Origin of the sequence: Streptomyces sp. OZ13, assembly GCF_052068155.1 — a bacterium.
In the GTDB taxonomy this organism is placed as follows: Bacteria; Actinomycetota; Actinomycetes; order Streptomycetales; family Streptomycetaceae; genus Streptomyces.
Window position 1 is genome coordinate 1 of the sequence record NZ_JBQHCZ010000023.1, and the last position, 97,439, is coordinate 97,439.

Annotated in this window: 91 protein-coding genes and 1 riboswitch; of the genes, 47 read left to right on the plus strand and 44 right to left on the minus strand. The window is 71.2% G+C overall.

Translation table 11 applies throughout. The features are described from left to right. Positions 1-79: 79 nt before the first annotated feature. Entirely contained in the window at positions 80-688 is a 609-nt protein-coding gene (locus ACTMTU_RS33390) for a DUF1349 domain-containing protein (protein WP_441267179.1), read from the plus strand. Between the two features lie 28 nt (positions 689-716). Here ACTMTU_RS33390 and ACTMTU_RS33395 read toward each other — a convergent pair whose 3' ends face one another. Next, positions 717-1,151 carry a nuclear transport factor 2 family protein gene (locus ACTMTU_RS33395; protein ID WP_441267180.1) on the minus strand — a complete coding sequence of 145 codons (435 nt, stop codon included), beginning with the start codon at positions 1,149-1,151 and terminating at the stop codon, positions 717-719. Between the two features lie 102 nt (positions 1,152-1,253). Between ACTMTU_RS33395 and ACTMTU_RS33400 the strand changes: the two genes are divergently transcribed. The 4 genes from ACTMTU_RS33400 to ACTMTU_RS33415 all read left to right on the plus strand — a co-directional run bounded on the left by ACTMTU_RS33400 (position 1,254) and on the right by ACTMTU_RS33415 (position 4,579). Continuing rightward, a complete protein-coding gene (locus ACTMTU_RS33400; protein WP_441267181.1) occupies positions 1,254-1,736 on the plus strand; it encodes an N-acetyltransferase family protein in 483 nt (160 codons plus the stop codon). A gap of 283 nt (positions 1,737-2,019) precedes the next feature. Next, positions 2,020-2,751: a DsbA family oxidoreductase gene (locus ACTMTU_RS33405; RefSeq protein ID WP_441267182.1), complete on the plus strand. Its 732-nt coding sequence runs from the start codon at positions 2,020-2,022 to the stop codon at positions 2,749-2,751. Positions 2,752-2,821: 70 nt separating this feature from the next. Continuing rightward, positions 2,822-3,883 (plus strand): aminotransferase class V-fold PLP-dependent enzyme, encoded by a 1,062-nt coding sequence (locus tag ACTMTU_RS33410; RefSeq protein ID WP_441267183.1) that lies wholly within the window; start codon positions 2,822-2,824, stop codon positions 3,881-3,883. Between the two features lie 186 nt (positions 3,884-4,069). Then, positions 4,070-4,579, plus strand: coding sequence for a hypothetical protein (locus ACTMTU_RS33415; protein WP_441267184.1), 510 nt, complete (start codon positions 4,070-4,072; stop codon positions 4,577-4,579). Positions 4,580-4,646: 67 nt separating this feature from the next. Here the strand turns inward: ACTMTU_RS33415 and ACTMTU_RS33420 are convergent, their stop codons facing one another. Together ACTMTU_RS33420 and ACTMTU_RS33425 are read right to left on the minus strand one after the other, a co-directional pair. Further along, positions 4,647-7,985, minus strand: coding sequence for a DNRLRE domain-containing protein (locus tag ACTMTU_RS33420; RefSeq protein ID WP_441267185.1), 3,339 nt, complete (start codon positions 7,983-7,985; stop codon positions 4,647-4,649). A 716-nt stretch (positions 7,986-8,701) separates the two neighbouring features. Next, the gene (locus tag ACTMTU_RS33425) at positions 8,702-9,217 is read right to left on the minus strand and encodes a MarR family winged helix-turn-helix transcriptional regulator (RefSeq protein ID WP_441267186.1); all 516 of its coding nucleotides are present in this window, start codon (positions 9,215-9,217) and stop codon (positions 8,702-8,704) included. Between the two features lie 120 nt (positions 9,218-9,337). Here ACTMTU_RS33425 and ACTMTU_RS33430 point away from each other — a divergent pair, with 120 nt between their 5' ends. Continuing rightward, entirely contained in the window at positions 9,338-10,411 is a 1,074-nt protein-coding gene (locus ACTMTU_RS33430; protein ID WP_441267187.1) for an alkene reductase, read from the plus strand. 87 nt (positions 10,412-10,498) lie between these two features. On the opposite strand, the gene thpD is transcribed toward ACTMTU_RS33430, so the two are convergent. The 5 genes from thpD to ACTMTU_RS33455 all read right to left on the minus strand — a co-directional run bounded on the left by thpD (position 10,499) and on the right by ACTMTU_RS33455 (position 15,250). After that, positions 10,499-11,395, minus strand: a complete 897-nt coding sequence (gene thpD, locus ACTMTU_RS33435; RefSeq protein WP_441267188.1) for an ectoine hydroxylase — start codon at positions 11,393-11,395, stop codon at positions 10,499-10,501. A gap of 3 nt (positions 11,396-11,398) precedes the next feature. Beyond that, a complete protein-coding gene (locus ACTMTU_RS33440; RefSeq protein ID WP_005319062.1) occupies positions 11,399-11,797 on the minus strand; it encodes an ectoine synthase in 399 nt (132 codons plus the stop codon). Positions 11,798-11,829: 32 nt separating this feature from the next. Then, positions 11,830-13,098, minus strand: a complete 1,269-nt coding sequence (gene ectB / locus ACTMTU_RS33445) for a diaminobutyrate--2-oxoglutarate transaminase (protein WP_364597718.1) — start codon at positions 13,096-13,098, stop codon at positions 11,830-11,832. Positions 13,099-13,190: 92 nt separating this feature from the next. Then, entirely contained in the window at positions 13,191-13,721 is a 531-nt protein-coding gene (gene ectA, locus ACTMTU_RS33450) for a diaminobutyrate acetyltransferase (protein ID WP_441267189.1), read from the minus strand. A gap of 428 nt (positions 13,722-14,149) precedes the next feature. Continuing rightward, positions 14,150-15,250 carry a pyridoxal-phosphate-dependent aminotransferase family protein gene (locus ACTMTU_RS33455; protein WP_441267190.1) on the minus strand — a complete coding sequence of 367 codons (1,101 nt, stop codon included), beginning with the start codon at positions 15,248-15,250 and terminating at the stop codon, positions 14,150-14,152. Between the two features lie 116 nt (positions 15,251-15,366). On the opposite strand from ACTMTU_RS33455, the gene ACTMTU_RS33460 reads away from it, so the two are divergent. Then, a complete protein-coding gene (locus tag ACTMTU_RS33460; RefSeq protein ID WP_441267191.1) occupies positions 15,367-16,452 on the plus strand; it encodes an amidohydrolase family protein in 1,086 nt (361 codons plus the stop codon). Between the two features lie 64 nt (positions 16,453-16,516). On the opposite strand, the gene ACTMTU_RS33465 is transcribed toward ACTMTU_RS33460, so the two are convergent. After that, on the minus strand, positions 16,517-18,025 hold the full coding sequence (locus ACTMTU_RS33465; RefSeq protein WP_441267192.1) for a glutamate synthase subunit beta: 1,509 nt from the start codon (positions 18,023-18,025) through the stop codon (positions 16,517-16,519). A 243-nt stretch (positions 18,026-18,268) separates the two neighbouring features. Between ACTMTU_RS33465 and ACTMTU_RS33470 the strand changes: the two genes are divergently transcribed. The 6 genes from ACTMTU_RS33470 to ACTMTU_RS33495 are packed head-to-tail and all read left to right on the plus strand — an operon-like array spanning position 18,269 to position 27,872. Further along, a complete protein-coding gene (locus ACTMTU_RS33470) occupies positions 18,269-20,812 on the plus strand; it encodes a Pls/PosA family non-ribosomal peptide synthetase (protein WP_441267193.1) in 2,544 nt (847 codons plus the stop codon). Beyond that, positions 20,812-23,898 carry a non-ribosomal peptide synthetase gene (locus ACTMTU_RS33475; RefSeq protein ID WP_441267194.1) on the plus strand — a complete coding sequence of 1,029 codons (3,087 nt, stop codon included), beginning with the start codon at positions 20,812-20,814 and terminating at the stop codon, positions 23,896-23,898. The genes ACTMTU_RS33470 and ACTMTU_RS33475 overlap by 1 nt, the downstream gene beginning before the upstream one ends. A gap of 23 nt (positions 23,899-23,921) precedes the next feature. Continuing rightward, entirely contained in the window at positions 23,922-24,911 is a 990-nt protein-coding gene (locus ACTMTU_RS33480) for a TauD/TfdA family dioxygenase (protein WP_441267195.1), read from the plus strand. Beyond that, complete coding sequence (gene sbnB, locus ACTMTU_RS33485) at positions 24,908-25,993, plus strand: 2,3-diaminopropionate biosynthesis protein SbnB (protein WP_441267196.1); 1,086 nt, start codon at positions 24,908-24,910, stop codon at positions 25,991-25,993. Before ACTMTU_RS33480 ends, sbnB begins: the two co-directional genes overlap by 4 nt. Before the next feature lie 56 nt (positions 25,994-26,049). Continuing rightward, the gene (gene sbnA / locus ACTMTU_RS33490; protein WP_441267197.1) at positions 26,050-27,069 is read left to right on the plus strand and encodes a 2,3-diaminopropionate biosynthesis protein SbnA; all 1,020 of its coding nucleotides are present in this window, start codon (positions 26,050-26,052) and stop codon (positions 27,067-27,069) included. A gap of 53 nt (positions 27,070-27,122) precedes the next feature. Further along, positions 27,123-27,872: a 4'-phosphopantetheinyl transferase family protein gene (locus tag ACTMTU_RS33495; RefSeq protein ID WP_441267198.1), complete on the plus strand. Its 750-nt coding sequence runs from the start codon at positions 27,123-27,125 to the stop codon at positions 27,870-27,872. 33 nt (positions 27,873-27,905) lie between these two features. Here ACTMTU_RS33495 and ACTMTU_RS33500 read toward each other — a convergent pair whose 3' ends face one another. Further along, positions 27,906-28,646 carry an anti-sigma factor gene (locus tag ACTMTU_RS33500; protein WP_441267199.1) on the minus strand — a complete coding sequence of 247 codons (741 nt, stop codon included), beginning with the start codon at positions 28,644-28,646 and terminating at the stop codon, positions 27,906-27,908. Beyond that, the gene (gene sigK, locus ACTMTU_RS33505; RefSeq protein WP_441267257.1) at positions 28,643-29,239 is read right to left on the minus strand and encodes an ECF RNA polymerase sigma factor SigK; all 597 of its coding nucleotides are present in this window, start codon (positions 29,237-29,239) and stop codon (positions 28,643-28,645) included. The genes ACTMTU_RS33500 and sigK overlap by 4 nt, the downstream gene beginning before the upstream one ends. 751 nt (positions 29,240-29,990) lie before the next feature. On the opposite strand from sigK, the gene ACTMTU_RS33510 reads away from it, so the two are divergent. Next, a complete protein-coding gene (locus ACTMTU_RS33510; protein WP_441267200.1) occupies positions 29,991-30,959 on the plus strand; it encodes an SCO1860 family LAETG-anchored protein in 969 nt (322 codons plus the stop codon). Between the two features lie 137 nt (positions 30,960-31,096). Here ACTMTU_RS33510 and cobC read toward each other — a convergent pair whose 3' ends face one another. Together cobC and ACTMTU_RS33520 are read right to left on the minus strand one after the other, a co-directional pair. After that, entirely contained in the window at positions 31,097-32,197 is a 1,101-nt protein-coding gene (gene cobC / locus ACTMTU_RS33515; RefSeq protein ID WP_441267201.1) for an Rv2231c family pyridoxal phosphate-dependent protein CobC, read from the minus strand. Positions 32,198-32,296: 99 nt separating this feature from the next. Then, positions 32,297-32,785, minus strand: coding sequence for a cobalamin biosynthesis protein (locus tag ACTMTU_RS33520; RefSeq protein WP_441267202.1), 489 nt, complete (start codon positions 32,783-32,785; stop codon positions 32,297-32,299). A gap of 324 nt (positions 32,786-33,109) precedes the next feature. Between ACTMTU_RS33520 and ACTMTU_RS33525 the strand changes: the two genes are divergently transcribed. Continuing rightward, positions 33,110-33,829 carry a ZIP family metal transporter gene (locus tag ACTMTU_RS33525; RefSeq protein WP_441267203.1) on the plus strand — a complete coding sequence of 240 codons (720 nt, stop codon included), beginning with the start codon at positions 33,110-33,112 and terminating at the stop codon, positions 33,827-33,829. A 41-nt stretch (positions 33,830-33,870) separates the two neighbouring features. Here ACTMTU_RS33525 and ACTMTU_RS33530 read toward each other — a convergent pair whose 3' ends face one another. From ACTMTU_RS33530 to ACTMTU_RS33560, 7 genes are all read right to left on the minus strand, one after another. Then, positions 33,871-35,253, minus strand: coding sequence for a cobyrinate a,c-diamide synthase (locus ACTMTU_RS33530; RefSeq protein ID WP_441267204.1), 1,383 nt, complete (start codon positions 35,251-35,253; stop codon positions 33,871-33,873). Continuing rightward, positions 35,247-35,855 carry a cob(I)yrinic acid a,c-diamide adenosyltransferase gene (gene cobO, locus ACTMTU_RS33535; RefSeq protein ID WP_053557448.1) on the minus strand — a complete coding sequence of 203 codons (609 nt, stop codon included), beginning with the start codon at positions 35,853-35,855 and terminating at the stop codon, positions 35,247-35,249. Before cobO ends, ACTMTU_RS33530 begins: the two co-directional genes overlap by 7 nt. Next, a complete protein-coding gene (locus ACTMTU_RS33540) occupies positions 35,855-37,900 on the minus strand; it encodes a putative cobaltochelatase (protein WP_441267205.1) in 2,046 nt (681 codons plus the stop codon). The genes cobO and ACTMTU_RS33540 overlap by 1 nt, the downstream gene beginning before the upstream one ends. 88 nt (positions 37,901-37,988) lie before the next feature. After that, positions 37,989-39,497, minus strand: a complete 1,509-nt coding sequence (locus ACTMTU_RS33545; RefSeq protein WP_441267206.1) for a cobyric acid synthase — start codon at positions 39,495-39,497, stop codon at positions 37,989-37,991. Then, a complete protein-coding gene (locus tag ACTMTU_RS33550; RefSeq protein WP_441267207.1) occupies positions 39,494-40,447 on the minus strand; it encodes a cobalamin biosynthesis protein in 954 nt (317 codons plus the stop codon). Before ACTMTU_RS33550 ends, ACTMTU_RS33545 begins: the two co-directional genes overlap by 4 nt. A gap of 89 nt (positions 40,448-40,536) precedes the next feature. Next, positions 40,537-40,682: riboswitch (cobalamin riboswitch) on the minus strand. A 124-nt stretch (positions 40,683-40,806) separates the two neighbouring features. Beyond that, on the minus strand, positions 40,807-41,028 hold the full coding sequence (locus ACTMTU_RS33555; protein WP_441267208.1) for a hypothetical protein: 222 nt from the start codon (positions 41,026-41,028) through the stop codon (positions 40,807-40,809). A gap of 12 nt (positions 41,029-41,040) precedes the next feature. Beyond that, positions 41,041-42,270, minus strand: coding sequence for an anion permease (locus ACTMTU_RS33560; protein WP_441267209.1), 1,230 nt, complete (start codon positions 42,268-42,270; stop codon positions 41,041-41,043). Between the two features lie 209 nt (positions 42,271-42,479). Here ACTMTU_RS33560 and ACTMTU_RS33565 point away from each other — a divergent pair, with 209 nt between their 5' ends. From ACTMTU_RS33565 to ACTMTU_RS33575, 3 genes are all read left to right on the plus strand, one after another. Beyond that, complete coding sequence (locus ACTMTU_RS33565) at positions 42,480-43,145, plus strand: class II aldolase/adducin family protein (RefSeq protein ID WP_441267210.1); 666 nt, start codon at positions 42,480-42,482, stop codon at positions 43,143-43,145. A gap of 207 nt (positions 43,146-43,352) precedes the next feature. After that, the gene (locus ACTMTU_RS33570) at positions 43,353-44,477 is read left to right on the plus strand and encodes an alpha/beta hydrolase (RefSeq protein ID WP_441267211.1); all 1,125 of its coding nucleotides are present in this window, start codon (positions 43,353-43,355) and stop codon (positions 44,475-44,477) included. Between the two features lie 180 nt (positions 44,478-44,657). Further along, positions 44,658-45,956, plus strand: a complete 1,299-nt coding sequence (locus ACTMTU_RS33575; RefSeq protein ID WP_441267212.1) for a hypothetical protein — start codon at positions 44,658-44,660, stop codon at positions 45,954-45,956. A gap of 32 nt (positions 45,957-45,988) precedes the next feature. Here ACTMTU_RS33575 and ACTMTU_RS33580 read toward each other — a convergent pair whose 3' ends face one another. Further along, positions 45,989-46,396: a VOC family protein gene (locus tag ACTMTU_RS33580; protein ID WP_307705718.1), complete on the minus strand. Its 408-nt coding sequence runs from the start codon at positions 46,394-46,396 to the stop codon at positions 45,989-45,991. 371 nt (positions 46,397-46,767) lie between these two features. Here ACTMTU_RS33580 and ACTMTU_RS33585 point away from each other — a divergent pair, with 371 nt between their 5' ends. The 3 genes from ACTMTU_RS33585 (at position 46,768) to ACTMTU_RS33595 (ending at position 49,916) form a co-directional block, all read left to right on the plus strand. Continuing rightward, positions 46,768-48,366 (plus strand): ABC-F family ATP-binding cassette domain-containing protein, encoded by a 1,599-nt coding sequence (locus ACTMTU_RS33585; RefSeq protein WP_441267213.1) that lies wholly within the window; start codon positions 46,768-46,770, stop codon positions 48,364-48,366. A gap of 387 nt (positions 48,367-48,753) precedes the next feature. Next, positions 48,754-48,975, plus strand: a complete 222-nt coding sequence (locus ACTMTU_RS33590) for a helix-turn-helix domain-containing protein (protein ID WP_005319113.1) — start codon at positions 48,754-48,756, stop codon at positions 48,973-48,975. Positions 48,976-49,124: 149 nt separating this feature from the next. Further along, positions 49,125-49,916, plus strand: a complete 792-nt coding sequence (locus ACTMTU_RS33595; RefSeq protein ID WP_005319115.1) for an enoyl-CoA hydratase/isomerase family protein — start codon at positions 49,125-49,127, stop codon at positions 49,914-49,916. A gap of 100 nt (positions 49,917-50,016) precedes the next feature. On the opposite strand, the gene ACTMTU_RS33600 is transcribed toward ACTMTU_RS33595, so the two are convergent. Continuing rightward, a complete protein-coding gene (locus tag ACTMTU_RS33600; RefSeq protein WP_441267214.1) occupies positions 50,017-50,688 on the minus strand; it encodes a hypothetical protein in 672 nt (223 codons plus the stop codon). Between the two features lie 92 nt (positions 50,689-50,780). Here ACTMTU_RS33600 and ACTMTU_RS33605 point away from each other — a divergent pair, with 92 nt between their 5' ends. From ACTMTU_RS33605 to amaP, 5 genes are read left to right on the plus strand one after another with little or no spacing between them, the layout of a single operon-like run. Beyond that, positions 50,781-51,275: an Asp23/Gls24 family envelope stress response protein gene (locus tag ACTMTU_RS33605; protein WP_441267215.1), complete on the plus strand. Its 495-nt coding sequence runs from the start codon at positions 50,781-50,783 to the stop codon at positions 51,273-51,275. Positions 51,276-51,286: 11 nt separating this feature from the next. Next, positions 51,287-51,478, plus strand: a complete 192-nt coding sequence (locus ACTMTU_RS33610; protein ID WP_441267216.1) for a hypothetical protein — start codon at positions 51,287-51,289, stop codon at positions 51,476-51,478. A gap of 6 nt (positions 51,479-51,484) precedes the next feature. Continuing rightward, positions 51,485-51,874, plus strand: coding sequence for an Asp23/Gls24 family envelope stress response protein (locus tag ACTMTU_RS33615; RefSeq protein ID WP_441267217.1), 390 nt, complete (start codon positions 51,485-51,487; stop codon positions 51,872-51,874). After that, positions 51,871-52,563: a DUF6286 domain-containing protein gene (locus tag ACTMTU_RS33620; protein WP_441267218.1), complete on the plus strand. Its 693-nt coding sequence runs from the start codon at positions 51,871-51,873 to the stop codon at positions 52,561-52,563. The genes ACTMTU_RS33615 and ACTMTU_RS33620 overlap by 4 nt, the downstream gene beginning before the upstream one ends. Positions 52,564-52,578: 15 nt before the next feature. Then, the gene (gene amaP, locus ACTMTU_RS33625) at positions 52,579-53,157 is read left to right on the plus strand and encodes an alkaline shock response membrane anchor protein AmaP (RefSeq protein ID WP_441267219.1); all 579 of its coding nucleotides are present in this window, start codon (positions 52,579-52,581) and stop codon (positions 53,155-53,157) included. A gap of 311 nt (positions 53,158-53,468) precedes the next feature. On the opposite strand, the gene ACTMTU_RS33630 is transcribed toward amaP, so the two are convergent. From ACTMTU_RS33630 to ACTMTU_RS33650, 5 genes are all read right to left on the minus strand, one after another. Beyond that, the gene (locus tag ACTMTU_RS33630; RefSeq protein WP_441267220.1) at positions 53,469-54,224 is read right to left on the minus strand and encodes an SDR family oxidoreductase; all 756 of its coding nucleotides are present in this window, start codon (positions 54,222-54,224) and stop codon (positions 53,469-53,471) included. A gap of 4 nt (positions 54,225-54,228) precedes the next feature. Next, positions 54,229-56,013, minus strand: a complete 1,785-nt coding sequence (locus ACTMTU_RS33635) for a glycoside hydrolase family 15 protein (RefSeq protein WP_441267221.1) — start codon at positions 56,011-56,013, stop codon at positions 54,229-54,231. Between the two features lie 30 nt (positions 56,014-56,043). Then, positions 56,044-56,829, minus strand: a complete 786-nt coding sequence (locus ACTMTU_RS33640; protein ID WP_441267222.1) for an SURF1 family cytochrome oxidase biogenesis protein — start codon at positions 56,827-56,829, stop codon at positions 56,044-56,046. A 72-nt stretch (positions 56,830-56,901) separates the two neighbouring features. Beyond that, on the minus strand, positions 56,902-57,135 hold the full coding sequence (locus ACTMTU_RS33645; RefSeq protein WP_100106509.1) for a hypothetical protein: 234 nt from the start codon (positions 57,133-57,135) through the stop codon (positions 56,902-56,904). 91 nt (positions 57,136-57,226) lie between these two features. After that, on the minus strand, positions 57,227-58,207 hold the full coding sequence (locus ACTMTU_RS33650) for a DEDDh family exonuclease (RefSeq protein ID WP_441267223.1): 981 nt from the start codon (positions 58,205-58,207) through the stop codon (positions 57,227-57,229). 102 nt (positions 58,208-58,309) lie between these two features. Here ACTMTU_RS33650 and ACTMTU_RS33655 point away from each other — a divergent pair, with 102 nt between their 5' ends. Then, positions 58,310-59,032: a VIT1/CCC1 transporter family protein gene (locus ACTMTU_RS33655; RefSeq protein WP_441267224.1), complete on the plus strand. Its 723-nt coding sequence runs from the start codon at positions 58,310-58,312 to the stop codon at positions 59,030-59,032. A 7-nt stretch (positions 59,033-59,039) separates the two neighbouring features. On the opposite strand, the gene ACTMTU_RS33660 is transcribed toward ACTMTU_RS33655, so the two are convergent. The 3 genes from ACTMTU_RS33660 to ACTMTU_RS33670 form a co-directional block, all read right to left on the minus strand. After that, the gene (locus ACTMTU_RS33660) at positions 59,040-62,150 is read right to left on the minus strand and encodes an NACHT domain-containing protein (RefSeq protein ID WP_441267225.1); all 3,111 of its coding nucleotides are present in this window, start codon (positions 62,148-62,150) and stop codon (positions 59,040-59,042) included. Between the two features lie 171 nt (positions 62,151-62,321). Continuing rightward, positions 62,322-63,725, minus strand: coding sequence for a CoA transferase (locus ACTMTU_RS33665; protein WP_441267226.1), 1,404 nt, complete (start codon positions 63,723-63,725; stop codon positions 62,322-62,324). A gap of 76 nt (positions 63,726-63,801) precedes the next feature. Continuing rightward, the gene (locus ACTMTU_RS33670) at positions 63,802-65,331 is read right to left on the minus strand and encodes a S8 family peptidase (protein ID WP_441267227.1); all 1,530 of its coding nucleotides are present in this window, start codon (positions 65,329-65,331) and stop codon (positions 63,802-63,804) included. Between the two features lie 255 nt (positions 65,332-65,586). Here ACTMTU_RS33670 and ACTMTU_RS33675 point away from each other — a divergent pair, with 255 nt between their 5' ends. The 3 genes from ACTMTU_RS33675 to moaA all read left to right on the plus strand — a co-directional run bounded on the left by ACTMTU_RS33675 (position 65,587) and on the right by moaA (position 68,727). Beyond that, positions 65,587-65,952 carry a DUF485 domain-containing protein gene (locus tag ACTMTU_RS33675; protein ID WP_441267228.1) on the plus strand — a complete coding sequence of 122 codons (366 nt, stop codon included), beginning with the start codon at positions 65,587-65,589 and terminating at the stop codon, positions 65,950-65,952. Continuing rightward, positions 65,949-67,586: a solute symporter family protein gene (locus ACTMTU_RS33680; protein ID WP_307705703.1), complete on the plus strand. Its 1,638-nt coding sequence runs from the start codon at positions 65,949-65,951 to the stop codon at positions 67,584-67,586. The genes ACTMTU_RS33675 and ACTMTU_RS33680 overlap by 4 nt, the downstream gene beginning before the upstream one ends. A gap of 151 nt (positions 67,587-67,737) precedes the next feature. Further along, a complete protein-coding gene (gene moaA, locus ACTMTU_RS33685) occupies positions 67,738-68,727 on the plus strand; it encodes a GTP 3',8-cyclase MoaA (protein WP_441267229.1) in 990 nt (329 codons plus the stop codon). On the opposite strand, the gene ACTMTU_RS33690 is transcribed toward moaA, so the two are convergent. Together ACTMTU_RS33690 and ACTMTU_RS33695 are read right to left on the minus strand one after the other, a co-directional pair. Then, positions 68,710-68,946, minus strand: coding sequence for a hypothetical protein (locus tag ACTMTU_RS33690; RefSeq protein ID WP_441267230.1), 237 nt, complete (start codon positions 68,944-68,946; stop codon positions 68,710-68,712). The genes moaA and ACTMTU_RS33690 overlap by 18 nt on opposite strands. Before the next feature lie 202 nt (positions 68,947-69,148). After that, a complete protein-coding gene (locus tag ACTMTU_RS33695) occupies positions 69,149-69,523 on the minus strand; it encodes a DUF3099 domain-containing protein (RefSeq protein ID WP_441267231.1) in 375 nt (124 codons plus the stop codon). A 227-nt stretch (positions 69,524-69,750) separates the two neighbouring features. Here ACTMTU_RS33695 and ACTMTU_RS33700 point away from each other — a divergent pair, with 227 nt between their 5' ends. Beyond that, entirely contained in the window at positions 69,751-70,029 is a 279-nt protein-coding gene (locus ACTMTU_RS33700) for a GlsB/YeaQ/YmgE family stress response membrane protein (protein WP_441267232.1), read from the plus strand. An 88-nt stretch (positions 70,030-70,117) separates the two neighbouring features. Here ACTMTU_RS33700 and tyrS read toward each other — a convergent pair whose 3' ends face one another. The 3 genes from tyrS to ACTMTU_RS33715 form a co-directional block, all read right to left on the minus strand. Then, positions 70,118-71,386: a tyrosine--tRNA ligase gene (gene tyrS, locus ACTMTU_RS33705; protein ID WP_441267233.1), complete on the minus strand. Its 1,269-nt coding sequence runs from the start codon at positions 71,384-71,386 to the stop codon at positions 70,118-70,120. 105 nt (positions 71,387-71,491) lie between these two features. After that, positions 71,492-72,886: a metallopeptidase TldD-related protein gene (locus tag ACTMTU_RS33710; protein WP_441267234.1), complete on the minus strand. Its 1,395-nt coding sequence runs from the start codon at positions 72,884-72,886 to the stop codon at positions 71,492-71,494. Further along, entirely contained in the window at positions 72,883-74,406 is a 1,524-nt protein-coding gene (locus ACTMTU_RS33715; RefSeq protein ID WP_441267235.1) for a TldD/PmbA family protein, read from the minus strand. Before ACTMTU_RS33715 ends, ACTMTU_RS33710 begins: the two co-directional genes overlap by 4 nt. A gap of 229 nt (positions 74,407-74,635) precedes the next feature. Here ACTMTU_RS33715 and fabG point away from each other — a divergent pair, with 229 nt between their 5' ends. The 3 genes from fabG to ACTMTU_RS33730 all read left to right on the plus strand — a co-directional run bounded on the left by fabG (position 74,636) and on the right by ACTMTU_RS33730 (position 76,678). Further along, the gene (gene fabG / locus ACTMTU_RS33720; protein ID WP_441267236.1) at positions 74,636-75,355 is read left to right on the plus strand and encodes a 3-oxoacyl-[acyl-carrier-protein] reductase; all 720 of its coding nucleotides are present in this window, start codon (positions 74,636-74,638) and stop codon (positions 75,353-75,355) included. 4 nt (positions 75,356-75,359) lie between these two features. Further along, entirely contained in the window at positions 75,360-76,127 is a 768-nt protein-coding gene (gene fabI / locus ACTMTU_RS33725; RefSeq protein ID WP_364597825.1) for an enoyl-ACP reductase FabI, read from the plus strand. 104 nt (positions 76,128-76,231) lie between these two features. Beyond that, complete coding sequence (locus ACTMTU_RS33730; protein ID WP_441267237.1) at positions 76,232-76,678, plus strand: hypothetical protein; 447 nt, start codon at positions 76,232-76,234, stop codon at positions 76,676-76,678. Here ACTMTU_RS33730 and ACTMTU_RS33735 read toward each other — a convergent pair. After that, on the minus strand, positions 76,641-77,327 hold the full coding sequence (locus ACTMTU_RS33735) for a FadR/GntR family transcriptional regulator (RefSeq protein ID WP_441267238.1): 687 nt from the start codon (positions 77,325-77,327) through the stop codon (positions 76,641-76,643). The two genes, ACTMTU_RS33730 and ACTMTU_RS33735, sit on opposite strands and share 38 nt — an antisense overlap. 106 nt (positions 77,328-77,433) lie before the next feature. Here ACTMTU_RS33735 and ACTMTU_RS33740 point away from each other — a divergent pair, with 106 nt between their 5' ends. The 4 genes from ACTMTU_RS33740 to ACTMTU_RS33755 all read left to right on the plus strand — a co-directional run bounded on the left by ACTMTU_RS33740 (position 77,434) and on the right by ACTMTU_RS33755 (position 79,830). Further along, complete coding sequence (locus ACTMTU_RS33740) at positions 77,434-78,702, plus strand: CynX/NimT family MFS transporter (RefSeq protein ID WP_441267239.1); 1,269 nt, start codon at positions 77,434-77,436, stop codon at positions 78,700-78,702. A gap of 4 nt (positions 78,703-78,706) precedes the next feature. Beyond that, positions 78,707-78,823: an SGM_5486 family transporter-associated protein gene (locus ACTMTU_RS33745; protein ID WP_086025608.1), complete on the plus strand. Its 117-nt coding sequence runs from the start codon at positions 78,707-78,709 to the stop codon at positions 78,821-78,823. A 172-nt stretch (positions 78,824-78,995) separates the two neighbouring features. After that, positions 78,996-79,205 carry a hypothetical protein gene (locus ACTMTU_RS33750; protein WP_441267240.1) on the plus strand — a complete coding sequence of 70 codons (210 nt, stop codon included), beginning with the start codon at positions 78,996-78,998 and terminating at the stop codon, positions 79,203-79,205. Positions 79,206-79,278: 73 nt separating this feature from the next. Continuing rightward, positions 79,279-79,830, plus strand: coding sequence for a SixA phosphatase family protein (locus ACTMTU_RS33755; protein ID WP_441267241.1), 552 nt, complete (start codon positions 79,279-79,281; stop codon positions 79,828-79,830). A 90-nt stretch (positions 79,831-79,920) separates the two neighbouring features. Here ACTMTU_RS33755 and serB read toward each other — a convergent pair whose 3' ends face one another. Next, complete coding sequence (serB, locus tag ACTMTU_RS33760; RefSeq protein WP_441267242.1) at positions 79,921-81,147, minus strand: phosphoserine phosphatase SerB; 1,227 nt, start codon at positions 81,145-81,147, stop codon at positions 79,921-79,923. A 330-nt stretch (positions 81,148-81,477) separates the two neighbouring features. Between serB and ACTMTU_RS33765 the strand changes: the two genes are divergently transcribed. Next, positions 81,478-84,018 carry an FHA domain-containing protein gene (locus ACTMTU_RS33765; protein ID WP_441267243.1) on the plus strand — a complete coding sequence of 847 codons (2,541 nt, stop codon included), beginning with the start codon at positions 81,478-81,480 and terminating at the stop codon, positions 84,016-84,018. A gap of 113 nt (positions 84,019-84,131) precedes the next feature. Here the strand turns inward: ACTMTU_RS33765 and ACTMTU_RS33770 are convergent, their stop codons facing one another. The 3 genes from ACTMTU_RS33770 to ACTMTU_RS33780 all read right to left on the minus strand — a co-directional run bounded on the left by ACTMTU_RS33770 (position 84,132) and on the right by ACTMTU_RS33780 (position 86,943). Further along, positions 84,132-84,884, minus strand: coding sequence for a transglycosylase SLT domain-containing protein (locus ACTMTU_RS33770; RefSeq protein ID WP_441267244.1), 753 nt, complete (start codon positions 84,882-84,884; stop codon positions 84,132-84,134). Positions 84,885-85,168: 284 nt separating this feature from the next. Beyond that, positions 85,169-86,248, minus strand: a complete 1,080-nt coding sequence (locus ACTMTU_RS33775; protein WP_441267245.1) for an S-adenosylmethionine:tRNA ribosyltransferase-isomerase — start codon at positions 86,246-86,248, stop codon at positions 85,169-85,171. Continuing rightward, on the minus strand, positions 86,245-86,943 hold the full coding sequence (locus tag ACTMTU_RS33780) for an SDR family NAD(P)-dependent oxidoreductase (protein ID WP_441267246.1): 699 nt from the start codon (positions 86,941-86,943) through the stop codon (positions 86,245-86,247). Before ACTMTU_RS33780 ends, ACTMTU_RS33775 begins: the two co-directional genes overlap by 4 nt. 196 nt (positions 86,944-87,139) lie before the next feature. On the opposite strand from ACTMTU_RS33780, the gene ACTMTU_RS33785 reads away from it, so the two are divergent. From ACTMTU_RS33785 to ACTMTU_RS33795, 3 genes are all read left to right on the plus strand, one after another. Beyond that, the gene (locus ACTMTU_RS33785) at positions 87,140-88,285 is read left to right on the plus strand and encodes a GAF domain-containing sensor histidine kinase (RefSeq protein ID WP_441267247.1); all 1,146 of its coding nucleotides are present in this window, start codon (positions 87,140-87,142) and stop codon (positions 88,283-88,285) included. Then, positions 88,278-88,922, plus strand: a complete 645-nt coding sequence (locus tag ACTMTU_RS33790; protein ID WP_441267248.1) for a response regulator — start codon at positions 88,278-88,280, stop codon at positions 88,920-88,922. The genes ACTMTU_RS33785 and ACTMTU_RS33790 overlap by 8 nt, the downstream gene beginning before the upstream one ends. Positions 88,923-89,061: 139 nt before the next feature. Continuing rightward, entirely contained in the window at positions 89,062-89,310 is a 249-nt protein-coding gene (locus ACTMTU_RS33795) for a chaplin family protein (protein ID WP_441267249.1), read from the plus strand. Between the two features lie 569 nt (positions 89,311-89,879). Here ACTMTU_RS33795 and ACTMTU_RS33800 read toward each other — a convergent pair. Next, positions 89,880-90,665 carry a hypothetical protein gene (locus ACTMTU_RS33800; protein ID WP_441267250.1) on the minus strand — a complete coding sequence of 262 codons (786 nt, stop codon included), beginning with the start codon at positions 90,663-90,665 and terminating at the stop codon, positions 89,880-89,882. Positions 90,666-90,811: 146 nt separating this feature from the next. On the opposite strand from ACTMTU_RS33800, the gene ACTMTU_RS33805 reads away from it, so the two are divergent. The 4 genes from ACTMTU_RS33805 (at position 90,812) to ACTMTU_RS33820 (ending at position 94,162) form a co-directional block, all read left to right on the plus strand. Further along, positions 90,812-91,603, plus strand: coding sequence for an ABC transporter ATP-binding protein (locus ACTMTU_RS33805; protein ID WP_441267251.1), 792 nt, complete (start codon positions 90,812-90,814; stop codon positions 91,601-91,603). 162 nt (positions 91,604-91,765) lie between these two features. Continuing rightward, positions 91,766-92,194, plus strand: coding sequence for an NfeD family protein (locus ACTMTU_RS33810; RefSeq protein WP_441267252.1), 429 nt, complete (start codon positions 91,766-91,768; stop codon positions 92,192-92,194). A gap of 157 nt (positions 92,195-92,351) precedes the next feature. Then, a complete protein-coding gene (locus tag ACTMTU_RS33815; protein WP_100106479.1) occupies positions 92,352-93,308 on the plus strand; it encodes an SPFH domain-containing protein in 957 nt (318 codons plus the stop codon). Positions 93,309-93,388: 80 nt separating this feature from the next. Continuing rightward, positions 93,389-94,162: a sulfite exporter TauE/SafE family protein gene (locus ACTMTU_RS33820; protein WP_441267253.1), complete on the plus strand. Its 774-nt coding sequence runs from the start codon at positions 93,389-93,391 to the stop codon at positions 94,160-94,162. A gap of 55 nt (positions 94,163-94,217) precedes the next feature. On the opposite strand, the gene ACTMTU_RS33825 is transcribed toward ACTMTU_RS33820, so the two are convergent. The 3 genes from ACTMTU_RS33825 to ACTMTU_RS33835 form a co-directional block, all read right to left on the minus strand. After that, a complete protein-coding gene (locus ACTMTU_RS33825) occupies positions 94,218-94,727 on the minus strand; it encodes an HNH endonuclease (protein WP_159693308.1) in 510 nt (169 codons plus the stop codon). 215 nt (positions 94,728-94,942) lie between these two features. Continuing rightward, complete coding sequence (locus ACTMTU_RS33830; protein WP_441267254.1) at positions 94,943-95,479, minus strand: YbhB/YbcL family Raf kinase inhibitor-like protein; 537 nt, start codon at positions 95,477-95,479, stop codon at positions 94,943-94,945. A 56-nt stretch (positions 95,480-95,535) separates the two neighbouring features. After that, positions 95,536-96,318: a sporulation protein gene (locus tag ACTMTU_RS33835; RefSeq protein ID WP_441267255.1), complete on the minus strand. Its 783-nt coding sequence runs from the start codon at positions 96,316-96,318 to the stop codon at positions 95,536-95,538. 94 nt (positions 96,319-96,412) lie between these two features. Between ACTMTU_RS33835 and ACTMTU_RS33840 the strand changes: the two genes are divergently transcribed. Further along, positions 96,413-97,084 carry a DNA-3-methyladenine glycosylase gene (locus tag ACTMTU_RS33840; RefSeq protein ID WP_441267256.1) on the plus strand — a complete coding sequence of 224 codons (672 nt, stop codon included), beginning with the start codon at positions 96,413-96,415 and terminating at the stop codon, positions 97,082-97,084. Positions 97,085-97,439 lie beyond the last annotated feature (355 nt).

The following is a 97,439-nucleotide window of genomic DNA, read 5'->3' on the forward strand; positions in this document are numbered from 1 at the left end:
TGCTCCCGCCGGAACTGCGCGACGACAACCCGCTCGGACTTCCCCGGCGCGTGAACGGCCGCCTGCAACACTGACCCGCATGGAACTGAAGCTGCCCGACCTCCCCTTTCCCCTACGGGCATACGGGCCCGAGGCCGACTGGTCCTACGACGACGGTGTGCTGACCGCCTGGGCCGGCCCCCGCCAGGACCGTTTCGTCCCGCCGACCGGCCATGCCCTGGAACCGGCCTCCGACGCGCCCCGCCTGCTCGGCGCGCCGGAGGGCGACTTCCAGCTGATCGCCCGCGTCAAGGCCGGATTCGCCGCGGCCTTCGACGCGGCCGTGCTCTACCTGCACGTCACCGAGCAGGAGTGGGCGAAGCTCTGCCTGGAGCTGTCCCCGGACAGGCCGACGGTCTGCACGGTCGTCACCCGCGGCCACTCCGACGACGCCAACTCCTTCGTCGTCGACGGTGACAGCGTCTGGCTGCGCATCAGCCGCACGGGCAAGGCGTTCGCCTTCCACGCCTCCACCGACGGTGAGCAGTGGACCTTCGTCCGCATCTTCACGCTCGGCGACGAGGACCGGGCCGGCGCGGCACTGGTCGGCTTCATGGCCCAGTCCCCGGTGGGCGAGGGCTGTGTGGTCTCCTTCGACCGCATCGAGTACCGCGACAGCTGGCCGGAAGGGCTGCGGGACGGCTCCTGACGCCCGGGAGGCGCCCCTCCCGGGCGTCTCACGCCGGCGTCAGCACCGGCGGTCGTCCCGTCGTCCAGACGGCCTCGACCGCCATCCGGCTGAAGCGCCAGCCCTCCTCGGTCCGGCGAAGTTCGGCCTCGTAGCGACCGCCGACGGTGAACAGTGGATCGTCACCCTCGTGATGGATGTGGACCATCAGCGCGTTCCAGGACGCCCTGGCCGTGTCCCGCCCTGCGTCGACGTCGGTCAGCAGGTCGGAGGCCATGTGCTGGGTGCGGGCGAACCTCTTGAGAGCCTTCTCCGTACCGCGCACGGCCTCGGCGCCCTCGAACACCCCGACGGGGGCGACCATGCGCGCATCGTCGGTCAGATAACCGCGTGCCCAGCCCGACGGGAATGCCCGCTCGTCCATGGCCCGGAAGAAACGGGTGACGAGCAGGCCGATCTCGATGTGATCCTTATGAGTGGTCATGCCGTGAGCGTTCACCCTCAACCGCGGTCGAGGTCAAGGGAGCCCGGGCGCTTCGGGTACGGATCTGCAACCGCGCCCGCCCGCCGTCGCGTCCCCTGGCACATGATCAGAACTGCCACGCTCGTGGACCTCGACGCCATAGCCGTCCTGCACGCAGAGGCGCGTGCCACCTACTACCGGGGCCATATCCCCGAGGAGGACTTCGACGGCCCGGCCGAGCGTGCCCGCGCCCGGGCCGGCTGGGAGAGGGCGATCAGGCAGGGCAGGGTGCTGTGCGCGGAGCGGGACGGCGTCGTCGCCGGCACGGCCGCGTTCGGCGAGGTGGACGGCGTCATGACGCTCTCGCAGCTCCACGTCGCCCCCGCGCGCTGGCGCGCCGGTGTCGGGACCGAGCTCCACGCCGCCTGCGTCGAGGCATGGCGGCGCGCCGGCGTGCCGGAGGCCCGCCTCGAGGTCTTCCAGGAGAACGAGCGGGCCCGGGCCTTCTACACCCACCACGGCTGGTACCCGGACCCCGACGAGCCGCTCGCCGGGAACCACCTGGTCCTCCGCTTCACGGTGCCGGCGGCCGAGCGGGGGCAATGACCCGAGCCGAAGCGGCTGTGCTCACCGGGCACCTGCCTGCCGCCGGCGGCCGCGGCGGCAGGCAGGCCCGTGCCCGACCGGCCTGCCGTCCCCACCGCCCGCCGCCGGCGAACCCCTGACCGGAGGGGACCGGCCGACGGCCCCGTGGGGCCTCAGCGGCATCCCGCGGAATGGGACGGGCCCGTCGCCTGTTGAGGTGCCTGCGGAGGCGCCCCGGCCCGTCCGTCCCGTCCGACCCCGCCCGGCGCCGCCGGCCGGCACGAACCTGGAGTGATGAAGAAGCATGCGCGTCGAGATCTGGTCCGACATCGCCTGTCCCTGGTGCTACATCGGCAAGGTCCGTTTCGAGAAGGGACTCGACGCCTTCGCGCACCGTGACGAGGTCGAGGTCGTGCACCGCTCCTTCGAACTCGACCCCGGCCGCGAGAGGGGCGACACCGCTCCGGTCGTCGACATGCTCGCGAAGAAGTACGGCCGCACCCGCGAGGAGGCGCTGGCCATGGAGGAGCACGTGGCGTCCAACGCCCGCTCCGAAGGGCTGGAGTACCGCGTCGAGGGCCGCGACCACGGCAGCACCTTCGACATCCACCGGCTGCTGCATCTCGCCAAGGCCCGCGGCCGCCAGGACGAGCTGCTCACTCTCGCCTACCGGGCGAACTTCGCGGAGGAGCGGTCCGTCTTCGACCCGGCCGTGCTCGTGGCGCTCGCGGTGGAGGCGGGCCTCGACGAGCAGGAGGCACGCCGGGTCCTCGCGGATGTGAGCGCCTACGCCGACGACGTACGCGCCGACGAGCGGGAGGCGGCGGAGCTGGGGGCCACCGGCGTGCCGTTCTTCGTGTTCGACCGGCGGTACGGGGTGTCGGGCGGGCAGCCCGCCGAACTGTTCACGCAGGCGCTGGAACAGGCCTGGCAGGGGCGGGAGGTCACCCCCGCCGACGCGGACGCGGCCGTCTGCGACGCCGACGGCGCCTGTGAGGTCCCCGCGGCGGCCGACGCCGCCCAGCCGGCTTCGTGAAGCGCCGCTGAACGGTTCTGTCCAGCAAGGCATGATTGACCCGCAGGGCACGGGACCGCAGGGTGATCCCATGGAGACGCAGATCCTGGAGCCCACGGCCGGTGGCGAGTTCGCGCCCACGACGACGTACCTGAACACCTCGAGCTGCGGGCTGCTCCCGCGCCGTACGGTCCGTGCGGTGGCGGCGCTGGCGCAGGAGCTGGCCGACGGACGGCCGGGCGGCGCGGGCGACTTCTCGGCCGTGACCGCCGCCCGCGAGTCCTTCGCCCGCATCGCCGGCGTGCCTCACGAGAGGGTGGCCGTCGGCGGCTCGGTCTCCGTCCATGTGGGGCTGATCGCGGCTTCGCTGCCGCCGGGCTCCGAAGTGCTGTTCCCCGAAGGCGAGTATGCCTCCGTGATCACGCCGTTCACCGTGAGGGGCGACCTCAAGACGCGGTTCGCGCCGCTGGAAGGGCTGGCCGACGCGGTCCGCCCCGGCACCGCGCTCGTCGCGTTCTCGTCGGTGCAGTCCGCCGACGGCAGGGTCGCCGACACGGCGGCCGTGCGCGCCGCCGCCGCGGCGCACGGGGCCCGTACGCTCCTCGATGCCAGCCAGTCGGCCGGCTGGCAGCCGCTGACGGCGGGGGACTGGGACTACACGGTCACCGGCGGTTTCAAGTTCCTTCTCTGCCCGCGCGGGGTGTCCTTCCTGACCGTGACGGAGGACGCGCAGGAGGCGCTGCCGCCGCTGCACGCGGGCACCTTCGCCGCCGAACGGCTGTGGGAGACGACGTACGGCCCGATCGAGGAGACCGCCACCTCGGCCCGCCGCTACGACGAGCCACCGGCCTTCCTCTCGTACCACGGCGCCGAGCAGTCGCTCGCCCTGCTGGAGGAGATCGGCATCGACGCGGTCCGGGCCCACGACACCGCGCTGGCACGGCGGTTCAGGGCCGGTCTCGTGGAGCTGGGCCACGAGCCGGTGCCCGCGGACTCGGCGATCGTGGCCGTGCCCGGCCTCGGCCATCGCGCCGGCGAGCTGGCCGGGGCCGGGATCCTGCTGTCCGAGCGCGCGGGCAACCTGCGTGCCTCGTTCCACCTCTACAACTCGCCCGCCGACGTGGAACGGGTGCTGGACCGCCTCGCCGGTTAGGTCCCAGTCCCGGCGGTCTCGGAACCGTTTCATGCACCTGCCGCCCGACGTGTGCACACCTACGGGGGTGGGACAGCGCTGCGTTCCGGATGGTGCAGAATCCGGACGGTCGGCTGCCGGTCGGGAGTATCGAATTCACGGGCATAATGCTGATCGCGACTCGATCGATGATGTACGAGGTGACCCTTGAGCAGGCTGCTGGATGCTTTCGAGACTCTGGTTTCTCCTAGCTATCGCATCTTTGGGCTGGTTGACACGAGCGTCGACACCTATTCACCGCAAGCGGATCGAACGAAATGGCTTCTTTCCGCCCCGGGCATGGTTTATCTGCAAGTGCCGCCCCAGGTGATTCGGGCGTCGGTGCGGTTGGAGAGCTGGTCGGCGGCCCCTCCGGCAGACGACGCTCCGTGGTCCGGTGCGGAAGAAGTGGAGGTTCAGCTTCCCGGAGGTGACCTCGCGCTGGAGACCATCGACGGGGGGCAGCAGGAAGTTCCCTTGATCCTGCCCTCTTCCGGCCTGTACCGGATGCGATGGCGGTGGACATTCAATCGTGAAGGCGGACCCTTCACTTCTCCATTGGCGGGACCCCGGGAACCGCTGCCCATGCCACCGGGCCACGAAGAGAAAATGAACGGCGCAGATCAGTACTGTCTGGTTCAGATCTGGCGCACGGCCGCCGGTGGCGGGACAGAGTGAAACGAGTGCGGGACCGGTCCTGTGGACCGGTCCCGCGGTATGGCCGACTCAGAGAGAATGTCCCCGGTCAGTCGCCGATGACGATGATGAACGGGTCATGACTCAGGATTCGGTCATTGTCGTACCAGGCGCCGAGACGCCGCCCGGCTTCCTGATTCTCGTTCGAGTCGATGTAGCGGACGGAGAAGTCGTCGCGGTACGGCTCGCCCTCGTACTGGTAGCGCGCTGCCCCCTGGTAACTGGAGGCGAAGGGGAATTCGTCGCAGTCGCGCTGCTCTCCCGCCGTGGGTTTACCCGGCACGGCGGCGTTGTTGCAGGTGGAGGAGACGACGGAGCGGTTGGCGTCGTAGCGTGCCTGCTCGGACGGCCCGAAGCCCGGCACGAGGCGATGCAACGGGTTCACGGCGCTCCCGCCGGGCAGCTTCTTGTCGCTCTTCGTCGGGTAGGTGCTGCCCGGGTCGTCGAGAGCGTCGCCGATGTGGTCCGCGACTGCGGCCACTCCGATGTACGGCTCCACGGGAGCGCCGGCGTCGGACGTGTCGCTCCGGTCGTAGCGCAGCGCTGGTGTGGCATCGGGGAAAACGGAACCCGCCTTGGCCCGTACGTTGTAGGCGGCGCTGTCGAAGCGGATCTCCCCCTGCTCGCCCTCGGAGGGGATGAGCTGGGAGTAGCCGGGGACCGTGAACTCGAGGACCGGCGTGAACAGGCCCGTGGCGATCTGATCGCCATGGGCGACATCGGGCAGCCTCGGTGCCAGCGACCACAGGTCGAACTTGGTGTCGCCGTTGTACTTCCACTGGCTGGGTGAATCACTGCGGCCCGTGTAGAGACCGGGCTGGCATGCGTCCTCGGCCGAGGGGTCGCCCGGAACACCGATGTCCCAGCTTCCCTCGCACTCCAGCTTCGCTTCCAATTTCGCGCCGACCTTGTTGAAGTCGCCGCTGGATATGAAGACATCCACGTTGAAGTCGAATTCGGCGAACCGGGTCAGCGTGCTGCCGTCCAAGCCGCCGATCTGGCCTCGCCCGATAAGGGTGTTGGTCGAGATGAAGGTGCCGTGCAGATAGCAGCCAGGGGGCCACAGACCACACCTGATCGCAGGCATGACCGTCAAGGTCTCCTGACAGTAGGAGAACCGGTTCTTGATCCACCCGGCCGCGTTGTCCGAGTCGTCGGCGTTGTGGCACTCGTCGACGTCGGCGATGTATTCGTACGGATCCTGGCCGTTGTTCTCGGGCTTGCGGCCGCGGTTGAATCGCTGGCTGGGAACGGTGTACGTGCGCTCCCAGACAGCCATGGTCCCGACGGTCGGCGCCGTTGTCGTGCCGGACGCCGCCATCGAGCCGGCAGGCTGCTCGGCGGACGGGCCGGTGCGCGGTCTGATGCCGAGCGCTTCCAGATTGCCGTCCCTGTTGAGGACTTGCTCGACCTGGGCGGGGTCGGCGATCAGCGCGGGATCGCTGATCGTGTAGGTGTCGCCGGGCTGAAGACTGCTGGGAACACCGGCGGCGGCGGTCTCCACGACGAACGAACGCCACGGGGACCAGCCCAGGTTGTAGTGGGTGCCGTCGTAGGCGTTGGTGCGGAACTTGTACATCTTGCCGTCGACGAGCTGCCCGTCCGGGACCTGAACGGACGCCCACTCGCCGGGCGTGACGAAGCCGGAGACCAGCACACCGTCTCCGGCGGGCGTCGTGATCGGAGTGTTGGTATCCGCGTCGTAGACCTGGAAGCTGCCGCTGACCGTGTCACCGTCCGCGTCCGCGAACTTGTCCCTGAGCGTCGGCGTGAGGGTGTTGACGGCCCACACACCGTTGTACATCTCGAACGGCGGACCGGCCTGCTGCGCCGTGCCGTCGGAGGGACGGTAGTTGTAGTTCACGGTCAGCTTCGGCTGGTTCGCCGTGGCGTTGCCGGAGTTGACGCGCTTCCAGGCGCGGGTGTCGTCGGTGGCCGCGCGCAGGCCCATGTAGCCGCGGGTCGCCTTCGCCGAGGCCCACGTCTGGACGAGGGTGTCGACGTCGGCGTTGATCCAGCCGTCGGGCTGGGTGGCGGTGCAACTGGGGTTGCCGCGGCTCTGGTTGGAGGAGTGGTACTGCTGGTTCCAGGTGGGCTGGCTGGTCCACCGTGACGCGGTGGATGCCTGGGTGGTGTCCCAGACGGTCCACGACTGGGCAGTGCAGTCGGTGTTGCCGGAGTGGAAGTTCCACAGCGCCAGGTTCGTGTCGGTGATCAACGCGTCCTGGATGGGCGTGGTGTCCCAGTGGATGAAGGACCGGGCCACGCGGGTCGTACCGTCCGCGTTGGTGGTGCCCGGATTGCCGAAGTCGAGCTCGGTGTCGGCGGACCAGTCGACCGTCTCGCCGCGCTGCACGTAGGTGTCGAACGTGGATGACAGGGCGGAGGTCGAGGGGTCGACCGTGACCGGGTACTGCGTTTTGGGGTCGGCGAGGAAGTCCGCGCTCGGCGTGACGACCAGGTCGATACGGCCGGTGCCCCTGTTCACGACCTTCATGTCGACGCGGGCACGGCGGGTGTGCTCGCCGGACCGCTTGTCCACCGAGGCGTCCCACATGACCGGGGCGGGCATCGTCGCGCGCTGCTCACCGGTCTCGGCGTCGGTGAACGTCACCGACCCGTCCTTGTTCGCCTTGGCCTTCAGCCCCTTGGCCTTGACCGGCAGCGTGTAGGAATACGCACCGGAGGGCTTCTCGTCGATCTCCACGAACTGTTCGAAACCGGTCCGCGTGGCCTCGACGATGACGTCGGCGCCGGGCACGGCCTCCCGGTAACGGGCGGTGGTGCCGTTCAGCTCCGGGGCGGGAAGACCGCCCTTCCACTGCAGCGTCACCGCCTGTTCTCCGGTGCCGAGGGTGACGAGATCGCGCGGGGCCGCGTCCTTGGCGGCGGCCAGGGAGCGCGACGCGGTGCCGCCCTTGCCCGCCATGCGCAGCCCGTTGGGGTGCTCCTTCGCCTTCACGGTTCCGTCGGCTGCCCTGGTCAGGGTGACGTCGACCTTGCGCCACTCGCCGTCCCGCCAGACCCGCTCGGGGCCGGAGGTCAGCTCGGTGGTGAGGGTGCCGTCGGGATTGGCGACGGTGTAGGAGGTGGCCGTCGTCTCGTCGGAGGCGACGACCTTCTTGCCGGTCTTCTTCGCCTGGGTGACGGCCCAGGCCTTCGAGCCCTTCGGATGCTCGGCCGCCCGGGCCGGGTCCGGCTCCCCGTTCCCCTTCTTCGTAGGGGACTTGGCGGACGTCGCGGCTGCAGTGGCCGGCCCGTCCGGTGCCGCGACGGCCGTCTGGCCGGATATGAAGACGACTTCTGCCGCCAGCACCACGGCTGACGCCAGAGCGATGCGCCCTCTGCGTCGTCGCGGGCGGGAACGCCCGGCTGTGTATCTGGACACGGATGTGTCATCCCTTCCGATCCTGCCGGTCGGCAAGATCAACAGGGAATCTAGGGCCGGGCTGTACACCGACTACGGGCGAAATCAGGGATTGGGAGTGATCATGAACACGGTTGCCCACATGAAGATGAGGCCTCGGTGAGGACTTCTCCACAGTTGCGGTGATCTTGTGGTGATCACGTCAGATCAGCCTCGGGCGGCACGTTGAAGCGGAGCCCGGGCCAGGGCTCCCACCTGAAAGAACGTGGCTCGGGCGGGGGTTGTCCTGGCGCGAACCCGGTCGCGCGGGAGCTTTGTTCCGACACCCTGAAGTGCAGAAGCCTCTCGTGCACTCCTGCACGGATTGCGAACTGGCACTCGCGCCTGCCGTCTTCGAGGGTCGGCCCGTCGAGCCGAAGAATGCGGGCCGCATGGTGTCCTGCAGGACCACACGCCGACCATCACGCCTTCGGGTCACTGCGCGATCAGCCGGACCAGCGGAACGTCCCGTCCGCGGCCGACGAGGCGGACGTGAGGGAGTGCGAAGTGTGAACTCATCGCCGTCTTTGAGTCCTTGCGCGGTCAGGTCCGTCCGCGACGGCGACCGGCGGCCATCACATGGTCACGTAAGGGCCGTGCACCACCAGGACTTCCGCCCTGCCGGCGCCGGGTCCGGCCGGGTGAGGCGCCGCTCCGGGCGGCAGCGCACGGGGCGAAGGCGGGTCGCCCGAGCGGGGTCAGTCCCCGCCGCGGCGTTCCGGACAGTCGGCCGTCTCCGTGCACAGGTTGGCCTCGACCATGGACAGCAGGCGCGCCAGCTCCCGCCGGTCGTCCTCGCCCAGTCCCCGGAGCGTGTGCTCCTCCAGCTTCGCCCAGGCCTCCGACACGTCCGACAGGAGTGCGCAGCTCCGCTCCGTCGCCTCCACGAGGACCGCCCGGCGGTCGTCCGGGTCGGGGCAGCGGCGGACGTGGCCGGACTGCTCGAGGCGCTGGAGCATCTTGGTCACGGTCGACGGATCGAGGTCGGCCGCCTTGATGAGCTCCGACTGGCGCACCGGCCCGGCGTCCCACAGGCGCATCATCACGAACTCCTGGCCCGGATAGAGGCCCAGCCCCTTCAGCAGCTTGCCCGCGGCGATGCGGTGGAGCCGCGCCACCCGCGAGACGGCGTGGCTGACGGGGCCGCTGCTCGCGGCGTGCGGCAGCTGTCCGGTGCACGCAGGGTCGCCCTGTGCCTCCTCCGCTGTGGACATGGTGCTCTCCTCGGCCGGTTCTCATTGCTTCCAGAATATTACCTTGGTCGGCCAATGAATGCGCTACAGTGGCGTCGCAGCCGATTACTTGGCCGACCATATATTTTTGGGGAGCTCACCGTGACCACCGCATTCGACCCGATCCAGCTCGCCGGCAAGCACCTGCGCAACCGCATCGCCATGGCGCCGATGACCCGCAGTCGCGCCTACGGCCCCGGCCTCACGCCGACGCCTTCCGTCGTGGAGTACTACCGGCAGCGCGCCTCCGCCGGCCTGATCATCACCGAGGGCACCCAGCCCTCCGTGGTCGGTCAGGGCTACCCGGACACCCCGGGGCTGCACAGTGCCGAGCAGGTCACCGCCTGGCGCGAGGTCACCGACGCCGTGCACCGCGAGGGCGGCACGATCTTCGCCCAGCTGATGCACGCCGGCCGGATCGGCCACCCCGTGCTGCTGCCCGACGGGCTCGTCCCGGTGGGCGTGTCCGCCGTCGCCGCGCAGGGGCAGGTCTACACGCACGAGGGCCCCAAGGACTTCGTCGCACCGAGGGAACTGACGACGCAGGAGATCCGGGCGACCATCGAGGACTTCGTGTCCGCCGCGCGCAACGCGATCGAGGCGGGCTTCGACGGCATCGAGCTGCACGGCGCGAACGGGTATCTCATCCACCAGTTCCTCGCCCCCAACAGCAACCGCCGCACCGACGAGTGGGGCGGGTCCGTGGAGAACCGCATCCGGTTCGCCGTCGAGGTGACGGAGGCGGTCGCCGCCGCGATCGGCGCCGAGCGCACCGCCCTGCGGATCTCGCCGTTCAATCCGTACAACGGCATCGAGGAGACGGACTCGGAGGCCGTCTACACCGCTCTCGTCCAGCGGCTCGAGCCGCTCGACCTCGGCTACCTGCACATCACGGAGGCCGTCCCCGGGGGGCGGGAACTCACCCAGGCGCTGCGCAAGCAGTTCTCCGGGACGCTCGTCCTCAACCCGGCGACCGACGGGCCGACCGGCCCCGAGGCCCTCACCCTGGTCGAGGACGGTCTCGCCGACGTGATCGCGTACGGCGCGATGTTCCTGGCCAACCCCGACCTCCCGGCCCGCCTCGAGGCCGGCGGCCCGTACAACACCCCGGACCCGGCCTCGTTCTTCGGCGGCGACGACAAGGGCTTCATCGACTACCCGGCGCTGACCGGCTGACCTGCCGGTCGAGGCCGAGCAGCGACGCGGACGAGGGCGGGCCGGACTCCCTCGGGAGTCCGGCCCGCCCTCGTGTGTGCCGTGCGGTCACCGCACCGGAGTGAAGTCCCGCGCCCCGATGAAGTCGGGCCGCGGCACCGGCGCCGCGAACGGCTCGACCGCCGTGTTCTCCACGCTGTTGAACACGATGAAGACGTTGCTGCGCGGGTACGGCGTGATGTTGTCGCCGGATCCGTGCATGCAGTTGCAGTCGAACCAGGTCGCCGACCCGGCCCGGCCGGTGAACAGCCGGATGCCGTGGTCGTCCGCGAAGCGCGTCAGCGCCTCGTCGGACGGTGTGCCGGCGTCCTGCATCTGCAGCGACTTCTTGTAGTTGTCCTTCGGCGTCTCGCCCGCGCAGCCGAGGAACGTCTTGTGCGACCCCGGCATGATCATCAGGCCGCCGTTGGTGTCGAAGTTCTCGGTCAGCGCGATGGAGACGGAGACGGTGCGCATGTTCGGCAGGCCGTCCTCCGCATGCCACGTCTCGAAGTCCGAGTGCCAGTAGAAGCCGGAAGCACCGAAGCCGGGCTTCACGTTGATCCGGGACTGGTGGACGTACACGTCGGAGCCCAGGATCTGCCGGGCTCTGCCCACCACCCGCTCGTCGCGCACCAGCGCGGCGAACAGCTCGCTGATCTTGTGGACCTCGAAGACCGACCGCACGTCCTGCGACTTCGGCTCGATGATCGAGCGCTCGTCGGCGCGCACCGCCGGGTCGCTGATCAGCCGCTCCAGTTCGGAGCGGTAGACGGCGACCTCGTCGTCCCTGATCAGCTGGTCGACGGTGAGGAAGCCGTCCCGCTCGAACCCCATGAGGTCCGCCGTGGCGATCGGTCCCGGGGTGCCGGGTGCCGACCAGACGACCGGGTCCTTGCGGGGGGTGAGCACCTCACTGGCGCCACGGGTCGGGTACAGGTCGGTGCGTGCGGGTGCGGTGGTCATTTCTCAGCCCTCCTCGGTCAGCAGCGGGTAGACGCCGTTCTCGTCGTGGTCCTCCCGTCCGGTGACGGGGGGATTGAAGACGCAGACGCAACGGAAGTCCGTCTTGGGGCGCATGGTGTGCTTCTCGTGCCCGTCCAGCAGGTACATCGTGCCGGGCTCGATCCAGTGGGTCTCGCCCGTCTCGTCGTTGGTCAGTTCGGCCTCACCCTCCACGCAGAGCACGGCCTCGATGTGGTTCGCGTACCACATCGACGTCTCCGTACCCGCGTAGAGCACGGTTTCGTGGAGCGAGAAGCCGACCTTCTCCTTGGCGAGCACGATGCGCTTGCTCTCCCAGGTGCCGGAAGCGGACTTCACATGGCGCTCGGTGTTCTCGATGTCCTTGAACGATCGGACGATCACGGTGGTTCGTCACCTCTCGGTAGTACGGGTGGTCAGGCGGTCTCTCGGACGGAGCGCGCCAGGATGCGCAGGCCCTCGTCCAGCTCGTCGGCGGAGATCGTCAGCGCCGGCAGCAGCTTCACGACCTCGCTCTCCGGCCCGGACGTCTCCAGCAGCATTCCGAGCTCGAAGGCGCGGGCGCAGACGGCGGACGCACGCGGCTTGTCCTCGAACTCCATGCCCCAGACCAGGCCGCGGCCGCGGAAGCTGACGCCCTCGCCGCCCATCTCGTCGACGATGGCGAGCAGCGCACGCTCGACCTGCTCGCCGCGGGCGATGGTCTGCTTCTCCATCTGCCCGTCGGCCCAGTAGGTGTTGAGCGCCGCGGCGGCGGTCACGAACGCCGGGTTGTTGCCGCGGAACGTGCCGTTGTGCTCGCCCGGCTCCCAGATGTCCAGCTCGGGCTTGAACAGGGTGAGCGCCAGGGGCAGGCCGTAGCCGCTGATGGACTTCGAGACGGTGACGATGTCCGGGACGATGCCGGCCTCCTCGAAGGAGAAGAAGCCGCCGGTGCGGCCGCAGCCCATCTGGATGTCGTCGACGATCAGCAGCATGTCCTGGCGGTGGCACAGGTCCTGCAGCGCGCGCAGCCACTCGGCGCGGGCCACGTTGATGCCGCCCTCGCCCTGGACCGTCTCGACGATCACGGCGGCCGGCTTGTTCAGGCCCGAGCCCTGGTCCTCGAGCAGCCGCTCGAACCAGAGGAAGTCGGGGACCTGGCCGTCGAAGTAGTTGTCGAACGGCATCGGGGTGCCGTGCACCAGCGGGATGCCGGCGCCGGCCCGCTTGAAGGCGTTGCCGGTGACGGCGAGCGAGCCGAGCGACATGCCGTGGAAGGCGTTGGTGAACGAGACGACGGACTCGCGGCCCTTCACCTTGCGGGCGAGCTTCAGCGCGGCCTCGACCGCGTTGGTGCCCGTCGGCCCCGGGAACATGACCTTGTAGGGCAGGTCGCGCGGCCGAAGGATCACGTTCTGGAACGACTCGAGGAACGCGCGCTTGGCGGTGGTGGCCATGTCCAGGCCGTGGGTGATGCCGTCGCGCTCGATGTAGTCGATCAGGGCGCGTTTCAGGACCGGGTTGTTGTGCCCGTAGTTCAGCGAGCCTGCGCCGGCGAAGAAGTCGAGGTAGGTGTGGCCGTCCTCGTCGTGGAGGTGGCTGCCCTGGGCGCGGTCGAACACGGCGGGCCAGCCGCGGCAGTAGCTGCGCACCTCGGACTCGAGGGTCTCGAAGACGCTCAGGGCGGGCGGGGTGATGGTCACAGCGAACTCCATGGGGGTGGGGTGGGCGCGAGAGGTCAGGGATGACGCGGCGCGCGCGGGGTGCCGTGCGGGCACGGGGCGCGCGGCAGCGGTCACGCGGCGACGGGGCCGATGCGGTACAGCACTTCCGGCTGGTGCGTCTCCTCGGGGAACAGCCCGCCGTCGAAGAGGACCTCGCGGCTGAGGGATGCTCCGTGGCGCTTGGCGTAGGAGGTGAACAGGGCGTCGGAGGCGGTGTTGTCCGGGGTGATGGTCGTCTCTATCTCGCGGACCCCGTGTCCGCCGGTGACCTTGGCGGTCAGTGCGTCCAGCAGGACGCCGGCCAGCCCCCGGCCCCGGTGCGCATGGTCGACGGCCACCTGCCAGACGACGAGCGCCTCCGGGCGGTCGGGACGTACGTATCCGGTGACGAAGGCGATGGGCTCGCCGTCACGGCCGCGGGCCACGACGGAGGTGGCCGCGAAGTCGCGACACCACAGCAGGTAGCTGTACGAGGAGTTGAGGTCCAGGACCTCGGAGTCGCGGGCGATGCGCCAGATCGCGGCTCCGTCCTCCACTCGTGGGGTGTCGATCTCAAGGAATTCGTCTCGGGCTCGTACAAGGTCTTCTTGTGCGGCGGTCATGTCGATTCAATTTACCCAGCAAATTCGCGAATTGCATCGGGCCAGGGGGTTGGGTGCCGAGAGCCGTTGTGTTATCACGCGGGCGCGAGCTCGCTCCGAATCGTCGAGCGATCGCGCGTGTTTGCCCGGAAATATCCGGGCATATCGTCCTCCCTGTGGTGTCCGTCACATGACGGCAACCCGGTTGACACGTGCTTGAATCGACCCCGAAAACGATACGAATCCCTACGTTTAACGATCCGGATCGGGGGCAGCAGAATGCGGGGAGCTATTTACCGGAGTGAATGCGAATTTGCTCTCCGCTTTAGTTCGGTGCGTTTATGCGGACGAATGCGGGGCACCGGGAGCCGATGTGAGGATCCTGCCGGAGAGCGGCCGCGGAGGCGTACCGCGGGCGAAGGCCCCGCGCGAGCGGGGCCACCCGGTCCTCAGCCCCAGCTCTCGCCGGCCGCCCGGCGCGCGCCCTCGAGATCGACCGACCGGCCGTGCTCGGCCAGCGCGCCGCCCAGCGCCGCGAGCGACGACTGCACCACGCCACGGGTCGCGTCCACTCCGTAGTGGTTGATCCGGATCATTTCCGAGGCCAGCGGACCGCCACCGGCCATCACCGGCAGCGACGGGTCAGCGGCGAGCGCCTTCGCCACCAGGTCCCGGGCGTCCACCCCGGCCGGGGCGCGCAGCGTGGTCGCCACCGGGGCGGCGTGCCGTGCCTCGTGCACGTAGGGTGCGATGCCTCCGCCGAGCGCCAGCGCTCCCGCGCGGGTGGCCGCGGCGGCCGCCGCGTGCCGGGCCGTCACCGCGTCCAGGCCCTCCGACCCGATCCGCTCGAGGCACGCCTCGAGCGCCAGCATCTCCAGCTGAGCGGGCGCGTGCAGCAGGGCCTTGCGCCCGCCGTCGATCCAGCGCTGCTTCCAGTCGAGCAGCGACAGGTAGGAGCCGCGGGGCGCGGCCGGGTTGGCGGCGATGCGCTCCCACGCCCGCTCGCTCACCGACACGGCGGAGACGCCGGCCGGGCCGCCCATCGCCTTCTGCGCGCCGATCACGCACAGGTCCACGCCCCAGGCGTCGGGGAGCAGGGGCTCGGCGGCCACGGACGCGACCGCGTCCAGCATGAACAGCGCGCCGTGCGCCCGTACGACCTCGCCGATCTCGGCGACGGGGTTGGTGTTGCCCGTCGCCGCCTCGGCGTGCACCAGTGAGACGAAGTCGATCTCCGGGTGCTCGGCCAGCGCCCGCGCCACCTGCTCGGCGCTCACCGCCGTGTGGAAGGGGACCTCGAGGTCCACGACATCGGCGCCGCAGTCGCGCAGCCAGTTGCCGAAGGTCTGGCCGTAAGGGCCCGTGACCACGTTCAGCGCCGTCGACCCGGGATGCGCGCCGCCGCGGATGCAGCCCTCGAGGGGCAGCAGGGCCTCGCCCTGCATCACGACCACGTCCTGCTCGGTGCCGAGCAGCGCCGCGACCCGGCGCTCGATGGACGCGAAGTGCGCGGCGGTCAGCGGGGCGAGGTCCAGCAGCGGGTGTGTCACGGCGGTGCTCGGTTTCTCTCGGTGGTCCGGACGGCGTTCCCACCAGGGCCGGACGGTGTTCGGACAGTGTTCGGGCTCTCGCTCGAGACTACCGAGGGCCTCGTACAGTTCCTGGCATGAGCGATCACACGGTGCTGCATGTGAAGGGGCGGGTGCTCGTCGGGCCCGAGGAGGTGCGGGACGAACTGTGGGCGGTCGACGGCCGGATCACCTTCGAACGTCCCCGCGCCGAGGCGGTCACCGTGCACGGCTGGGCGCTGCCCGGGCTGGTCGACGCCCACTGCCACGTCGGTCTCGACCACCACGGCCCGGTCGACGCCGCGACCAGCGAGAAGCAGGCCCTCACCGACCGTGAGGCGGGCACACTGCTGATCCGCGACGCCGGCTCCCCCTCCGACACCCGCTGGATCGACGAGCGCGAGGACCTGCCGAAGATCATCCGGGCGGGCCGGCACATCGCCCGCACCCGCCGCTACATCCGCAACTACGCGCACGAGATCGAGCCCGAGGACCTGGTGGCGTACGTCGCGCGGGAGGCCCGGCGCGGCGACGGCTGGGTCAAGCTCGTCGGTGACTGGATCGACCGTGACGCGGGCGACCTCACCGCCTGCTGGCCGCGCGGGGCGGTGGAGGCGGCCATCGCGGAGGCCCACCGGCTGGGTGCCCGGGTGACGGCGCACTGCTTCGCGGAGGACTCGCTGCGCGACCTCGTCGAGGCCGGCATCGACTGCATCGAGCACGCGACCGGGCTCACGGAGGAGACGATCCCGTTGTTCGCGGAGCGCGGTGTCGCCATCGTCCCGACCCTGGTCAACATCGCCACGTTCCCCGCACTCGCCGCGGGCGGGGAGTCCAAGTTCCCCCAGTGGTCGGACCATATGCGCCGGCTGTACGAGCGCCGCTACGACACCGTGCGTGCGGCTTACGACGCGGGCATACCGGTCTTCGTCGGCACGGACGCCGGCGGTTCCCTCGCGCACGGGCTGGTGGCCGCGGAGGTCGCCGAGCTGGTGAAGGCGGGCATCCCGCCGCTCGAAGCACTGTCGGCGACCACATGGGGAGCCAGGAGCTGGCTGGGCCGCCCGGCGCTGGAGGAGGGCGCCCCGGCCGACCTGGTGGTGTACGAAGAGGACCCGCGGGCCGATGTGCGGGTGCTCGCGGCGCCGCGCCGGATCGTGCTCGATGGGCGGATCGTCGACTGAGGGACGGGTGACGGCGAACGGGAGCCGTACGGGCCGGCCGTACGGAAGCGCGTCCCGTGAGCCGTCACGCGGTGAGAGGCCCGTCCGTCGCCGTCAGGGGAGCGGGGAGGTCGGTGGAGCCGGTCAGATAGCGGTCCGCCGCCGCCGCGGCGGACCGTCCCTCCGCTATGGCCCACACCACGAGGGACTGGCCGCGACCCGCGTCCCCCGCGACGAAGACGCCGTCTGCCACGCTGCGCTCCGGCTGCTCGTCCCCCTCCTCCCGCAGCGCCGCGAAGGCGGCGTTCCGCCCGAAGTTGCCCCGCGCGTCGAAGGTGAGTCCGAGTTGCGTGGCCAGGGCGGTGTCCCGTTCGGGCCCGGAGAATCCGAGGGCGAGCAGGACCAGGTCCGCCCTCAGCACCCGCTCGGTGCCGGCCCGGGGATGTCTGGCCGAGGGCTCCACCTCGGTCAGATGCAGCGCGCGTACATGGCCGGCCGCGTCACCCTCGAAGCGCACGGTGGCCGTGGAGTACCTCCTCGGATCGGCGCCGTCGCGGGCACGGGCCTCCTCATGGGCGTGGGAGACCCGGTAGATCTTCGGATACACCGGCCACGGCTGGCTCTCGGTGCGTGTGTCGCCCGGCTCGGGGTTGATGTCCAACTGCACCACCGACGCGGCCTTCTGACGCAGCGCGGTGCCGAGACAGTCGGAGGCGGTGTCGCCGCCTCCGACGATCACCACGTGTCTGCCCTCCGCGGTCACGGCCGGCTGCGCGTGGTCGCCCTCCGTGACACGGTTCGCCGCAGTCAGGTAGTCCATCGCCTGGTGGATGCCGTGCAGTTCGCGACCCGGCACCGGGAGCTCCCGCTGCTGTGTCGCACCGACGGCGACGATCACCGCGTCGTGGCGGCTCCTCACCTCCGCCACGGCGACGTCACGGCCGACGTCGACGCCGGGACGGAAGACCGTCCCCTCCGCCCTCATCTGCTCGATACGGCGGTCCAGGTGCCGCTTCTCCATCTTGAACGCGGGGATGCCGTAACGGAGCAGACCGCCGATGCGGTCGGCGCGTTCGTAGACCGCGACGGTGTAGCCGGCACGCGTGAGCTGTTGCGCCGCCGCCAGGCCCGCCGGCCCGGAGCCCACGACCGCGACCGATGAGCCGATGAGCCGCTCCGGCGGAAGCGGGGACACGAGCCCCCGTTCCCACGCCTGGTCGGCGATCGTCTGCTCCACGTTCTTGATCGTCACCGGCTCGGAGTTGATCGCGAGGACGCACGCGGGCTCGCAGGGTGCCGGGCAGAGCCGGCCGGTGAACTCGGGAAAGTTGTCGGTGGCATGCAGCCGCTCTGCGGCGGCGCCCCAGTCGCTGTGGGCGGCGTACACGTTCCACTCCGGTATGAGGTTCCCCAGCGGGCAGCCGTTGTGGCAGAACGGGATGCCGCAGTCCATGCAGCGCCCTGCCTGCAAAGAGACCACCGGCAGCAGGGCCTGACCGGCGTGCACCTCGTGCCAGTCGCCGAGCCGTTCCTCGGCGGGACGCGCGGTCACGGGCCGGCGGGGAGTCGTCAGGAAACCGAAGGGGTCGGTCATGTCGCCCTCTGTGATGCCGACTGGGGGATTTCAACAGGGCGTTCTCATGAGCCTACGCCTCTGGTCCGCGCGGAACACGGCCAAGGCCCGGGACCGGACGGTAAGTGAGACCGGTGTTCACCATGTGAGAATTTCTGCTTTGTGCCCATACGTCCTCCCGGCGGCGACGAATAAGGATCAGGTGAGGACTTCGACGCTGAAGGCGCGGGTCCAGCCGACCGGACACAGCCCAGGGGAGCGCTCATGGCGGGAAAGTCGCTCGAAGCGTTGGCCATCGGATCCGCGGATCCTGCTCGCCGGCTCGACGAGGCCCCGGTTCCCGCCACCGGCGCACAGGAGACACTCGCCCTGCTGCTAGCGGACGTCGCGCAGGTGGACGAAGTGCCCCTCGACAGTCACTTCTTCGACGATCTGGGGGCCGACTCCCTGGTCATGGCCCACTTCTGTGCCCGCGTCAGAAAGCGCCCGGACCTGCCGTCGGTTTCCATGAGGGACGTCTACCGCCACCCGACGGTCAGAGATCTGGCAGCAGCGCTCGCACAGTCCGCCGCGGCCCCGGCCGCCCCGGCCGCTCCGGCGCCCGAGGTCAGCCCGCCCGCACCGGTGGCCGCCCCGCTCGGCAGGCCCCACTACGTGCTGTGCGGAGCGCTGCAGGCCGCAAGCTTCGTCGGCTATGCCTTCCTCATTGCGTTCGTCAGCACGGCGGGTTACGAATGGATCGCCGCCGGAACGCACCTCCTCGACGTCTACCTGCGGTCGGTGGTGTTCGGCGCCGTGATGCTGCTCGTCATGTGCGCTCTGCCCGTCCTGGCGAAGTGGCTGCTCATCGGCCGTTGGAAACCTGAAAGGATCAGTGTCTGGAGCCTGGCGTACGTCCGCTTCTGGCTGGTCAAGACACTCGTCCGGTCGAACCCGCTGGTCCTGCTCGCCGGCTCGCCGCTGTTCGTCCTCTATCTCAAGGCGCTCGGCGCGCGGATCGGGCGGGGCGTGACGATCCTCTCCCGCAATGTGCCCGTGTGCACCGATCTGCTGGCCGTCGGTGACGGCACGGTCATCCGCAAGGATGTCCTGATCAGCTGCTATCGCGCCCACGACGGCGCGATCGAGACAGGGCCGGTCAGCCTCGGGCGGGACGTGGTCGTCAGCGAGGCGACGGTGCTCGACATCGACACCTCGATGGGCGATCGGGCGCAGCTCGGCCACGCGTCCTCGCTGCACGCGGGCCAGGCGGTGCCCGACGGCGGGCATTGGCACGGATCGCCGGCGCAGCCCGGCGACACGGACTTCCTGGCCGTCGGGCCCGCCCGCTGCGGTGCGGTGCGCAGGGCGGTGCACAGTGGGCTGCTGGTGCTTACGGCGCTCCTGGTGTACGTACCGCTGGCGGTGGGCTGCCTGGACGTGCTGCTCTCCCGGGCCCCGCAGCTGACCACCGTGCTGGAACCGGGACCGGCCGCCCTCGGTGAATGGGTGTTCTACGCCGACCTGCTGGCGTTCACCGCCGTGGTCTTCTTCGGCGGCGTGCCGCTCACCCTGGTCCTGCTGTTCACCGTCCCGCGCCTACTGGGCCTGCTGGTGAAACCGGGTCGGGTGTACCCGCTGTACGGCTTCCACCACGCGGTGCACCGGGCCACCCTCCGGCTCACCAACAGACGGTTCCTGACCCGTCTGTTCGGCGACAGCAGTTGCATCGTGCACTATCTGCGCGGCCTCGGCTACGACCTGTCCCGGCTGGAGCAGACCGGTTCCAACTTCGGAACCGTGGTGAAGCACGAGAGTCCCTCGGCCAGTGCCGTCGGCAGCGGCACCATGGTCGCGGACGGGCTCTCGTTGATGAACGCCGACTACTCGAGCACCGCCTTCCGCCTGGCCCGGACCTCGATCGGCGCGCACAACTTCCTCGGGAACCGGATCGCCTACCCCTCGCGCGGCCGGACGGGCGACAACTGTCTGCTGGCGACCAAGGTCATGGTCCCCGTCGACGGTCCGGTCCGGGAGAACACCGGCCTCCTCGGCTCCCCCTGCTTCGAGATCCCACGGTCGGTACTGCGGGACAGCACCTTCGACGACCTGAAGAGCGGCGCCGAGCTGCGCAGTGCTCTCCGGGCCAAGAACCGCCACAACGCCGTCACCATGGCGTTGTTCCTGACCACGGGATGGCTGTACTTCTTCTGCGTCATGGTCTTGTTCGCGGGGGCAGCCCAGTTGTACGCACAGTGGGGCGTGGTGGCACTCGCACTCGCCAACGCCCTCCTGCTGCCGTTCACCGTCCTGTACTACGTACTCGTCGAACGCGCGGTCAGCGCCGTGCACCGGCCGGAGCCGCTGTTCTGCTCGATCTACGACGTCCGCTTCTGGCGGCGCGAGCGGTACTGGAAGGTCCCCTCGGAGACGTATCTGCGGATCCTCAACGGCACGCCGTTCAAGAGCGTCGTGTGGCGGATGCTCGGCGTCCGCATCGGCAGCAGGGTGTTCGACGACGGCTGCAGTCTGACCGAACGGCCCATGGCCACCATCGGGGACGGCTGCACGCTGGCCGCGGGCAGCGCCGTCCAGTGCCATTCACAGGAGGACGGCACCTTCAAGTCGGATCGCAGCACGATCGGTTCCGGCTGCACCCTCGGCGTCGGTGCCTTCGTCCACTACGGCGTGACGATCGGCGACGGCGCCCTGCTGGAGGCGGACTCCTTCCTGATGAAGGGGGAGACGGTCCCGGCACATGCCCGGTGGGCGGGCAACCCGGCCCGGCCGGCCGGGCCGGAACAGGACGGCAGCGGAGGTGGGTTCTGATGGCGTCAGCGGAGACCTGCGCGGCCTCCGGGCACGACACCCTGTCCGCCGGCGGGTTCACGGCCGCACCACGCTGGGTCACGACGCCGGTGCCCGGTACAGCGGAACACACAACGGCCCTCCCCGGCGGTCTGACCGCAAACCTGCGAAGGCAGGCCGAGGCCCTCGGGGTCCCGCTCACCGCGGTGCTGCTGGCCGTGCACGTGAAGGTGCTCGCCGCACTGTCCGGCGACCGTGTCGTCCGCACCGGCTACCTCCCGCCGTCGGGTGCCGGGCCGCTGCCCTGCGGGCTGACGGTGGAGCCCGGCCCCTGGCGTCAGGTCGTGCTGGACGCCTGCCGGACCGAGGAGCAGCTCCTGGCTTCGCGTCAGGTACGGGAGAGCCGAGGTCCCTGGCCCGAGGTCGTCTTCGCCCCGGCCGACGGCGGCCCGGTCGTACCGGGGGACAGCGTGCTGAGTGTGACAGTGGTGAAGGAGGACGACACCCCGGTCTCTCTGCGTCTGCGGTACCGGACCGACGTGCTCGACGCCGGCTGTGCCGCCCGGATCGGCGGTTACCACCTCGCGGCCCTCGAACAGATCGCAGCCGACCCGGACGCCCCGCACCAGCGGCAGAGCCTGCTGTCCGCCGAGGAACTGCGCTTCCAGATCGACGGACTCGCCGGCCCGAGCCGCGAGCTGCCCGACCTCCGCTTCCACGAACTCTTCGAGGAACGGGTGCGCCGGCATCCGGACGCCGTTGCGGCGGTGCACGGCGATCGGCGATGGACATACCGGGAGCTCGACGTACGGGCCAACCGGCTGGCGCGCGGCCTGCTGGCGGAGGGCCTCGGCCCTGAGGACGTCGTCGCGGTGGTCACCGGGCGCGACCTGAACTGGATGGCCGGTGTACTGGGCGTCCTCAAGGCGGGCGGCGCCTACCTGCCGATCGACCCGCAGTACCCGCCCGGGCGTATCGCCACGATGCTCGACCGGGCCCGGTGCGAGATCGTGCTCACCGAACCGGGCAGCACCACCAACCTGGACCGGGCCGTCTCCTCGCTGCCCGGGACGCGCACGCTCCTCGTCCCCGCGCTCGCCGAGAGCGACACCGACGGAGGCGACCTCGGCCTCGACGTGGCGACGGACCGGCTCGCATACGTCTGCTTCACCTCCGGCTCCACCGGCGAGCCCAAGGGCGCGATGTGCGAGCACGCCGGCATGCTCAACCACCTTTACGCGAAGATCGACGACCTGGGGATCGGCGAGGGGCAGGTCGTGGCGCAGACCGCTTCCCAGTGCTTCGACATCTCGGTGTGGCAGCTTCTCTCCGCGCTGCTGGTCGGCGGGCGGACGCTGCTGGTGGAGCAGGAGGCGATCCTCGACGCCGACCGGTTCCTGGACACGATCGCGGAGGGCCGTGTCGAGATTCTGCAACTCGTACCGTCGTACCTCGACGTCGTCCTGTCCGCCCTCGAGCGCAGCCCGCGCGACCTGCCGGACCTGAAGTGCGTCTCGGTCACCGGTGAGGACCTGAAGCGGGAGCTCGTCCAGCGCTGGTTCACCGCCCGGCCCGGAACCCGCCTCGTCAATGCCTACGGACTGACGGAGACGTCGGACGACACCAACCACGAAGTGATGGACGCGGTGCCGGCCGGCGGGCGGATCCCCCTCGGCCGGCCCGTCAACAACGTGCGCGTCTACGTCGTCGACGACGACCTGTCACCGGTTCCCCTCGGCGCCCCCGGAGCCATCGTGTTCTCCGGCATCTGCGTCGGGCGCGGCTACGTCAACGACCCCGAACGCACCAGGTCCGTCTATCTTGCCGATCCGCACCGCCCGGGCAGGCGGCTCTACCGGGGCGGTGACTTCGGCCGCTGGCTGCCCGACGGGAAGCTGGAGTTCCTCGGCCGCAAGGACGCCCAGGTCAAGATCCGCGGGTTCCGCATCGAGATCGGTGAGATCGAGAACACCCTGCTGCGCCTGCCGGACGTGCGCGACTGCGCCGTCGTGGTCACCGGCCCGGAGGGGCACGACAGGCAACTGGTCGCCTTCTGCACCGGCCCGCGACCGCCGGCGGCCGACGACCTGCGTGAGCGGCTGGGCGAGCTGTTGCCCGAGTACATGGTCCCGGCCGCCTTCCACCAGCTCGAGAGCCTGCCCCTCACGGCCAACGGCAAGACCGACAGGAGGGCGCTGGCCGCGCTCGCCGAAGAACTCGGCGCCGCCGCCCACGCCTTCGCGGCGCCGCGGACCCCGACGGAACAGCGATTGGCGGCGGCGTGGGCCGCGGTTCTCGACGTTGCGCCCGAGCGGATCGGCCGGCGCGCGAACTTCTTCGACCTGGGCGGCACGTCCCTGTCGGCCGTGCGGCTCGCGATCTCGCTGGATCGCGTGATCTCCCTCCGCGACCTCACCCGCTGTCCGGTCCTGGCCGATCTGGCCGCCCTCGTCGACTCCCGTGACGGCGGCCGGCGCCGGACCGCGTCCGGAGTGCTGCGGACGCTCACGCCGCCGGACGGCCGCTCAGCGGGCGCCCTGGTCTGCTTCCCCGACACCGGCCGCGACGCGGCGGACTTCCGGCCGCTCGCCGACGCCCTGCGTGACAGTGGGCTGACCGTGTACGCCGCCGCGATCGCGGCCTCCGGTGCCGGGCCCCCGGTCGTCCCGCTCCTCGCGACGGAGATCGACCGACTCGGCGCCGCGGGAGTGCTGCTCTGGGGAGACGGTGCGGGTGCGGCGACCGCCGTGGACACGGCCCGGACCCTGGAGCAGCGCGGTGTGCCCGTGCGGAGAGTCTTCGCCGCCGCATCCGACGGCCACCCGGGCCTCCACGACACCGAGCCGGCGCTTCCCACCGAGCGGCTCGCCGCACCCCTGACCCTGCTCCTCCGCGCCGGTGAGCCCGGATCCGCCGAGGCGCCCGACGCACCTCGTGCCCCTGACGGCGTGGAGGGCACGCGGTGGCCACTCGGCGACCGGCAGCTCTCGGCCGGGCACCTCGACCTGTGGAACGTACCCGGCGGGGGAGGCCACTTCCTGCGCACCCGCCCGACCGAGGCGGCCAAGGCCGTGGTCCGTGCGGCCATGTCACCGTCCGACGCCTGAATCACGTACGAGAGGAGACCGACATGCTGTCCGCACTGTTCCGCAAGCAGGCGACGCCCACCGAGCCGGCGACCCTGCAGGTCGGCAGCACCACCGACGTGGAGGCATGGGCGGCCGATCAGCGGGACACCCTGCGCGGCCTCGTCGCCGAGCACGGCGCACTCATGGTCCAAGGCCTCGGGCTGCGCACCGCGGCCGACGTCGCGGCGGTCCTGCGGCAGGTGGCCACCCGCCCGGCGATCGAGCGGGAGGCCTTCGCCGCCCGCGAGAACTACGCCGAAGGCGTCTATTCGTCGTCGGCGTGGCCGGCCGGCCAAACGATGTGCATGCACCACGAGCTGAGCTACGCGGCCCAGTTCCCGGGGCTGCTGCTCTTCGCCTGCATCCGCCCGCCCACCGAGGGCGGGGCCACCGCGGTGGCCGACTCGACCGCCGTCCTGGAGGCTCTGCCGACCGGACTGGTCGAGCGCTTCGAACGGGAAGGCTGGCTGCTCACCCGCACCTACAACGACGAGATCGGCGCCACGCTCACCCAGGCGTTCGGCACCGACGACCGCGGTGCCGTCGAGGCGTACTGCCGCGCCAACGCCATCGAATGGGCCTGGCAGCCGGACGGCTCCCTGCGCACCCGGCAGCACCGCGCCGCCGTTCTGCCCCATCCCGTCACCGGCGTCCGCTGCTGGTTCAACCAGATCGCCTTCCTGAACGAGTGGACGATGGCCCCCGAGGTGCGGGAGTTCCTCATCGAGGAGTACGGCCCGGACGATCTTCCCTTCAACACCCGTTTCGGCAACGGCGATCCCTTGCCCCCTGACGTCGTCGAGCAGATCAACAAGGTCTACGAGGCACACACCCTGCGCCGGCCGTGGCAGGCCGGCGACCTGATGCTCGTCGACAACATCCGTACCGCGCACAGCAGAGAGGCCTACGCGGGTCCGCGGGACGTGGTGGTGGCGATGGCGGACCCGGTGCGCCGGACCGGACCCGCACGGATCGGGAGGGCAGCGGCATGACCACGGTGAACCACCCCCTCCTCGACGAGATCACCCGTGGCGACACCCGCTCGGACGCCCGTACCGTGCCGCCCTTCGCGGTCGTCTCCGGCGAGCAGGTCAAGAGCGTCCTGGAGGGCCGGGAGAAGGCCGTCGTGGACGTGGTCGAGGCGGCGTACCGCCTGCACGGCGCCGGTCGCACGGTCAACCCGCCGTCGTCCTTCCTGCGGTTCCCCGACCGTCCGTCGTCGCGGATCATCGCGCTGCCCGCCTCGCTCGGCGGCGAGGCACGGGTGGACGGACTCAAGTGGATCTCCAGCTTCCCGGAGAACGTGTCGTCGGAGATCCCGCGGGCCTCTGCGGTCCTCATCCTCAACGACCACGACACCGGCTATCCGTTCGCCTGCATGGAGAGCTCGATCATCAGCGCCGCCCGGACGGCCGCGTCCGCCGTGTCGGCAGCCGGCTGGCTCAGCAGGGGCCGGCCGCGCCCTGCCCGTCTCGGGTTCGTCGGCGCGGGCCTGATCGCCCGTTACATCCACACCTACCTGGACGGCACCGGCTGGTCGTTCGACGAGATCGGCGTGCACGACGTGTCCGCGGCCAGCGCGGCGGGCTTCCGCCTCTACCTGGAGCAGTCGGGAGCCGCGGGCCGGGTCACCGTGCACCACGGCGCCGAGGCGCTGATCCGCTGCAGCGATCTGGTGGTCTTCGCCACCGTCGCCGCCCGGCCGCACATCAGCGACCCCTCGTGGTTCCGCCACGATCCGGTGGTGCTGCACGTGTCGCTGCGAGATCTCGCGCCGCAGGTCCTGCTGTCCGCCACCAACATCGTCGACGACATCGACCACTGCCTCAGGGCCGCCACTTCACCCCACCTCACCGAGCAGCTCACCGGCAGCCGGACCTTCCTGCACGGCACGCTGGACGACGTGATGGCCGGAAGGGTCGAGGTGCCCGCGGACCGACCCGCGGTGTTTTCCCCGTTCGGGCTCGGAATCCTCGATCTGGCGGTCGGCCGCTACGTCTACGACGAGGTGGTCCGGTCCGGCGAACTGCACGTCATCGACAACTTCTTCCACGAGCTGCGCCGGTACGGATGAGGCGGCGCGACGTAGCGCCGCCCGGCCGGAGATCCACGGCAGACGAGGAGACCATCGTGCCCGTCATATCCGTTCCCCAAGCCTTCAACGAGGAGGACCTGTACGTCGACCTGCGGCAGATGCTCGGACAGCCTTTGTTCCTCAAGTGCGAGGGATTCAACTTCGCCGGTTCGATCAAGCTGAAGGCCGCGACCGAGATGGTGGAGTCCGCCGAGCGGAGAGGCGTCATCACCCGGGACTCCATCCTGGTCGAGTCCTCCTCCGGCAATCTCGGAGTGGCTCTCAGCATGATCGCGGCGAGCAAGGGCTACCGGTTCTTCTGCGTGACGGACACCCGCTGCAACCTGGCCACCAGGCTGATGATGGAAGCACTGGGCAGCACGGTCCACGTGGTCTCCGAGGGGACCGCCGACGGCGGTCTTCTCGGCGCACGGCTCGCATTCGTGCGTGACCTGTGCGCCGCGAATCCTCACTGCGTCTGGCTGAGCCAGTACACCAACGCCGACAACTGGAAGGCCCACTACCGCAGGACGGCTCCCGCCATCGCCCGCGGGTTCCCGGACCTGGACGTGCTGTTCATAGGTGTCGGCACCACCGGAACCCTGATGGGCTGCGCCCGCTGGTTCCGCAGATGGCACCGGCCGGTGCGCATCGTGGCGGTGGACAGCGTCGGCTCCGCGATCTTCGGCGACCCACCGGGACGCCGGATGATTCCCGGCCTCGGCATGAGCGTCCGCCCGCCGCTGCTCGACGAGTCGTACGTGGACGAGGCGGTGCGCGTCGAGGAGGCGGACACCATCCGCACCTGCCGCAGCCTGGCCATGCGCGGCTTCCTCTTCGGCGGCTCCACCGGCACGGTGGTCAGCGGCGCCAAGAAATGGCTCGACCGGCACGACACCCGCGGCCTCACCCCGGTGGCGATCGCCCCGGACCTCGGTGAGCGGTACCTCGACACCATCTACCAGTCCAACTGGGTGCGGGGCCTCTACGGCGAGGACGTCCTCCTTCCGGACGGGCCGACGGAAGGGGACGGCCGGGCACACAGAGCCGGCGCGTCCAAGGGCATGACGTTCTGACGCACGGGGCGCCTGCGCCACCTCGGCCCGTCCGGTGGCCTCGCGGAAGGCGTATGACCATGTACACCGATCACCACTTCGAGACCCTTCCTGCGGCGAGACCGCAGTCTGCACTCCGCCCGAACGACCTCGTACCCGGCGCGTGGGCACAACCTGCTCCGCCCCGGCCCGGAGCGCCGCGGCTGTGGCTCGCGCGCGTGGAGGACCTGCGCGATGTCGTCGCACCGCTCGCCGCCTCGGTGCTGGACGGCGGCGAGAGGGCACGGGAGGCGGCGCTGCGCAGGGCGGTGGACCGGGACGGCTACCGGGTCACCCATGTCTGCCTGCGGCTGCTCCTGGGTGCCTACTTGGGGATCGACCCGCCGGATGTGCGGCTCGCACGAGCGCAGTGCCCCCGGTGCGGGGGCCCGCACGGCCGCCCCCTGGTCCGCGAGGCCGCTCCGCACTTCTCCGTCTCCCGCACACCGGGGTACTGCCTCCTCGCCTTCGCGGTCACCGAGGTCGGCGCCGATGTGGAGAAGGTTCCCTCCTCCGCCCTCGTCGAGGAGATGTCCGCGGCGTTGCACCCTCGGGAGACCGCCGAGCTCGCGGCCTGCCCCCCGGCGGACCGCCCGGCGGCGTTCGCCCGGGCATGGACCCGCAAGGAGGCGTATCTGAAGGCGCTCGGCACCGGACTCGGACGCGACCTTCGCTCGGACCACCTCGGCACGTCGCCACATCCGGCCCGGATAACCGGCTGGTCGGTCATCGACGTCTCCGTTCCCGCGGGCTACGAGGCAGCCGTCGTGGTTCGCCGCGGCTGACAGGAGCGCCGTCGAACGCGATGCGGGCGGCGGTCACGCGGGAACGTGGATGTAGGCCAGCGGGTCGGTGGTGGGCTGCAGGGACCCGCCGACAGGTTCGACGGTGATACAGACGGCGGTGGCCTCCTTGAGCGGCCCGTCGAGGACGCGGGCCTGGCGGCCGCCCGAGCCGGGCAGCAGACCAGCGGGCCGGTACTGCTCGCCTTCGGCGTACCACAGCTCGTAGACCTGGTCCTCGGCGAGGGAAGGCAGGCCGGAGGCGATGAACGCGGCCCGGCCCTGGGACCGGGAGGTGATCACACTCGCAGTGGCGCCGTCGGGCAGGCCCTCGGTGCTGATCGTCGCGTCCCGGGCGGCGATGACGTCGGCGAGGGCGGCCGTGTCGGAGCGCACCTCGGCGAGCCGCAGGCGCGCGCTGTCGGCCCCGGAGTGCTGCCACGCCGCCACACCGCCCAGGCCCACCGCTGCCGCGAGGCACGCGGCCATCGCCAGCCGTAGGCCCCGCTGCGGCCGGCGGGGCCGTTGCCGCGCGCCGGGGGAGGGCCGGTCCTGCCGGACGGAGGCGATCTCCGCCAGCACTCGGCGGCGCAGGTCCGCGGGCGGCGCGAGAGACTCGGCCGCGGCCAGCAGGGCGGCGGTGGGCGTCAGCTCGTCGGCTTCACGGCGGCAGGACGCACACCCGGCCAGGTGGTTCTCGAAGGCCGCCTCCTCGGCGAGCGGCAGGGCGTGCAGCGCGTAGGCGCCGATGGGGAGATGCGGGTCGTCGATGCTCATGAGGCGGCCTCCAGACACTCGCGCAGGTTCTGCAGCCCCTGCCGCATCCGTGACTTGATCGTTCCCGCCGGGGCGGCCAGGGCATCGGCCACCTCCGCGTACGTCAGGCCCTGGTAGAAGGCGAGCATCAGAGGCACCCGCTGCGCGTCCTTCAGAGCGCTCAGGCAGCGGAAGACCACCCGCTGCTCCTCGCGGCCTTCCACTGCTTCGGCGACCATGTCGAAGGGCGGCTCGTGCTCCAGCACGACGGAGCGCAGCTCGCGGGCCCTGCCGGCGGCCACGGAACGTACCCGGTCCACCGCCCGGCGGTGCGCCAGGGTGAGCACCCAGCTCCGGGCGGCTCCCCGCTCCGGACGGAAGCGGTCCGCGGTGCGCCACACCTCGATCATGACGTCCTGAGTCACCTCTTCCGCCTGTGCCTCGTCCCGCAGCACCCGGCGGGCCAGTCCCATCACCGGCGGTGCGAGAGCGTCGTAGACGCCGGCGAAGGCCTGCTGATCGCCCTCGGCCGCACGGGTGAGCAGGCCGTCCACCCGGTCGTCGTCCTCGGGACGCCCGGCGCCGTGCTTGCCGTCACTCCTGGTGCCCGGCATCTGTTCCACACTCCATCGCCGCTCCTCGACTCGGCTCGACCCCATACCGTCGGCGCTCTTCGCGCATCCGGCCGAGAGCCGTCCGCCTGACGTATTCACCTCCTTGCCGCAGACGGCCGCCGGACGATGTCGCTCGCCCGGGGACCGGTGCCGGACTGTTCAGGTGCACGACCGCGTGCACGGTCCTGCACTCCCGTCCCAGGCACCGGATCGAGGAACAACCCCTCATCGGTTATTCGAAGCTGCGGACCCCGTGGATCACAGTGATCAGCGACTGGGGCGATATTCGGGACCCCGGTTCGTCGGCGCCGTCACGCGCGTCCTGACGCCCGGGCCACCTCTCACCCGACCGGGAACGGTTGCCGACCTGTCGGACCCCGGAATGGGGATCAGGGCGGGTGCCGGTGGCCCAGGGCGAGTGAACACGCGGCGCTGGTGCCGGTCGGGAAGGACGGCGGACCACAGTGCTCTCGGCGGACCACAGTGCTCTCAGACCGGCTTCGAGGGGCGCGGTGCACGGCCCGGCGACCGGGACAAAGGCCGTGGAGACGACTGTCGGATGCGCGATGCTGAAGGCGGAGACGGTGCACAGGCATGAGGCGTTTCGGAAACCCCACTTTCGAGTGAACCGCCCGCAGGCATCTGTCAGTTCACTCTTCGTGCGTAAAGATTTCGGTGTCCCGGTCGCCGCCGTGCACGTGTCCCCGTGGGGCGGCAGGCGACCCCATGTCTCCGTGGGGGTTCCACCACCTTGAACAGCAATACCTTCCGCATGCCCGCACGCAAGGCCGCCGCGGCGACCGCCGCCGTCGCTCTGGCCGCCACGCCGGTCGCGCTCGCCGGCCCTGCCCACGCCACCGGCGGCGGTGAGGGAAGTGCCACCGCGGTCGTGCTCCGTACCGGCCTGGACGTCTCCCTGCTCGACAAGACCGTCCATGTGCCGCTCAGGACGACGCTCAACGAGGTCCGGGCGCCCGGCAGCGCCGAGAAGACCGCGCTGAGCGTCGAGTTGGACGGCGTGGGCAACGACGGGCAGGTCCAGGTGCTGCGTGCGGACGTGGCGACCGCGAAGGCCACGGTGGAGAGCGGCAGGGCCGAGGCCCGCAGCACCCTCGCCAACGCGAGGGTGCACGTGCCCGGCCTGCCGCTGCTGTCGCTGATCGAGGTCGAGCAGGTCACGTCGAAGGCCGTCTGCGAAACGGGCCGGCAGCCCGTCGCCGAGTCGAATCTGCTGGGGAAGGTGAGGGTCCTCGGCAAGAAGGTCACACTCAGCACGGGCGGCCCGACACGCGTCGAGGTGCCGGGCGTGGGCGAGGTGACCCTCGAGCTGTCCAAGACCCGCACCACGTCCCGTACGGCCGCCGCGACGGCCCTGCAGCTGAAGGTCGCCCTCAACCCGCTGGAGCTGAACGTCGCCGAGGTCGACGGCGAGGTCACGCTCGCGGAGGCGACCTGCGAGGCGCCCGGCGCGACGTCGGGCGGGACCGCGAAGCCGGCCGAGCCGACGCCCCCCGTTGACGACAAGCCCGCCGACGACAAGCCGGCCGACGAGAAGCCCGCCGAGGGGATCTCCGCCCAGTCCGGCGAGCAGCCCGGCGAGGACAACCTGGCGGCGACCGGCGGCAGTTCCACGACGCCGTACCTCGCGGGCGGCGCGGCCGTCCTGCTCGCCGTCGGTGCCGCGGCGACCTTCATCGGCCGTCGCCGCTCCAGGGGCTGAGCCCGCCACGGCGGCCGGGTCCCTCGAGGAGGGGAGAGGGGCCCGGCCGCAACCGCCTCCGTCTTGGGCATCGCCCGGTGTGCCCGGCACCGGGTGCCAAGTGCCCGGGGACACAACCGCCTCGGCGCCCGATTCCGTCAGTGGCCGACCATCGTCAGCGCCTGGTCGAGTGCCTGGAGGAAACGGTTCGTCGTGACACGGTCGCGCACCGCGAGCCGCAGCCACTCGTCGTCCAGGCCCGGGAACGTGTCCCCGCGCCTGGCCGCGAAACCGAGCCGCCGCAATTGCTCCCGCACCTGCGCGGCACGCCGCACCCGTACGAGGACGAACGGCCCCTCGGCCGCCTCCACCGCACGGACCTCCTCGAACTCGGCCAGCCCCGCCAGCAGATGGGCACGGTCCGCGGCGATCCGCAGCGATGCCGCCTCCGCCTCCGCCAGCGCCGCCGGGCCCATGCACGCCTCCGCCGCGACCAGCGCCGGCGTCGACACCGGCCAGAGCGGCTGCGCCCGCTCCAGTGCCGCGATCGTCCGCGGCTCCGCCAGCACATAGCCGATCCGCAGGCCCGCGAGCCCCCACGTCTTGGTGAGGCTGCGCAGCACCACGAGGCCGGGCACGTCCGTCCGACCCGCCAGCGCCTCGCGTTCGCCCGGCACCGCGTCCATGAACGCCTCGTCCACCACAAGCAGACGCCCGGGACGGGCCAGCAGGGCTATGTCCTCCGCGGCGTGGAGCACGGACGTCGGATTGGTCGGGTTGCCGACGACGACCATGTCCGCCTCGTCCGGAACGGACTTGGGGTCGAGCCGGAAGCCGTCCTCCTCCCGCAGCAGCAGCCGCTCCACGGCGTGGCCCGCGTCGCGCAGCGCCGCCTCCGGCTCCGTGAACTGCGGGTGCACCACAAGGGGCCGCCGCACCGGAAGGGCCCGCGCCAGCAGCACGAACGCCTCCGCCGCGCCCGCCGTCAGCAGGACGTGGTCCTCCGGCAGCCCGTGCCTGCGGGCGACGGCGGTACGGGCGGCCCGGCCGTCCGGGTACGCGGCGAGCGAGCCCAGCGAAGCCGCGATGCACTCGCGCAGCCAGCTCGGAGGCGTGCCGGTACGGACGTTGACGGCGAGGTCGATCAGACCCGCCGCGCCGTCCCGCACCTCCACGTCGCCGTGGTGCCGCAGGTCGTGCCCGCCGGAACGCTGCTCCGGATCCTCCGGGCGCTCGGGGTGCTCAGCGTGCCTGTACATGGCTGCCGTGCCGTGGTGGGGGCGAACTGGTCACGGAAGTCTCCTCGGTGTGGGGGCGAACAATGAGGGATCGAACGGAGGTGAACAAACGCACGGACATCATGTCCTCTGCGGCCGCGTCACGGCAGTGGTCGAAGGCGTCCGCGACCCCAGGCGGGCGATCGCGCACGTCGCACCTGCAGGCCGGCCCGACGGTGCCGACCGCCGTTTGGGGACCAGCAGTTCGCCGCCCTCCGCCAGCGCCGCGGCCTCCGCGACCGACGGCGTTCCCACCGCACGCAGTGCGGCGCGGGACGGGTTCTCCACGGGGACCCGCGCCAAACGCTCCGCGCCGTACGTCCACAGCGGAACACCCAGGCGCTCCGCGGCGCCCAGCACGCCGGGTTCCGCCGCTTTCGCGTCGACGGTCGCCAGGGCCACCACGTCGGCCGCCGACAGCCCCGCGTCGCGCAGCGCCTCCTCGACCAGGCCGTGCACCTCGTCGGCCGGCACACCGCGCGACGCGCCGACACCGACGACCAGGCCCCTGGGCCGTGCGTCGGAGCCGGCCGCCGGCCCGGTCGCCGAGCTTGCCGTCGGTCCCGTCACGGGCCTTGCCGTCGTGCCGCCTGTCGGTCCGGTCACGGGCCCTGCCGCCATGCCCTCTGTCGGCCCCGTCGCAGACCTTGCCGGCGTACCGGCTCCGGACCTCGCCCTCGCACAGTCCGTCGGCCCGGTCGGGGAGCCTGGCGTCGTCCCGGCTCTCGGACCGGCCGCGGTGCCACTCCGCGTCCTGCCCACGGCATCGCTCACGGGGCGGCTCCCCTGTCGCCGGCCGGCGGCCCTTCCGACCGTGGCCGACGCCCCGTCAACCGGGTGAACCGGACGCACAGCGATGTGCGGGAGCGCCCCGGGATCGGCTAGCAAGGGCGCATGGCGGTGATCGTCGCGCTCGGCGCGTTCCTGATGACGCTCTTCGGAGGCTGGACGGCCGGTCGCGTCACCGACCGCCGCCACCTCGTGCTGGGCCTTGCCGGCGGGCTGATGCTCGGCGTCGTCGGTCTCGAACTGCTGCCGGAGGCGCTGGAGGCCGCGGGCGGACCGGTGCTGGGCGTGCCGCAGGCCCTGCTGCTGTTCGTCGGCGGCTTCCTCACCGCGCACATGGTCGAACGGCTGCTGGCCGTACGGCAGGCGGCGCACGGGGCGGACCACCGCGTGCCGCAGGTGGGTCTGACGGCGGCCGCGGCGATGGTCGCCCACAGCCTGATGGACGGCATCGCGCTCGGCGTCGCGTTCCAGGTCGGCGGCGGGATGGGCGCCGCCGTGGCGCTCGCCGTCGTCACCCACGACTTCGCCGACGGGTTCAACACGTACACGATCACCAGCCTGTACGGGAACACCCGCCGCAAGGCGAACATGATGCTGCTCGCCGACGCGGCAGCCCCCGTCGTCGGCGCGGCGTCGACCGTGCTGTTCACTCTTCCTGAGGATCTTCTCGGCAGCTACCTCGGCTTCTTCGGCGGTGCGCTGCTGTACCTGGCTGCCGCAGAGATCCTGCCCGAGGCGCATCACGAACACCCGGCCCGTTCCACCCTGTTGTGCACCATCGGGGGAGTGGGCTTCATCTGGCTGGTCGTCGGTGTCGCCGAGTGACACCGTGAAGGAAGCCGTCGCCTCCCCGGGTCTTCCTCCGCTCATGTGCCGCACGCCGCCACGAACCGGGCGGCCACCTCCGGCCGCGACGCCCAGTGCGTGTGCAAGTAGCTGGCGTGCACGCCCCCCTGCACGAAGCCCTCGACCCGGCGCTCCGGCCGCACCATGCCCCACGCGGGCACCGGCCCCGCGCCCGGCTCCAGCACCGTGCGGTGGAACTCGTGGCCCCGCAGCCGTGTTCCCGCCGCCGCGAGCGGGCTGTCGCTCACCGCGACGGCCTCCCGGTAGCCGAGGGTCAGCCGGCCCGACATGCGCGCGTCGGCGTCCAGCACACCGCACATGGGCCTGCCGTCCAGGGACCTGGCCAGGTAGAGCAGCCCCGCGCACTCGGCCGCGACCGGCGCGCCCGAGCGTGCCAGTTCGGCTACCGCCTTGCGCAGCGGCTCGTTCGCGGACAGCTCGGGCGCGTACACCTCCGGGAAGCCGCCGCCGATGACGACACCGCTGGTGCCTTCGGGGAGTTGTTCGTCGCGGAGCGGGTCGAAGGCCACGACCTCGGCCCCGGCGGCCCGCAGCAGTTCCACATGCTCCGCGTACGAGAACGTGAACGCGGCGCCGCCGGCGACCGCCACCACCGGCCGCACGGCCCCGGCGTCCGCGGCGGTGGACGCGACCGCGCCCGCGGCCGGCGGCCCTGCCTCGAAAGCGGGCTCCCATGCCTCCGCGTGCAACGGGGGCGCGCTGCGCGCCAGCGCCAGCAGCCCGTCGAGATCGCACCCGGCCCGCACCTGCTCGGCCATCGACGCCACCGCGTCCACCGCCTCCGCCTGCCGTTCGGCGACCGGCACCAGGCCCAGGTGACGCGACGGCGTCGCCACCTCGGCCGCCCGCCGCAGCACGCCGAGCACCGGCACGCCCGATCCGCCGAGGGCCTCCCGCAGCAGGTGCTCGTGCCGGTCGGTGGCGACCTTGTTGAGGATCACCCCGCCGATCCGTACCTCCGGGTCCCACGACGCGAACCCGTGCACCAGCGCCGCCACCGACCGGGACTGCGACGACGCGTCCACCACCAGTACCACGGGGGCGCGCAGCAGCTTCGCGACCTGCGCGGTCGAGGCCAGCTCGCCCTGGTCGGCGGCTCCGTCGTACAACCCCATCACGCCCTCGACGACGGCGAGTTCGCAGCCGTCGGCACCGTGCCGGAACAGCGGGGCGACCAGCTCCGTGCCGCACAGGTACGCGTCGAGGTTGCGGCCCGGACGGCCGGTGGCCAGCGCGTGGTAGCCGGGGTCGATGTAGTCAGGGCCCACCTTGTGCGGTGAGACCGTGAGACCGGCAGCGGTGAACGCGGCCATCAGGCCCGTCGCGACCGTGGTCTTGCCCGCGCCGGAGGACGGCGCGGCGATGACGAGTCGTGCTACCACTCGATGCCCCGCTGGCCCTTCTGACCCGCGTCCATCGGGTGCTTGACCTTCGACATGTCGGTGACCAGGTCGGCGAAGTCGATCAGCTTCTGCGGCGCGTTGCGGCCGGTGATCACCACATGCTGGGTGCCGGGCCGCCCGCGCAGCACCTCGATCACCTCGTCGGTGTCGATCCAGCCCCAGTGCAGCGGGTAGGCGAACTCGTCGAGCACGTACAGCTTGTGCGTCTCGGCGGCGAGGTCCCGCTTGACCTGCTCCCAGCCCTCACGGGCCTTGTCCTCGTTGGACTGCTCGCCCTCCGCGGGGGCGCGCTGGATCCACGACCAGCCCTCGCCCATCTTGTGCCAGGCGACCGTGCCGCCCTCCCCGCTCGCGCCCAGCACCTTGAGCGCGTTCTCCTCGCCGACCTTCCACTTCGCCGACTTGACGAACTGGAACACCCCGACCGGCCAGCCCTGGTTCCAGGCCCGCAGCGCCAGCCCGAAGGCGGCCGTCGACTTGCCCTTGCCGATGCCCGTGTGCACGAACACCAGCGGACGGTTGCGGCGCTGGCGGGTGGTGAGTCCGTCGTCCGGTACGACGGACGGCTGTCCCTGCGGCATTACGCGGCCCTCCTTGTGGCGGATACGTCCCGGACGTCCTTGACGAGCCCGGCGATCGATTCGGCCCGCAGTTCGTCGAGAGTGACGGCGCTGCCGCCCAGCTCCCGCGCGAGTGTGCCGGCCAGGCCGAACCGCACCGGCCCGGCCTCACAGTCCACGACGACGGCCGCGGTTCCCTCCGCGGAGTGCAGCCGTGCGGCGCGCAGGGCCGGCGCGAACGCGTCCCCCGACCCCGCGGCAGTGGCCCGTCCGTCGGTGACCACGACCATCAGAGGACGGCGCGACGGATCACGCAGCCGCTCGATGCGCAGCACGTCGTGCGCCTTGAGCAGTCCCTGCGCCAGCGGCGTACGGCCGCCCGTCGGCAGGGACTCCAGCCGGGCCGCCGCCGCGTCCACCGAGGACGTGGGCGGCAGCGCCAGCTCCGCGCCCTTGCCCCGGAAGGTGATCAGCCCCACCTTGTCGCGCCGCTGGTACGCGTCGAGCAGCAGCGACAGCACCGCGCCCTTGACCGCGCCCATCCGCTTCCTGGCCGCCATCGAACCGGACGCGTCGACCACGAACAGCACGAGGTTCCCCTCACGCCCCTCGCGGGTCGCCTGCCGCATGTCGTCCCGGCGGACCACCAGCCCGGGACCGCTGCGCCCGCGGGCGCGCTGGTGCGGAGCGGCCGCCTGCACGGTGGCCGTCAGGTGCAGCTTGGTGAGCGCGCCCTGGGGCCGTCGTGCGCCGGTGGTACGGCCGTGCTCGGTACGCGCCCGCGACCTGCGTCCCGCCGCGCCCTCGCCCAGGCCGGGCACGCTGAGCATCTTGGTACGGAAGGGCTCCGTGGCGCGCGCGGGCTGCTGCTCGGCGCCCGCGCCCGGCGCCCCTTCCGGTGCCTGACCGGTCTCGGGCGCGGACCCGGCCGCCTCACCGCTGTCCGGTCCGCCGCGCTGCGGCGGCACCCCGCCGCCTCCGCCGTCGGGCCCGCCCTCCGGACCGGGATCCGGGTCGTTCGGGTCCGGGTCGTTCGGGTCCGGGTCCCCGCCGGGCCCGCCGAACTCGTCCAGCGTCTCGTCCAGTTTGCTCTCGTCCAGGCCGGGCGCGTCGAAGGGGTTGCGCCGCCTGCGGTGCGGCAGCGCCAGCAGCGCGGCCTGCCGGACGTCCCCCTCCACGACCTCGTCCCGTCCGGCCCACGCGGCCAGCGCGGTCGCCGTACGGGCCATCACGATGTCGGCACGCATACCGTCCACCTCGAACGCCGCGCAGGTTGCGGCGATCTGACGCAGCGCCACGTCACCGAGCACCACGCGCGGCAGCAGCTCCCGCGCCGCCACGATCCGCCCGCGCAGCGCCTCCTCCTCACCGGCCCAGCGTGCCGCGAAGCCGCCGGCGTCGTCGTCGTACGCGAGCCTGCGCCGTACGACCTCCACCCGCTGGTCGGGGTCGCGGGAAGCCGCGACCTCCACGGTGAGCCCGAAGCGGTCCAGCAGCTGCGGCCGCAGCTCGCCCTCCTCGGGGTTCATGGTCCCGACGAGCAGGAAGCGGGAGGCGTGCCGTACGGAGACGCCTTCACGCTCGACGTACGAAGCACCCATGGCGGCGGCGTCCAGCAACAGGTCGACGAGGTGGTCGTGCAGCAGGTTGACCTCGTCGACGTACAGCAGCCCCCGGTGCGCGTCCGCGAGCAGACCGGGCTCGAACGCCTTCACGCCCTCGGCGAGCGCCCGCTCGATGTCGAGCGCCCCGACGAGCCGGTCCTCGGAAGCGCCGACGGGCAGTTCCACCATGCGCGTCGGCCGTGCCACTCCCGGCCCCGCCTCGTGCGGGCCGTCCGGACACGCCGGGTCCGGGGCCGTGGGGGCGCAGGAGAACCGGCACCCCGCGACCACGTCGACGTCCGGCATGAGGGAAGCGAGCGCCCGCACGGCGGTCGACTTGGCGGTCCCCTTCTCGCCGCGCACGAGCACGCCGCCGACCGCCGGACTGACCGCGTTGAGCAGCAGGGCCAGCCGCAGGTCGTCCATCCCGACGACCGCGGTGAACGGATAGGGGGTGCTCATCGCCTGATCACTCCTTCGCTGGAGCCGCGGAGCGGCTCGCCTGTGCCCTGCCGGATTCGCCGGCGGGCCGATTGCCCGGCGACCGCTCTCACGGCGCGCCCGGAGGGATGAACGGCAGTCCCGCCGGCGCCCCTTCCTCGATCAGCCTCATCAACGCCCCCGTGTCCGCGTGCTCTTCGATCAGATCCCCCAGCCGGTCCAGCTGCTCCTCGCGCAGCGCGTCGAAGCACGTGTCCGGCGCGGGCACGAAACGGCGGCCCGCCTGTGCGGCGACCTCCCGCAGGAAGGCCCGCCGGAAGCCGTCGCTCTCCAGCGACCCGTGCCAGTGCGTGCCCCACACGGCGCCCACCCGGCAGCCGTCGAGGAAGGCGTCGCCGCCGAGGACCTCCGCGACGCCGTGATGGATCTCGTATCCCTCGACGCGTGTGCCGAGCGCCTCGCCGACGGGCCGGGCGAGGGTCTTCTCCGGTGCGAACCGCACCCGTACGGGCAGCAGCCCGAGCCCGTCGACCGCGCCGGCCCTCGACTCGACGTCGTCCTGGATGTGTTCGCCCAGCGCCTGGAAGCCGCCGCAGATGCCGAGCACCGGCCTGCCCTCTGCCGCGCGCCGGACCAGGGCGTCCGCGAGGCCGCGCTCACGCAGCCACGCCAGTGCCTTCACCGTGCCGCGCGTGCCGGGGACCACGACCAGGTCGGCGTCCACGAGCTCCTCCGCCCGGTCCACGAACCGGACCACGACGCCCGGTTCCGCCGCCAGCGCGTCCACGTCCGTGAAGTTCGACATCAGCGGGACGGCGCACACCGCCACCCGCAGCACGTCCTCACCGACGGGCGCGGCCACCACCGACTCCCGCACGGCGCCGCGCAGGGACACTCGCAGCCCGTCCTCCTCGTCGATACCGAGCCCGTGCGCGTACGGCAGCACCCCGAACGTCCGCCGCCCGGTCAGCCCGAGCAGCATCTCGAGCCCCGGCTCCAGCAGCGACACGTCACCGCGGAACTTGTTGACCAGGTAGCCCGCCACAAGGGCCTGGTCCTCGGGGCTCAGCAGCGCCGTCGTACCGAAGAACTGGGCGAAGACGCCGCCCCTGTCGATGTCCCCGACCACGAGCACCGGCAGCCTGGCGGCCCGTGCGATGCCCATGTTGACGATGTCCGTGCGGCGCAGGTTGATCTCGGCCGGACTGCCCGCCCCCTCGCAGATCACGGCGTCATACGTGCCCCGCAACTCCTCCAGGCACGCCATCACCGGCTCGAACAGCTCCCGCTGCCGGCCGCCGTGGTACCCCTTGGCGCTCAGCTCGCCGACCGGCCGGCCCATCAGCACCACCTGGCTGGAACGGTCGCTGCCCGGCTTGAGGAGGACGGGATTCATCAGCGCGGTCGGCTCCACCCGCGCGGCCTGCGCCTGCATGGCCTGCGCCCGCCCGATCTCCGCGCCCTCGCGCGTCACGAACGAATTCAGGGACATGTTCTGCCCCTTGAACGGCGCGACCTTCACGCCCTGGCGCACCAGCCACCGGCAGATCCCGGCGGTCACGACACTCTTGCCCGCGTCCGAGGTGGTCCCGGCGACGAGCAGCCCCCCACCGGTCATGCCGGCCTCCTTCCGCCGCGGCCATGCCGCAGCACCCGCCCCGCCGCGCAGACGGCGAGGGTCAGCAGGCCGACCCGGCGCGAGAGCCGCACCGCCCGTCCGATGTCACCGAACTCCACCGCGCGCCCGGCCTTGTTGAGCACCGGCCGGTGCTCGACCCGCCCGCCGTACGAGAGGGAACCGCCCAGCCGCACGCCCAGGGCACCCGCGAAAGACGCCTCCACAGGGCCCGCGTTGGGGCTGGGGTGCTTGGCCGCGTCCGCGCGCCAGGCCCGTACGGCTCCACGCCGGTCCGGGCCGCAGAAGGCCGCCAGGACCGCGGTCAGCCGGGCGCCGGGCCACCCGGCGACGTCGTCCAGGCGGGCCGACGCCCAGCCGTACCGCAGGTAGCGGGGGGACTTGTGGCCGACCATCGCGTCCAGGGTGTTCACCGCCCGGAAGCCGACCAGCCCGGGCACGCCGGCCAGCGCCCCCCACACCAGGGCCCCGACGACCGCGTCGGAGGTGTTCTCCGCGACGGACTCGACGACGGCGCGGGCGATCTGCTGCTCGTCCAGGGCCTGCGGGTCGCGTCCGCAGAGGTGGGGCAGCCGCTTGCGGGCCACCTCGACGTCACCTGCGGCCAGCGCGTCGCCGATGGCCGTGGCCTCCCGCCCCAGGGTCGTACCGCCGACGACCGCCCAGGTGGCGGCGGCGGTCAGGGCGACGGACGCGGCGGGGGAGCGGCGTACGGCGCGGGAGGCCAGCACGGCGGCCGCGACGGCGCCACCGGCGCACACAGCGGTGTGCAGGGCGCCCCGGCCGCGGTGGTCGCGCCAGAGGACACGCTCGACGGCGCTCGCGGCCCGTCCGAACGCGGCGACCGGATGCCCGCGGCGGGGATCGCCGAGGAGCAGGTCGCCGGCGAGGCCGGCGGCGGCGCCGTACACGAAGACTCGGTCGGCACGCATGGGATCAGCGATCCCAGGGGTGGTGTCCGACGGACAGGGCTGTACCGCGTCCGGGCATGCGAAAAGTCCTCACTCAGGGTCCGCGCCCTGGTTCGACGTGACCGGCGGTGAGAGTTCCTGGCTCCCCGGGACCGTTCATCCCGGGTGACAGTGGCGGGACCGCGCCGGATTCGCACCGGACTTCCTCTTCTGCCGCCGTTGTTGGCCCCGGCAGTCCACCACGCCCGCGAACGCCCGTCAACCCACCCTTGACCTGCGGCGGGACAGTGTGCCGAGCCCCACACGGGCGGACACACGACCGCCGGGCCGCGAACACCCGGGGGTGCTCGCGGCCCGGCCGTCGAAGGGCGGTGCGGTCGTCAGACGACGATGAGGTAGATCCCGTAGGACACGGCCGCCGCGCAGAGCGCGAAACAGGCGTACGCGCCGGTGCGGGCCAGTGCGCCGGAGCCTCCGGCCCGGGTGGCCGCCTCCTGCTTGGTGAGGCCCACGATGCCCAGGGTGAAGAGTCCCACCAGCGCGACGGTGGCGACGAGGCTCACGCCGAAAACGGAGCCGAGAGCAGTCCAGTCGATCTTCATTCCGTTACTTCCTTACACCGTGGCCGGGCGGGGCGACTCGGTCTCGGGTTCGGCCGGGGCCGCGATGGTGGCCTTCAGGTCACCGGCGGGCGGCGGGGTGACGGCCGCGATGGCGGTCGTGACGACGCCCGCGGGCTCCTCCTCCACGTCGTTGACGTTGGTGTGGTCGACGACCTGACGGCGCGAGATGAACCAGATCGCGACGCAGGAGGCGACGAGGAAGACGGCGACGGCCGCGACACCCCAGTCACCCTGCTTGGTGACGTACTCGGAAGCCGCCGCGACGAGACCGGCGGCCGGCAGGGTCAGACCCCAGGCCACGAACATCCGGGTGGCGGTGGACCAGCGGACCACACCGCCCTTGCGGCCGAGCCCGGCACCCATGACGGCACCGGAGCACGAGTGCGTCGTCGACAGGGAGAAGCCGAGGTTGGAGGAGGCGAGGATCACGCTGGCCGCGCTGGTCTGGGCGGCGAAGCCCTGCTGCGGCTGGAGGTCGGTGAGGCCCTTGCCCATGGTGCGGATGATGCGCCAGCCGCCGAGGTAGGTGCCGAGCGCGATCGCCACACCGGCGGAGACGATGACCCACATCGGAGGGTTGGAACCGGGGGCGACCACGTTGCCGGCCACGAGGGCCAGCGTGATGATGCCCATCGTCTTCTGGGCGTCGTTGGTGCCGTGCGCCAGGGAGACCAGGCCCGCGGAGGCGATCTGCCCGGCTCGGTAGCCCTTCGCCGTGGCCTTCGGGTCCGTGTTCTTGCCGATCTTGTACGTCAGCCGGGCCGCCAGCATCGCGGCGAGGCCGGCGACGAGCGGCGCGGCGACGGCCGGGATCAGGACCTTGGTGACGACGACGCCGCCGTTGACGCCGCCGAAGCCGACCGAGGCGACCGTGGCGCCGATCAGGCCGCCCATGAGGGCGTGCGACGAGCTGGACGGCAGGCCCACCAGCCAGGTGAGCAGGTTCCACAGGATGGCGCCGACGAGCGCCGCGAAGATGACTTCAGGTGTGATGCCTGATTCGTCGACCAGTCCACTGGAGATCGTCTTGGCGACCTCCACGGAGAGAAAAGCACCGACGAGGTTCAGAACGGCGGACATGGCCACCGCGGTTTTGGGCTTCAGAGCGCCGGTCGAGATGGTCGTCGCCATCGCGTTGGCGGTGTCGTGGAAACCGTTCGTGAAATCGAACACGAGAGCTGTCACGATCACAATCGCGAGCAGCAGCGTGATGTGTTCCATTTACCCAGGCAATCGTTTGACGTCATTGACGCGAGGACCGTAAGCAACCTGGATGAACGGAAGGTGAACTGGGTCGGGCGCTGCGGTGTCCCCAAGTGATGCCGGCCGATTCCGCTTGTCCGTTTTCGGACCCCGCGGCGCTCCCCGCAGCCACTCGAACACCCTCCGTGTCCCCGTGCCCGCCGGCCTCGCCTGAAAGGATCGCGGGCATGACTGATGAGGCGCGGCAGAGCGCGGTCGAACGCGCATGGCGGGAGCTCGTGGACACCGCCCGCAGAACGGCGGCAGAAGGCCTCGTGGTGGGCACCTCCGGCAACGTCTCCGTACGGGTGGGCGAACTGATCCTCGTCACCCCGAGCGGAGTCCCCTACGACCGGCTCACCCCGCGGGACACCGTCGCCGTCGACCTCGACGGCAGACAGGTCATCGGCGACCTGCGGCCCACCAGCGAGCTGCCGCTGCATCTCGCGGTCCACCGCCACACCGACGCGGCCGCCGTCGTGCACACGCACGCCGTGCACGCCACAGCGGTCTCCACGCTCGTCCCCGAGCTCCCGCCCGTCCACTACATGACCGCCGCCCTCGGCGGACCGGTCCGCGTCGCGGGCTACGCCCTGTACGGCACGGAGGAATTGGCCCGGAACATGCTCCAAGCCCTGCGCGACCGCTCGGCCTGCCTCCTCCAGAACCACGGGACCGTCACCTACGGCGCCACCCTGTCCGAGGCGTACGACCGCACGGCACAGCTCGAGTGGATGTGCCGCCTATGGCTGACGGCCTCCTCCGTCCCCGGCCGCACCCCGACGCTGCTCTCCGAGTCCCAGCTCGCGGAGGTCTCCCACCACCTCCACGACTACGGCCAGCGCCCCGCCTAGCCACCGCGCCTCGCCGGTCGGGCCGACTTCGTCAGCCTCGCCTGCGTTCGAGGCGCGGGGCTGGTGGGGGCCCCACGCCGCCAGGCGTCGGGGGAGGAGCCCCGGTCTCGGGAAGGGGCGGGGTGGGGGAACAAGCGACGCCCACGGGGCCACACACGCGGCCCCGCCCACTGGCCCCCTCCCGCACCCGCCCCGACACTGGAAGACGTGCGCCCCGCTACAGCGACGGCAGCGGCCGTCACCACCCTGATCGGAGTCGGCGCGGCAGCAGTCGCGGCCGGCCGTTACGCGAGCCACGCCGCCCTGCGGGCGGCCAACAGGCCCCTGCCCGGCGACCCCCGGCTCACCGTCCACGGCACACCCCCCGGCGCCGTCGTCCTGACCCGCAGCCTGGCCTCCCTGCGCCCGGGCACTTACGGGCTGGAAGCGTCCGGCGTCCACGCGGTCGTGGGGGAGGTCCTCGGCGGCGTCCCGCGCGACGCGGACACGGTCGTGCGCCGCCTCGTACGCGTCACCGAAGGCGAACTGGAGTCCGGCACCAAGGTGCGGCTCACTCCGCAGGTCCACCGGGGAGACCCCACCGGCGCGCTCGGCATAGAGCACTCCGAGGTCCTCGTCCCGGGCGAACTCGGCGCGCTCCCCGCTTGGTTCGTGCCCGGCCCGCGCTCCACCTGGGTCATCGCCGTGCACGGGATCGGCACCACCCGGGAACACACCATGAACGTGCTGGGCTGCCTGCACGCCCTTCAGTTCCCGGTGCTGTCCCTCGCCTACCGGGGAGACTCCGGCGCCCCACGGCCCCCGGACGGGCTGGGCCACCTCGGCGACTCCGAGTGGCGCGACCTCGACGCCGCCGTCCGCCACGCCGTGCGCTATGGCGCCGAGCGCGTCATCGTCCACGGCTGGTCCGTCGGCGCCTCGATGGCGCTCCACGCCGCCGCCAACTCCGGTCTGCGGGACCGGATCAGCGGCGTCGTCCTCGACTCGCCGGTCCTCGAATGGGAGGCGACGGTGCGGGCCCTGGCCGCCGCCCGCAGGACCCCCGCCCCGCTGCTTCCGCTCGCGGTCCGGGCCGCCCAGGGCCGCACGGGAGCACACGGCGACCGCCTCGCCGAAGCCGGCGACCCGAAGTCGCTGGCCGTGCCGACGCTGATCTTCCACGGCCCCGACGACACCCTGGCGCCCTGGCGCGGCTCGCGCCAACTCGCCGCCCGCCGCCCCGACCTGGTCACCCTTCACACCGTTGCGCAGGCACCGCACGCCGCCATGTGGAACGCCGACCCGAAGGGGTACGAAGAGGTCCTCCGGCGCTTCCTCACGCCCCTCATGTGACCCGCGAACGACCCGCCCGGGAGGGCCGTCAAGCGCCGCCCGCCGGGTTCCGTTTGGGCTTTCGGGCTGTCAACGGGAAGACTGCACCCCGTGACGTCCCGAAAGCCTGATGAGCAATTGGCGCGCAACTCCAGACTCCGTCTTGTCCGCTCGCGGTCACTGGCCACCGCGCGACGGGCCGTGACGACCCGGCGGACCCGTCCGGCGCCCCGGCCGCCGGAGGGCACACCCGCCCCCGCCGAGCTCGCGCGTCAGGCGCGGGCTGTCCTCGCCGACGCCGTCCGCATCGCCCGCTGGGCAGCCTCCGACCGCGATCCCGGCTCCACACCGCTCGCGGTCGGCGCCCAGGAACGGGCCGCTGCCGCCCTGGGCCTGAGCATGGACGAGGTGCGGGCCGGCTGGGACCGCGCCCGTCTCGCCGGCCTCGTCGAACTGCACGGCGACACGGTCCGCCCCGGCTGGCGGCTGCGTGCCTGGGACCGCGACGACATGGCCGTGCTGCGCGGCTGGGTCGCCCTCTTCGACGCCTGGTCCCTGATCCACCCGGCGCCGGGCGACGTCGCTCCGGCGGCGGTCGCCGAGGTGGTCGAGGCGGTGCCCCAGGTGCTCTCCCTCCTTCAGCTGTCGGCGGGCCCCGTGCTCACGCCCGCTCTGCTCGACCTGCTCCAGCAGCGCGTCGCCGAACTCCGCGAGGAACGCTGCGAGGTCCCCTACGGCGCCCCGGCCGAACCGCAGACCGGGTCCGGCGCCGATGAGGCCCCCGTCGCCGCCCTCCTCGACTGGGCGCTCGAAGGCCTGTCCGCCGTCGGCGCCCTGACCCTCGAGCGCGGCGAGGCGACCCTCACCCCGCTCGGCAACTGGGCGGTCTGGGTCAAGCTGGAGCAGATCTGCGTCGCCGCCCAGAGCCCCGCCGGCAACATCGAGCAGTCCGCCGAGGACATGCTCCGTGGCTGCGCCCGCCTCACCCCCGGCCCGGCCCGCGCCGAGTACCGCGCGTGGCTCGCGGCGCGCACCGTGTCGAGTGCCGTCGGAGAACTGCTCACCGTCGCCCGCGGAGAGGACGCGCTGCTGCGCGGCCTGGCCTTCGAGGCGCTGCGCGTGGTCGGCGCACCCGCCGAGAGCGAGGTCCGCGCGGCCGCCGCCGAACCGTCCCTTCGCCCTTACGCCTTGCTGTGGCTCGCCGAGCACGAGGGCGCGGACCCGGAGGACGCGGCCGACGTCCTCACCCGGGAGGAAGCGACCTGGCTGTGGGTGGACACCGCCGCGGCCGTCGCGGACCACGGAGAGCCCCAACTGCTGCTGCGTCATCTCGATTCCGCTGTGCAGGGCACGGTCCCCGCGCTGCTCGAGGCGGTCCGGGCCGGTGGCCATCCCCGTACGGTGCAGGTCCTGGTCGCCCTGGCGGCGGCGCACCCGGACCCGGCCCTGGCCAAGGCGGTACGCAGGGCCGCGTTCCAGGTGCACACCGGCGGCGTCTGACCCGGCGCGCCACGACCGCGGGGCGGTGAGGTCTAGGAGGCCTCCGCCGCCCCCGGCGTGTACGTGCCGAAGCTCCAGATGTGGCCCTCGAGATCGCGGACCATGTAGTCCCGCGAGCCGTAGTCCTGGTCGGTGGGCGGCATCACGACGTCGGCGCCGTGCTCCACGGCTCTGCCGTGGTGGGCGTCGACGTCGTCGACGTGGACGAAGACCCCCGTCGGCCCGGCGCCCTCCATGAGCTTGTCGAACTCGCCACCGGTGCCCTTGCTGCCCAGCATCACCATGCCGTTGCCGTAGGTGAGCTCGGCATGGACCACGCCGCCGTCCTCGTTCTCGTAGACCGCGTGTTCGGTGAAGCCGAAGGCCTCGGTGAGCTGTCTGATCGCGGCCTTGGCGTCCGCGTACAACAGGGTCGGACAGATGCTCGGCGACTGAGCCATCCCGATCGCTCCCTCACTTGCTCGACGACTCGGTTGTGATCTGCGTCTCAGTCTGGCATCCGCCACTGACAACGGGCCTCAGCGGAACGTGTCGCGCGGCGGCGGAATGTCCCGGGGCCGGTGGAGCGGCCGGACCGGTGTCTTGGCCGACCGCGCGGGCGTCGGCCGCCCCCCTCGGCATGGCGAGGGCCGGCCACGCCGTGGCCCCCGCACCCTGCCGCGGCCCCTCCCGGGCCGCCGTCCGGCCGCGAAAAACACTTGCACGGTCCCGTTAGACTGGGCCGTATGGCAATTCTCCTTGTGCATTAGACGGCGTAGAAGCGTCTCCGCCCGTCCCTTCCGCCGTCCATACCGCCCTGGAGTCTTCCCCCGTGATCACCGCATCCGGTATCGAGCTGCGCGCAGGCGCGCGCGTCCTCATCGAATCCGCTTCCTTCCGCATCGCCAAGGGCGACCGCATCGGCCTCGTCGGCCGCAACGGAGCGGGCAAGACGACCCTCACGAAGTGCCTCGCGGGTGAGGGCATCCCCGCCGGCGGCACCATCACCCGCTCCGGCGAGGTGGGCTACCTCCCGCAGGACCCGCGCACCGGCGACCTCGAAGTCCTCGCCCGCGACCGCATCCTGTCGGCCCGCGGCCTCGACACCCTGATCCGCAAGATGCGGCAGAACGAGGAGCGCATCGCCTCCGGCCAGGGCAGCACCCGTGAGAAGGCCCTGCGCCAGTACGAGCGCCAGGAGACCGAGTTCCTCACCAAGGGCGGCTATGCCGCGGAGGCCGAGGCCGCCACCATCGCCGCCGCGCTGGGCCTGCCCGACCGGGTTCTCGGCCAGCCCCTTCATACCCTCTCCGGTGGTCAGCGCCGCCGCGTCGAACTCGCCCGGATCCTGTTCTCGGACGCCGACACGCTCCTGCTCGACGAGCCCACCAACCACCTTGACGCCGACTCGATCGTCTGGCTGCGCGACTACCTGAAGACCTATCGCGGCGGCTTCATCGTGATCTCCCACGACGTCGACCTCGTGGAGACGGTCGTCAACAAGGTCTTCTACCTGGACGCGAACCGCTCGCAGATCGACGTCTACAACATGGGCTGGAAGCTGTACCAGCAGCAGCGCGAGGCGGACGAGAAGCGCCGCAAGCGCGAGCGCCAGAACGCCGAGAAGAAGGCCGCCGCGCTCAACTCGCAGGCCGACAAGATGCGCGCCAAGGCCACCAAGACCGTCGCCGCGCAGAACATGGCCCGCCGGGCCGAGCGTCTGCTGGCCGGTCTCGAGGACGTCCGCATGGCCGACAAGGTCGCCAAACTCCGCTTCCCGGAGCCGGCGCCCTGCGGCAGGACGCCTCTCAGCGCCGAGGGCCTGTCCAAGTCGTACGGATCCCTGGAGATCTTCACCGACGTGGACCTCGCCATCGACAAGGGCTCGCGCGTCGTCATCCTGGGCCTCAACGGCGCCGGCAAGACCACGCTGCTGCGGCTCCTCGCGGGCGTGGAGAAGCCGGACACCGGCATGGTCACCCCGGGGCACGGCCTGAAGCTCGGGTACTACGCCCAGGAGCACGAGACCCTCGACCCCGACCGCACGGTCCTGGAGAACATGCGTTCCTCCGCGCCCGACCTCGATCTGGTCGAGGTGCGCAAGACGCTGGGCTCGTTCCTCTTCTCCGGCGACGACGTCGACAAGCCGGCCGGGGTGCTCTCCGGCGGCGAGAAGACCCGGCTGGCGCTGGCCACCCTGGTCGTCTCGTCCGCCAACGTCCTGCTGCTCGACGAGCCCACCAACAACCTCGACCCGGCCAGCCGCGAGGAGATCCTCGGCGCGCTGCGCACCTACAAGGGCGCCGTCATCCTCGTCACGCACGACGAGGGCGCGGTCGAGGCGCTCGAGCCGGAGCGGATCATCCTGCTGCCGGACGGTGTCGAGGACCTGTGGGGCGCGGACTACGCGGACCTCGTGGCCCTGGCCTGAGGCCCCTGCGACGGGTTCCGGTCCGGCGCCGGAATCCGTCGATCCACCCCTCTACGATCTTCGTATGGATCTCCGCATGGATCATTCGGCCTACGAGTGATCCATCATCTGTGTGAGTGCGTCTCGTATTGCGGCGTGGCGACTGGTGGACCGCCTTTGCCCGGGCCCCGCTGAGCGCCTCTCCACCTGCCCGCTCTGAGCTGGCCTTTTCCGTATCCGACCGTGAATGCGTGGATCAAGCACCGATCGGAATGCGATATTCCGTTCGTGGTGGCCTCGCAGCGCACCGCAAAGCGTTCCGTACTGACCTTGTCGAATGGGTGGCCAGGACGCCCGAGAGGGGTGATCATGAGAAGTCCAGAGCGCACTTCCCATGAGGAGGCACGGGTGGCCGAGACTCTGAAGAAGGGCAGCCGGGTGACCGGCGCCGCGCGCGACAAGCTCGCGGCAGACCTGAAGAAGAAGTACGACTCCGGTGCAAGCATCCGGGCGCTGGCCGAAGAGACCGGTCGCTCCTACGGATTCGTCCATCGGATGCTCAGCGAGTCCGGAGTCGTCCTGCGGGGACGTGGCGGAGCGACGCGAGGCAAGAAGGCCGCTTCGGCCTGACAGTCCCGTCGACGAGGCTGCTCCTCCGGTTCATCGGTACCTACAGTGGCCACTTGGTCGGCCCTCTGGCCGGCCAGGCGGTTACTGTGCAGTAGCTTACCTTCTTGACTCGAAGGCCAGGCCAGACTGCACCGAACCGGAGGCGCCTCATGACTTCGCTCGATCCCGTACTCGACAAGGACGGCGTACGGCTCACCGTCGAAGACGCGGTTGCCACGGTGACCTTGACGAACCCGGACAAGCGCAACGCCCAGAACTTCGCGCTGTGGCGGGCGTTGGCGCAGGCGGGACGTTCACTCCCCGGCAGCGTGCGGATCGTCGTGCTGCGCGGCGAAGGCAAGTCCTTCTCCGCGGGCCTCGACCGGCAGGCTTTCACACCGGAGGGCTTCGACGGCGAGCCGTCGTTCATCGACCTGGCACGCGGCACCGACGCGGAGATCGACGCGTCCATCGCCGAGTTCCAGGAGGCGTTCACCTGGTGGCGCCGCAACGACATCATCTCCATCGCGGCCGTGCAAGGCCATGCGATCGGAGCGGGCTTCCAGCTCGCCCTCGCCTGCGACCTGAGGGTCGTCGCGCAGGACGTGCAGTTCGCCATGCGCGAGACCGCGCTCGGTCTCGTGCCCGACCTCACCGGCACGCACCCCCTGGTGTCGCTCGTCGGATACGCCCGCGCACTCGAGATCTGCGCGACCGGCCGTTTTGTCCACGCGGAAGAGGCTGAGCGCACGGGTCTCGCCAACCTCGTCGTCCCCGGCGAGGAACTCGACGCCGCGGTACGCGACCTGTCCGCGGCGCTGCTCGCCGCGCCCCGGGACGCGGTGAACGAGACGAAGGCACTGCTGCGGGGAGCGGCCGGCCGCTCGTACGACGAACAGCGCGCGGCGGAACGCGCGGCGCAGGGGCGGCGCCTGCGTGACCTGGCGGGCCTGGCGGACTGAGCCCGGTCCGCTGCGCGGCCTGTTCCCCACCCCCTTCCCGACGCGGCGGAGCCGCGGATCGGTACAGCGGGAAGGGGCGGGGAACGAACCCGCGCGGCGGTCAGGCCGTCGCCGTGATCACGATCGTCACCGCGCGGTCGTCCTCCAGCACCCGCGCCACCACCCTCCGGACCGTCCGCGCCACGTCCAGCGCCCGGTGCCCCTCCGCCGTGGCGAGTTCGACACGGACATGGTCCGGCGCGTGATGGACCGCCGCGCCCAGCGTCCCCGTCAGATGTGCCACCCCCGCCGTCGCGGCCACGGCCGTGCCCACCGGGTCGGAGGGCTTGACGGCCGCCGGGGCAGCGGGCGACGCAGGACCTTCGGGGGCCGCGTCCAGGAGAGTGTCAACCCGTAGATCGACGGCTGTGACCGTGAGACCCAGCGCCTCCGCCGCCGCGTCGAGCAGCACCGACCGCAATGCCGCCGTGAGCGCGGGCAGCGGCTCTGTGAGATCCCAGACGGACACCCCCGCCTCGAGGCGCAGCGGGCCCGGCCACAGTGCTGCCGGTGGCGTCGGCACCGTCGGGGGCTCCGCCGCCTCCGGGTCCGCCAGGGAGAGTCTTACGTCGTTCAGGGCGGCCCCCGGCACCGAGGCCGCCGCACGGCGCAGGACCGCGGCGGCGGCTGCTTCCGACAGCCACGCACCGTCCGCCGGACCGCCGAGGGCGACGAGTCTGCCGAGACCCAACACACCGCGTACCCGCCGCAGAACCGCATCCGGAGTGGTCATTCCTCCAGCCTGCCGCATCCCTGGCGCGAATGTGGGCAAGGGCACCTAATGTGGGCAACGGGGCCGTCACCCGCCCGGAAAGGACCACGGCGATGACCGAAACACCTGGGCGCAGTCTGCCCACGACATCCGGAAACGACCTGCCCGGCTCCAGCGACGCCACCCGTAAGGGCACAGGCGGCAGGCGACTGCCGGAACCAGGGTCCCGCGGCCGTACCACCATCGCCGACGGAGTGGTGGAGAAGATCGCCGGACTCGCCGCCAAGGACGTTCTCGGCGTGCACACGATGGGGGGCGGGCTCTCCCGCACCTTCGGCGCGGTGCGCGACCGCGTGCCGGGCGGCGGCAAGTCCAGCGTCGCCCGCGGAGTGAAGGCCGAGGTCGGCGAGGTACAGACCGCGATCGACCTGGAGATCGTCATCGACTACGGCGTGTCCATCTCCGATGTGGCCCGCGCGGTCAGGGAGAACGTCGTCGCCGCCGTCGAGCGGATGACAGGCCTCGAGGTCGTCGAGGTGAACATCGCCGTCAGCGACGTGAAGCTGCCGGACGAAGAAGAGGACGAGCCGGAGCCTCGAATCCAGTAGAGGAGCCCAACATGAGCATGGCGGTGGTCGGACTGATGGCCGGCATGGCACTCGGGTTCGCCGGATATTTCGGCGGCTTCGGGGCGTTCCTGCTGGTGGCCGCCCTGGGGGCGGTCGGCTTCGTGGTCGGCCGGTTCCTCGAGGGCGACGTCGAGTTCGGCGATTTCATCCGGGGCCGCGAGCGCGGCGACGGGCGGCGGTGACGCGCCGTGGCAGACCCCGTCGCGGTGGCAGACGCCTCCGGTCGTGACGCACCCGCGGGCCGGGTGCCGCCCTCCGACCGGGGGTCGACCACGATCGCCGACCGCGTCGTCGCGAAGATCGCCGCGAGGGCGGCACGTGAAGCGCTCCCCGGGGTACCGGACGACGGTGCGCCGCCGCACGCAATGGTCGTCGTGCACCACGAAACGGCCAGGGTGCGGGTCAGCCTCGAGCTCGAGTACCCGACCGACATCGGCGCGCAGTGCGGCGCGGTGCGTCGGCAGGTCATCGAGCGGGTACAGGCGTTGGCGGGGATGGAGGTCCCCGAGGTGGCGGTGCACGTCGAGCGGCTGCACTCCGCCCTCTCGCGCGGCACGGCGCAGGGGAGGATCCGATGACCGAACCGGACAGGCCCTCGGGCCCCGAAGAGCCGGCCCGTCAGGAGCGGGAAGCGCGCTCCTCACGGCCCGTCCTCGAAATGGACCAGTCCGCCTCCGCCTCCGAGTACAACCCTGTGGCGGACGATGACGGCGACGCCGGCAGGACCGGCCGCTTCTGGTCGGTGCGCCGGGTGCCCGCAGGGCTGCTCGCCCTGGTCGTCCTCGCGGGCGCGGGGCTGCTGCTCTACGACGTCGCCGCCGTGCGGGCCGACCGGCCCGCGATGCGCTGGCGGCGATGGCTGGCCGACCACCTCGCCGAATGGCGCCTGGACGAGATCGCGGTGCTCGCCGCGGCCGGCGCGGCGATACTGCTGGGCCTGTGGCTGGTCCTTCTCGCGGTGACGCCGGGGCTGCGCGCGCTGCTGCCGATGCGGCAGGACCGGCCCGATCTACGGGCAGGACTGCACAGGGAGGCCGCGGCCCTCGTACTCCGAGACCGGGCCATGGAGGTCTCCGGCGTGCAGTCGGTACAGGTCCGGATGGGGCGGTCCCGGGCGTCGGTACGGGCGCGGGCGCACTTCCGCGACCTGGACGACGTACGCGCCGACCTCGACGAGGCGCTCGGCGACGCCTTGGAGGAACTCGGCCTCGCGAAGCCCCCGGAGCTGGCCGTGCACGTCGGCAGACCGCCCGCGAAGAAGAGGTGAGGAACGGTGCAGGGGATGCTTCGAGCCGTCAACCGGGTCTTCCTGGGCCTCGCCGGGCTCGTCCTGCTGTGCGTCGGCGGTGCGGTCCTCGTGGCGGGCACGGGCCTCTCCGTCCCCTCGTGGTGGCCCTACGACGGACGGCACGACGTACTGCTGAGTGACGCCGACCGGACGCGCTGGCGCGACGAGGGCTGGTGGTGGCCGGTCGTCATCGCGGTGCTGGCGCTGCTGCTGATCCTCGCTCTGTGGTGGCTCTTCGCCCAACTGCGGCGCGCACGGCTGGCGGAGGTCCTGGTCGACAGCGGCGACGGCGAAGGCGCGCTGCTGAGGGGCCGGGCGCTTCAGGGTGCGCTGGAGGACGAGGCGGCGGCGCTGGAAGGCGTCTCCCGCGCGTCCGTCCTGCTGACGGGCCGCCGGACCGCGCCCCGGGCGCGGGTGGCACTGCACCTGGATCCTGACGCCTCGCCCGGCGGTACGCTCGCGCGGCTCGCGGACGAGGCGGTCGCGCACGCCCGGGACTCGGCGGGTCTCGAGGCGCTGCCGACGGAGGTACGGCTGCGGGCGGCGAAACACCGGGCCCGGCGGGTGTCGTGACGGTGGGGGCGGGGCCCCGCGCGGGTTCCCCTCCCCGCCCCTTCCCGCTGCACGGATCGGCGGCTTCGCCGCGTGACGGGACAGCCCCCGGGCCCTTACCGCGCTTCGCGCGGTGCCCTCGGCCTCCCCTACGAGGTGCCCCCGCACGGGCTTGATTTCGCTGCGCGACATCCGGCACGCCGACGGAAAGGCGGACCCGGCCTCGATCGAGGCGCCAGTCCGGTGGGGGAGGGAGACCCCGTACGGGCAGCGGCCCGGTGGGGAGGGTGACCCCGTCCGGGAAGGGGCCGGTGGGGAACACGCACGCCGTGTCAGAAGCCGTGGCGCGCGCCGCCGTCGATCGGGAGCATGACGCCGGTCAGATAGGACGCCGCCGGCGAGAGCAGGAACGCCGCCGTGCGGCCGAACTCCTCCGGAGTGCCGTAACGCCGCAGCGGGATGGCCTCCTCGTTGGCCCTGCGTGCCGCCTCCGCGTCGCCCGACAGGGCGTCGAGTTCGCGGACGCGGTCCGTGTCGATGCGGGAGGGCAGCAGGCCCACCACGCGGATGCCGCGCGGGCCCAGTTCGTCCGCCAGGGACTTGGCGAAGCCCGCGAGACCCGGGCGGAGGCCGTTGGAGATGGTCAGACCGGGGATGGGTTCGTGCACGGAACCGGACAGCACGAAACCGATGACACCCCCTTCGTTCAGTTCGGCCGCGGCCGTGCGCGCCATGCGGACGGCGCCGAGGAAGACCGACTCGAACGCGGCGGCCCACTGCTCGTCGGTGTTGTCCGCGGCGAAGCCCGGCGCCGGGCCGCCCACGCTGACGAGGATGCCGTCGAAACGGCCGAAGTGCGCGCGGGCGGCGGCGACAAGGCGTTCCGCGGCGGAGGGGTCGGCGTTGTCGCAGGCGACGCCCACCGCGGCGGAACCGAGTGCGGCCGCGGCGTCGGTGACCGTCTTCTCGTCCCGCCCGGTGAGGACGACCTTCGCGCCGTCGGCGACGAGCGCCCGCGCTGAGGCGTTGCCGAGTCCCCTCGAGGCGCCGGTGACGATGTAGACGCGGTCCTTCAGTCCAAGATCCATGGCCCTATCCTGCCGTCCTCTGCCCCGTGAGCGCGAGGGCCGTGGTCACCAGTCCGATGTGGCTGAACGCCTGCGGGAAGTTGCCGAGGTGCTGTCCCGTCGCCGGGTCGTACTCCTCGGAGAGGAGGCCGACGTCGTTGCAGAGGCCGAGCAGCCGCTCGAACAGTTCGCGGGCCTCCATCTCGCGGCCCGTCATCCGCAGCGCGTCGGCGAGCCAGAAGGAGCAGACCAGGAACGCGCCCTCGCGGCCCGGCAGCCCGTCGACCTGTGTGGCGTCCGGGGTGTAGCGGCGTACGAGCGGTCCACTGCCCAGCTCCTGCCACACGGCGTCGACCGTGCCGACGACCCGGGGGTCGTCCGGGGGCAGGAAGCCGACGCGCGGGATGAGCAGGACCGCGGCGTCGAGTTCCTTGGAGCCGTACGACTGGGTGAAGGTGCCACGGACCGGGTCGAAGCCCTTCTCGCAGACCTCGCGGTGGATGTCGTCCCGCATGGCCCGCCAGCGTGCCGAGTCGCCGCGCAGCGACGGTTCGCTCTCGAGGGTGCGCACGGCGCGGTCTGCGGCGACCCATGCCATGACCTTGGAGTGGACGAAGTGACGGCGCGGGCCCCGGACCTCCCACAGACCCTCGTCCGGCTCGTGCCATTTGGACTCGAGGAAGCCGAGCAGGCTCAGCTGGATGTTCCATGCCTGTCGCTCGGGTGCGAGACCGGCCTGCCTGGCCAGGTAGAGGGACTCGATGACCTCGCCGTAGACGTCGATCTGCAGTTGGCACCGCGCCTCGTTGCCGACGCGGACCGGCGCGGAGCCGGCGTAGCCGGAGAGCCAGTCCAGCTCCATCTCGGGCAGGCGGCGTTCACCGGCCAGTCCGTACATGATCTGAAGGTCGGCCGGGTCGCCGGCTACCGCCCGCAGCAGCCAGTCCCGCCAGGCCGCGGCCTCGTCCAGGTATCCGACGGACACCATGGCGCTCAGGGTGAGGGTCGCGTCGCGCAGCCAGCAGAAGCGGTAGTCCCAGTTCCGTACACCGCCGATGTCTTCGGGCAGGGACGTCGTGGGTGCGGCGACGATGCCTCCGGTGGGGGCGTACGTGAGCGCCTTGAGAGTGATCAGGGAGCGCAGCACGGCGTCACGGTAGGGACCTTGGTAGCGGCACTTCGACGACCAGGTCTCCCAGTCCTGGAGGCAGTGCTCCAGGGCCTCGTGCGGGTCGACGAGCGCGGGTCGCGGCTTGTGCGAGGGGTGCCAGGTGAGGACGAACGCCACCTTCTCGCCCTCCTCGACCGTGAACGACGAGCAGGTGCTGAAGTGCTGACCCCACGTCTTGACCTCCGGCTCGCTGCGCAGCCAGACGGAGTCGGGCCCCGCGACGGCGACCCGGTGGCCGTCCGTGCGGCGTACCCACGGCACCACGGAGCCGTAGTCGAACCGCAGCCGCAGTGTGCCGGCCATCTCGACCGTGCCGCTGAGGCCCTCGACGATGCGGACGACGTCCGGCGCCTCGTCACGCTGCGGCATGAAGTCGAGGACCCGGACCTTGCCGGTACGGGTCTCCCACACCGATTCCAGCACCAGTGACGCGCCGACGTAGCGGCGGCTGGTGCAGGCGCCGGCGCCCTTGGGCGCGATCCGCCAATGACCGTTCTCCTCGTCGCCGAGGAGTGCGGCGAAGCATGCGGCGGAGTCGAAACGGGGAAGGCACAGCCAGTCGATGGAGCCGTCCTTGCCGACCAGTGCAGCGGTCTGCAGATCGCCGATCAGGGCGTAGTCCTCGATACGTTGGGTCACGCTCTGGCGTGTTCCCGCCAGAAGAGCACGCTAAGCAGCCGCAGGAGCGGGCTCGGGCGTCGTCTTCTCCGCCGCCGCCAGGTCGCGCCTCTCCCGCCGTACGAGAATCCCCCAGCCGACGGGCACCGCCGCGGCGAACAGCCACCACTGCACGGCGTACGCCATGTGGGCGCCGATGGAGTCGTGGTCCGGGTCCGGGATCGTCTCGGGGCTGCCGCCCGCGGGCTTCGGCGCCGTCTGCTCCAGATATCCGCCGAGCACCTGCCGGTCCATCAGCTGCGCCTGCTGCTCGCTGTTGATCAGCATCACCTGGCGGGGCGGCAGGCCCTTCAGGTCCCTGATGCCGCTGGCGCCGGTCGTCTCGTCGGCCTTCAGCCGGCCGGTGACGGTCACGGTGCCCCCGGGCGCGGCAGGCACCTCGGGGAAGGCCTTCTGGTCGGCGGCGGCGGGGACCCAGCCGCGGTTGACGAGGACGGCACGGCCGTCGGCCAGCACCAGCGGGGTCAGTACATGGAAGCCGACACGGTCGTCGGCGTTCGTGCGGCGGCGGACGACCATCTCGTGGTCGGTGTCGAACGTGCCGGTCGCGGTGATCCGCCGCCAGTAGTCGGAGCGCGGGACGGTGTGCCCGGGGGAAGTGAGCTCCTCCATCGGAACCGGCTTCGCCTCGAGGTTCCGTGCGATCAGGGCGTTCTGCTCGACCCTGCGCTCGTGCCGGTGCAGCTGCCAGAAGCCCAGCTCGATCATCGTGGGGATGAGAACGAGGCCGATGAGGGTGAGGATCACCCACTGCCGGGTCAACAGGAAGCGGTACACGGCTTCGACCGTACCTGCTCGGCGCGGGGCCACGGACGGTGGGTCCCCGCCCGTGTCCCGGCCGGGCGCAGGTCACACCCTGTCGACGATGCCGGCCCTCCCCTCGGCGCGTGCGCAGTGGGCGCCGCAGTACCAGTGGCCCTCGACCTCGACGCCCTGGCCGATGATCTGCACCCGGCAGTGCTCACAGATGGGCGCCATGCGGTGGATGGCGCAGGAGAAGCAGTCGAAGACGTGCACCGCGCCCTGCGCGTGCACCTCGAAGGACATGCCGTAGTCGTTTCCGCAAACCTCGCAACGTGCCATGCGCCACAGGGTGAAACGCTTCGCCGCCCCGGGCGAGCGGGCGCCGGGCGAGTCGCGCCCGTTTCACTCCGATGCGGGTGTCCGTCCGGATCTACGCGTCCGGCGCGGGGGCGACATCCCGCAGCAGCTGGGTGAAGGCGCCCTCGTCGACGACCGGCGTGCCGTACGAGGCGGCCTTGACGGTCTTGGACGTCGCCGCGTCCGGGTCGTTCGTCACCAGCAGACTCGTGAGCCGGGACACACTCGTGGCGACGTGCAGGCCCGCCTCCACGGCCCGGTCCTCGAGCAGTTCACGCTCCACGGAGGTGTCGCCGGAGAAGGCGACCCGCATCCCCTGCACCAGCTGTCCGCCCGGCTCGTACCTCCCCGGGTTGGGGTACGGGCACGGCGGCCGCTTGCGCGACGGCCGCCAGCTGCTGTGCCCGTACGACGGCTGATAGCCGACGCGCGGGGCCGCGGGGGCGTCCGACCACTCGGTCAGCGGCCGGCACTCGAGAAGCGGCAGCCGCACACCGTCGCGGGCCGCGGTGTGCAGGCTCGGCCGGAACGCCTCCGCGAGCACGCGGGCGTCGTCCAGGGCGTGGTGGGCACGCTGCTGCACGACCCCGTAGTGCGCGGCCAGCGACTCGAGCTTGTGGTTGGGCAGCGGGAGCCGCAGCTCCTTGGCGAGCGCGATGGTGCACAGCCGCTGCCGGGTCGGCGCCGCGCCCCGCGCACGCGCGTACTCCCTGGCGATCATGGACCAGTCGAAGGTGGCGTTGTGCGCGACCAGGACCCGGCCGTCGAGCCGCGCGGAGAGCTCGCCCGCGATGTCCCCGAACAGCGGGGCGCCTTCGAGCGCCTCGCTCGTCAGACCGTGGATCCACACCGGTCCGGGGTCGCGCTCCGGATTGACGAGCGTGTACCAGTGGTCCTCGACGTTGCCGTGGGTGTCGAGGCGGTAGACGGCAGCCGACACTATCCGGTCGTCACGGGCGAGGCCGGTGGTCTCCACGTCGACGACCGCGTACCCCTGTGGGTACGCGGCCGGCCACGTCGTCGCTGCGGTCCTACGGTCGTCGAGCATGGTCACAGAGAATACGGGCAGGCACCGACAGCCCTGTCCCGCCCCCACCGCCCGAAGGCAGGGGTGTGGCTCCTCGTCCCCAACTTCCTTGCGTGAGACGCTCCCCGGATGAGTGAAGCGACCGGCGGCGAACAACAGGACGAGGCGCACTCCGGTGGACTCGGCACGCGCCTCAACTGGCTGCGCGCCGCCGTCCTCGGCGCGAACGACGGCATCGTCTCGACGGCGGGCCTCGTCGTCGGTGTTGCCGGTGCGACGGACTCGCGGCCGGCGCTGCTCACCGCCGGCCTCGCCGGACTGCTCGCCGGTTCGATGTCGATGGCGGCAGGCGAGTACGTGTCCGTCTCCACGCAGCGCGACTCGGAGGTGGCCGCGCTGGCGGTGGAGAAGCGGGAGCTGAAGGAGCAGCCGGAGGCCGAACTGGACGAGCTGACACGCATGCTGGCGGACCGCGGTCTGTCGGAGGAGGTGGCCAGGGAGGCCGCCGTGCAGCTCACCGAACGTGACGCGCTGCGCGCGCACGCGCGGGTGGAACTCGGCATCGATCCCGACCAGCTGGTCAGCCCCTGGCACGCGGCGGGCGCCAGCTTCCTGGCGTTCACGGCCGGTGCGCTGCTGCCGCTGCTGGCCATCGTGCTGCCTCCGGCGTCGGCCCGCCTGTTCGTCACGGTGCTCTCGGTGCTCGCGGCGCTGGCGCTGACCGGCTGGTGGAGCGCCCGGCTGGGCGCCGCCGCGGCCGGGCCCGCCGTCCTGCGCAACGTGTGCGGCGGGGCCCTCGCCATGGCGGTGACGTACGCCGCCGGTTCGTCGCTCGACGCGGTCGGCGTCTGAGGCGTTGTCAGGTCCTTACGCGCTTCACCTCGACCCGGTCGGGCGGGAAGCGGTCGATGCCGACGACCGGGGTGTCGTCGCTGACCGTGATCTTCAGTTCGGGCACCGCGACGAGCGGTCCGATGTCGACGGGCGCTCCGGACGGTGAGCACTGCCAGAGCTCCAGGGAAGTGAGCGCGGGCAGCTCGCGCAGCGCGGTGAGACCGTACGGCAGTTCGCACCGCCAGAGGTGCAGGTGCCGCAGCGTGGAGTGGCCGAGGAGCGGACGCGGGTCGAGAGGGTCGACCTCGTACAGGCTCAGACTCGTCAGCGACGGTGGCAGCGGCAGGCGCGACAGTTGACGCAACTGCGACTGACCCGCGATCGTCAGCCCCTCCAGCAACGGCCACCGCTCGATGCCCTCCAGGCTCACGTAACGGGTCTGGTGGTGGAGCCCGAGGTGGACGAGGCCCGGTCCGACCGGCAGTTCCGCGAGGCTCTCGATGAGCAGCGGCTGGGAGAGGTTCACGCTGCGCAGGTCGGGCATGTCCCGCAAGGGCTCGATCGAGACCTCCGGATGAACTTCCCAGAGCGAGAGTCGCTCGAGTCCCGGCCGCGCCAGCGGCCGCAGGTCGCGCAGTTCGGGGCACCGGCTCAGACCGACATCCTTGAGCCGCCGGAGCGACGCGAGCGGCGTGAGATCGTCCACCACGCCGTTCTCGTAAAGAAAGAGCCACTCCGGGTCCTCCACCGCGAGCAGCGGAGTGAGGTCGTGGTGGTCGCCCGCCACATGCAGGCGCCGGGCCTTGGGTATGTGGCGCAGGGCGTGGAGCTGTTCGGGCGTCTGGACGTGCAGGTACGAGGTGTTCCACGCCCCGGCCGCCAGCACGTCCCTGGCGTACGACTCGGTGTCGAACGAGCCCCACGCCGTCGACACCTGGAACGCCACGGACAGCCGGGCGTCCTCCCGGAACCGCGCGGCCACCTCGAACGCGGCGTCCCCTTTGATCAGGGCCGCCGTGCGCACCACGGCCGCCGCCGTGTACTCCTCCAGGTCCTCCGGTCCGGGCAGCAGCTCCAGCACCAGTTCGCCGACCTTGGCGAGCCGCGCCGCGTCCTCCTGGGTGCGCGGGGGCAGCAGCTCCTGCGTGCGCGACTGAACCGTCGCGCGGATCTCCCGGTCCAGCTCCGGGGCGTGCTCCAGACAGGCCGCGGCGAGCAGCACCAGACGGTGCCGGTGGCGCTGTGCCCGATCGGCGCGACGCAGCAGGTGCCGCAGCAGCCGGGCCCGTTCCTCGACGCGGGCGTGACCGACGGCCATCTGCACCACGTCGTCCCACTGGTCGTCGTGCGCGTTCTGCACGAGGACCCCGAAGTCGCGGGCCTCCACCGCGGCCTTGGCGCCCAGATAGTCCTGGAACGTCCGGTGCACGAAGTCCACCGCACCCGGGCGTGGTTCACGCAGCAGACCGCTCCTGATGAGCAGGTGGGAGAACACCTGCTCGGGGCTGCCCTGCACCTGCGGCATGGCGGCCAGCCACTCGGCCACCATCTCCACCGCCTCGGCACGCTCGGCCTCCACCTGACCGTTGCGGATGAGCCAGTACGCCAGCCGCTGAAGCAGCGCGGTCTGCTCCTCACGCGTCAGATCGACGCCCTCCACACCGACGATCTCCCGCTCGGTGTCCCGCCGCACCAGCAGCATGTCCAGCGCGGCGTCGTACAGCTCCTTGCGGGCGCGCGGCAGTTGCATCCTGCGGTCCCGGTTCAGCGCGCACAGCAGGGCGCACATCAGCGGGTTGGTGGCCAGCCGCCCCAGATCGCGGCGGGTGGAGACGGCCTTGCGCAGGGACGTCTCGTAGGTGTCGAGCTGGGCGCGTTCGGTCTGGGACAAGCACTCCTGGCGGGCGGCCTCGTGCCAGTGGCCGATGAACGAGCGGATGTCGTCGCGCTCCATCGGCAGCAGCGAGTGCCCGACGAATCCCTGGCGGGACAGCCAGTCCTCCGGGACGGCCGACGGCCGGGTCGTCACCACGTACCGGGCGTCCGGGTAGGCGGCGATCAGCGACTTCAGCCAGTTCTCCGTGCGGTGCCGCTGCCGTGAGGGGATCTCGTCCACTCCGTCGACCAGGATCAGCGCCCGGCCGTCCGTCAGCAGCTTCTCCGTCCAGCCGGCGGGTGCCTCACCGTGCAGCGGGACCCCCGCCGCCCGCAGGAAGGCGTCCGGCATCGGCAGCGTGTCGGACGACGTGAAGGCCCGCAGCCGCAACAGGAAGGGCACGCACCGGTTCCAGTCCTCCAGGTCCTTGCCGAAACTGCGGCGGGCGGCGTTCAGCGCGAGCCACTGCACCAGGGTGCTCTTGCCGGACCCGGCAGGACCGCGCAGGACGAGCCGGTCGGCAGAGGACAGGATCTGCTCCGCCTTCACGGCGACCTGTCCGGTCCGCGGCAGGCCGAAACCCTCCTGGTGGGGCCCGTCGCCGCTGACCGCCAGGGAGATGTACGCCGTGTCCAGCGGCCACTCGCTCCCCGATCTGCCGAGCGTCAGCCCGAACAGCTCCAGACGCCCGTGGGTCTCTGCCACATAGTCCGCGTACCGCCCCTCGAAGCCGAGGGCGACCGCCTCCGGACGCGGGCCGAGCCGGTCCCTGACGTCCTCGACGAGTGCTTCGGTGCGGCCCGCCCTGCGGGTCTGCTCCACCGCCGCCCGTGCCATGAACGACTGGTCGGCGGTCAGGTTCTCGACCATGTGCGCGCAGCACAGCCGCAGCAGTTCGTCGTAGAGTTCCACGCCCCGCTCGGCCAGGCCGGCCGCGGGGTCCCGCAGCGTACGGAACAGTCGCTCCGGGTCGAGGTCCAGTGCGAACAGCCGGTCGGGACTGACCGTACCGGCGGCCTGGACGGTGTCCCGTACCGCCTCGACGGCGGCCTCGCGCTCGTGGTCGGGCAGGTCGGTGTACGGGTCCGAGAGCCGGCCCGCGAGCTTCCTCGCCACCGGGGCGGGGTCCGGCCGGGGGAGCGGCGCGGCCCTGCGGCCCGTCACCAGGCCGGCCCCCGGGCGTGCGGCGATCAGCGATTTCACGACGGTCACGGCCAGCGTCCCGGCCAGTCGTAAGACGACGGCTTCCAACCCCTGCACTGCGGTTCCTCCCCGTGAATCCACCGGCCACCGGATCGTACGGTCCGCGATCCGTGCCGCGCCGGTCATCGGTGCATGCCCGTGGTGCGGACGGCCTACCCACCACGGTGGAGACGGGTCGCGTCCCGCGCACACGCGCGGACCTACGCCGCCGGACACGGGGGACGGGCGTCAAGCGGTGACGTCTGCCCACTTCGGCGCGTCCGTGCCCCAGATCCCGGGCGGGCGGGCCCAGTCGGCCGGCCCGCACTCGTAGCCGACCGCCGGAACGGCGTGACGCAGACGGCCCATGGGGCTGTCCCTCTCGGTGAGCCACCGATCGGCGTCGTACGCCGCCGGGTCCCCCTCCGGTGCCTTGACGAGACCCCCGGTCAGCCAAGCCGCCGTCTGTGTGAGAGCGGCCTCCACCAGGCGGGTTCCGCCCGCGTCGTGCTGTGCGGTCAGCGCGCGCAGTACCCCGGCGGCCAGCAGATAACCGGTGCCGTGGTCGAGGGCCTGGGCGGGCAGTTTGCCCGGGCGGCCTTCGTCGCCCTCCGTGGCGGCGATGCCGGTCGCCGCCTGGACCAGGCTGTCGAAACCACGCCGCCCTGCCCACGGCCCGTACCCGCCCCAGGCCGACAGCCGGGCCACCACCAGGCCCGGACGGCGCTCGGCCAGCGCCTGCGGGGAGAGGCCGAACCGGTCGAGGGCACCCGGCCGGTAGCCGGTCACCACCACGTCGGCCAGGGTCAGCAGTTCCTCGAACACGGCACGGTCCGCGACCGCGGTCAGGTCGAGCCGGGTGGACCGTTTTCCCGTACCGGTGTCGTCGTGGGCGTCCTGACTCTCCGGCAGATGCGGGGAGTCGATCCTCAGCACGTCTGCGCCCAGCAGCGCGAGCGTCCGCGTGGCGACCGGGCCGGCCAGCACCCGGGTCAGGTCGAGCACGCGCAGTCCCGAACAGGGCAGGGAGGCCCCGCCGTTCGCGGCCCGCGGCGGGCAGTCGTCGCCGAGCCGCTCGACCCGCAGCAGGGGCCGCCCGGCGGTGGCCGCTCCCTGCGGGTGCTCCGCCCATTCGTCCCCGCCGCGCGTGGCCACGGCCAGGCCGCCCGCCGCGTACACGCTCTCCTCGACGTCCACGGCGCGGCGTTCGCCGATCGCGCCGGCGGCGGCCTCCACTCCGGCGTCCTCGGGCAGGGACAGCGCGGCGAGCAACCGTGCCCGGTGATGCGGGTAGTTGGCGTGCGTACGCACCCAGCCGTCCGCCGCGGGCCAGAACCGGGACAGCGGTGCGAACGTGGCCGGCGCCACGCCGTCCACCCGCACCAGCCTGTCACTGAGGAACGCCGTCGTCACCGCACCGTCCTCGACGGTCACGGAGGGGACCGGACCGCCGCCGCGCCGCGCGGCCAGCTCGGCGGCGGCGAGGGAGCAGACCCCGACGGTGGCGCGCGCCAGCTCCATGACCGGCAGCCGGGACGGCAGCGAGCCGCCACCCCTGTGGACGACACGGCCGAGCAGAGCCGGATCACCGCCCAGAGCCGCCCATGCCTGAGCGGTACCGCTGGACGGGAAATCGGAGGGTGAGTGGGTCATGCACTCACTATGGCACCGGCGCCACAACGCAAGGGGCCCGGTGCGGATCGCGCACCGGGCCCCTCACATGAAGCCGCTAGCGGCGGACCGCGTCCAGAGCGTCGGTGACGCCCGTGCCGTAGAAGCCGTTGTCGCGCTCGCTGCCCTCGCAGACCGCGTCGACCGTGCCGTTGCCGTCGATGTCGTACGGGTTGGTGCACGCCGTGTCGTCAGCCTGCGCGTACAGCAGACCCTTGACCAGGGCCGGCGGTGCGTACGGGTGGGTCGACTTGATCAGCGCCGCCACGCCCGCGACGTGCGGGGAGGCCATCGACGTACCGGCCTTGTAGCCGTAGCCGCCCGGAACCGTGGAGAGGATCCGGCCGTCGACCGCCGGCGCGTCCGGCGCCTGGTAGCGCGTCGAGTCGCCGCCGGGGGCGGAGATGTCGACCACGCCGTTGCCGTAGTTGGAGTACGAGGCCTTGAGACCCTTCGCACCCAGCGCGGACACCGTGACGACGCCCGGGATCTGCGTCGGGATGTCGAGGCACTCGCGCGGGTTGATGACCCGCTCGACCGGGGTGGTGTCGTTCGGGCTCGTGGTGTCGGTGAGCTCGTCCGCCGCCAGGTCCATGCGGGAGTTGCCGGCCGCGGCGACGTTCACCGCGCCCTTGCCCTCCGCGTAGCGGGTGGCACGGGAGACCGCCTCGACAAGGGCCTTCTGGTCCGCGTCGTTCTTGCAGTTGAACAGCCACGGGTCCGTGTAGTAGCTGTTGTTGGTCACGTCGACGCCGTGCTCCGCCGCCCACACGAAGCCGCAGACGACGGCCTCGGTGTAGAAGAAGCCGTCGGGCTGCGAGACCTTGATGCCGGAGACCTTCACGCCCGGCGCGACGCCGGTGACGCCGACGCCGTTCTTCGCGGCGGCGATCGTGCCGGCGACATGGGTGCCGTGGTCGGACTCGGTCGGACCCGGACGCCAGGCGCCGTCCGCCGTGTTCGGCACGCCGCCCACGCAGCTGACGGACGCCTCGCGGTCGAAGTTCGGCGCGAGGTCCGGATGGGTGTCGTCGACACCCGTGTCGATGACCGCGACCGTGACCTTGTCACTGCCGAGCGTCTTCTCGTGCGCCTTGTCGGCCTTGATGGCCGGGAGGTCCCACTGCAGGGGCTCCAGCGGGTCCTGGCCGGAGGACGCCACCGCGGCGGAGGCCTTCGCCTCGTCGGCGGTGAGCGGACGCTCCGACTCGATGGCCATGTCGGCCGACGGCGCCAGAGGCGCGGTGCGCGTGGCACCGGCCGACGCCACGCCCCGCACACCGCGGATGGTCGTGGCGAAGTCCGGGTTCTGCGAGTGGACGACGATGACGCCTATCTGGTCGTAGGCCATCACCACCGTTCCGCCGGCCTTGGCTATGGCCTTCTTGACCGACTTCGCGGTGCCGTGACCGCCCTTCACGTTCACGACGTACGACAGCTTGGGTCCGTCCGCCCGGACCGCGGCAGGTACGTCGTCGACCGGCGCCGCCGTAGCGGCCCCCGCGGGCAGGAAGCCGAGCGAGGCCGTGAGCGCCAGACCGGCGGGCAGCGCGAGGGCGCGGCGCCGTCTGGATCCCAGATGAGCCATGGGTTCTCCACATCATCCGTGACAACCGCCCAGACACCCCTGTGCGAATGGGCGGGTACATGACGAGTGAAGCTATCGCTGATCAAGGTCCGGATTCAATGAGTTCGCGAAGGAAGTGCAGAAGAAAAAGACCGGGGCTGAACCAGTGCGGCGCGTGCTCCGTGCCGTTGTCAGGGAGTGGAGCAACATCGAACCGCCCCTGCCAGTGACATCCCCGAGTCCATCCCCACCGCACCCGCGTCGCGAGGAGATTCCGTGACCACCGAGGCACCGCCGCCCGAGCGCGATAAGCAGACCAGCACCGCCCAGCCCACGACAGAGTCGTTCGTGCAGGTGCAGCAGAGTACGGAATTCGGCGAACTGCGCCGCACATACCGTTCCTTCGCCTTCCCCCTGACCATCGCGTTCATCGCCTGGTACCTGCTCTACGTCCTGCTCTCGAACTACGCCGGCGGCTTCATGGGCACGAAGCTCTTCGGCAACATCAACGTCGCTCTCGTCTTCGGCCTCGCGCAGTTCCTGACCACGTTCCTCATCGCCTGGTTCTACTCCCGGCACGCCGCCGCGAAGCTCGACCCGAAGGCCGAGATCATCAAGTCCCGTATGGAGGCCGACGCATGAGCCCCGCCCTGCACCTCGCGGCCTCGAGCGCCACGACCGAGCACCGGCCGCTGATCATCACGCTCTTCGCGGCCTTCGTCGTCGGAACGCTGTTCATCACCGTCTGGGCCGGCCGGCAGACCAAGGACGCCGCCGACTTCTATGCGGGCGGACGCCAGTTCACCGGCTTCCAGAACGGCCTCGCCATCTCGGGCGACTACATGTCGGCCGCCTCGTTCCTCGGCATCGCCGGCGCCATCGCCCTCTTCGGCTACGACGGCTTCCTCTACTCGATCGGCTTCCTGGTCGCCTGGCTCGTCGCCCTGCTGCTGGTCGCCGAGCCGCTGCGCAACTCCGGCCGCTACACGATGGGCGACGTCCTCGCCTACCGGATGCGCCAGCGCCCGGTCCGTACCGCCGCCGGCGTCTCCACCATCGTCGTCTCGATCTTCTACCTGCTCGCGCAGATGGCGGGCGCGGGCATCCTCGTCTCGCTGCTGCTCGGCATCACCAGCGACGGCGGAAAGATCGCGATCGTCGCCCTCGTCGGTCTGCTGATGATCGTCTATGTGACGATCGGCGGGATGAAGGGCACCACCTGGGTGCAGATGGTCAAGGCCGTCCTGCTGATCGCGGGCACCCTGCTCATCACGTTCCTGGTGCTGTGGAAGTTCAACTTCAACATCTCCGACCTGCTCGGAGAGGCGGCGAAGAACAGCGAGGTCGGTCAGAAGGGCAACCCCGACGCCTTCCTCGAGCCCGGCCTCAAGTACGGCGTCGACGGTATGACGAAGCTCGACTTCATCTCCCTCGGCATCGCGCTCGTCCTCGGCACCGCCGGACTCCCGCACATCCTGATCCGCTTCTACACCGTCCCCACCGCCAAGGCCGCGCGTAAATCCGTCAACTGGGCCATCGGCATCATCGGCGCGTTCTACCTGATGACCATCGCGCTCGGCTTCGGCGCCGCCGCGATTGTCGGACCCGCGGAGATCAAGGCGTCCAACCCGGCGGGCAACACCGCTGCCCCGCTGCTCGCCCTGCACATCGGCGGCGTCGACTCCGCCTGGGGCGCGATCCTGCTCGCCGTGATCTCGGCCGTCGCCTTCGCCACCATCCTCGCCGTCGTCGCCGGACTCACGCTGGCCTCGTCGTCGTCGTTCGCGCACGACATCTACGCCAACGTCATCCGCAGGGGACAGGCCACGGAGAAGGAGGAGGTCCGCGCCGCGCGCTGGGCGACCGTCTTCATCGGCATCGTGTCCATCGCCCTCGGCGCGCTCGCCCGCGACCTGAACGTGGCCGGCCTCGTCGCCCTCGCCTTCGCGGTCGCCGCCTCGGCCAACCTGCCCACGATCCTCTACAGCCTGTTCTGGAAGAGGTTCACCACCCAGGGCGCCCTGTGGTCCATCTACGGAGGCCTCGCCTCCTCGGTGTTCCTGGTGCTGTTCTCGCCGGTGGTCTCCGGCAGCCCGTCCGCGATGTTCCCGAGCGTGGACTTCGCCTGGTTCCCGCTGTCCAACCCGGGTCTCATCTCCATCCCGCTGGGCTTCCTGCTCGGCTGGCTCGGCTCGATCCTGACCAAGGAGAAGCCCGACGAGGGCAAGTACGCCGAGCTCGAGGTCAAGTCCCTCACCGGCATCGGCGCCCACTGAGAGGAAAGCGACACACGCATGTCAGCGGCCGCGTCGTAGGCTCCTACGACGCGGCCGTGCCGTACCTCGTGCCAATCGGGCCTCTGGCGTTGTCGGCGCCGTCGCGTAGGCTCGAAACCGTCGGATCCGCGAATAGGGGAGGGGGCCCACAGTGCTCATCGACACCTACGGCCGAGTGGCCACTGACCTGCGCGTTTCTCTGACGGACCGGTGCAATCTGCGGTGTACGTACTGCATGCCGGAAGAAGGCCTCCAGTGGCTGGCCAAGCCCGATCTGCTCACCGACGACGAAATCGTCCGCCTGATCCGGATCGCCGTCACCGACCTCGGGATCACCGAGGTGCGCTTCACCGGCGGTGAGCCGCTGCTGCGTCCGGGACTGGTCGGCATCGTCGAGCGCTGCGCCGCCCTCGAGCCCCGCCCCAAGATGTCCCTCACCACCAACGGCATCGGACTCAAGCGCACCGCCGCGGCCCTCGAGGCCGCCGGCCTCGACCGGGTCAACGTCTCCCTGGACACCCTGCGGCCCGACGTCTTCAAGACCCTCACCCGCCGCGACCGTCACCACGACGTGCTCGACGGCCTCGAAGCCGCCCGCGCCGCCGGCCTGACCCCGGTCAAGGTCAACGCCGTCCTGATGCCCGGCATGAACGACGACGAGGCCCCCGACCTGCTCGCCTGGGCCGTGGAACACGACTACGAGCTGCGTTTCATCGAGCAGATGCCGCTCGACGCACAGCACGGCTGGAAGCGCGACGGCATGATCACCGCCGGGGACATCCTCCAGTCCCTGCGGACGCGCTTCACCCTCACCCCGGAGGGCGACGCCGCGCGCGGCTCCGCGCCTGCCGAGCGGTGGATCGTCGACGGCGGACCGCACCGGGTCGGCGTCATCGCCTCCGTCACCCGGCCGTTCTGCCGCGCCTGCGACCGGACCCGGCTCACCGCCGACGGTCAGGTGCGTACCTGCCTCTTCGCCACCGAGGAGACCGACCTGCGGGCGGCGCTGCGCTCGGAGGCGCCCGACGAGGAGATCGCCCGCATCTGGCGGCTGGCGATGTGGGGCAAGAAGGCCGGATCCGGCCTCGACGACCCGTCGTTCCTTCAGCCGGAGCGGCCCATGTCAGCCATCGGCGGCTGACCCGGTCCCGGCACCCCGCTCCCACTCCTCCAGCGTCACGACGTCCTTCAGGAAACCGCGCACCCCGAGGAACTGGGACAGGTGCTCGCGGTGCTCGTCGCACGCCAGCCACGTCTTGCGGCGGTCCGGAGTGTGCAGCTTCGGATTGTTCCAGGCGAGGACCCAGACGGCGCCGGTACGGCAGCCCTTGGCCGAACAGATCGGGGTTTCGTCACTCACCGGAGGATTCACGGGATCATTGTCCCAGCATGGCGACGCCGAGCAGCCACGGGGGGAGCTGCCCGGCGTCGGTCCGTCGCTCCGACGGGGGATGCGGAGCGCGTACGCAGTATGTCATGGGGGACTGGGTGCGGTGCACCGGAACTTCATGATTGATCTGAGCTTTTCTTGAGCTTCGCGAGCCCGCCGGACACCGCCCGTATCAGCGCTGCCCGGCCCCCGGACGGTCCTCCTGGAAGGGCTCCGCCTCCGGCTCCGGTTCCGCCGCGCGCTGCCCGGATCCGGCCTCGACGGCCGGCCGGACCGGGGGCTCGACGAAGGTCGACGGGAGCGAAGGGGCGTTCTCCCGCCCCGCGTTGGCGATGACGACGGAGATGTACGGCAGCAGTACACCGAGCGCCAGCGCCACGATCGCCACATGGCGTTCCACGTTCCACAGGACCGCCGCGAGGATCACGGCGACCGTCCTGATCGACATCGAGATCACATAGCGCCGCTGCCTGCCGCGGACGTCGTCGGCGAGGCCCTGCCGTGCTCCGGTGATCCGGAAGACCTCGGTCCCACCGTGCTTCCGCATCGTGCTCCACCACCCGATTTCCCCGCGCCGGACGTTCGGCGGAATTCCCCTGCTCCGACCTTCCACGGTACGCCTGGGCTGCGCCGCGTTCGAGAGCGGGGCCGCCCGACGTCTGCGTGCCCGGCGTGCGCAGACACACGTACGGCTGACCCCGACATGCGCCGTACGGCCCACGGGCCGAGACTGGCGACGTAACTGCTCACGCAGGGCCGTACAAGGAGGCAGCCATGGGCTGGTTGTGGGCGATCATCGTGGGATTCGTGCTGGGCCTGCTCGCGAAAGCGATCATCCCAGGCAAACAGCACAGTCCGCTGTGGCTGACCACCATCTTCGGCATCATCGGCGCCATCATCGGCAACGCCGTCGCACGTGGCTTCGGCATCGCGGAGACCAGCGGCATCGACTGGGGCCGGCACGCACTGCAACTCGCGGCTGCCATCGTCATCGTCTTCCTGGGCGACATGGCCTACACCGCCGCCCGCGGCAGGAAACGACATCACGCCTGAGGAACACCCGTGGCCGGGTGGGCGATCACGCCCACCCGGCCACAGTCATGCACGCTCCGGTCAGCCGGACACGCTTGTCCCGCTTCGGTCAGCCGGCCGCGACCTCGACCGCCGCCAGGTTCTTCTTGCCCCGGCGCAGCACCAGCCAGCGACCGTGCAGCAGGTCGTCACCTGCCACCACGGCGTCCTCGGCGGTCACCTTCACGTTGTTCACGTAGGCGCCGCCCTCCTTCACCGTGCGGCGGGCGGCCGACTTGCTCGGCGCCAGACCGACCTCGGTGAACAGATCGACCACCGGCAGCAGCTCGCCGACCCGCGCGTGCGGCAGCTCGGCGAGGGCGGCACGCAGTGTCGCCTCGTCCAGGTCCGCCAGCTCGCCCTGGCCGAACAGCGCCCGGGAGGCGTTGATCACCGCGGCGCACTGGTCCGCGCCGTGCACCAGCGTCGTCAGCTCCTCGGCCAGCGCGCGCTGCGCGGCCCGTGCCTGCGGCCGCTCCTCCGTCTGCTTCTCCAGCTCCTCGAGCTCCTCACGGCTCTTGAAGCTCAGGACCCTCATGTAGCGGGAGATGTCCCGGTCGTCCGTGTTCAGCCAGAACTGGTAGAACGCGTACGGCGTCGTCATCTCCGGGTCGAGCCAGAGCGTTCCCGTCTCGGACTTGCCGAACTTGGTGCCGTCCGCCTTGGTCATCAGCGGCGTGGCCAGGGCATGCACCTCGGCGTCCGGCTCGAGCCGGTGGATCAGATCCAGGCCCGCGGTCAGGTTGCCCCACTGGTCGCTGCCGCCCTGCTGAAGGGTGCAGCCGTAGCGGCGGTACAGCTCCAGGAAGTCCATGCCCTGCAGCAGCTGGTAGCTGAACTCCGTGTAGCTGATGCCCTGCTCGGACTCCAGGCGGCGGGCGACCGAGTCCTTGGTGAGCATCTTGTTGACGCGGAAGTGCTTGCCGATGTCCCGCAGGAACTCGATCGCGGACATCCCCGCGGTCCAGTCCAGGTTGTTCACCATGATCGCCGCGTTGTCGCCCTCGAAGGACAGGTAGGGCTCGATCTGCGAACGCAGCCGGTCGACCCAGCGCGCGATCGTCTCCGGATCGTTCAGCGTGCGCTCCGCGGTCGGCCGCGGATCGCCGATCTGCCCCGTCGCCCCGCCGACCAGCGCGAGGGGGCGGTGCCCGGCCTGCTGGAGACGGCGGATGGTGAGCACCTGCACCAGGTGACCGACGTGCAGGCTCGCCGCGGTGGGGTCGAAGCCGCAATAGAACGTGACAGGACCGTCCGCGAGAGCCTTGCGCAGGGCCTCTTCGTCGGTGGACTGGGCCATCAGCCCGCGCCACTTCAGCTCGTCGACGATGTCCGTCACGGTGTCGTGTCTCCTTGGAACAGGGGAAACCCCGCTGGGTGGTAGCAGGGCGCTACCACCCAGTCTATTGGTGACCGGGACCCCGGCCGACCGGATATCCGGCGCTCACACGCCCTTGCTCACCGAGCTCATGTTGAAGTCCGGCACCCGCAGCGCGGGCATCGAGGCCCGGGTGAACCAGTCGCCCCACTCACGCGGCAGCGTCTTCTCGCTCCGCCCGGCCTCCGCCGCCCGCGAGAGCAGATCGACGGGCGACTCGTTGAAACGGAAGTTGTTGACCTCCCCGACGACCTCGCCGTTCTCCACCAGATACACGCCGTCCCTGGTCAGACCGGTCAGCAGCAGCGTCGCCGGGTCGACCTCGCGGATGTACCAGAGGCACGTCAGCAGCAGCCCGCGGGCCGTGCCGGCGACCATTTCCTCCAGGCTGCGCTCGCCGCCGCCGTCCAGGATGAGGTTCCCCGCGCCGGGCGCGACCGGCAGGCCGGTCAGACCGGCGCTGTGCCGGGTGGTCACCAGGTGATCGAGCTTTCCGTCCCGCACCCAGTCCGTCGCCGTGATCGGCAGACCGTTGTCGAAGACGGAGGCGTCGTCGCCGGAGGAGTGCGCGATCACGAACGGGGCCGACTCGAGGCCCGGCTCGTGGGGGTCGCTGCGCAGGGTCAGCGGAAGGGGGGACAGCGTCTCCCCGACGCGGGTGCCGCCGCCCGGCTTGGAGAAGACCGTACGGCCCTCCGCCGCGTCGCGGGCCGCGGACGACCACATCTGGTAGATCAGCAGGTCGGCCACCGCGGTGGGCGGCAGCAGGGTCTCGTAGCGGCCCGCGGGCAGCTCGGTCCGGCGCTGTGCCCACACCAGGCGCTGCGCCAGCTCGGCGTCCATCACGCCCGGGTCGACGTCCTTGAAGTCCCGCGTGGAGCTGCCCGCCCACGCCGAGCGCGTACGGTCCGGGGACTTGGCGTTCAGCTCGAGGGTGCCGTTCGGCTGGTCGTGCCGCAGCCGCAGCCCCGTGGAGGTGCCCACATACGTGGAGGTCATCTCGTGGTTGGCGAAGCCGTACAGCTCCCGGCCGCCGGCGCGGGCCCGGGCGAAGGCCTCGCCGAGGGCGGGTGCGAAGTCGGCGAACACGGCGGAGGTGGTCTCGGCGGGAGCGTCCGTGAAGTCGGGGGACGCCGGGGTGCCCTCGACCAGCGGCTGGGCGTCCTCCGCCGGACCGGCCCCGCGGGCGGCCGCCTCGGCGGCGCGCACCAGCGGCTCGAGGTCGGCGGCGGTCACCGCGGACCGGGACACCACACCGGAGGCGGTCCCCTCGGCGCCGTCGACGGTCGCGATGACGGTGAGGGTGCGGCCGCGGGTCACGCCGTTCGTGGTCAGGGCGTTGCCGGCCCAGCGCAGATTGGCGGACGACTCCTCGTCGGCGATGACGACACACCCGTCGGCGGTGGACAGCTCGAGAGCCCGCTCGACGATCTCGTGCGGCTTGGTCGTACGGGGGCTCATCGGCCGGCCTCCTGGGTGGTGTTCAGAATGTTGACGCCCCGGAAGAGGGCGGAGGGGCAGCCGTGGGAGACCGCGGCGACCTGGCCCGGCTGGGCCTTTCCGCAGTTGAACGCGCCCCCGAGCACATAGGTCTGCGGGCCGCCGACCTGCTCCATGGAGCCCCAGAACTCGGTGGTCGTCGCCTGGTACGCGACGTCCCGGAGCTGTCCGGCCAGCCGGCCGTTCTCGATCCGGAAGAACCGCTGCCCGGTGAACTGGAAGTTGTAGCGCTGCATGTCGATGGACCACGACCGGTCGCCGACCACGTAGATCCCGCGCTCGACCCCGCCGATCAGGTCCTCCGTGGACAGGCCGCCCGGGTCCGGGCGGAGCGACACGTTCGCCATCCGCTGCACCGGGACGTGAGCGGGGGAGTCGGCGTAGGCGCAGCCGTTGGAGCGGCCGAGGTTCGTCAGCTTCGCGATCCGCCGGTCCAGCTGGTAGCCGACCAGCGTGCCGTCCTTGACCAGGTCCCAGCTCTGCGCCTCGACGCCCTCGTCGTCGTACCCGATCGTCGCCAGTCCGTGCTCGGCCGTGCGGTCGCCGGTCACGTTCATCACGGACGAGCCGTACGCCAGCTTCCCCAGCTGGTCGAAGGTCGCGAACGAGGTTCCGGCGTACGCGGCCTCGTATCCGAGCGCCCGGTCCAGCTCTGTGGCGTGGCCGATCGACTCGTGGATCGTCAGCCACAGGTTCGACGGGTCGACCACCAGGTCGTAGCGGCCGGACTCGACGCTCGGCGCGCGCATCTTCTCCGCCAGCAGCCCCGGGATCTCCTCCAGCTCACGGTCCCAGTCCCAGCCCGTACCGGTCAGGTACTCCCAGCCGCGGCCTGCCGGCGGCGCGATCGTGCGCATCGAGTCGAATTCACCGCTGGTGCCGTCGACGGCGACCGCGGTGAGCTGCGGGTGCAGCCGGACCCGCTGCTGGGTGGTGACGGTGCCGGCCGTATCCGCGTAGAACTTGTTCTCGTGGACGGTGAGCAGCGACGCGTCCACGTGCGCCACGCCGTCCGCCCGCAGCAGCCGGCCGCTGAAGTCGGCGAGCAGCGCGGTCTTCTCCTCGTCGGGTACTTCGAACGGGTCGATCTCGTACGAGGAGATCCACGTCCTGTCCGAGTGCACCGGCTCGTCCGCCAGCTCCACGCGCTCGTCGGACCCGGCCGCCGCGATCACCTTCGCCGACAGCTTCGCCATCGCCACCGCCTGGCCCGCGACCCGGGCCGCGGCGTCCATGGTGAGATCCACCCCTGAGGCGAAGCCCCACGCACCACCGTGCACGACGCGCACCGCGTACCCGAGGTCCGTGGTGTCGGAGGAACCGGCGAGCTTGGCGTCACGCAGCCGCCACGCCGCACTGCGTACACGCTCGAGACGGAAGTCGGCGTGCTCGGCGCCGAGCGCGCGGGCCCGGGCGAGTGCCGCGTCGGCGAGCGCCCGCAGCGGCAGCGCCGTGAAGGCTTCGTCGATGGAATGAGGCACGGATGTCTCCTGTCGTCGCGACGGGTCGCCCCGATCATGTCGCGACGGGGTGCCTGTTGCCCAGCGGGTTGTGAAGGATGCCGTGCCGTCCTCTTCTGTAGGGACCCGACAGTGACTGATCTGCGGCGCTGTCAGGGACCGATTCCCCGTACGACGGACCGGACCGATAGGTTTTCGGGTAGTCGCCTGGCTGCCAGGTGCTCCAGACCACTGACGAAAGGGTGATCCGTTGAGCCGCTCGGTTCTCGTCACCGGAGGAAACCGGGGCATCGGCCTCGCCATCGCCCGCGCTTTCGCCGAGAACGGCGACAAGGTCGCCATCACCTACCGGTCGGGCGAGCCGCCCGCCGAGCTCGTCGAGGCGGGCTGCCTGCCCGTCCGCTGCGACATCACGGACGCCGAGCAGGTGGAGCAGGCCTACAAGGAGATCGAGGAGAAGCACGGCAATGTGGAGGTGCTGGTCGCCAACGCCGGCATCACCAAGGACCAGCTTCTGATGCGGATGTCGGAGGACGACTTCACCTCCGTCCTCGACACCAACCTCACCGGCACCTTCCGGGTCGTCAAGCGCGCCAACCGCAGCATGCTGCGCGCCAAGAAGGGCCGTGTCGTACTGATCTCCTCCGTCGTCGGGCTGCTGGGCTCGGCGGGGCAGGCCAACTACGCCGCCTCGAAGGCCGGCCTGGTGGGCTTCGCCCGCTCCCTGGCCCGTGAGCTCGGCTCGCGGAACATCACCTTCAACGTCGTCGCACCCGGCTTTGTCGACACCGACATGACGCAGGTGCTCACCGACGAGCAGCGCGCGGGCATCGTCTCGCAGGTGCCGCTCGGCCGTTACGCGAAGCCGGAGGAGATCGCTGCCGCCGTGCGCTTCCTGGCCTCCGACGACGCCTCGTACATCACTGGAGCCGTCATCCCCGTTGACGGCGGATTGGGCATGGGTCACTGATCACATGAGCGGAATTCTCGAGGGCAAGCGCGTCCTGATCACCGGTGTGCTGATGGAGTCCTCCATCGCCTTCCACACCGCCAAGGTGGCCCAGGAGCAGGGCGCGGAGATCATCCTCACCGCCTTCCCGCGGCCCACCCTGACCGAGCGCATCGCCAAGAAGCTCCCCAGGCCCGCGAAGGTCATCGAGCTCGACGTCACCAACGACGAGCACCTGGCCCGCGTCGAGGGCATCGTGCGGGAGGAGCTCGGCGGTCTGGACGGTGTCGTCCACTCGATCGGCTTCGCCCCGCAGGACGCCCTCGGCGGCAACTTCCTCAACACGCCCTTCGAGTCGGTGTCGACCGCGATGCACGTCTCCGCGTTCTCGCTGAAGTCCCTGACGATGGCCTGCCTGCCGCTGATGCAGAACGGCGGCTCGGTCGTCGGTCTGACCTTCGACGCGCAGTTCGCCTGGCCGCAGTACGACTGGATGGGCCCGGCGAAGGCCGCCCTCGAGGCCACCAGCCGCTACCTCGCCCGGGACCTGGGCAAGCAGAACGTGCGCTGCAACCTGATCTCGGCCGGTCCGCTCGGCTCGATGGCCGCCAAGTCCATCCCCGGCTTCTCCGACCTCGCGAAGGTGTGGGACGAGCGTTCCCCGCTCGAGTGGGACATGGCCGACCCGGAGCCGGCCGGCCGCGGTGTCGTCGCGCTGCTCTCCGACTTCTTCCCGAAGACCACCGGCGAGATCGTCCACGTCGACGGCGGCGTGCACATCATGGGTGCCTGACCTGCACATACGTACACAAGGGACGCCCCGTCCACCGCCCGGCGCGGTGGGCGGGGCGTCCCTCGTTCGGCCCAGCGGCGCGGCGGGGGGTGCCGAGGGCGGCGATGCTGGAGGAGCACATCTTCCTTGTGGTGCTGTTGCGGCGCGTGCGCCGCAGCCCGGCCGAGGAGGTCCTGCTCGTGCGTACGACATGGCGCAAAGCCTCCGCCCTGGCCGCCGCGACGGTCCTGGTGCTGGGGATCACCTGCACCGCCCTTCACTTCCGTCAGGAGACGCAGGACCCCCGCCCGGCGCAGCCGCCGTCCTACGAGGCACGGTGCAGCACCGTGGTGGAAGGCTCCCGGGTCACCGCCTACTGCCACAACCCGTATCCCGCCGCCGACCGGGTGCGGCTGCACGTCGAGTGCGACCGCTGGTGGGACGTCGACGCGGACACCGCCCCGGTACTGCTCCGCCCGGCCGAGTACGGGGAACTGACCGGGCGGTGCTGGAAGGAGATCCGCTCGGTGTGGATCAGCCACCAGCCGCAGCGGGCCGACGCAGGCACATGAACGGATAGCCGGCCGCCTCCGCGGCAGCCGCGTCGCCGTCGCCCGCGCGGATCGCCTCGACCATCCGCGCGTGGTCCATGTGGTGCTCGGGACGCAGGTCCTGGCCGATGTCCTCGCGCAGCCAGTCGCGCAGCACATCCCCGAGGTCGGCGTAGAGCCCGGTCAGCACCTCGTTGTGCGAGGCGGCCACGACGGCCAGGTGGAACGTCGCGTCGGCGGCCACGAACGCCTCCGCGACACCGGACGCCCATGCCTCCTCGCGCCTCGCCAGGAGGGCGTCCAGCTGCCTGAGGTCGCGTTCGGTTCGCCGCTCGGCGGCCAGCCGTGCCGCGGAGGACTCCATGGTGGAGCGCAGTTCCGCGATGTGCCGGGGGTCGGCGTCGGCGAACCGCCGGTGCATGACGCCCGCGAGCTCGCTGGTGGCCAGGACGTACGTCCCCGAGCCCTGCCGGATGTCGAGCAGCCCGTTGTGGGCCAGTGCCCGCACCGCCTCACGAACGGTGTTGCGGGCGACGCCGAGCTGTTCGACGAGTTCCGGTTCGGTCGGGATCCGAGAACCCACCGGCCACTCGCCCGAGGTGATCTGGTTCCGCAACTGGGCGATCACCTGGTCGGACAGCGCGGAACGCCGGGGAGAGGACAGCGCCATGGTGCTCCTTGTCGTGAAGGGCGTCCGACCGGCGCCTGGGGCGGCCGGTGGCCGAGTGTCGTCCAGGATTGGACAACCAATCATCCCATGATTCTATGATGGCCCAATGCCTGACGAGACCCGCACACTGAGCCCCGCCGCGACGGCCCCTGCTCCCCAGGATTCTGCCGCTCGTACGGGCCCGGTGTGGATCACCCGGCTCGTCCTCGTCGGCATCGTCCTCGCCGCGCTCAACCTGCGCCCCGCCATCACCAGCCTCGGAGCCCTGCTCGAAGAGGCCAGGACCGGGCTGCACATGAGCGGCAGTGTCGCCGGGATGCTCACGTCCGTCCCGCCGCTCTGCTTCGCCCTCTTCGGCACCGCGGCACCCCGCCTCGCCCGCCGCTTCGGACCCGGCGCCGTCCTCTGCGCCGGCATGGCGGCCATCGCGACGGGGCTCGTCGTGCGGCCCTTCGCCGGCGGCACGGCCGGGTTCCTCGCCGCCAGCGCGCTCGCCCTGATGGGCATCGCCGTCAGCAACGTGCTGATGCCGGTGATCGTCAAGCGCTACTTCCCCGGCCGGGTCGGCTCCATGACCGGCCTCTACTCGATGGCGCTGGCGCTCGGCACATCCGTGGCCGCGGCCGCGACCGTGCCCATCACGAGCGCGCTGGGCGGCAGTTGGCGGGTCGGTCTCGCCGTGTGGGCGCTGCTGGCCGCCGTCGCCGTACTGCCCTGGCTCGGGCTGGTGCGCGACCGCGACCGCGCGGACGGCGAGGCGCGACCCGCGCAGTCCGCCCCGGCTCCGCGGATCACCCGCAGCCCGACCGCCTGGGCGCTGGCCTGCTTCTTCGGGCTCCAGGCGACCGGCGCGTACATCACCATGGGCTGGATGCCGCAGATCTTCCGTGACGCGGGTGTCTCCGCGCAGACCGCAGGCGTCCTGCTCGCCGTCACCATGGTCATGGGTGTGCCGCTGGCCTTCGTCATCCCGCGACTGGCGACCCGGCTGAACCAGCAGGGACCGATCGCGATCGGTCTCGGCCTGTGCGGTCTGACCGGCTACCTGGGGCTCCTGCTGGCACCGGCGGCGGGCGCGTGGGCGTGGGCGCTGCTGCTGGGCATCTCGAACTGCTCGTTCCCGCTGGCACTCACCATGATCGGCATGCGGTCCAGGACCGGTGCGGGCGTCGTGCGGCTCTCCGCGTTCGTCCAGTCGACCGGCTACCTGATCTCCATCCCCGGGCCCCTCCTGGTCGGCGTGCTCTATCAGCACAGCGGCGGCTGGGGCCTGCCCATCGGCCTGATGGCCGCCCTTCTCGTGCCCCAGATCGCCATGGGCGTCCTCGCGGGCAGGGACCGGACGATCGAGGACGAGACCGGGGTGCGAGACTGAGACCATGCCAGTGCTCGACCCGAACCCCCAGAACGGCCAGAAGAAGCTCCTCGGGATCTTCGGCCTGATCCTGCTCATCGGCGTGGTCATCTCGATCATCGCCACGATCGCCGCTCCCTGACCCGGCCGGGCACAGGCCCCGTCCCTCCCTCGACGAGGAGGGACGGTGGTGCTGGCCCCACCGTCCCCTAGGGGGCCAGGCTCAGGGTGAAGTGGGTGGGCCACCGGATGGGCCCCGCCGTTCATGATCCGTACGTTTGAGGGACTCGACCTCTAGACGTACGGAGGCGGCCATGCCGGCCCACACGCACCCCCGGTCCCTCACCCGGTCCCCGGGCGCCGCCGGGGGCGAGCTGCCCTGGTGGGCGCTGGCACTCCCGGTGATCGCCTTCAGCGCGCTGCTCCTGCTGATCGCCGGTCCGGGGCAGGCACACGCCGCGGCGGGCGACGAGCAGGGGGTCGGCGAGTTCCTCCGGCTCGTGCACCGGATGCTGGCCCGTTGACGGGGTCACTCTTCACGGCGGAGCACGTCAACACCCTGCGCCCGCTGGCTCATTTCATGCGAAGCTGGGTGACATGAGCGCCGCTGTGTCTTCCGGTGGGACACCCCCCGGACCTCCCGAATCCCGCAGGATCGTCCTCCTCCGGCACGCGAAGGCCGACTGGCCCCAGGTGTCCGACCATGAGCGCCCGCTCGCCGAGCGAGGCCGGAAGGACGCCCCGGTCGCGGGCCGCCGGCTCGCGGAGACCGGCATCGACTTCGACCTGGCCCTGTGCTCGACAGCGGTCAGGACCCGCGAGACATGGAAGCTCGCGGTGCACGAGCTGCCGCACCGCCCGAAGACGGTCTACGAGGACCGGCTCTACGAAGCCTCCCTCGGCGATCTGCTCGCTCTGCTGACCGAGACCCCCGACGAGGTGAACGACCTGCTCGTCATCGGTCACAACCCCGGTATGCACGCTCTGGCGGACGCCCTCGCGGGCAGCACGGAGGGTGACGCACTGGGCCGGATGACCCGCGACGGCTTCCCGACCTCGGCGTTCGCCGTCCTGTCCATCAGCGGACCGTGGAAGTCCGTGGAGCACGGCGTGGGCAAGCTGCTCGACTACTGGACCCCGCACGAGTGATCGACCGGCACGAAGAACGGCAGGGCCCCGGCACACCGAGTGTGCCGGGGCCCTGCCGTTCCTGTCTCGCGCGTTCCGGTCTCGCGGACGTCAGTGCTCGCCGGTGCCGTCGTCGGCCGCCTCGACCTCTTCGCGGGTGATGCCCAGCAGATAGAGCACCGTGTCGAGGAAGGGCACGTTGACCGCGGTGTGCGCGGCCTTGCGCACGACGGGCTTGGCGTTGAACGCGACGCCGAGACCCGCGGCGTTCAGCATGTCGAGGTCGTTGGCGCCGTCGCCGATCGCTACCGTCTGGGCGAGCGGGACCCCGGCCTCCGCCGCGAAGCGGCGAAGCAGCCGGGCCTTGCCGGCCCGGTCCACGATCTCGCCGACGACCCGGCCGGTGAGCTTCCCGTCCTTGATCTCCAGCGTGTTCGCCGACGCGAAATCGAGCCCGAGGCGCTCCTTGAGGTCGTCGGTGACCTGCGTGAAGCCGCCGGACACGACGCCCACTTGGTAGCCGAGCCGCTTCAGCGTCCGGATCAGGGTCCGGGCACCGGGGGTGAGCCGCACCTCCGTACGCACCTTGTCCACCACGGAGGCGTCGAGGCCCTCCAGCAGCGCCACCCGCGCGTGCAGCGACTGCTCGAAGTCCAGCTCCCCGCGCATCGCCGCGGCGGTCACCTCCGCGACCTGGTCCTCGCAGCCTGCGTGGGCCGCGAAGAGCTCGATGACCTCGTCCTGGATGAGCGTGGAGTCCACGTCCATGACGACCAGCCGCTGCGCGCGCCTGTGCAGTCCGGCGGAGACGACGGCCACGTCGACGCCGATCTCGGCGGCCTCCATCGCCAGCGCCGTCCGCAGCGGCGCGGTCTCGACGCCGGAGACCGCGAACTCCACTGCGGTCACCGGATACTTCGCGAGCCGGAAGATGCGGTCGATGTTGCCGCCGGTGCCGGCGATGGTGGCCGCTATGGCCGCGGTCGACTCCGCCGTGAGCGGGTGGCCGAGCACGGTGACGTGCGAACGCCCGCTGCCGCGCGGCCGGTTGTCGCCCGTACCGGAGATGATCTCGGCCTGCAGTTTCAGGGAGTCGGCCCAGCTGTGCACGGTGGCCCGCAGGTCGCCCTCGGTGGCCCCGCCGGCCGTCGGTGCCGTGACGAGCGCGCACAGCACGAGGCGGCCACGGGAGACGACCTGCTCGATGTCGACGACGTCGACGGCGTACGCGGCGAGGGTGTCGAAGAGACCGGCGGTGATCCCTGGGCGGTCCTTCCCGAAGATCTTCACGAGAAGGGTGGGGACATCGGAGTCGGGAGGGGGCTGAGATGCGCTCATGGTGTTACCACCGTATCGGGCGACGGCCGGGAGAAGAGGTTCTGTCCCGCCTGACGGACACCTGAGCGGCCGGCGCACGCCCGTGCGGCCGGGAGCGGCGCATCCGACCGGGATGGCGTGGATTATTCGGTTCGCGCATGATCCGTCACCACTCGTGGGTGATCGCCGCCGCCGCCCCGGTCCCGCCGCGTCGGTGAACGTCCCAACTCGGTACCGAACGAGGTCTTCACGCGGCCCGGCTTTCGGATACGGGACCGGGCCTGAAATAGTTCCCCACGATGTTCGCCTTCCCTAGACTCCCGGCGACGGGGGAAGCTCGGGGGACAACTAGTGGGGCATGGAGTGCCGGAACTCGTACTGGAATTGAACGGAAACACCTGGACGCTCGATCCGTCCAGGTCGTACACCCTGGGCCGTGATCCCCAGGGTGATGTGGTGATCGACGACGCCCGGGTCTCGTGGCGGCACGCCACGATCAGCTGGGGCGGGCGCAGTTGGGTCATCGAGGACCACGGCAGCACCAACGGCACGTATGTGCAGGGCCAGCGGATCCACCAGATGGAGATCGGCCCCGGCACAGCGGTGCACCTCGGCAACGCCACCGACGGTCCGCGTCTCGGCCTGAGCGGCGTCGGCGCGGTGGCGGGCGCGGGCGCCTACGCCCAGGGGGCACCGCAGCAGGCCGCACAGGCGCCGGTGCAGCAGCCGCAGCAGGGCTGGCCGCAGCCGCAGCCGCCGCAGCAGCCCGCGCAGCAGGGCTGGCAGCAGCAGCCTCCGCAGGCGCAGCAGCCGCAGGTCCCGCACCAGCAGGGGGTGCACAGCGCCCAGGGCGGCCCGCCGGTCCACGGCGACCGCAGCCCGACGACGTTCCACCAGCTCTCCCTCGGCCGCGTCATGCGCATCGGCCGTGCGCTCGAGAACGAGCTGGTCGTCTCCGACCTGCAGGTCTCGCGCCACCACGCCGAGTTCACCGCGCACCCCGACGGCCGCTTCGAGATCCGTGACCTCGGCTCCCACAACGGCACCTACGTCAACGGTCAGCCGATCGCCAAGTCCGGCACGGTCCTCATCGGCCCGAACGACATCGTCGGCGTCGGCCACTCCACCTTCCGTATCGTCGGCGGTCAGCTCGAGGAGTTCGTCGACACCGGCGAGGTCTCCTTCTCGGCACGCCACCTCACGGTCACCGTGGACGGCGGCAAGCAGATCCTGCGTGACGTCTCCTTCGGCGTCCCGGAGAAGTCGCTCATCGGTGTCATCGGCCCGTCCGGCTCCGGAAAGTCCACCCTGCTCAAGGCGCTCACCGGCTACCGGCCCGCCAACCAGGGCGACGTCCTCTACGACAACCGCAGCCTCTACAAGCAGTTCGCGGAGCTGCGCCAGCGCATCGGGCTGGTTCCGCAGGACGACATCCTGCACAAGGAACTCACCGTCCGTAAGGCGCTGAAGTACGCGGCCAAGCTCCGCTTCCCCGGCGACACCGCCGAGGCCGAGCGCGAGGCCCGTATCGACGAGGTGCTGCGCGAGCTCAAGCTCGACATCCACAAGGACAAGAAGGTCACCTCGCTCTCCGGCGGCCAGCGCAAGCGCGTGTCGGTCGCCCTCGAGCTGCTGACCAAGCCGTCGCTGATCTTCCTGGACGAGCCGACCTCCGGCCTCGACCCGGGCATGGACCGTGACGTCATGCAGCTGCTGCGCGGCCTGGCGGACGACGGCCGTACGGTCCTCGTCGTCACGCACTCCGTGGCCGAGCTGGGGCTGTGCGACAAGCTCCTGGTGATGGCGCCCGGCGGTTCGGTGGCCTACTTCGGTCCGCCGGAGGAGGCGCTCAACTTCTTCGGCTACAGCACCTGGGCCGACGTGTTCTCCGCGTTCGAGAACTACCGCGACTACGACTGGGCGGGCCGCTGGCGCGGTTCTCAGCACTACCAGATGTACGCGGCGGACATCGACGCCGTCGCCGCCCAGTCCGTGAACATGCCGCCGGCGCAGCAGATGCGTCCGCCGAAGCCGCAGAGCTGGGGATCCCAGCTGTTCACCCTGATCCGCCGCTATGTGTCGGTGATCGTGTCCGACAAGGGCTTCATGGCCCTCATGCTGATCCTTCCGGCGGTGCTGGGCGCGGTGAGCCTGCTCATCGACCCGGACAAGGGTCTGCTGGTGAACCAGAACGCGCAGACCGGCCGGATCATCCCGAACGGCACGGCCACCACGGTGCTGCTGATCCTCGCGGTCGGCGCCTGCTTCGCCGGCGCGGCGAACTCCGTCCGTGAGCTGATCAAGGAGCGGGTGATCTACGAGCGGGAGCGCGCGACCGGTCTGTCTCGCTCCGCGTACCTGATGTCCAAGGTCGTCGTCCTGGGCATGATCACCGTGATCCAGGGCGGTCTGGTCGGAGCCATCGGCTTCGCCACCCGTGAGCTCCCGGAAGAGGGTCTGGTCCTCGGCGGGGCGGTCATGCTGGAGCTGTCGCTGCCGATCATGGCTCTCGGCTTCACGTCGATGATGTTCGGCCTGATCATCTCCGCGCTGGTGAAGACCGCCGAGAAGACCATGCCGCTGCTGGTGATGTTCGCGATCATCCAGGTCGTGTTCACCGGCTGCCTGTTCATCCTGCACGGCACCGTCGGCGTCAACGAGTTCTCGTACCTCATGCCGTCGCGCTGGGCGGTCGCGGCCGCCGGTGCCACGCTGGACTTCAACAAGATCAACCCGAACACGGACGACCCGACCAGCACCGACCCCCTGTGGGACCACGAGGCTGCCGCCTGGGGCATGGACATGGCCGCACTGATCGCTCTCGGCGCCCTGTGCGGTGTGCTCGTCGCCCGCTTCCTGCGCCGCCACGAGCCCGAGGTCATGCGCAAGTAACGCACGTCACGCGGTGACAGCACGACGCCGAAGGGCGCACCCTGCGCGGGGTGCGCCCTTCAGCGTCTGTTGATGTCCGCCGGTTTGTGCTGCCGGCTCAGCGCAGCAGTGCCTCAGTAGGCGCTGTTGACGTTGTCCATCGAGCCGTAACGGTCGGCCGCGTAGTTGCAGGCGGCGACGATGTTGGCGACCGGGTCGTACTGGTCCCACGAGGTGCCGGGGACGTGGTAGGCGTCGAAGGTCGGCTTGATGACCTGGAGCAGACCCTTCGAGGGGACACCGTTGATGGCGTTGATGTCCCAGTTGTTGATGGCCCGGGGGTTACCGGAGGACTCCCGCATGATGTTGCGGTGGATGCCCTCGTAGCTGCCGGGGATGTCGTGCTTCTTCATGATCGCCATGGCCTCGCGGATCCACCCGTCCAGGTTGTTCGGGTAGGTCACCTTCGCCGGGCGGGCGGCGGAGCGGCTGGCGGCCTGCTCCTTGGCGCGCTTCTCGGCGGCGGCCTTGGCGGCTGCCTTCTTCTCGGCGGCGGCCTTCTCGGCGGCGGCCTTCTCGGCGGCGGCCTTCTCGGCCTTCGCCTTCGCCTCGGCCTTGGCCTTGGCCTGGGTGGCCTCGAGCTGGGCCTCGAAGGCCGACTTCTGGCTGGTGATGCTCTCGTGGACGGCCGAGATCTGCTTGGCGTCGGCCTTCCACGCGACGGGCGCCGCCGCGGCTGCTGCTTCGGTCCTCACGCCGGCCTCTGCCTCGCCCGACGGGGCGAGCGAGAGCGCGACGGTCGTGGCGGCGACGGCGGCGATGCCGGCCACGGCGGTCTTACGGCTCTTGATTCGGCGGCGGATCTCAGGGGTGATGAACGCGGACATACAGACGTACCTCTTCGAATAGCGGAAAGTCGCTCCAGGCCGGTCGGCTCTGCGCTGTTCGGTAGCGACGTCGGCAATTCTTAGCTGGCGCAAAATCGCGTGGCAAAGGTGTGACGTACGATCCGCGGTAGTGGATCACATGTTCCCAATGTCCGGATTCGCCTGTGCTGTCCGCGCTCAGATGCCCCTTTTGTATCAACTAAAGAGTCTCGTAAGTGATCTGGGCCCTATGCGCGGGCTCACACCGCCCACGCTCCGCTCTCACTGCCTGTTGCGGCAGCAATTCACCGGGTGAGGGCCTCCGCGGGGAGTACGAGATGGACGTCGCCGAACTCGTGCCAGAGGTACCGCTGCCTCAGCGCCTCGTCGTACGCGCAGGTCAGAGCGTCCCGGCCGGCGATGGCCGCCAGCATCAGCAGATGCGACGCCTCCGGCTCGTGCAGCCCGGTCAGCAGACCGTCCACCGCCCGCACACCGCGTCGCGGCGTCACGACCAGGTCCGTCCAGCCGGAGACGGGACGCACCACTCCCTCGCCGTCCGCCGCCGACTCAATGGCCCGCACGGCCGTCGTGCCGACCGCCACGATCCGGCCCCCGGCCGCTCGTGCCGCGTTCACCAGCCACGCCGTGGTCGCCGGAACCTCGAAGCGCTCCGGGTACGGCGGCTCGTGCGCCTCCGCCGACGCCACACCCGTATGGAGCACCAGTGGCGCGAACTGCACCCCCCGGCTCACCAGGGCCGCCACCGCACCGGGCGTGAAGGGACGGGCGGCGCTCGGCATCTCCGCGGACCCCGAGCCGTCCGGGGAGGGCAGCGCGAAGACCGTCTGATACGCGGACAGGGGCTGGTCCCGCTCCGTGTAGCGGTAGCGGATCGGCCTGCCGTACCGCCCAAGCAGCGTCGGCACGTCCACGGAAGCCCTTGCCCACCACAGGCGCTCGCCGCCCGGCACGAGCGGCGCCTCGAGCACCAGCTCGCCGCCGCCCGGTACCCGTACGCCGGCCCCCGCCGGCCCCCCGGCACGCGGCAGGGTGCTGCCCGCGCCGTCGGGCCCGCGCAGCTCCACCGCCCAGCGCCCGAGGTCCCCGCGGGTCGAGAAGTGCACCACGACCGCCTCGCCGCCGAGCCGGCCGTCCACGGCGGCCGCCAGCGTGGCCGACGTGTTGACGACCAGCACGTCACCGGCCCGCAACTGGCCCGGCAGGTCGCGGAAACGGTGGTGGGACACCTCCGTACCCCGCGAGACCAGCAGCCGTACGTCGTCCCTGCCCGACCCGCGCTCCTCCGCCGGTACCCGGGCGGACAGCTCCTCCGGCACCCGTAGGGTCTCCAGGACCGTCCCCGCGCGCCGCCCCGCCCTCATCGGGTCTCCAGCAGCGAGGTGGCCTCGTACCGGCCGCTGGCGGGCCGCTCCTCGAGCAGCCGCAGGAAAGCGGGGGCCACGGACCCGGGCGAGGGGCGGGGGTCGTCGTCGTCCGGCACCGCGGCCGCGTACAGGTCCGTCTGCATGTCGCCCGGATCGACGCTCCACACCCGCAGACCCGGCTCCTCCACGGCCAGCACGGCCGCGAGCTGGTCGAGCGCCGCCTTCGAGGCGCCGTAGCCGCCCCAGGTCTCGTACGCCGTGGTCGCTGCGTCCGAGCTGACCGCGACGACGGTGCCGCCCGTCCGCGACGCCCGCAGCAGCGGCAGCGCCTCCCGCACCAGGCCCAGCGGAGCGACCACGTTGGTCTCCAGCGCCGCCCGCAGCCCCTCCGTGGACAGCGCCTCCAGCCGCACCAGCGGCTCGGCGCCCAGCGCGCTCGCGTTGTTCACCAGCAGATCGAGACCGCCGAGCCGCGCGGCCGCCGCCACCAGCTCGCCGCGGTGCCCGGCGTCCGTGACATCGCCCGGCACCGCCACGACCCGGGTGCCGTACCGCGCCGCGTGCTCCGCGCTCTCCTTCAGTACGTCCGCGGTCCTGGCACCCAGGACCAGGTCCCAGCCCTGCCGCGCGAGAGCCGCCGCCAGTGCCCGTCCCAGGCCCTTCGACGCTCCGGTGATCACTGCTACCGCCATGGTGCCCATCCCCTTGCCGCGTGCTGTCCGCTGTCGCTGTCCGTATGGATGGACACAACGTAGGAACGCGGCCGGTGCCGCCGCCTCGTGCCCGAGGACCCACTCCACAAGGCACTTCGACCTACGTCCGTGGCCTTAAGCGGATGTGGTCCCCGGACCGATACGGACCGTCACAGCCCGCCGGTACGGTTGATCCATGAGTCACCGACCCGGCTCCGGCCTCGCGGCCGTGAGCACCGCGCTCCTCGCCATGAGCAGGCGCCTCGAGGTGCGCGACGTGCTGAAGACGATCGTGGCCTCGGCGCGCGAACTGCTCGACGCCGAGTACGCGGCGCTGGGCGTGCCCGACGACCACGGAGGCTTCGCCCAGTTCGTCGTCGACGGTGTCAGCGACGCCCAGTGGAAGGCGATAGGACCGCTGCCCCGGCAGCACGGCATCCTCGCCTCGATGCTCCGCGACGCGAAGCCCGAGCGGCTCGGGGACGTCCGCAAGGACCCGCGCTTCGAGGGCTGGCCGTCGGCCCACCCCGACATGTCGGACTTCCTCGGCCTGCCGATCAAGGACGGCGACGAGACCATGGGCGCCCTGTTCCTGGCCAACAAGAGGTGCCCCAAGCCGCAGGGCGGCTGCGGTTTCACGGAGGAGGACGAGGAGCTGCTGGGCATCCTCGCCCAGCACGCCGCGATCGCCCTCACCAACGCCCGCCTCTATGAGCGCAGCCGCGAGCTCACCATCGCGGAGGAGCGCTCCCGCCTCGCACACGAGTTGCACGACGCCGTGAGCCAGAAGCTGTTCTCCCTGCGGCTGACCGCTCAGGCCGCCGCCGCGCTCGTGGACCGCGACCCGGCCCGCGCCAAGGATGAGCTCCAGCAGGTGGCGGCCCTCGCCGCGGAGGCCGCAGACGAGCTGCGGGCCGCCGTCGTGGAGCTGCGCCCCGCCGCCCTTGACGAGGACGGCCTCGTCAACACCCTCCGCACCCAGATACAGGTCCTCGACCGCGCCCACAGCGCGCGCGTCACCTTCGACACCTGCGGGATCAGGGCGCTGCCCGCCGCCCAGGAGGAGGCGCTGCTGAGGGTCGCCCAGGAGGCCCTGCACAACGCGCTGCGCCATTCCGGCGCGGCTCAGGTGGACGTGGCGCTGATCCGCCGGGGCCAGGGCGCCGTCCTCTCCGTCACGGACGACGGCAAGGGCTTCGAGCCCCGGGCGGTCCGCCGGGCCGGTCGCCACCTCGGACTCGTCTCCATGCGGGACAGGGCGAGCGGCGTCGGGGGCAGGCTCAAGGTCGAATCGGCGCCCGGCAGGGGCACCACGGTCGAGATGGAGGTCCCCGGTGGCTGACAAGAGGATCCGCGTGCTGCTGGTCGACGACCATCAGGTGGTGCGGCGCGGCCTGCGCACCTTCCTGGAGGTCCAGGACGACATAGAGGTCGTCGGCGAGGCCGGTGACGGCGCGGAGGGCGTCGCCCTCACCGAGGAGCTCAAGCCGGACGTCGTCCTCATGGACGTCAAGATGCCCGGCATGGACGGCATCGACGCCCTGCGGAAGCTGAAGGAACTGGCCAATCCGGCCAAGGTCCTCGTCGTGACCAGCTTCACCGAGCAGCGCACGGTGGTTCCCGCCCTGCGTGCGGGCGCTTCGGGCTACGTGTACAAGGACGTGGACCCGGACGCGCTGGCCGGTGCCATACGTTCCGTGCACGCGGGTCATGTGCTGCTCCAGCAGGAGATCGCGGGGGCGCTGCTCTCCGACGGCGATCCGGGCAACGGTACGGGCCGCGGGAGCAGCCTCACCGAGCGGGAGCGCGAGGTACTGGGCCTCATCGCGGACGGACGTTCGAACCGGGAGATCGCGCGGGCGCTGGTCCTCTCGGAGAAGACCGTCAAGACGCATGTCTCGAACATCCTGATGAAGCTGGACGTGGCGGACCGTACGCAGGCGGCGCTGTGGGCGGTGCGGCACGGGATGACGGACTGAGCGGAGCGTCATACTCCGATCCGAGATTCATACTGTCGGGTGTATGTCACCCACACGGCGCATCCTGATCCACTCGCGAGCGTTCTTCATGGCGTGCTGCGGCGGCCGGCCGCAGCGAGTGCTCAGGAGGAATGACGAAGTGAAGAACCTGAAGAAGGCCGCAGCCCTCACGATGATCGCCGGCAGCCTCGTCGCCGCGGGCGCGGGCGTCGCGTCGGCCACGACCGGCGGCTCGCACGCCTACGGTGAGGCTGCGCACTCCCCGGGCGTCCTCTCGGGCAACCTGGTCCAGGTGCCGGTGCACGTCCCGGTGAACGTGGTGGGCAACACTGTGAACGTGATCGGCCTGCTGAACCCGGCGTTCGGCAACGTCGGCATCAACGGCTGACGCCTCCGAGCTCGACCGCACGGCCCCAGGGCGCAGCCCCTGGGGCCGTGCGGCGTTCCGGCCGCGCCGGAACGGCCGCGGGCCTGTTCCCCTCCCCGCCCCTGCCCGCTGTACCGATGTGCGGCTCCACCGCGTGGGGGCTCCGCCCGGACCCTGTGCCGCCCCTGCGGGCGGCGTACCGCGCTTCGCGCGGTGCCATCGAACTCCTCCCACACGGCCTGGCGGCCGTGGGAGGTGCCCACAGGCGGGCCGACATGCCGCTGCGGGGCATCCAGCCACGCCGCCGACGGAGGCACTCCGGCCTTGCCGGGCAACGTCAGCCTCGCCGGCGTTCGAGGTGCGGTGGTCCGGTGGGGGTCCCCCCACGCCGCCAGGCGTAGGGGGAGGAGCCCCCGAACACCGCGCGGAGCGCGGTGGCGGGTCCGGGCGGAGCCCCGTTTCGGGAAGTGGAGCCCCCACGGCCGCAAAGGCCGTAGGGGGAGATTGAGGGCGCCGCCCGCAGGGCGGTACGGGGCGCGGGGCATGCCCCGGTTCGGGAAGGGGCGGGGAGGGGAACATACAGCGGAGCTTCAGCTCCGCTCCCGTTCCTCCACGTACGCGTTGTACGCCGCCACCTGCGCCCTCCGTGCCACCCGTTCCACCGGCCGCAGCGCCTCGCCCCGCGCCGCCATCTCCGACGCGCTCACCGCGCCGCCGTGCCCGTTCTCGTACGCCACGGAGATCAGCAGGCCGATCCGCTGCGCGAGCTCCAGCACCCGCACCGCGCGCGGCGGATAGCCGGGGGCCAGTGTCTCGGCAGCGCCGCGCCGCGCCCGTGCCCGGTACGCGTCGAGTGCCGCCTCCGCCATCGGCCCCGACGCCGCCACGTCGAGCCGTGTCAGTGTCTCCGTCGCGTCCCGCAGTGCTTCCGCGAGTTCACGCTCCGCCTCGCCGAGCGACGGCACGTCCGCCGGGGGTGCGTCCCGTACCGGCAGGCAGTGCCAGACGACCTCCACGTGGGCGTCACCGGCCGGACCCGCTTCGTGGACCTCGGGCACCAGCCCGTACGCGGCCCCCGTCGCGACGACCGCTTCCTCCGCCTCGAGCGCCCGTGCGTTGAACGCCGGCGGACCGCTGAGCCCCAGAGGGTGTCCGGGGGCGGGAAGTGCGACCCGGAAGCCGGTCACACCGAGCCCCCGCAGGCGCCCCAGCGCCAGAGTGAGTCCGACCGGCGCCGTCTCCCCGGGCAGGCCCTCGACGCGGTGCACCGCGTCGTCGCCGACGATCGCGTGCACGGCGTCGTCCGGTGACACAAGTCCGGCAAGAAGGGCATTTCCCCATGCCGCCAACCGTCCTGAACGTGGTTCCGAAAGCATGTCACCAGCCTAGGGACCGGGCCGGGCGACCGGAGCACTCACCCGGTGGCGTAGGTTTTCCCTGGGTGGTGTGCCCACAGGTGCACAAAAGCACCCGAATCACACCCGAACACCTCAAGACGACTGCATGGGGAGACTACGCGCTCATGAGCGATGTACTGGAGCTGGTGGACGTATCCGTGGTCCGCGACGGACGCGCTCTGGTGGACGACGTCTCCTGGTCGGTCAAGGAAGGCGAGCGCTGGGTGATTCTCGGCCCCAACGGCGCCGGCAAGACCACCCTCCTCAACCTCGCCTCCAGCTATCTCTTCCCGACCAACGGCAAGGTGCAGATCCTCGGCGACCGCCTCGGCGCCGTCGACGTCTTCGAACTGCGGCCCCGCATCGGCATGGCAGGCATCGCCATGGCGGACAAGCTGCCCAAGCGCCAGACCGTCCTTCAGACGGTGCTGACCGCCGCCTACGGCATGACCGCGACCTGGCACGAGGACTACGACGAGGTCGACGAGCAGCGTGCCCGCGCGTTCCTCGACCGCCTCGGCATGACCGAGTACCTGGACCGCAAGTTCGGCACGCTCTCCGAGGGCGAGCGCAAGCGCACCCTGATCGCCCGCGCCATGATGACCGACCCCGAGCTGCTGCTCCTCGACGAGCCCGCCGCCGGGCTCGACCTCGGCGGCCGCGAGGACCTGGTCCGCCGCCTCGGCCGGCTCGCCCGTGACCCGTACGCCCCCTCCATGATCATGGTCACCCACCATGTCGAGGAGATCGCGCCCGGATTCACGCACGTCCTGATGATCCGCCAGGGCAAGGTACTCGCCGCGGGCCCGATGGAGACCGAGCTGACCTCCCGTAACCTCTCGCTCTGCTTCGGCCTGCCGCTCGTCGTCGAGCGCAACGGCGAGCGCTGGTCCGCCCAGGGACTCCCGCTCGGCTGAACTCCCGTCGGCGCAGCCGCCTCAAGGACGACCCCCACAGGCGCGATTCCTTCACAGGCGACTCCTCCGCGGGCAACTCCCTTACGGACGACTGCTTTACGGGAAAGGTGACACGACCTCGCCCCCTGTCCCGAGCGTGCCCGGCGGACCTACCATGCCCATGTGGACATCGACGCATGGGTGTGGTGGCTGATCGGCGCGGTCGGACTGGGCATTCCGCTCGTGCTGACCGCCATGCCGGAATTCGGAATGTTCTCCGCGGGCGCGGTGGCAGCGGCCGTCGTGGCGGCGGTCGGCGGCGGCACGGTCGCCCAGGTGCTCGTGTTCGCGGCGGTGTCGGTGGCGCTCATCGCCGTCGTACGCCCGATCGCCATGCGGCACAGATCGCAGAGTCCCGGCTTCGCCAGCGGTGTGGACGCCCTGAAGGGCCGTCAGGCCATTGTGCTGGAACGGGTCGACGGCAACGGCGGCCGGATCAAGCTGGCCGGCGAGGTCTGGTCCGCCCGCGCCTTCGACACGACCATGGCCTACGAAGAAGGCCAGCAGGTCGACGTCATAGAGATCGACGGGGCGACCGCCGTCGTCATGTGACGCACGCTCCACCCGCCCGGCGCCCCGTTCCGCACGGATTGAGCGTGGAACGGCCTGAAGCCACCGGGCAGAACGGGCCGAACGCCACACAGAGCAGCCCGTGTTCTGGGAAACTGATCATCGGACTCATCCGGCAGCGAAGGGCACAGGGAACGCGATGCAACCGATCATCATCGTCCTGATCATTCTGGTGGTGCTGGTCTTCATCGCCCTGATCAAGACGATCCAGGTCATCCCGCAGGCCAGCGCCGCCATCGTCGAGCGCTTCGGACGCTACACCCGCACCCTCAACGCGGGCCTGAACATCGTCGTCCCGTTCATCGACTCCATCCGCAACCGCATCGACCTGCGCGAGCAGGTCGTCCCCTTCCCGCCCCAGCCGGTGATCACCCAGGACAACCTGGTCGTCAACATCGACACCGTCATCTACTACCAGGTGACCGACGCCCGCGCCGCGACCTACGAGGTCGCCAGCTACATCCAGGCCATCGAGCAGCTCACCGTCACCACCCTGCGCAACATCATCGGCGGCATGGACCTCGAGCGGACCCTGACCTCCCGCGAGGAGATCAACGCGGCCCTGCGCGGCGTCCTCGACGAGGCGACCGGCAAGTGGGGCATCCGCGTCAACCGCGTCGAGCTCAAGGCCATCGAGCCGCCCACCTCCATCCAGGACTCGATGGAGAAGCAGATGCGCGCCGACCGTGACAAGCGCGCCGCGATCCTCACCGCCGAAGGCATCCGGCAGTCGCAGATCCTGACCGCCGAAGGTGAGAAGCAGTCGGCGATCCTGCGCGCAGAAGGTGAGGCCAAGGCAGCCGCGCTCCGGGCAGAAGGCGAGGCCCAGGCCATCCGTACCGTCTTCGAGTCCATCCACGCCGGAGACGCCGACCAGAAGCTGCTCGCCTACCAGTACCTGCAGATGCTCCCGAAGATCGCGGAGGGCGACGCCAACAAGCTCTGGATCGTCCCCAGCGAGATCGGCGACGCCCTCAAGGGCCTCAGCGGCGCCATGGGCAACTTCAACCCCATGGCCGGCATGGGCGGCGGCTCCGTGCCCAAGCAGACCGGCGGCAACGGCACCGAACGCCGCGAGCAGCCCCCCATCGACTGATGCCCACGCTCCTTCATGCATGATCGGTGAGGCCCCTCGACCTTGGAGGCGGGGAGGCGACTCACGGACCATGTAAGGAGATGGCGTTGTCCATCTGGGAAGCACTGGCGGTATTCGCGGCCGGCGTGGGAGCCGGCACCATCAACACCATCGTCGGCTCCGGCACCCTGATCACCTTCCCGGTGCTGCTCGCCACCGGGCTGCCACCGATCACGGCGAACGTCTCCAACGCCCTGGGACTCGTCCCCGGCTCCATCAGCGGCGCCATCGGCTACCGCGCCGAGCTGCGCGGACAGACCGGCCGGGTCCTTCGCCTCGGAGTCACGGCGCTCCTCGGCGGGCTGGCCGGCGCGATCCTGCTTCTCGCCCTGCCCTCCGACGCGTTCGACACGATCGTCCCCGTACTGATCGCGCTCGCCCTGATCCTCATCATCGTCCAGCCGCGCCTGACCAAGGCCGTGCAGCGGCGGCACGCGGCACGCGGCACCGAGCCGCGCCCGAACGGCGGCCCCGCCCTGCACACCGGCCTGCTCCTCGCCAGCGCGTACGGCGGCTACTTCGGCGCTGCCCAGGGGATCCTCTACCTCTCCCTCATGGGCCTGCTCCTCGACGACAGCCTTCAGCGGATGAACGCCGTGAAGAACGTCCTCGGCGCCGTGGTCAACGGAGTCGCCGCCGTCTTCTTCCTCTTCGTCGCCGAGTTCGACTGGACCGCCGTCCTGCTGATCGCCGTCGGATCGGCCATCGGCGGACAACTCGGCGCCGGCATCGGCCGCAAGCTCAAGCCGGCCGTGCTGCGCGGCGTCATCGTCGTCGTCGGCACTGTCGCCATCGTGCAGCTCCTGCTTCGCTGAGACGACGAAGACCCGCCCCCTGTCCAGGGGAGCGGGTCTCGTCTCGTCGTCACTCCTACGCGGCAGGCTGCGCCGCCAGCCAGTCAGGCAGCGCCGCACGCTCGCCCGACCGCAGCCCCAACAGCATCGCGTCCGCCGGCGACGGCACGAACGGCTCGTGCAGCAGCGGCATCCCCGCCTGCTCCGGCGTGCGGTCCGCCTTGCGGTGGTTGTCCTCGGCGCAGGACGCCACCGTGTTCAGCCAGCTGTCCGCGCCACCGTGCGATTTCGGCACCACGTGGTCCACCGTCGTGGCACGCCGCCCGCAGTACGCGCACCGGTGCTGGTCCCTCACCAGCACACCCCGCCTCGACCACGGCGCCTGTCTTCGGAACGGCACCCGTACGTATCTGCAGAGCCTGATCACCCGGGGCACCGGAAGATCCACCGCTGCCGCACGCACCCGGAGCGCCGGGTGGGACTGCTCGACCACGGCCTTGTCCTGAAGAACCAGCACGACCGCGCGGTTGAGCGTCACCGTCGACAACGGCTCGAAGCTCGCATTGAGCACCAGTGTGTCCCGCATCCTGCCCACCTCCGTTCGCCGGCCCGGCCCCCGTCGGCGGGCATCAGCCTGGATCAACTCTGGCCGGGCGCGCCGAGATGGACAACGCAATATCTGTGCCTTGCCGGGGGAGGACACTTGAACCCCTGGCAACAAAACTGCCCTGCCCTGATCTCTCCAAGACCAGGGCAGGGCAAACTCCGGACGAACTCTCGGCCGACCTCCCGGCCGAAATGTCAGCCCTCCGCGGGGGCTTCGTACTCGCCGATCAGCTGGGCACGCGCGATCGTGTGGAAGCGCAGGTTGAAGCCGACGACCGCGGGAGAGGCGTCGGAGTCCGGTCCGAGCTTCTCGGTGTCCACCGCGTACACGGTGAAGACGTACCGGTGCCTCTCGCCCGCCGGCGGAGCGGCCCCGCCGAAGTCCTTCGTCCCGTAGTCGTTACGGGCATGGACCACGCCGTCGGGCAGCCCCTCGAACTTCCCGCCGCCCGCACCCGCCGGCAGCTCCGTCACCGACGCCGGGATGTCGATGAGCACCCAGTGCCAGAAACCACTGCCGGTCGGCGCGTCCGGGTCGAAGCACGTCACCGCGAAGCTCTTGGTCTCCGCGGGGAAGCCCTCCCAGCGCAGATGCGGCGAGCTGTTGCCCGCCGCCTGGACCTGGGAGTCCTTCAGCACCGACCCCGGCTCGATGTCGTCGCTCATCACCGTGAACGACGGCACCGCCGGATGAAAGTCGTGGGGAAGCGGAGCCCTCTTGAGCTCGGTCACGTCAAACCCTCCGAATCGGCCGTTCTGCGTCTCGCGCACTGCCTCTCGTTCCGAGACTAGAGCCAGTTGCGACGGCCGCCGACATCCGCCAGCCACTGGTTGAGGTAGGCCGCCCAGTCGGTCGACCGGAAGTCCTCGTGGTCCACCTTGAAAGCCTTGTACGAGTCGCTGCTCTCACTGAAGAGGCCCGGCTTCTTGTCCATCTCCAAGATGACGTCCATCTCGCGGTCGTCGGCGACGAACGTCAGCTCGACCTGGTTCAGCCCGCGGTACTGCTGCGGCGGGAGGAACTCGATCTCCTGGTAGAACGGCAGCCGCTGACGCGTCCCGCGGATGTGACCGCGCTCCATGTCGGCGCTCTTGAAGCGGAAACCGAGCTGGACGAAGGCGTCGAGGATCGCCTGCTGAGCCGGCAGCGGGTGCACATGGATCGGGTCGAGGTCGCCCGAGTCCACGGCGCGCGCGATCTCCAGCTCCGTCGTCACACCGATGTCCATCCCGCGCAGGTGCTGTCCCTCGATGGTGGTGATCGGGGTCTCCCACGGGATCTCCAGGCCGAAGGGGACCACGTGCACCGCTCCGGCCTTCACCTCGAAGGCACCGCCGAGCCGCTGCTTGGTGAACTCGATGTCCTGCTTGACCTCCTGGTCACCGCCCTCGACCTCGACGCGGGCCCGCAGACCGACGGACAGCCCCTCGATCTGCTGATCCACCGAGCCGCCCTGGATACGAACCTCGCCCTGGACGACACCGCCGGGGACGACGTTCGCCTCGGTCAGCTCCGTCTCCACGGAGGCACCGCCGGCACCCATGCTCGCAAGCAGCTTCTTGAAGCCCATGTCCACTCCTTCTCGGTCCTGACCCCTACATACGCCCGATGACCGTAGTCGGTTCCCCCCGGCATCGAGCGGATCCCCGGTACGCTCGATCGCGATGATCGAGAGCTCCGACCGTACGCCGCTGCCCCGGGACTACTTCGACCGCCCGGTGCTGGAGGTCGCACCCGACCTTCTCGGCTGCACACTGACCCGCCTGACCGACGACGGCCCCATCGAGCTGCGCATCACGGAGGTGGAGGCGTACGCGGGAGAGGCCGACCCCGGCTCGCACGCCTTCCGCGGCCGAACCGCACGCAACGAGGTGATGTTCGGCCCGCCGGGGCACGCGTACGTCTACTTCACCTACGGAATGTGGCACTGCCTCAATGTGGTGTGCGGCCCGGAGGGCCGGGCGAGCGGAGTCCTGCTCCGCGCCGGCGAGGTGACAGTGGGCGCCGACCTGGCGCGCAAACGACGACTCTCGGCCCGCCATGACAAGGAACTGGCCAAAGGCCCCGCCCGGCTGGCCACCGCGCTCGATGTGGACCGCAGTCTCAACGGAGCCGACTTCTGCCTCGGCCCGGACGCGCCCCTCTCTCTTCTCCCGGGACGCCGGCCGACGCCCGACCAGGTCAGGAACGGCCCGCGTACAGGGGTGGGCGGCGAAGGCGCATTCCATCCATGGCGCTACTGGATAGACAGCGACCCGACGGTCAGTCCCTACCGGGCCCACGTGCCGCGCCGCAGGCCCTCGGCGCAACTTGACTCGGATGCCGGGGACGCCTAATGTAGCCCGAGCCGCTTGAGACGGAGCACTGCTGTTCAGCAGATCCGGAGCGGCCATCCACTACTTACGACAAACCCAAAAGGGTGCGGTTTCGGCATGCCGGAATTCAAACCCGGACTCGATTATGAGTCGCCTGGGAAATCCGCTAAAGTAGTGGACACGCCGGAGGGCCGAAAGGCCGGAAAGCACACCGAGGAAATCGGATCGGAAAGATCTGATAGAGTCGGAAACGCAAGACCGAAGGGAAGCGCCCGGAGGAAAGCCCGAAAGGGTGAGTACAAAGGAAGCGTCCGTTCCTTGAGAACTCAACAGTGTGCCAAAAATCAACGCCAGATATGTTGATACCCCGTCCATC

Excerpts from the sequence above, each read along its gene's own strand:
- cobC (WP_441267201.1), bottom strand. The coding sequence starts at position 32,197 with ATGTACAGGCACGCTGAGCACCCCGAGCGCCCGGAGGATCCGGAGCAG.
- ACTMTU_RS33840 (WP_441267256.1), top strand. The coding sequence starts at position 96,413 with ATGATCGAGAGCTCCGACCGTACGCCGCTGCCCCGGGACTACTTCGAC.
- ACTMTU_RS33665 (WP_441267226.1), bottom strand. The coding sequence starts at position 63,725 with ATGACCCACTCACCCTCCGATTTCCCGTCCAGCGGTACCGCTCAGGCA.
- ACTMTU_RS33655 (WP_441267224.1), top strand. The coding sequence starts at position 58,310 with ATGAGTGAAGCGACCGGCGGCGAACAACAGGACGAGGCGCACTCCGGT.
- ACTMTU_RS33600 (WP_441267214.1), bottom strand. The coding sequence starts at position 50,688 with ATGACCACTCCGGATGCGGTTCTGCGGCGGGTACGCGGTGTGTTGGGT.
- cobO (WP_053557448.1), bottom strand. The coding sequence starts at position 35,855 with ATGCCGCAGGGACAGCCGTCCGTCGTACCGGACGACGGACTCACCACC.
- ACTMTU_RS33645 (WP_100106509.1), bottom strand. The coding sequence starts at position 57,135 with ATGGCACGTTGCGAGGTTTGCGGAAACGACTACGGCATGTCCTTCGAG.
- ACTMTU_RS33735 (WP_441267238.1), bottom strand. The coding sequence starts at position 77,327 with ATGGCGCTGTCCTCTCCCCGGCGTTCCGCGCTGTCCGACCAGGTGATC.
- ACTMTU_RS33500 (WP_441267199.1), bottom strand. The coding sequence starts at position 28,646 with ATGAGCATCGACGACCCGCATCTCCCCATCGGCGCCTACGCGCTGCAC.
- ACTMTU_RS33825 (WP_159693308.1), bottom strand. The coding sequence starts at position 94,727 with ATGCGGGACACACTGGTGCTCAATGCGAGCTTCGAGCCGTTGTCGACG.
- ACTMTU_RS33800 (WP_441267250.1), bottom strand. The coding sequence starts at position 90,665 with ATGCTTTCGGAACCACGTTCAGGACGGTTGGCGGCATGGGGAAATGCC.
- ACTMTU_RS33695 (WP_441267231.1), bottom strand. The coding sequence starts at position 69,523 with ATGCGGAAGCACGGTGGGACCGAGGTCTTCCGGATCACCGGAGCACGG.
- sbnB (WP_441267196.1), top strand. The coding sequence starts at position 24,908 with ATGACCACGGTGAACCACCCCCTCCTCGACGAGATCACCCGTGGCGAC.
- ACTMTU_RS33775 (WP_441267245.1), bottom strand. The coding sequence starts at position 86,248 with ATGAGGGCGGGGCGGCGCGCGGGGACGGTCCTGGAGACCCTACGGGTG.
- ACTMTU_RS33540 (WP_441267205.1), bottom strand. The coding sequence starts at position 37,900 with ATGAGCACCCCCTATCCGTTCACCGCGGTCGTCGGGATGGACGACCTG.
- ACTMTU_RS33395 (WP_441267180.1), bottom strand. The coding sequence starts at position 1,151 with ATGACCACTCATAAGGATCACATCGAGATCGGCCTGCTCGTCACCCGT.
- ACTMTU_RS33835 (WP_441267255.1), bottom strand. The coding sequence starts at position 96,318 with ATGGGCTTCAAGAAGCTGCTTGCGAGCATGGGTGCCGGCGGTGCCTCC.
- ACTMTU_RS33820 (WP_441267253.1), top strand. The coding sequence starts at position 93,389 with ATGGCGTTGTCCATCTGGGAAGCACTGGCGGTATTCGCGGCCGGCGTG.
- ACTMTU_RS33460 (WP_441267191.1), top strand. The coding sequence starts at position 15,367 with ATGAGCGATCACACGGTGCTGCATGTGAAGGGGCGGGTGCTCGTCGGG.
- fabI (WP_364597825.1), top strand. The coding sequence starts at position 75,360 with ATGAGCGGAATTCTCGAGGGCAAGCGCGTCCTGATCACCGGTGTGCTG.
- ACTMTU_RS33475 (WP_441267194.1), top strand. The coding sequence starts at position 20,812 with ATGGCGTCAGCGGAGACCTGCGCGGCCTCCGGGCACGACACCCTGTCC.
- ACTMTU_RS33700 (WP_441267232.1), top strand. The coding sequence starts at position 69,751 with ATGGGCTGGTTGTGGGCGATCATCGTGGGATTCGTGCTGGGCCTGCTC.
- ACTMTU_RS33750 (WP_441267240.1), top strand. The coding sequence starts at position 78,996 with ATGCCGGCCCACACGCACCCCCGGTCCCTCACCCGGTCCCCGGGCGCC.
- ACTMTU_RS33495 (WP_441267198.1), top strand. The coding sequence starts at position 27,123 with ATGACCATGTACACCGATCACCACTTCGAGACCCTTCCTGCGGCGAGA.
- ACTMTU_RS33620 (WP_441267218.1), top strand. The coding sequence starts at position 51,871 with ATGACCGAACCGGACAGGCCCTCGGGCCCCGAAGAGCCGGCCCGTCAG.
- ACTMTU_RS33425 (WP_441267186.1), bottom strand. The coding sequence starts at position 9,217 with ATGTCCACAGCGGAGGAGGCACAGGGCGACCCTGCGTGCACCGGACAG.
- serB (WP_441267242.1), bottom strand. The coding sequence starts at position 81,147 with ATGAGCGCATCTCAGCCCCCTCCCGACTCCGATGTCCCCACCCTTCTC.
- ACTMTU_RS33545 (WP_441267206.1), bottom strand. The coding sequence starts at position 39,497 with ATGACCGGTGGGGGGCTGCTCGTCGCCGGGACCACCTCGGACGCGGGC.
- ACTMTU_RS33465 (WP_441267192.1), bottom strand. The coding sequence starts at position 18,025 with ATGACCGACCCCTTCGGTTTCCTGACGACTCCCCGCCGGCCCGTGACC.
- ACTMTU_RS33815 (WP_100106479.1), top strand. The coding sequence starts at position 92,352 with ATGCAACCGATCATCATCGTCCTGATCATTCTGGTGGTGCTGGTCTTC.
- ACTMTU_RS33560 (WP_441267209.1), bottom strand. The coding sequence starts at position 42,270 with ATGGAACACATCACGCTGCTGCTCGCGATTGTGATCGTGACAGCTCTC.
- ACTMTU_RS33670 (WP_441267227.1), bottom strand. The coding sequence starts at position 65,331 with ATGGCTCATCTGGGATCCAGACGGCGCCGCGCCCTCGCGCTGCCCGCC.
- ACTMTU_RS33580 (WP_307705718.1), bottom strand. The coding sequence starts at position 46,396 with ATGGCTCAGTCGCCGAGCATCTGTCCGACCCTGTTGTACGCGGACGCC.
- ACTMTU_RS33405 (WP_441267182.1), top strand. The coding sequence starts at position 2,020 with ATGCGCGTCGAGATCTGGTCCGACATCGCCTGTCCCTGGTGCTACATC.
- ACTMTU_RS33595 (WP_005319115.1), top strand. The coding sequence starts at position 49,125 with ATGACTTCGCTCGATCCCGTACTCGACAAGGACGGCGTACGGCTCACC.
- ACTMTU_RS33780 (WP_441267246.1), bottom strand. The coding sequence starts at position 86,943 with ATGGCGGTAGCAGTGATCACCGGAGCGTCGAAGGGCCTGGGACGGGCA.
- ACTMTU_RS33630 (WP_441267220.1), bottom strand. The coding sequence starts at position 54,224 with ATGGATCTTGGACTGAAGGACCGCGTCTACATCGTCACCGGCGCCTCG.
- ACTMTU_RS33770 (WP_441267244.1), bottom strand. The coding sequence starts at position 84,884 with ATGTCCGCGTTCATCACCCCTGAGATCCGCCGCCGAATCAAGAGCCGT.
- ACTMTU_RS33680 (WP_307705703.1), top strand. The coding sequence starts at position 65,949 with ATGAGCCCCGCCCTGCACCTCGCGGCCTCGAGCGCCACGACCGAGCAC.
- ACTMTU_RS33565 (WP_441267210.1), top strand. The coding sequence starts at position 42,480 with ATGACTGATGAGGCGCGGCAGAGCGCGGTCGAACGCGCATGGCGGGAG.
- ACTMTU_RS33710 (WP_441267234.1), bottom strand. The coding sequence starts at position 72,886 with ATGAGCCCCCGTACGACCAAGCCGCACGAGATCGTCGAGCGGGCTCTC.
- ACTMTU_RS33555 (WP_441267208.1), bottom strand. The coding sequence starts at position 41,028 with ATGAAGATCGACTGGACTGCTCTCGGCTCCGTTTTCGGCGTGAGCCTC.
- ectA (WP_441267189.1), bottom strand. The coding sequence starts at position 13,721 with ATGACCGCCGCACAAGAAGACCTTGTACGAGCCCGAGACGAATTCCTT.
- sigK (WP_441267257.1), bottom strand. The coding sequence starts at position 29,239 with ATGCCGGGCACCAGGAGTGACGGCAAGCACGGCGCCGGGCGTCCCGAG.
- ACTMTU_RS33805 (WP_441267251.1), top strand. The coding sequence starts at position 90,812 with ATGAGCGATGTACTGGAGCTGGTGGACGTATCCGTGGTCCGCGACGGA.
- ACTMTU_RS33525 (WP_441267203.1), top strand. The coding sequence starts at position 33,110 with ATGGCGGTGATCGTCGCGCTCGGCGCGTTCCTGATGACGCTCTTCGGA.
- ACTMTU_RS33400 (WP_441267181.1), top strand. The coding sequence starts at position 1,254 with ATGATCAGAACTGCCACGCTCGTGGACCTCGACGCCATAGCCGTCCTG.
- ACTMTU_RS33785 (WP_441267247.1), top strand. The coding sequence starts at position 87,140 with ATGAGTCACCGACCCGGCTCCGGCCTCGCGGCCGTGAGCACCGCGCTC.
- ACTMTU_RS33610 (WP_441267216.1), top strand. The coding sequence starts at position 51,287 with ATGAGCATGGCGGTGGTCGGACTGATGGCCGGCATGGCACTCGGGTTC.
- ACTMTU_RS33755 (WP_441267241.1), top strand. The coding sequence starts at position 79,279 with ATGAGCGCCGCTGTGTCTTCCGGTGGGACACCCCCCGGACCTCCCGAA.
- ACTMTU_RS33745 (WP_086025608.1), top strand. The coding sequence starts at position 78,707 with ATGCCAGTGCTCGACCCGAACCCCCAGAACGGCCAGAAGAAGCTCCTC.
- ACTMTU_RS33390 (WP_441267179.1), top strand. The coding sequence starts at position 80 with ATGGAACTGAAGCTGCCCGACCTCCCCTTTCCCCTACGGGCATACGGG.
- ACTMTU_RS33410 (WP_441267183.1), top strand. The coding sequence starts at position 2,822 with ATGGAGACGCAGATCCTGGAGCCCACGGCCGGTGGCGAGTTCGCGCCC.
- ACTMTU_RS33605 (WP_441267215.1), top strand. The coding sequence starts at position 50,781 with ATGACCGAAACACCTGGGCGCAGTCTGCCCACGACATCCGGAAACGAC.
- ACTMTU_RS33480 (WP_441267195.1), top strand. The coding sequence starts at position 23,922 with ATGCTGTCCGCACTGTTCCGCAAGCAGGCGACGCCCACCGAGCCGGCG.
- ACTMTU_RS33550 (WP_441267207.1), bottom strand. The coding sequence starts at position 40,447 with ATGCGTGCCGACCGAGTCTTCGTGTACGGCGCCGCCGCCGGCCTCGCC.
- ACTMTU_RS33730 (WP_441267237.1), top strand. The coding sequence starts at position 76,232 with ATGCTGGAGGAGCACATCTTCCTTGTGGTGCTGTTGCGGCGCGTGCGC.
- thpD (WP_441267188.1), bottom strand. The coding sequence starts at position 11,395 with ATGACCACCGCACCCGCACGCACCGACCTGTACCCGACCCGTGGCGCC.
- amaP (WP_441267219.1), top strand. The coding sequence starts at position 52,579 with ATGCTTCGAGCCGTCAACCGGGTCTTCCTGGGCCTCGCCGGGCTCGTC.
- ACTMTU_RS33470 (WP_441267193.1), top strand. The coding sequence starts at position 18,269 with ATGGCGGGAAAGTCGCTCGAAGCGTTGGCCATCGGATCCGCGGATCCT.
- ACTMTU_RS33740 (WP_441267239.1), top strand. The coding sequence starts at position 77,434 with ATGCCTGACGAGACCCGCACACTGAGCCCCGCCGCGACGGCCCCTGCT.